Here is a 115343-nt window from a genome sequence, read left to right on the forward strand (position 1 = left end):
GATCAGCATGGATGTACGACTTGGCCACACCAGAATTCTTGCATCAAACCCGCCGAATCGCGGGCGTTACCGCCCGCGATTCGGCAACAGCCTCTCCAGCCGGAGGATGTGGCCACAGTCGGAGGAATTATGACTTCCTCCGACTTCGGCGGTTTGATGTCAGTCCTTTACGAGGCCACCGTCTACGACCAAGTTCTGGCCCGTGACGGCGCGTGACCACGGTGACGCGAAGAACAAGACAGCATCCGCGAACTCCTGCGGCGTGGTGACGCGTCGTAGCGGGGTGCTCTCGGCGATCAGATCGAAGACGGCTTCCGGGGTCGCCGAACTCGCGTCGGTGGTGCGGAGCAACCCTCCGGACACCATGTTGACGGTGATGCCCTGCGGCCCGAGATCTGCGGACAGGGTGCGCGTCAGCGCGAGCAGTGCAGCCTTGGCCGCGGTGTAGTCGTGGTACGGAACCACCGGGTTCTGGACCAGGTTGGTGCCGATGGTGATGATGCGGCCGAAACCCGCCTCGCGCATGCCCGGCAACGCCGCCTGAGTGGTGTGCAAGGCGGCAGCGACGCTGCCCTTCAGTTGCGCGTCGAAGTCAGGCCAGGTGATCGTGTCGGCTTTCGGACGGCCGTCGCCGTTGAACGAGAAATCAACGAGTGCATTGTTGACCACGGTGGTGATCGGTGAGCTGAAATGCGCTCGCGCAGTGTCGAACAGGGCGGCCACCGACTCCGGCTCGGTGACGTCTGCGGCGACGGCGAGCGCGCGCTCGGGGCCGATCTCTGCGACGAGTGCGTCCGCGGAGTCCTTGCTCCGCAGATAGTTGATGACCACCTTCGCGCCCTGGGTCGCGAACGCCCTCGTGATCGACTGGCCGAGTCCGCGGGCCCCGCCGGTGATCAGCACGATCTGCTGCTCGATGGATTGCGCATTGTTCGACGACATGATGGACATCCCTCCGCCAGTGCTAACTGGTCAGGTTCAGCGGGTCTTATCTCAGCCGAGAGTTCGGCACCCCGTGTCGCCCATAATCAGATCACAGCGACGGGCCGGCGCGGAGGTCGGGCACCCGGTCGAATTCTCGCCAACCTAGGGGATTGAGGTGATGTCGACGGTGGTGCCCTGCTTGATGCGGGTTCCCCCAGATGGACTCTGGCTGACGACGATCGAGATGTTGGAACCTGTCAGGCCTCGGCTGTTGACCTTCAAACCGGCATCGCCGAGTTTACGTTTGGCTGTGCCGACGGTGTCTCCGGTGACGTTGGGGACACTGACGGCGTCGGAAACGAAGATACGTACCACGGGATTTCGCGGGTCCACCCGAGCGCCGAAAGCGGGGCTGGCCGACGTGATCTCGCCGGCCTTGGCGGTGCCATCGGTGGACGTGCCGCCGTCCTGGGCGATCAGACCGGCATCCTGCAAGGTCCGCCGCGCTTCATCGGGGGTTTTACCCGACAGATCCGGAACCGAAATGGCGTCCGAGACGATGAGGTCGACGGTGCTTCCGGGCTCGGCCATCTCTCCGGCGCCGGGACTGGTGCCGATCACCTTGCCGCCGTCGATGTCCGGACTGAACTCTCTGCGCACATTCCCGGTCTTGAGTTTGGCGGTCTGCAGCAGTGCGGCGGCGTCGTCCTCTTCACGTCCCGACACATCGGGGACGGAGATGGGCTCGGGGCCGCGGCTGGTGGTGATCTGTATTTCGCTGCCGACGGGCACCGTGGTCCCGGAGTTGGGCGTCAGCGAGACCACCGAGCCCTTGGGGGCGGTATTGCTGTACTGCTGGCGGGTCACCTTCGGTGCGAGGGTGCGTTCTCGCAGCCGCTGCTCGACTTCGGGCAGGGGGTCACCGGCACTGAGGTCGGGCACCTTGGGCTGACCGACCGAGTAGGCCAGCGTGACGTCGGAGAATCGGCTGACACGGGTCCCGGGGACCGGTTGCGCTGACATCACCTGATCGACGGGGAGGTCGTTGTCGTAGGTCGGGTCGTCGACGACGTCGAGTCCGGCGTCTTCGATGGCTTCGGTCGCGGCGACCCGGTCCATACCGGTCAATTCCGGGACGGTGGTGAATCTGCCCGATCCGAGCCACCAGCCGCCGACCCCGAGCAGTGTTGCGACGAGCATCACGACCAGCACCCAGATGAGCGCCGTACGTCGGGACTTACGGCGTTGTTCGGCGTAGGCGGAGGCCTGCGACATCATGGCCGCTGACGGGGGCGGTGGGCCGGGTGGGCCCTGCGGGCGTGGCGGCCCGGGTGGCGGCTGTTGATGGCGGGTGTCGGGCGGAAGTGTCTGGATTCTGGTCGGGTTTCGGCCGCCCGGCTGCGGCGAAACGGGCTGCGCCGAGATCGGATCGGTGCCGTCCGGATCACCGGGTGGACCCGCTGGCGGCCGTTGCTGGCGGTCTCGGAAGGCGACCATGGTCTCGCGTTCCGCCGAACGAGTCGGGGCCGGCACGGTGAACGCGGGCAAGTCGAGGTCGGTGGCGATCTCGGTGAGCACCTCCCGCATGTGATATCCGTCGCGATACCGGTTCTCGGGGTTGCGGGCGGTCGAGGTCAGGACGAACTCGTCGAACTCGGGCGGCACGCCCGGTATCAGCGAACTCGGTGCGGGCACATCGTTGTTCAATCGCTGGTAGGCCAGGCCCAGTGCGGTGTCGCCGGTGAACGGGGTTCTGCCGGTGAGCATCTCGAACACCAGGATGCCGGTTGAGTAGACATCTGAGCGGGCGTCGGCTGACGCGGACTCGACCTGCTCGGGGGACAGGTATGCGGCGGTGCCCAGGATCACGCTGTTCGACGTGATGCCGGCGGCGGCAATGGCTCGCACCAGGCCGAAGTCGACAACCTTCACTTCGCCGTCGTCCGAGATGAGCACGTTCTCAGGTTTGACGTCGCGATGCACGAGTCCCGCACGGTGGGCGGAGCCGAGGGCGCCGAGGACCGGGGCGGTCACTGCGGTCACCGCGTGCGGAGGCATCGGACCGCGCTCGCGCAGCAATTCACGCAGAGTGCCACCCTGCACCAGCTCCATGACGAGGAACGCATAGTCGCCGTCTGCGCCCTGGTCGTAGACGGCGACGAGCCCGGGGTCCTTGAGCCTGGCGACGGATCGGGCCTCGAACTCGAGGCGGGCCAGGAACTGGGGATCCGCAGAGAACCGCGGATCCATCACCTTGACCGCGACCGGTCGGTCGAGGCGCAGGTCCATCCCGAGGTAGACGCTGGACATGCCGCCGCGGGCGATGAGCGCATCAATCCGGTAGCGGCGCTCCAGCAGCATGCCGATCAGCATGTCGGAGGGAGCGTTCACAGGCGTCAGATCCTTTCGCGGCCGGGCAGATGGCAGATTTACGAGTCCACAGTAGCGACGACCGGTCTAGAAACGATCACGAGCGCTGGTGTGTTCGGGTCGAGTGACCGACGAGCTCGACCTTCCGGCGGGCCAACAGGGGTAGCGACTCGACTGCGCGCCCGGCCGCTCGGTAGTCTCATCTCGTGGGTTCCGTACCGCTTTCAGAAGACACGCTGCCTGCTGACACAGAGGTTTTGTCCGTGTCCCAGGTCTCTTCCCGAATGGGCTTTTCCAACAGCAAGGTCCTCAATCTGATCACCGACGAGCGCCTGCTCGCGGTGCGTCGTGACGGGCAGGTTGCCATCCCGGCGCTGTTCTTCGACGGCCCGGAGATCACCAAGCACCTCGTCGGCCTGATCAAAGTGCTGTTCGACGGCGGTTTCAGCCGTGACGAGGCCATGAAATGGCTGTTCGAGGTCCAGGATGACCTGGGCATCTGCCCGGCGGAGGCGCTGCACGGGCATCAGGCGCGCGAGATGGTGCGACGCGCCCAGGCGCAAGCCTTCTAGAAGCGTCCGCGGTGCACGAGCGCCGCGACGATGTGCCCAGCCCGGGCCGGTGTCGGGACTCGGGCACGTTCGGTCAGGACTCGGTACCCGCCATTCTCGACGTGATCGAGTATGGCCCGGTACATCGTGAATGCTGCCCTGATCCCCGGCCTGCTGGCGGGGGCCAACAGTTCGATGCCGGGCTCCGCGAGCCGGTATTCGGCGCGGGTGATGGCGATCAGATGGGCCAGCGCCCGACGCAGTTGCGGCGGTACCTGGCCGTTTCGCCGACAGCGGCGGAGCATGGCTTCATCGACCCCGAACACGGCGAGTTCATCGGTCGGCAGGTAGACGCGGCCGCGGTCCAGGTCTTCCCCGGCGTCCCGGATGAAGTTGGTGAGCTGGAAAGCGTCGCCCAGTGCCCGGGCTGCCGTTGTCGCTGTCGCGACGTCGCCGACCGTCCCCAGGATGGGGAGCATCTGCAGTCCGATGACACTCGCCGACCCGTACATGTAGCCGCGTAGTTGCGTCATCGAGCGGTAGGTGGCCACGTAGTGGTCGCTGTCGGGCAGGTCCATCCGCATCGACCGCAGGAAAGCGTCGAAGTACTCGTGGGGGATCCCGAACACAGCCGCGGTGTCGGCGACGGCAAGCACCTCGAGGTGCCGCGGTCGATGGTCGGGACGCGCCAACGCGGCGTGCAGGTCTGCCTCGATGTCGTCGAGTTGCTGCAGCCGATCCGGCCCGGTCGTCGTATCGACGATGTCGTCGACCATCCGGGCGAACCCATACAGTGCGTAGACACCGCTGCGCCGGGCGGGAGAAAGCAATTGGGTTCCGCGGTAGTAGGTCCGCCCGTGCGTCGCGGTGAGCTGCTTGCAGTGCGCGTAGGCGGCGGCGAGACGCACGCTCATCGTCATGTGGGCCGATCTGCGGCCTCAGCGGACCCACCGCGGGTCAGCCGTCGTATCCGCAGGGGGTCGCGCCGCACCAGGGACCACCCGGCGAGTGCCGACAAGACAACCGCGACAAGTACATCGGTGATCTCGTACATGAAGATGTCGTCACTCGGACCGAATACCTGGAGCAGGAACACGCTGAAGGCGACGATGGCGACCAGACCCCGGCGATCGATGGTGAAGACTGCCGCGATCACAAGGGCCCAGGTGTAATACCAGGGGAGAGTGGACGGCTCGAGCAGCAGCACCGCGAACATCGCCCACGCCATACCTTTGACCGCATCGCGTTCGCTGCGCCGGAACCTCACCCAGAGTCCGACCAGGGTCAGGGCCAGCACAACCGAACCGATCGAACGCGCAATCTCGAGAACGGGCAGGAGCGGCAGGCTGACGAACGGCGACGAGACGAAGGTCGTCAGGTGTGCCATCGCGGTGGGAATTGTCAGCCAGTTGATGATCTTGGCGGCCCAGGTCAATCCGAGCAGCCAGCCGAACCCGTGCCCGACGAGCAGGGTCAGCACACCGAAGATGGCGGCGCTGAGTCCGATGATCCACGCCAGCACCCCGGCGACGTCGGCAGGTCGGATGCGTGCGGCAGTCCCGTCGGTCTCGCCGCGAGTGCTTCGGTCTTCCCTGATGTGTACCAACCAGATCCACAGGACGAACGGGATCGCGATACCGGCGGTGATCTTGATCGAGGCGGCCAGTGCCAGCACGCTCACCCCGGCCACATGATGGCGCTGGACCACGAGCGTGATGCCGGCGATGAGCACACCCATCATCAGCAATTCGACATGCGGGCCACCGACGAGGTGGATCAGCACGAGTGGATTGAGGGCGATCACCCAGATGGCCACAGCGGGGTCGGTCCCGAAGTGCCGCGCGAGCCGCGGCAGCGCCCAGAGGGTCAGCAACAATCCGGGTATGAGGACGACTCGCATCACCAGCACTCCGATGATCGCCTGGTCGCCGGTGACCGTGGTCACTGCGCGGGTCAGGGACATGAACGCCGGGCCATACGGCGCGGTGGTCGTGGCCCAGACCTGTGCCATGGAATCCAGGAGAGGCCCCGGTCTCACCACAGGCCCGTCGGAGTAGGGATTGAACCCGTCGCGGAGCAGAGCGCCCTGCGCCAGGTATGCGTAGACGTCGCGGCTGTAGAGCGGTACGGCGATCATCAGGGGCGCGGATTGGATCAGGGACGCCCAGCCGAGTGCGCGCGTGGGGCGATCGGATGATGTGTCGGCGTGCAGGGTGCGGCCCACCTGAACCCAGGAAATCACCATGAGGGCCACCCCGAGCCAGAACGCAATGCTGCTCAACGTCTTACCGTGTCCGAAATACAGCCACGTCAGATGCATCGTCTGCACCGTCGTCTCGTTGCGGGGGACGTCCCCGACGCCGAAGCTTCCTGCGGTGACGAGCAGAGAGCCGGCGATCCCCAGCAACACCTGACGACCGAGGTCGGTGCGGCAGAAGGTGCTCACCGACGCCCTGGTGCGGGTCAGTCGCGCTCGTACATCGGTGCTCTGTGTCGACGTGGCTGTGGACATCGCCTCGACCTACCTATCGGCCCGTGATGCGCTGGGACGCAAGTCGCCCGGACACCAGCACGGGCGGGATCCCCACACCGGGCACGGTGGAACTACCCGCCAGCACGACGTTGTCGGTGCCCGGTACGAGATTGCGCGTACGCAGGGGACCGGTCTGAGAGACGGTGTGGGCCGCGGCGAACGGTGTTCCTGCCGCCATGCCGGCGGCGGCCCATGTGCCCGGATGGTCGACGCGCGCAAGTGAGAAAGACTCCCGAATGCCGGTGTAACCACGGCGTTCCAGGACAGAAAGCACTTCCTGCACGTAGGGGCCCGCAAGCTTTTCCCACGGCAGGGACGCCGAGTCGAGATTGGGGCAGGGCGCGAGGACCGTGACCGATTCGCCTGCCGCGCTGATGCCGTGAGCGGGGTCGGAGAGGCCGGGCCGGTTGATCAGCAGCGAGGGGTCGCTCATCAGTGCGCCGCGGCCGCGGCGAGCCGTCAGCTCACGGAATGTCTGAGACCAGGCCGCGCCGAAGTCGAGAGTGTGATGACCGCCCGGCCACTCGGCGGTCACCGATGTGGGCACCACGCCGTGGGCCACGACGGCGCTCGGCGAGTAGGTGATCCGGCGGGAGCGTCTGGATTGCCGGTGGCCCAGAAGTCGCTCGGTGACGGGGGAGTCCGTGGTGAGAATTGCTGCGTCGCAATCCCAGACGCGGCCGTCGGTGCTCGTCACCGAGGTGACCCGGTTGCCGTCCCACTGCATGCTCGACGCTGCGGTGTCGAGTTCGACGCGTCCGCCCGCGTCGCGTAGTGCTCCGGTCATCACCTCTGCGACGCGACCCATCCCGCCGCGCGGGTAGAAGACGCCCATGCTGATGTCCATGTGCGCGATCACCGCGTACACCGCGCGTGCACGCTCGGGTGGCACGCCGGCGTATAGAGCCTGAAAGGTGAAGGCGCGCAACAAACGCTCGTCGGTGACGAACTTCCCCACGCGCGCGGACAAACGACCGAGAGCGCCGAGTCGCATCAATTCCGCGGCGCCGGTGCGCGTCGCCGGATCCCGGGCGAGTGAGAGCGGCGAATCGAAATTCCGATCGATGAAGGTGTCCATCTCCACGGCATACAGCCGCGTCAGCCACTCGGCCAGATCGCGATAGCCGCGAGCCTGGTGCACCCCGAACACGTCGGTGATGGCGGCGGCGAACCGATCCCGGTCGCGGTGGACGGCGAGCTCGGCGCCATCGGCGTAGCGCATGTGGTACGTGGGGTCGACGTCGATGAGATCGAGGCGACGCGCTGCTTCCTCGCCCTGCACCCCGACCGCCGCCAGCGGAGCGTGCACCAGCTCGGGCATCGTCAAAATGGTTGCCCCGGTGTCGAAGTGGTTGTCGGCGATGGTTTCGGTGGCCACCCGCCCGCCCGCGTGCGGGGCCGCTTCGAGGACTGTGACCTCGCGGCCCGCGCCGCGCAGATAGAGGGCCGCGGTCAGACCCGAGAGTCCGGCGCCGATCACCACGATCCGATCGGTGGGGCCTGAGACTGTTCGCACCATCACGCGCGCCGTTGGGTCATCGACGTGGCCAGGTCGGCCAGGTCCGCCTTGGCGGTGGCATCGGCGCTGCTTGCGGTCAGGGTGATCATCGCCGATTCGACGAGTTCACCGATCTGGGTCTCGACCCTGGCGACCGCGCCGCTGTCGAGGATGATCTGGGTGGTCTCGGCCAGCTCGGCAGGGCCGAGTTTCTTACCGATGCGCTCACGCAGTACCCGCGCCGCGGCCGGGTCGTTGATGTCGCTGAGGTTCAGGGCCGCTGCGAGCAGCGCCGTCCGTTTGCCCGCGATGATGTCGTCGCCTGCAGGTTTGCCGGTCACCTCGGGATCGCCGAATACGCCCAACACATCGTCTCGGAGCTGAAAAGCGACGCCTACGTCGGTTCCGAACGATCGCAGGGCCTCGATCAGGTCTGCGTCGGCGCCGCCGATCGCGGCGCCGAGCTGCAGCGGTCGCTCCACGGTGTAGGCGGCAGTCTTGAAGCGCATCACCCGATGAGCCGCTACAGGTGACTCGTCGCCTGCGGCCTCGGCCGTGATGTCCAGGTACTGACCGGCGAGGACCTCGGTACGCATCCCCGCCCAGATGTCGGCGACCGCGGCTACGACATCGGGGGTGAACCCGGCGGCGCGGAAGAGGTCGTCGGCCCAGGCCAAGGCGAGGTCACCCAGCAGGATCGCGACCCCTTCGCCGTATGACTCCGGGGATCCCAGCCATCCGGAGTCTCGGTGGAGCTGTTCGAACTCCCGGTGTACCGTCGGGTGTCCGCGACGGGTATCGGACCGGTCGATGATGTCGTCGTGGATCAAGGCGCAGGCCTGGACGAACTCGAGGGCCGCGCAGACGGTCAACATCTCATCGGGGAGTGCCCGAGCGGGCCCTGCGGCCTGGTATCCGGCCCAGGCGAAGGTGGGACGGACCCGCTTGCCGCCCCGCAACACGAATCCACCCATCGCGTCGACGGCGTCCGCGAAGCCGGGGGCGATGTCTGAAGCTGCAGGTCGGCGCTCCGCGAAAATCTTTTGCAGTAGCTCCGAGGTCGCCGCTGGTACGTCGCGCAGGGACTCGATGGGCACCTGGACACCTTAGCTGCGGGCGGCAGCGGACTCTGCGGACCGGGCGACGTGGTCCGGCGCGCCTGGGCAATCGTATGATTGCCAGGTGAGTTCCCAGCTACCCCAGACATCGATCGTGCAGCGGCTGGCCGAGCCACATCCGGGGCCGGTTCCGTTTTCAGTCGAGTTCTACCCGCCCCGCGATGAGCAGGCCGAGGCGCGACTGTGGCGAGCAGTGCGCATCTTCGAGCGTATGGGACCAGCGTTCGTCTCCATGACCTACGGAGCCGGTGGGTCCACCCGCGACCGCACCCTGCGGATCGTCGGCCAACTGGCCCGCGAGACCACCTTGCTGCCGGTTGCTCACCTGACCGCGGTCGGACACAGTGTGGACGAGTTGCGTGCGATGGTCGGCGGCTTCGCCGATCAGGGGATCACCAACATCTTGGCCTTGCGCGGCGATCCCCCCGGCGACCCGCTGGGCGAGTGGATCAAGCACCCCGACGGGCTCGAGTACGCCGAGCAACTCGTGCGACTGGTGCAGGAGCTGGGCGACTTCAATGTGGGTGTCGCATCCTTCCCCGAAGGACACCACAGAGCTCCCGACCTCGATCACGATACGAGGTATCTGGTGTCGAAACTTCGCGCCGGAGCCCAGTATTCGATCACCCAGATGTTCTTCGACGTCGACGACTTCCTCCGGTTGCGTGACCGGGTGGTCGCAGCCGATCCCGAACAGGGCGCCAAGCCCCTCATTCCGGGAATCATGCCGATCACCTCGTTGGCGTCGGTCCGTCGCATGGTCGAACTCTCGGGGTCGGTGCTCCCGGCGAACATCGACAAGCGGCTGGCCGCGGCCGCCGGTGGCGGCCCTGACGAGGACCGCGAGGCTGTCCGCGCCGTCGGCATCGACCTCGCCACGCAGATGGCCCAACGGCTCATCGCCGAGGGCGTGCCGTGTCTGCACTTCTGCAGTCTGAACTTCGCGAAGGCGACCAGCGAGGTGCTCGAGCGCCTCGGCATGAATGTCATGGCTGCCTGACGCTGCGAGAGATCACCTCTCGGTTCGTCAGGGCGTCAGCGTTCGGCCCTTCCAGGTCAGCCGTCCGGAGACCCTCGCCCGTAGCGAGTCGGCGACGGCCACTGCACTGATGACCATAGACAGCGGGTGGGCCAGTGCAGACGCCGCGTCGACGACGCTCACGTTGCCCGCCTCCGCGCGGCGCGCGATCAGGCGAGACGCGACCCCGCAGGCGAGGGCCGCCGCAGCACGACCGCGGTGTCGACCGGAGACGAGGTCGGCAAGCGGGAGCAGGTTCGCGGAGCCGAACACGATCGCGACCGCGACGGCCCCGGCCGGACCACCGAACTCCGTCCCCAGCCAGCGCCGATATCCTTGCCAGGTCTCGGCGGGACCGTCGTACATGCGGCAGGACGCCACGGCTTTTCCGCTGCGGACGATCGAACCCAGTCCGATGTCCCGGTACTCCCGGGCCAGCGCGAGGTCGTCGGTGATCTTCCCTCGGACGGACGCATGACCACCGGCCCGCCGGTAGTCGGCGCTCGAGGTGATCAAGAACTGTCCGTTCGCGACTGCCATCGAGCGCCATTGCAATCGTTCGGAGATGACCAAGGGCACCGAGCCCAGCCACGACCAGCAGAGCAGGGGTTGAACGAGGTGTTCGAACACGGATCCGGCTCGTTGGGCGGGCCATACCGACAGCAGGCCGCCCGCGTTGGCGCACGTGCGCACGCCGCGCGCGAGGGCGGCCGGCTCCAGTCGCACGTCGGCGTCGACGAAGGCGACCATCCCGTCGCCGACATCGCCGGCGAGCAAGGTGAGAGCGTGGATCTTTCCGGTCCAGCCCGGGGGTGGGGGAATGTGGTTGACGCGCAATTCGAAGCGCGGGTCCCCGGCGATCGCGGTGGTCGCTACCTCGGCCGTGCCGTCTGTCGAATCGTCGTCACAAATAAGCACCCGCAGATCCGGGATGCCGGTTTGGGCTTTGAGATCGGCGATCAGAGACGCGATTCGCGGTGCCTCATCGCGTGCCGGAATACACACCCAGACAGGCTCGTCGATCGATTCGCCCGGTTCGGCCAGCGATCCGACTCGCTGAGAATTGATCAGTGCCACAGACACATTGACTGCGGACAATCCCAGCGGTATCCAGCCGATCAGAGCGTCGACCGGTCGTCGTCAGACGCCCCGACGCGTCGCTGAGCGTCCGCCGGACGCCTGCTCGGTGCCCCGGGCCGCGGTGATTGATCACGGTTGACCCATGCCAGCGCCACCACGATCACCGTGACGGCCAACGCGATTCCCGCCATCAGACCCGTCCATCCGGTGAATGCGGCCGTTCCGGGTTCTTCGTAGTTGGCCTCGGCGGTCATGGGGGAGGCCTTGCCGATCTCGGGCTTCCACGACACCGCGTCCTCGCCGTCCTGCTGACCGTTGGTGGCGCTGACCGGACCGGCGAACTGCACAGAGAACTCGACGTAGTCCCTGCCGGGCGCGAGGCCCTGCAGATCCGCGGTACCACGGAAAGCGACGACCTCGCCGCGTCGTTGCGCGCTGAGGTCCATCGTGACCGACGTGTCGGGATATGCGTCGTCGACGAGTTCTCCGAGTTGGGTGAACTGCCCGAGGGTGGCCTCGGTGAAGGTCGCGCGGGTCCCGATCAACCCGTCGCGTTTGAACTCGGTCGCGCTGACCACCGCCTCGAGCGACTGCGGGACGATGATCTGCGGGCCCTTGTCCTGGCCGACGTCCTTTTCGGCCAGCACCATGGCTCCCCAGAGGCGGTCGCCGAACTCGGTGGGCGAGTTGGAGCACGCCGCCAGCGCGGGACCGCAGACCAGCACCAGCAGGAGAAGAACCAGGCTCACGGGGCCGCGGCGCTGCCGGCCGCGGGGATGTGGGGTGATCTGAGGCACGCAGCTATCGTGCCATTAGCTGCGCACTCAGGTGGCAGGGGCGCGCGCAGTACTCGATTCAGCGAGAGGTCGCGCGCTGTTTGCCGAGCACGCCGACCAGGCAGACCGCTGCCGGGACACCGATGATGCCCATCCCCACCAGCCCGTAAGGCACCGCGCCCGGGAGCACGGGATCATCGAGGAACACCAGGAACGCCAGTGCCGAACCGAGCCAGGTCCAGGTGAACCAGCCGATCGGGGTGATCGCCGAGCGCCAGGTGAAGACGATGGCTTCTCGGTCGATGAGCGACAACAGCGTGAACATGACCGCGGCCACTGCCGCCCAGCCCAGGAAGTTGGTGATCGGGATCTGCTCGATGCCCGGCAGACCCGCATCCCGGGCCTCCCAGGTCCACAGGCCGGCGCTGACCATCTGTGGATCGAGGTACAGGTCCCAACCGACCATGCCGGCGGTGGCCAGCGGGATCCGGAACCACGGTGTTGTCGTGATGAAGGAGCTGATCCACCAGATGCAGTAGCCGCCTGCGGTCCAGGCGAGGCCGATGACGATGGGCACGTCGGCGACCGACGGACCGATCCTGTCGGCGGCGTATTCGTAGCTGCCGAACGGGAAGGACGTCGCCGTACCGATGATTTCGGCGGTCCAGCCGACACCCGCCGTTGCCGCCACCATCGCCACCGTCCGGGGGATGCCGAGGCGCGCTGCCGAATGCAGCACCATCGCCGTCGCCGAGGCCAGCACCACGATGACGGTCACCCGGTCACGGGTGGTGCCCTCCACCAGCGGGTAGGTGATCTGTGCGGCAATGGATACGACGAGGAGTGCGGCCGACAAGGCAAACCGGGTGTCCGGCGCGCTCATCCCCATCTGCCGCGGGTGAACTTTGACAGTGCCGAACGCCGATCGCTCAGCACAGCGGTGGCAGCGATCCGGCCACTCGCTCCGCAGACTCCGCCGCCCGGATGGGTCGACGCCCCCGCCAACACGAGACCCGGGGCGCCGGGGACGCGGTGCTGGGCCATTTCCGGGTGAGGCCGCCAGATCATCATCTGATCCAGTGACATCTCGACATGCATGATATTGCCGCCGGTGAGCCCCAGTTCGGTTTCGAGGTCGGCGGGGGTCTGGATGCGGGTGTGCTCGATGGACTCGGAGAATCCCGGGGCGTGTCGGTCGAGTTCGGCGACGATACCCGCGGCCGCCTCGTTCGCGAGGTCGCTCCAGCTACGACCGCCGGACAGACGGTAGGGGTGCCACTGCGCCCAGAGGCTTGTCGAGTGGTGCCCGGCAGGTGTCAGTGTCGAGTCGATCGCGGAATAGCTCATCGCCACCAGGGCCGGACGGCGCGGCAGGTCACCTGCAGAGGCGTCGGCGTAGGCACGGGCGAGTTGACCGCGGTCCGTCACGAGGAGCCCGAGTGCGGAGTGGACGCCGGCGTCGTCGGCGATGCCGCGGTAGCTGGGCAGCGCCGTACCGCCGAGGCGTACCGCCATCCCGATGCCGTTTCCGACCCGGATCTGTGCCGCCCACCGATCAGCGGTGGCGGAATCGAACCCTCCGGAACGCAACAGCTGCAGCGTGGTGAGGATGTGACAGGCGCTGACGACCGACCGTGCGCGGTGCTCGCTGCCGTCCTCGCATCGCACCAGCCAGTCGTCGCCGCGCTTCTCGAGGGCGGTCGCGGCGGCGGAGAGGCGTACCTCGCCACCGTCTGCCTCCAGCTTGCTGACCAGGGCTGTGGTCAGCGCCCCGCTGCCGCCGATCGCGCGGCCGGGCGGGATGGTGTGCATGGCGGCGGCGAAACCGACCATGGGAGCGGTACCCGGCTCGTTCATGGGTGGTCCGGACTGGGCGCCGAACCAGGCGAGCGCTGCCTTGAGCTGTTCGGACTCGAACCAGTAGTCCAGCAGGGAGTCGCCCGACATCAGGAACTCCTGTGACAGGCCGAGGCCCGACGAGGCACCCTTGCCGGGTATGCGGCCCTGCAGGCCCCAGAACGCCTTCCCGAGTGCGAGGGGCGAAGGTGAGGACGTGAACGCGGACATCATCGCGGCCGATCGCTCGGACCAGACGGCCACGAACGCCCGATAGGCGTCGGCATCGGGTGTTCCGCACGCCTTCTCGATGGACGCACACGTCCGATCGAGGTCCTTGTAGAAGATGATCGGCTCGTGGGTGTCGCTGCCCGGACTGAAGGCCCAGGGGTCGCAGTCGAGGTAGCGAAGGCCGTGGTCGGCCAATGACAGTTCTTCCAGGATCGGCGTGTGCCTGATCATCAGGTGCGCCGACGAACCGCGGTCCACCCGGTAGCCGGGGAACCGTTCGACCGTCGACACGGCGCCGCCGGGGATGCTGTCGCGTTCGACCACCACGACCCGCTGTCCTGCGGCGGCCAGGTACGCGGCGGCGACGAGACCGTTGTGGCCCGCTCCGATGACGACGGTGTCGATCATTGTGTTTCTCCTACAGAGGGGAAGTGGTCACAGGGGGAGTGTCCGACCAAGTACAGCAAACGGTCGCGGGTCCCCCGAGAAAGTGAAGCGCCGCAAGACGTCGGCGAACCCCAGCCGGCGATAGAGCCGCCACGCGCGGTTGTCCTCCTCGCTGATCTCAGGGGTCGAGAGCAGGACCTGCGGTTCACTTCTGTCGGCGAGCAGTCGTACCAGCAGGGCTTCGCCGATCTGCCTGCCCTGAGCGGTGGGGTGCACGTGCAGTTCGGTCAGCTCGAAATAGTCTTCGGTGATCGCCCGGATGCGCTCTGGATCGGCCCCGGCGCGGGTGAGCCCGGAGCGAACCTGCTGGTTCCACCACTGGTCGCCTGCGCCGCGGTAGCCGTATGCGATCCCCACGATGGTTTCGTGCGAAGAGGCGGCGCCCGGTGACTCCACGGCCGCGACGGCCTGCCAGCCGGGCCGGTGGACGTGCTCCTGCCACAGGGGAGCACGCTGCACCTCGGTGCCTTCTGGATAGTTCATCGCGGTCACGTAAACGGTCAGGGCGTCGGGCAACCAGGTCCGTGCGTCTTGGGCCGCAAGGTCCACGAGCCGGATGGGCACAGAAGTTTCCGCCTTCTTCGCTTGAGGGTTTCCGCCGTCGTAGGTATATTGAATATGTCGAACGGGTGTTCGAGGCTTCAACCTCCGCAAAGGCCAAGCCACATCGTTGCCCGCACGACGTGAGGGCGGTCCGGTGGTCGACGAGGGAAGCGTGGGCCACCGGGCCTGACCCACACGTACACGCTGCCGACGGAAGGATCACAGCAGATGCCGACAACAGCCTCGCATCAGCCGCGTGGGTCCGCCGCCGCGCGCAGCCTCAAATCTGACCCGCGGCCGGAGCCGGCCCAGATAATCTCGGCCCGCGATCTGCTGGATCGAGCCGAGTCGCGGCTCCGGGAATCCGACGTTGTGACCGATCCCACCGAGGAGTTCAGCGCGCTGTATCAAGCGGCGCTTCGGGCTGCGGGCGCGGTGCTCGCGGTGACAGAAAAGCCGAAGCGCCGACGGGGCTCTCTCAGCGCCTGGTCCCGGTTGCCGCAAGCGGTTCCCGAATTGACCGGCTGGGCCACCTACTTCGCAGGTCTGTCGCGTCTGCGGGCTGACGCTGAAGTCGGGCTCCGACCGGTCCTGGAGGAGCAGATCGCGGCTTTGCGACCCCGCGTCGATGAGTTCTTGCATGTCGTCGAAACCGAAATCATTCGACGGGAGCAGGGGAAGGGGTCGAAAATGCCCGCTGGAGCGGCCTGAACCCGGGAATTTCGCTCAGATGGACCAATATCGACGAACTTGTGGCGGGGAATGGTGGTCGGGACTTCCAACACCTCGTATCATTTCAAGTGGGCCCACCACAGTGGGCCCGGGCAACCGGAATCGTCCCCCGCGAGCCCTACGGAAACCACGTGCTGAAGGAGGGGGCGGGTGCCACTCTCAGAGCACGAGCAGCGCATGCTCGAACAGATCGAAAACGCTCTGTACGCAGAAGACCCCAAGTTTGCGTCCAACGTCCGATCGCGTCGCTTCGGCGGCTCCACTGCTCGTCGTCGCCTCCAGGCGGCGGTCATGTTCATCGTTGGTCTGGTCCTTCTCATCGGAGGGTTGGTCGTAGATGTGATGATCGGTGGGTTCCCCATCATCAGTCTGGTCGGCTTCCTGGTGATGTTCGGTGCCGGCCTGATGGCTTTGTGGGGTTCACGAAGCGGTCCGGCCACCGGCGCTGCCGCTGCCGGCTCGACCCCCCGTGGATCCTCGGGTCGTGAGCCGCGCCAGGGCCGTAAGTTCTCCGAACGGATGGAAGAGCGGTTCAACCGCAGGTTCGAAGAGGAGTAACCCCAGGCTCGAATAGATCGTAAGAACCGCGTATCGCTACTGCGATACGCGGTTTTTTTGTGTTCTGAGCCGTTGGGTGCCCGTTCACCCCCACATTCCCCACTCTCGCCCACAGCTGGTCGATCGAGCGGGTTCTGTGATTGCAGTGACCCATGTTGCGCCAGAATGCGGCCATCGCCGGCCGCAAACGCGGCGACTCAGGAGTTGCGCCCCACCGGCGATACTGCCGACTACCTGCATTGATGCTTCGACATCCCTGAAATCGACGATCAAAGGGGTGGAAAGTGGAGAGTTGTGGGGTATGGTGGTGCTTGTTGGTGGGAGAGCCCGGAATCTTCCAACAACTTGGGTTGGAGGTGTCGACGTGGCTGACGCTATGTTCTTCGGCACCTACACGCCCAAGCTCGACGACAAGGGGCGGCTGACACTGCCCGCCAAGTTCCGAGATGCACTAGCGGGAGGCGTGATGATCACAAAAGGTCAAGATCGCAGCCTTGCGGTGTACCTACGGGACGACTTCTACGAGTTGGCGCGAAAAGTGCTCAGTTCGCCGAAGAACGATCCGGCGGCCCGTGCATTTCAACGCCAGTTGAGTTCGGGCACAGATGAGCAGAGGCCCGATGGGCAAGGCCGGATAAGTCTGGCCCTGGACCATCGTCGCTACGCGGGTCTGGCCAAAGAGTGTGTGGTGATTGGCAACATGAGCCACCTGGAGATCTGGGACGCGCAGACCTGGCGCGATTACCAGGACGAGCACGAGGAGAACTTCTCGAGCGTGGGCTTCGACGCGCTGGATGCGGTCGAAGGACCGTAACGCCAGGCCGACTCACGTGGGTGAATCGAGGCCTCTGCCCGATCCGACCCTGACGCACTTCCCCAGCGCCAGGTTCGGTCGGGCAGGGACCAGGATCCATCCGCGAGTCGCCGCACCGGTGGTTTGAATGACGTTGCCAACCTCTTTTTGTTTCCAGACACACGCGAAGGGGCCCAGCATCGTGGAACACGCCGAGAATGTCTTCGGACACGTCCCGGTGATGGCAGAGCGCATGACGGAGCTGCTGGCCCCCGCGATCACCAGACACGACGAGCTCGGCACCGGTGCGGTGTACGTCGATGGAACACTCGGAGCCGGCGGACACACCGAGTTGATCGCCCGGACATTTCCCGGAGTGTCGATCATCGGGATCGACCGTGACGAAAACGCACTCGCACTCGCCAAAGATCGACTTTCTCCCTTCGGCACACGGATCACGTTCGTGCACCTGCGATACGACGACATCGCCGAAGCACTCCGGCTGGCCGGAGTGCCGACTTACGACGCAGGACTCTTCGACCTCGGTGTCTCGTCGATGCAACTCGATCAGGCCGACCGGGGGTTCGCCTACTCGGTCGACGCCCCGCTCGACATGCGGATGAACGCGGACGACCCACTGACCGCGGCAGATGTGCTCAACACCTATTCACACGGCGAATTGGCCCGTGTGCTCTCGGAATACGGCGATGAGCGATTCGCGGGCAAGATTGCGTCCGCAGTGCTTCGCGAGCGCGAGACCGAACCGTTCACCACGAGCGCCAGGCTTGTCGAGTTGCTGTACCGGTCGATTCCGGCCGCGACGCGGCGAACCGGTGGACACCCGGCCAAGCGCACATTCCAGGCGTTGCGAATCGAGGTCAACGGCGAGCTGACGTCTCTGCGCGCGGCGTTGCCTGCCGCACTCGAGTCCCTTGCCGTGGGCGGCAGGCTCGCGGTCATGTCCTACCAGTCGCTCGAGGACCGGATCGTGAAGCGGGAGTTCACCACCCGGACGACGTCGACCACGCCGCCCGGTCTTCCTGTCGACCTGCCCGGTACGGCGCCGGAGTTCAGGCTCCTGACCCGTGGTGCCGAGCGCGCACCTGAAGCAGAAATCGAGCTCAACCCACGATCGGCGTCTGTCCGGGTGCGGGCTGTCGAACGGATCGCCAGGAGGAATCAGTGACCATCACCGACGACCAGGCGAGTACTCGCGAGCGCAGGGCCCCGGCAGCGCGGAACGCAGACGGCACCAGGGTGCGCTCGGCGGCGGCCCAGCGTGCACTCGACAAGCGGCGTAAGCGGCTCGGGGGCGAAACGGTTGCCGCACGCTCCGCACGCGGCGCCCGGGTTCGTCCTGCCCCGATCGTCGACAAGCAGGCAAATCAGCGGTCCTTCGTCGGTGTCGCCCTCACGCCTTTACGCGCTGCGATGCGGGTGCCATTCGTGGTCGTGGTGGTGGTGTTGCTCCTCGCCGGCCTTGCCCTGACCCTGTGGCTCTCGACCAAGTCTGCCCAGGACTCGTATCAACTCGGAGTCGCGCGCGAACAGAACGAACAGTTGTCCGATCGTCGCGATGCACTCAAGAAAGCCTACGAATCCGGTGATTCGGCACCTGAACTCTCTGACAAGGCAGGGGCGTTGGGGATGATCCCGGCCACCGATGTTCCTCGTCTTGTGATCGGACCCGACGGCAAGGAAACCGTTGTCGGAGAGATAAAGCCGGCCGACGGCCCCAAAGCGCCGTCGATGAACGATGCGCCGGCACCCTCGCCTCGCACCCCGGCCGCGGGGAATCGCACGAGCACACCGGTGCCGGGTGTCCAGGGAACCCCGATAGGTCCCGACACCGGTACGGAGGCGACGACCACCGAGCCTGCACTTCCGACGACCCCAGGTGAACAGATACCTCCGGGTCAGTCGACGCCGAATGGGCAGACTCCGGCAAATCCGGCAGCGCCACCGAACTTTTCGAACGTTCTGCCATCAACTGGCGGCGCGCCGGGCTCAAATTCGGGTCAAACACGTTAGCGCACCGGAGAATTGACAACCATGAAGTCCGAATGTGCGAAGAGCGCAGCTGACCGGTGCGCTGAGCGCAAAGGATACGGCCGGTGACCCGGCCGACCCGTGGTGACCGGCGGACCGGCCGCCGCGGCACCGGACGTGAGCGGATGGGACCATCGCGGCGGCCGCGAGGCAGGCAGGGCAATGGTGGCGCAGGTGCGCGGGATACCGAAAATCCTGCCGGCGCACCGCGATCCAATGGTGTTCGTGGCGGCTTCCCGGTCGGCGGTTCGATGCACGGCAGTTCAGAGGCGGTCAGAGCGGGGCGACAGTTCCTCGTGCGGCACCGCTTTGCCACCGCACTGATCTTGCTCGTGGTCGCGGTCGTCGCGATCAAGATGGTGATGCTCCAGATCGTGGATGCGCCCGGATTGTCGGCGGAGGCCGCAAGCCAACGGGCGGTCACCGAGGTACTGCCCGCCAAACGCGGAGCGATCGAGGACCGTAACGGAAAGGCGATCGCGTACACCGACGATGCGCGAGCGCTGACCTTCCAGCCGGTGAAGGTGCGCAAGGAGATCGAGGACGCCCACAAGAAGAACTCGGCTCTCCCGGACCTGTCCACCAGGATCAGTCAGATCGCAGCGGGTATCAGTGCCGAACTAGGGGGTGAGTTCGAGGAGTCATCCCTGAAGGAGTTGCTCGAGAGCAACGAGACCTTCGTGTATCTCGCCCGCGCCGTCAGCCCGGAAGCCGCGAACAAGATCATCGATGAGTTCCCGGAGGTCGGCTCTGAACGGCAGGACATCCGCCTCTATCCGGGTGGCCCGTTGGCAGCCAACATCGTTGGCGACGTCGACTTCGACGGTAATGGACTGATCGGACTCGAATCGTCCATGGACTCCGTCCTTTCGGGTACGGACGGCTCTCGGACCTACGACCGCGGTTCCGACGGCGCTGTGATTCCCGGCAGTTCGCGCAACCTGCATCCATCGGTCGACGGCGGCACCGTAGAACTCACCATCGATTCAGATGTGCAGTGGTATGTGCAGAACCAGGTGCAGCGGGCCAAAGAGTTGTCCAAGGCCGAGAACGCTTCTGCAGTGGTGCTCGACGTCAAAACAGGCGAGGTACTCGCCATGGCCAACGACGGCACCTTCAATCCTGCCAAGCCTCTTGACGAACAGGGTGATGCACAACTCGGCGACCTGCCTGTCACATCGCCATTCGAGCCGGGCTCGGTGAACAAGATCATCACCGCAGCGGCCGCGATCGAGTACGGGATCACCACGGCCGATCAGGTTCATCAGGTACCGGGCAGCATCGACATGTCGGACGTCACTGTGAAAGATGCCTGGGCACACGGCGTCGAGCCGTACACCACGACCGGCATATTCGGTAAGTCCTCGAATGTCGGCACCCTGATGCTGGCGGACAAGGTGGGTGAAGACCGGTTCGCCGACATGGTCAAACGCTTCGGACTCGGTCAGCGTGCCAACGTCGGTCTACCGGCCGAGAGCGCCGGTGTCGTACCGGCGCGCAGTCAGTGGTCCGGCGGTACGTTCGCCAACCTCCCGATCGGGCAGGGTCTGACGATGACGTTGCTGCAGATGACCGCGATGTATCAGGCCATCGCCAACGACGGCGTCCGCATCGAGCCGCGAATCATCAGGTCCATCAACGGCGAGGGTCAAGAGGGTGAACTAGCACCGCCTGATGGCGTGCGGGTGGTCAGCCCGCAGACCGCGAAGACTGTGCGAGACATGTTCCGCGCGGTGATCCAAGACGACCCGATGGGTGTGCAGATGGGTACCGGGGCGAAGGCAGGGGTGCCCGGCTATCAGATCAGCGGTAAGACCGGCACCGCACAGCAGGTCGATCCGGACTGCGGCTGCTACTCGCAATCGAGCTACAACATCACTTTCGCCGGCATCGCACCCGCCGACAACCCGCGCTACGTGATCGGGATCATGCTCGACAATCCCTCACGGAGCAGCGATGGCAGCGGTGGACAGAGTGCGGCGCCGCTGTTCCAGACCATCGCGTCCTGGATGCTGCAGCGTGAGCAGGTACCACTCTCGGCCGAGCCGACCCCACCACTGGTGTTGCGGGCGAACTGATCCGTCGGCGGTATGTTGTGGAAATGTCTGCTCCCGAGAACTCGGTGCTGCGCCCAGCAGTGGTGACACCGACCCAAATCGCGGTGCTGTCGGCGGCCAGTGGTGCGCGGATCGATCTGGTCGGCGCGGTCACCGAGAAGACCGAGGTCACCGGCGTCACCCTGCGCGCGCAGCACGTACGTCCTGGCGATCTCTTCGCCGCTCTGCCCGGTAGTCAGGTGCACGGCGCCCAGTTCGCCGCCGATGCGCTGGCCGCCGGGGCCGTCGCCGTACTCACCGACCGCGCGGGCCGTGACATCGTCGAGGCGATCGAGAGCCCCGTCGATTGCGCAGTGCTGGTACATCCCCGGCCACGGCAGGTGCTGGGGGAGCTGAGTTCGCGGATCTACGGTCAACCCTCGCGTCGGATGACGCTCGTAGGCATCACCGGTACGTCGGGCAAGACCACCACCAGCTACCTGACCGAGGCGGCCCTGATGGCCGACGGTCATTCGGTGGGGCTGATCGGCACGGTCGAGACCCGCATCGCGGGAATCCGGCAGCCGAGCGCACTGACCACGCCGGAGGCCCCGGAATTGCAGGGTCTCCTCGCCGCGATGCTCGAGCAGGGCGTGGATGCGGTCGTGATGGAGGTGTCGAGCCACGCCCTCGAGCTCGGGCGCGTGGACGGCAGTGTCTTCGGGATCGGGGCGTTCACCAATCTCTCGCAGGACCACCTCGACTTCCATCCCACAATGCGCGATTACTTCAATGCCAAAGCTCTACTGTTTCAGCCGGATTCGTCGGTGCATGCGCTGCGAACCGTCATCTGTGTCGATGATGCCTGGGGCCGGGAGATGGCCCGGATCGCCGGGGCGAACGCGATCACCCTGTCGACCGGTGACACTGCGGCGCACTGGCACGCCGGCCCGTCGGACGTCGCGGTCGACGGTAGTCAGACCGTGACGCTGACCGATCCCACCGGCGACACCTTCACGATGACCGTCCCCATGCCCGGGCGATTCAATGTCGCCAACGCGCTGACCGCTGTGGTGATCGCCTCGGTGGCGGGCGTGGCCACCACCGTCGCCATCGATTCGATCAGCGATGTGGCAGTGCCGGGCCGAGTCGAACGGGTGAGCAGAGGGCAAGACTTCTTGGCAGTGGTCGATTACGCGCACAAGCCCGCCGCCCTCGAGGCCGTGATCGAGACGCTGCGAGGCCAGGTGAGTGGCCGGATCGCGGTGGTGGTGGGAGCAGGTGGCAACAGGGACACGGGCAAACGTCCGCTCATGGGCGAGGCTGCGGCACAAGGAGCGGAGCTGGTGGTGATCACCGATGACAACCCTCGGACCGAGGTGCCCGCCGAGATCCGAGCGCAGGTACTGGCCGGCGCGCACGCCGTACCGGCCTCCGCGCGGCCGCGGGGCGCCGAACCGGTGCGCGAGATCGGCGACCGAGCCGAGGCGATTCGGTCCGCAGTGGCGTGGGCACAGTCCGGCGATGTGGTTCTCGTCGCAGGCAAGGGTCACGAGGCAGGCCAGGAGATCCACGGCGTCAAGCACCGGTTCGATGATCGGGTGGTGCTTGCCGAGGCGATCGACGAACGTTTGACCGCGCGCACCGCTCCCGCAGGCGATGAGTCGGCGTGATCCCGGAAACACGTCTTACGTTGACGGACGGCCGCACGGCAGGTCATCTGCTGTCCCACCCGCCCGGACCGGTCGACCAGCGTTCCGTGCGGTCGGCGCTGCGTGAACTCGCCGAAGCGGTCCATGCGCAGCCTCAGCGACGCAGCTGGGCCATACTCGGTGAGCTCGATGCGCCTGACGATCTCGACACGGGCGACCCGCTCGCGATGACGCGATGGGTGATCTCACACGATGAACTCGGACGGCTCGCAGTGAGGCTCGACATCGGTCAGGTGATCTGTGTCGGGACCTCACGGGCAATGCACGGTCTGCACCAGGGGGCGGTCATGGAAGGGTCATGGGGTTCGGAGGCGGTGCTGGTGTCGAGCCCGAAGGAGGCGCTGGACATACTGGACGCGCAACTGGGCCACAGCGACGTGGTGCTGGTCATGGGTGGACGTGAGCTGGGACTGCCCGGATCATTCGGGGCCGGCGGGGTATCGAAAGGTGAGGACTTCTAGGTGAGACAGATCCTGATAGCGGGGGTGATCTCGCTGGCTGTCGCGATCCTGCTGACCCCGGTGCTGATCAAGGTCTTTTCACGGCAGGGCTTCGGCCAAGAGATCCGGGTCGAAGGACCCAAGAGCCATCAGACCAAACGTGGTACGCCTTCGATGGGTGGCGTCGCCATCGTCGCGGCTCTGTGGGCCGGATACTGGGGTGCGCATCTGGTCGGACTGGCAACCGACGGAGAAGGTCCGACCGCGTCGGGCATCTTGGTGCTCTCGCTGGCGACGACGCTGGCGGTGGTCGGGTTCCTCGACGACTTCATCAAGATTCGCAAACAGCGCAACCTCGGGCTGAACAAGACCGCGAAATCCGTCGGGCAGCTGATCGCGGCCGTGTTGTTCGGTGTACTGGCCCTGCAATTCCGGAACGAGGCGGGGTACGCGCCTGCCAGCAAGCAGCTGTCGTACGTCCGCGACATCGACGCCATCACCATGGGATCGGTCGCCTTCGTCGTATTCGTGTGGCTGGTGGTCTCGGCCTGGTCCAACGCCGTCAACTTCACCGACGGACTCGATGGTCTCGCCGCCGGCTCGATGGCGATGGTGCTGGGCTCATACGTCCTGATCACGTTCTGGCAGTACCGGAACGCCTGCGTCGGTGGTCCGAAGACCGCCGAACCGGGTTGCTACACCGTGCGCGATCCACTCGACCTCGCGCTCATCGCGGTCGCGGGTGGCGGTGCGTGCCTGGGATTCCTGTGGTGGAACGCCGCGCCTGCCAAGATCTTCATGGGCGACACCGGGTCGCTCGCACTCGGCGGCATGCTGGCCGGTCTGTCCATCACGACCAGCACCGAACTGCTGATGGTGGTCGTGGGGGCACTGTTCGTCGCGGAGATCATCTCGGTGGTCATCCAGATCGCGGTGTTCCGCACCACCGGCCGAAGAGTCTTCCGGATGGCACCCTTCCATCACCACTTCGAACTGTCCGGGTGGGCAGAGACCACGGTGATCATCAGGTTCTGGTTACTCACGGCCATCGCCTGCGCGCTGGGACTGTCGCTGTTCTACAGCGAGTTCCTCACCGCCAGCGGGGGATAGGCATGACAGCAGAACCCTGGGACGGCGGCCGCGAGTGGGCAGCACCCGAACTCTGGTCGGGTCGGGTCCTGGTCGCCGGCGCCAGGGTCGCCGGTGCCTCCGCTGCGCGCTTCCTGCTCGAGCAGGGCGCCGAGGTGACGGTCTGCGACGACAACACCGAGATCACCGCCCCGCTCGTGAACGCAGGGGCGACCGCGGTCCGGATGGATGAGCTCCTCGAGCGCCCCGACTGGGCCGCTGACTACGACCTGCTGGTCGTCTCACCGGGTTTCCGGCCGGATGGTCCACTGCCGACGGGAGCACGCGCGGCCGGACTGCCGGTCTGGGGTGAGGTCGAATTGGCTTGGCACGTCGACCGATCCGGATTGCTCGGGACGCCGAGGCAGTGGCTGGTGGTCACCGGCACGAACGGCAAGACCACCACGACCGGGATGATCGAGTCGATCGTCACCGCTGCCGGGGTGCTGGTCGCGGCGTGCGGCAACATCGGTCTGCCGATCCTCGACGTCCTCGTCGCGGAACCTCGCATCGAGGTCCTCGCGGTCGAATTGTCGTCCTTCCAGCTCTACTGGGCACCGTCGGTTCAGCCCACTGCGGGGGTCGTTCTCAACATCGCCGAGGACCACCTCGACTGGCATGGATCGATGGCTGCCTACGTCGCGGCCAAGAGGGTGGCCTTGTCGGGGCCGATCGCGGTGATCGGACTCGATGACCCGGTGGCGGGGTCGCTCACGGCCGGCTCGCCCGGCGCCCGCACGATCGGCTTCCGGCTGGGCGCCCCGCACGATGGTGAGCTCGGTATCGCCAATGGACAGCTCGTGGACCATGTCGACTGGGACGGCAGCGGTGATCACTCGGTGGTGCCTCTGATCATGGTCGACAAGGTTCGCCCGACCGGACCCTCCGGCCAGCTCGATGCATTGGCTGCCGCCGCGCTGTGCCGGGCGATCGGTATCTCGCCGCAGGCTGTCGAGCGTGGTCTGGAGACGTTCACGGTCGGCGGTCATCGCAGCCAGCCTGTCGCCGTCATCGGCGCGACCACGTTCATCGACGACTCCAAGGCCACCAACCCGCACGCGGCGCTGGCGTCGATCCTGGGGCATCGCCGGGTGGTGTGGGTCGCCGGGGGACAACTGAAGGGGGCAGCGGTCGACGAACTCGTCGTCGCGGTGCGCGATCGGCTCGCCGGGGTGGTGATCATCGGAGTCGATCGCGACGTCATTGCAGACGCATTGGCACGACACGCCCCTTTGGTCCCAACAGTCACAGTGGTAACAGGGGAAGATGGCGGGGTGAAGACAGCTGCCCCCACTGCGATCATGGCCGGCGCGGTGCGGGCCGCCTGGGACCTGTGCACCGCCGATCCCGATACCCCGGACGCGGTTCTGCTCGCGCCTGCGGCCGCCTCGCTCGACATGTTCGCCGGGTACGGCGCTCGCGGCGACAGCTTCGCTGCCGCTGCCCGAGCACTTCCGGGAGCCTCGACCGCAGGGGTCTCCTGATGCGGAGGCGTTCGGACGTCGGCGACCCGGACGAGCTGGACCTCATCGAGTCGCCGGACACCGGCGACGATGCTTCCTCCGACTCGGACCCTGCGCCGGGTCGCGATGCGACCGACGAGTCCGAAAAAAGTGAAACATCAACGCCTCGTACACCTCCTGCTCGCGACCGTAAGGTCGTCTCACTCGGTGAGGGAATCGGATCGGTCATCTCGGCGGTTGCCGGAGTGCTCAGCAGGCCGCTCGCTTCCTTCCATCTCATCGTCACGCTCACCGTGCTGCTCACCACGTTCGGTCTCGTCATGGTGTTGTCGGCCTCGTCGGTGGAAGGCTATTCAAAGACCGGATCCTCATACGGACTGTTCACCACCCAGTTGGTGTTCGCCGCACTGGGGATCGTGCTGTTCTACTTCGCGGTCAGGATGCCTGTCCGTTTGATGCGCAGGCTCGCTGCGCCCGCGATCATCATGACGACGATCATGTTGATCTTGGTGCTCATCCCGGGTATCGGAACCCTCAGCCAGGGCGCACGTCGCTGGTTTGTCGTCGGCGGACTCTCCGTCCAGCCGTCCGAACTGGTCAAGGTCGCGCTCTGCGTCTGGGGCGCACACCTGCTGGCCTCGCGCCGCCGCGACAACGCCTCGCTCCGTGAGCTGTTGATCCCGCTCATCCCCGTCACGTTCCTGATCTGTGTACTGATCGTGCTCGAGCCGAACCTGAGCACCACGGTCACGATCGCGATCATCGTGGGCGCACTGCTGTGGTTCGCGGGACTACCGATGAAGGTCTTCGGATTCTTCGCCATATCGGGTGTGCTGCTCGCGGGCCTGCTCGCGATGACGGCCGGATACCGCAGCGAGCGGGTGCGAAGCTTCTTCGGGCACATCGACGATCCGCAGGGCGCCGGGTATCAGGCCAGGCAAGCGCGGTACGCGCTCGCGAACGGAGGTCCGTTCGGCGAGGGCCTCGGTCAGAGTCGCGCCAAATGGAACTACCTGCCCAACGCGCACAACGACTTCATCTTCGCGATCATCGGCGAGGAGCTTGGTCTCATCGGTGGACTCATCGTGCTGATGCTCTTCGGATTGCTCGCTTTCGTCGGGCTGCGCATCGCGATGCGATCGGTGGACCCCTTCCTCCGGCTGCTGACGGCCACGATCACGGTCCTGGTGACCGCGCAGGCGCTGATCAACATCGGCTACGTCGTCGGCCTGCTCCCGGTGACGGGTATTCAGCTCCCGCTGCTCTCGGCCGGTGGCACGTCCACCTTCACCACGCTGGTGATGTTCGGCTTGCTGGCCAACGCCGCGCGCCACGAACCCGAAGCGGTCGCCGCGCTCGCCGCCGGTGGAGATGGCCGGTTCGGCCGGATTCTGCGGCTACCCAACCCCGTGCCGTATTCGCAGACCCGCGCCGAAGCCCTGCGTGATCGACTCGACCGCCGACGCGGACAACGGCCGGGGCCGGCCGTTCGGGCTCGCCGTGCGGTGGCCACCGAACCCACCCGCCGCGCCGCCAGGGGTGCACAACCGGCGAGAAGTCATCCGCCACACGATCGCATGCAGCGTGGCCGAGTCCAGTCTCCGCGGCCTCAGGACTGGGGGTTCGACCGTACAGCGAGCCCACCCCGGACGAGGCAGGGGCCATTGCGCAACAATGACCCCTATGCCCGAGACCGTCAGCCACGCGAGAACCGACGAGGCCATGATCCCTATGCTCGAGGAGTGCCGCGCGGTGAGCCGCGCGGGAGATATCGCGATCCGGACAGGCGCCGGTGACAGATCTGCCCCGTCCGGCCGGGATCGGAGTTCGAGGATATGAGTGAGCCGACCGCTCCGCTGTCGATCGTGGTGGCCGGTGGAGGTACGGCGGGTCATATCGAGCCTGCCATGGCAGTGGCCGACGCGCTGGTGGACATCGACTCGACGATCCGGGTGACCGCACTCGGTACCGCTCGCGGGCTCGAGACCACCCTCGTGCCCGAGCGTGGTTACCGCCTCGAACTCATCCCGCCGGTTCCGTTGCCCCGCAAGCCCAATGCCGATCTGGCCAAGCTGCCGCTACGACTTCGCAAGTCGGTCGCTGCCACGCGCCGGGTGCTCGCGGCGGTCGAGGCCGACGTGGTGATCGGATTCGGAGGCTACGTCGCACTGCCCGCCTACCTGGCCGCTCGCATGCATGTGAAAGCCCACAATCGGGTGCCTGTGGTGATCCATGAGGCGAATGCGCGTGCCGGAATCGCGAACAAGGTGGGAGCCCGGCTGGCACAGAAGATTCTGGTCGCGGTCCCCGGCTCCGGGCTCGAGTCCGCCGACGTGGTGGGCATCCCGGTTCGCGCCGCGATCTCTGATCTGGACCGCGCTGCACTGCGAGCCGAGGCCCGCGCGTACTTCGGCCTCGATCCGCAGGCACCGACCTTGCTGGTGTTCGGCGGTTCGCAGGGCGCCCGAAGCCTCAACGACGCCGTTCGCGGCGCCGCGCAGGTGTTGGCGGACAACAACATCGGCGTCCTGCATGCGTATGGGAAAAAGAACACCATCGAGCCCTTCGACGGGTCCCCGCCGTATGTGGGAGTGCCCTATGTCTCCAGGATGGATCTGGCGTATGCAGCCGCCGACCTCGCCATCTGCCGGGCGGGCGCCATGACGGTGGCCGAGGTGTCGGCCACCGGGTTACCTGCTGTCTACGTACCCCTGCCGCACGGTAACGGTGAGCAGCGACTCAACGCCGCGCCACTCGTGGCAGCGGGCGGTGGACTCCTGGTCGACGATGCCGAGCTCACGCCGGAGTATGTGGCGCAGACCATTCCGCCGCTGCTGACCGACCCCGCCAGACTGTCGGCCATGTCACTCGCCGCGGCAGGCGCCGGTGCGCGCGGTGCGGCCCATGCGGTTGCCGCTGCCGGCATCGAGCTCGCGCGTTCGCGCCGCGACAGGGGGCAGCGATGATCAACCCGGTCACCGGTCTCCCGGACAAGGCCCTGCCGCAAGCCCTTTCGCGAGTGCACATGGTGGGAATCGGCGGCGCAGGCATGTCGGGGCTGGCCAGGATTCTGCTCGCCCGTGGAGGTCAGGTGTCCGGGAGCGACGCCAAAGAGTCACGTGGCGTGATCGACCTGCGGACCAGAGGCGCGAAAATTCACATCGGGCACGACCCGGCAGCCCTCGAACTGCTCGACGGCGGACCGACCGTCGTGGTGACAACTCTGGCCGCGATCCCGAAGACCAATCCCGAACTGGTGGCAGCCCGAGAACGGGGTATCCCGGTGCTGCTGCGGCCGGCGGTGCTCGCGACGTTGATGGAGGGGTACACGAACCTGTTGATCGCGGGCACCCACGGAAAGACGTCGACGACGTCGATGACGGTGGTCGCTCTGCAGCATTGCGGGTTCAACCCGTCGTTCGCGGTGGGCGGCGAGCTCAACGAATCCGGCACGAATGCCCATCACGGGTCGGGCGGGGTCTTTGTCGCGGAGGCGGACGAGAGCGACGGTTCGCTGCTGCAGTACTCGCCGACCGTCGCCGTGGTGACAAACGTCGAGTCCGATCACCTCGATTACTTCGGGACCACGGATGCCTACGTTCAGGTCTTCGACGATTTCGCCGATCGCATCCGGCCGGGTGGCAGCCTGATCGTGTGCCTGGACGATCCGGGCTCCGCCGCGTTGGCGGCCAGGGTGGCGCCGCGACTGGCCGAACGCGCAGTCGCGGTGCTCGGTTACGGCGAAGGTGTGCACACCGATCTCGCCGGCGGACTCGAGCCGATCGCACGGTTGCTGAGTTGGCGCAGCACGGGTGGTGGCGGCCTCGCCCGGGTCCGGTTCGCCGATCCGGCCGGTGACGGCACCGAATCCACCGAGTACTCGATTGCCCTGACCGTGCCAGGAAAGCATATGGCGCTCAACGCTGTTGCGGCATTGGTGGCAGGCGTCTGCGTCGGTGCGCCCGTGACCGACGTCATCGAGGGACTCGAAGGTTTCGCCGGTGTGCACCGCAGATTTCAGCTGCGCGGGCGGATCGGCAGGATTCGGGTCTACGACGACTACGCGCATCATCCGACCGAGGTGCGGGCGGTTCTGACGGCTGCGCGCGACATGGTCGACGCCGACGGTGGACGCGTGGTCGCGGTGTTCCAACCCCACCTGTACTCGCGGACCGAGACCTTCTCGACCGAGTTCGCCGCGGCGCTCGACCTGGCCGATCAGGTGATCGTCCTGGATGTCTATGGCGCCCGCGAGCAGCCGATCCCAGGGATCAGTGGCTTCACCATCGCCGAGAAGGTGACCAGACCGGTGGCCTTCCAACCGGATGTGTCGGCGCTGCCGGGTCAGGTCGCGCGGCTCGTCGAACCCGACGACGTCGTCCTGACCATCGGTGCAGGCGATGTCACGATGCAGGCACCCGAGATCGTCGATGCGCTGCGCGCGGCGTCCCACCCACCGCGGGGTGACACCGATCTGTCCTCCGGGGGACCCAGATGAGCGATCGTCGCCGCCCTCGTGGTGGTGACGACGAGCGCCGCCGCCACCGGTCCGGGCGCGATCTCGAGCCGCAGGATCGCGACGACGACGATCTCACGGTGCTCGCAGATCTGACCATCCCCGCGCGCGGCGACCATCCATTTGTGGAAGGCGTTGACCCGGACGACTTCGATGACGACAGCGACGCCGTCGACGACGACGCGGAAAACGACGACGAGGCGGCGGGCACCCGGACGCGGCAACGGCGTCGGGACCGCGGCCGCCGCAGGCCCGCTGTGAGTGGGATGCGATTGCTGGTGACGACAATCGCGGTGATCCTGGTGGTGATCGCAGGATTCGTCGTCGCGTACTTCACGCCGTTGATGTCGGTGCGGACCATCGACGTGGCGGGTGACTCCGTGGTGTCTGCGGAAGAGATCCTCGCCGCAGCAGCCCTTTCCGAGGGGCAGCCGCTCATGCAGGTCGACACTGCCGCAGCTGCGCGGCGGGTGTCGATGATTCCGCGGATCGCCACGGTCAGGGTCAAGCGTGAGTACCCCTCCACGATCACGATCTCGGTGGTCGAAAGGGTCGCTGTGGTCTTCACCCAGCGCGATGGACAGAAATACCTGATGGACAACCTGGGATTCGAGTTCGCTCAACAGGATCCGCCGCCGGGTCTTGCCGAGCTGCAGACGGCGAATCCCGGGTCGGGCGATCCGTCGACCCGGGCGGCCTTGACGGTGATGGGCGAGGTGCCCCCCTACGTGCGCGATCAGATCGCGGCCATCGAGGTGGATTCCCCGGTCGATATCGCCTTGCGGCTCAAGGACAACCGCACTGTCATCTGGGGCGACGATGAACGAAATGTCGAGAAAGCAGAGACTCTGCGGCACGTGCTGACGCAGGAGGGGACCGAGTACAACGTGTCCAGTCCGCAGAATCCGACCTTCAAATAGCGGTTTCGAGCTCAATTCCCAGAGTTTGTGGCGACACGCCGCAGCGCTTGCTGGCTCCACCCACCAAAGATGCCTAGCGTTTCCATCAGCACGCGACTACTTGACATAACTCTAAGCCTGTGGTTTAGGTTGAGGGTTTTCCGTTCCGGCAGTCGTGCGCAGCAGAGCCAGCTGGTTCGGAACTAGACCAAAAGGAAGGCGAGCGCTATGACGCCCCCGCACAACTACCTTGCCGTGATCAAGGTCGTCGGTATTGGCGGCGGCGGAGTCAATGCCGTCAACCGCATGATCGAACAGGGACTCAAAGGTGTTGAGTTCATCGCCATCAACACCGACGCCCAGGCCCTGCTGATGAGCGACGCCGACGTCAAACTCGACGTCGGCCGCGATTCCACCCGTGGACTCGGCGCAGGTGCCGATCCCGAGGTCGGTCGCCGCGCCGCCGAAGATGCCAAAGACGAGATCGAGGAGCTCATCAAGGGCGCCGACATGGTCTTTGTCACAGCCGGCGAAGGTGGCGGAACCGGCACCGGTGGCGCGCCCGTGGTGGCGAGCATCGCCCGCAAACTCGGTGCATTGACCGTCGGTGTCGTCACCAGGCCGTTCTCGTTCGAAGGCAAACGGCGCGGGGGACAGGCAGAAGTCGGGATCACATCGCTGCGCGAGTCCTGCGACACGCTGATCGTGATCCCCAACGACCGCCTCCTGCAGATGGGTGACGCGGCCGTCAGCCTCATGGATGCCTTCCGCAGTGCGGACGAGGTCTTGCTCAACGGCGTCCAGGGCATCACCGACCTGATCACCACACCCGGACTGATCAACGTCGACTTCGCAGACGTCAAGGGTGTGATGAGCAACGCCGGCAGCGCATTGATGGGCATCGGCTCGTCCCGCGGCGAGAACCGTGCCACGAAGGCTGCGGAGTCCGCCATCAACTCGCCGCTGCTCGAAGCATCGATGGAAGGCGCCCACGGCGTGCTGATCTCCATCGCCGGTGGTAGCGATCTCGGACTGTTCGAGATCAACGAGGCCGCGACCCTGGTCCAGGAAGCCGCCCACGTCGACGCCAACATCATCTTCGGAACGGTCATCGACGACAACCTCGGAGACGAGGTCCGCGTGACCGTCATCGCCGCCGGTTTCGACAGCGGCGCCCCGGCCCGCAAGCCGGTGGAGTCCGCGGCCACCGCAGCCGCCCGGACCAGTGCCGCAGCCGGATCGGGACGTGTCGCAAACGGCAGCGCGAACGGCAAGAGCGATGCCGATCGTCGCGACCCGCTGTTCGCCCAGGTTCCCGCCGGTGACCCCTTCGCCGACGACAGGCCTTCGCGGACCTCGTCGCGTCCCGCGCATGGAATGGACGAGGCCGATGACGAGGTGGACGTTCCGCCGTTCATGAAGCGCTGAGCGCTCCCGTGGGTTTCCGGACCAGGCGGGTGGTCACCGCGCGGGCAGGCGGCTTCTCGGTCGGGCCGTACGCATCGTTCAATCTCGGCGATCATGTCGGTGACGACCCGGAAGCGGTGCGCAAGAACCGCGATCGACTCGCCGAGAAGATCGGCGTCGACCCGGCACGTGTGGTGTGGATGGAACAGATCCACAGCCGCAACGTCACAAGGGTCGACGGGCCCGTCACCGAACCGGTTCCCGCCACCGACGCCCTGGTGACGACAACCAAGGACCTCGCGCTGGCCGTCCTGAGTGCAGACTGCGTCCCACTGCTGCTCAGCGATGAGGAGGCCGGAGTCGTCGCCGCCGTTCATGCCGGCCGTGTCGGAGCCCGTATCGGCATCGTGCCCCGCGTGCTCGAAGAGATGGAGCGGGCGGGCGCCAAGGTCAGCAGGATCGGCGGTTTCCTCGGGCCGGCAGCAGGCGGGGCACAGTATGAGGTGCCCGCCGACATGCAGGCGGACGTCGAGCGACATCTGCCGGGCAGTGCCACCCGGACCGTCAAAGGCACGCCCGGGCTGGACCTGCGGGCCGGTATCAGGCGCCAACTCCTTACCGCGGGGGTCTCGGCGGTTGCGCAGGACCCACGCTGCACGATCACCGACCCTGCCCTCTTCAGTCATCGGCGCGACGCACCGACCGGCCGCATTGCTTCTGTCATCTGGATGGACACGGGCAGTGCCTGATCCTGGAGACGGTGAGTCCGCCGATCGCCGTGCCGAGCTAGCGTCGAGGCTGCAGGCTGTCCGGGCAAGGGTCGACGCTGCCTGCGCTGCCGCCGGCCGCGATCCGTCCGCCGTGCAACTGCTCCCGGTCACCAAGTTCTTCCCGGCGTCGGATGTACTCGCGCTCGTCGAGTCGGGGGCAGTCGAGTTCGGGGAATCACGCGAACCCGAGGCCGGCCGCAAGGCGGACGAGGTCCGGGCGGTCAGCGGCCGCAGCGACCTACGGTTCCACATGATCGGACAGCTACAGCGGAACAAGGCAAAGACGGTTGCGCGCTGGGCAGATCGCGTGCATTCGGTGGACAGTCCGAAACTGGCGCACGCCCTCGATCGTGCTGTCGGAACAGCCCGTGAGAGCGGGGATCGCGATGGCGCACTGGAGGTATTGATCCAGATCGGCCTGGACGACGACGAGGCCAAGGGTCGCGGTGGAGTCGTCGAGGACGAACTGCTCACGTTGGCCAATGGCATCGAGCAGAGTGCCAACCTGCGGTTGTGTGGACTGATGGTCATCACCCCACTGCACGGATCGGCGGAGGCCTGGATGGCCAAGGCCGCAGGCATTGCGCAGCGATTCATCGCCGAACACCCCGGTGCGGCCGAATTGTCCGCCGGGATGTCCGGCGACCTGGAGATCGCTGTCAAGTATGGATCGACATGCGTGCGTGTCGGTACCGCGATCATGGGCGATCGACCAGTAATCTCGCCCTAACGGTTAGTCACATGAGTAACACGAGCACCATGACTAACAGGGATTGTCGAGTACCGGCCGCGGCTGAAAGAGGAAATGCGATGAGCACCATCCACAAGTTCAAGGCGTACTTCGGCATGGTCCCGCCCGGTGACTACGAAGACGACTACCTCGACGACCCCGCCCCGGCGCGGCCGCGTCGCAGCTACGAGCGCGACTACCGGGACGAGGCGGACTACCGCGATGTCGAATATCGCGACGACGAAGCCGGAGGCGGAGCTCGACCCGTCTATCGAGACGTGGATGAGCGGGATTTCCGTGAGGCGGACTTCCGTGAGGCGGATTTCCGCGAGGGCGAGTACGAACGCGTTCCCGAGTACGCATACGCCGGCGCCCGCCGTCCGCAATTCGAGTCCATCGACCGCTACGCCGCTGCACCTGCCCGCGTCGCAGGACGACTCGAGCCGCTGTCATCGGTCCGCACCACCGCTTCTGCGCGGCCGGGCCCGTCCGCCGGGCCGAGCACCCGCGGAGCCCTCGCGCTTGATTCCCGCGCCGAAGTCGACCGCGTCTTCGAAGAGGGCAGCCCGCTGGGCAAGATCACCACGTTGCGGCCCAGCAGCTACGCCGAGGCACGCACCATCGGTGAGCGCTTCCGCGACGGCAGCCCCGTCATCATGGATCTGGTCGAGATGACCAACGCCGACGCCAAGCGGCTGGTCGACTTCGCCGCCGGTCTGGCCTTCGCCCTCCACGGCTCCTTCGACAAGGTCGCCACCAAGGTGTTCCTACTCGCGCCGTCCGACATCGACGTCTCGCCCGAGGATCGTCGCAAGATCGCCGAGACCGGTTTCTACAACCATCAGTAACCCGCTTCCGGGTCGGCGCGTCCTGCCGTTTTCCCATTCGCGTCCGATTTCGGGCAGAGTTGTGTCGTGACGATCGCGCGAGAAGTTATCTACTACATCCTCTTCATCTACTGGCTGCTGCTCCTGGGGCGGCTGGTGATCGAGTTGGTGCGAACCTTCGCCAGAGAATGGCGACCCACCGGAGCGTCGGTTGTGGTGATCGAAAGCGTGTTCACGACCACCGATCCACCCATCAAGGCGCTGCGCAAGATCCTGCCGCCGATCCCACTCGGCCCGGTCCGGCTCGACCTGTCCCTGATGATCACGATGATCGTGGTCTTGATCGCGATGTCGTTGGTCGCGGCGTAGGCCCTGCGGCTCTTCCTCCAGCGGTCCATCGCTGCCGGTGAGCGCGTGCGACTCGCCGAGAGGCCGTCCCGGTCGTCGGCTTCGGATTCGGCACACTAGTATCGAGTAGGTTGATAACAAACGGGTCACAGATCACCGGCGCGCCGGAGTAAATGGTTCTTTTAGACCTCTGTTTGATTTCGACATAGCAACCACAGGGTGCGACGAACGGTTCTAGTGTGACAGGATGGACGCCAGTTACAGCCTGGATGTTGATCGTGAATAATATGGTTGACCGACCCACGTTCTGGGTCAGTCAGAACAAGGATTCATGGATCGGCGCGCAGCTGAGCCAGCACCTACACAAGTAGAAGACCAATGCTCGACACAAGGTATAAGGGGACCGACCAATGCGGCTGACACCAGCTGATGTGCACAACGTCGCGTTCAGCAAACCGCCGATCGGCAAACGCGGCTACAACGAGGACGAGGTAGACCAGTTCCTCGACTTCGTCGAAGCCGAGTTGGCGCGTCTGATCGAAGAGAACTCCGACCTGAAACAGCGGGTCGAAGAACTCGAGGGTGAGGTCGATCAGGCCAAGAAAGCACCCGCACCGGCGGCAGAGCCTGCAACGCAGACATTCGCGAAACCCGCAGCCCCGGCTCCGGAACCTGCTGCGCAGGCCGCGCCCCAGGGCGAGGACCACAGCATCCGGGCAGCGCGCGTCCTCGGCTTGGCCCAGGAGACCGCTGATCGCCTCACGAACAACGCGCGCAGCGAGTCCGAGGCGATGGTTGCCGATGCCCGTGCTCGCGCCGATGCTCTGGTCGGCGACGCCCGATCCAAGTCCGAAGCCATGCTGAGCGACGCTCGGCAGCGTTCCGAGGCGATCTTGGCCGACTCGCAGACCCGTGCCGAGACGCAAACGCGTCAGGCTCAGGAGAAGGCCGACGCCCTGCAGGCCGACGCCGAGCGCAAGCACACCGAGATCATGGGCACGATCAACCAGCAGCGCTCTGTGCTCGAAGGCCGGATCGAACAGCTCAAGACCTTCGAACGTGAGTACCGGACCCGCCTCAAGACGTACCTGGAGTCGCAGCTCGAAGAGCTGCAGCAGCGGGGAAGCGCGGCGCCGGTCGACAACGCACGTGGCGGAGACGCCTTCTCGTCCGATCCGGGTAATGGTGGATTCACCAACTCGGGCGGATTCAGCAAGCCTGGCAACTGATCGCCGGCTGAGCATCGCCGACGTACTCGACCACTAGGACACTGCTGTGCTTGTGCTGGCGCTGGGGGCCACCCTGGTGGGATTCGTCCTGCTGGTGGGGGCCCTCTTCAGCGGCCTGCTGTGGCTCGCGATCGCCTGCATCGTCGTCTGTGTGATCGGTGTCGGATTCTTGATCGCCGATCTGCTCGGGATCGGCCGCCCCACCGGTGAGACAAGTCACCTGGCGGCGGGCGATGACGGTCGGTCGCAGGAGCACGTCGGCGAGGTTCGGGATCGGTCCGGGGAATCGGACCTTGAGGAAGATTCCGAACCCGAGTCCGGCCTGCAACCCGAATCCGGCCCAAAACCAGGCCCCGGCTCGCAACCGGAGTCCGACAATGAGGTGACCCGGCGGATTCCGCGGATCTCGCGCCACGGCGGCGACGATCCGCCGACCGAAGAAATACGGTTCGACAAACCGAGTTAGACTTGTATTCGCGTTGATCCGGCCATCACCGGGGAGCACCTGGAAGAACGGGGCCGCGAGACCCTCAGTAGAACCAGGCGGGTGAGGCCCGTCAACGCCTCGGACGATGTGCCGGTCAGCCGGTTGATCGAGTGAGTGGCGCCATTGCGGCGCAAGCGGGGTGGTACCGCGGCCGATGGAGAAATCGGATCGTCCCCGTGCCCAGGCAGCAACGCCAGCGCACGAGGAGACGGCAATGAACCCACAAGATCCGACAGTCACAACAGCAGGCCCGGCCTCAGAAGGCGAGTCCACGCCGGCCGCATCGCAGCCCGGCCGGGTCTATCCCATCGTCGATCTGACCGACGGATCGAAGTCGGGCGCCCCCTCGTTTCCCGAGGTGGAGGAGCGGGTCCTTCAGTATTGGCAGTCAGACGACACGTTCCGCGCCTCGATCGAGAATCGCAGCGACGCCCCCGAGTTCGTGTTCTATGACGGGCCCCCGTTCGCCAACGGACTGCCGCACTACGGCCACCTGCTGACCGGGTACGTCAAAGACCTGGTGCCCCGTTTCCAGACCATGCGCGGGAAAAAGGTCGACCGTCGTTTCGGTTGGGACACCCACGGTCTGCCCGCCGAGCTCGAGGCGGAACGGCAGCTGGGTATCACCGACAAGTCGCAGATCGAGACGATGGGTGTGGCCAAGTTCAACGATTACTGCCGCGCTTCGGTGATGAGATACGCCGACGAGTGGCGGGAGTACGTCACCCGTCAGGCGCGCTGGGTCGACTTCGACAACGACTACAAGACACTGGACATCGATTTCATGGAGTCGGTGATGTGGGCCTTCAAGGCCCTCCATGACAAGGGGCTGGTCTATCAGGGATATCGGGTCCTGCCGTACTCGTGGTACGAGCAGACCCCGCTGTCCAATCAGGAGAGCAAGCTCGACGACGCCTACAAGATGCGCCAGGATCCCGCCGTGACCGTGCGGATGACGTTGGACACCAGCGTTTCCGGGCCTGCTGAGCTCGATGGCGTCGAGGCACTGATCTGGACGACCACTCCGTGGACCCTTCCGTCCAACCTCGCGATCGCCGTCAATCCCGGCACCGAGTACAGCCACGTCCGCGCCGACGACGGGAAGCAGTACCTGCTGGCAGCCGCACTGGTCGGGGCCTACGGGCGCGAGTTGGGCGACGAACCGGAGGTTCTCGGGACGTACACCGGCGCACAGCTGGAAAATCTGCACTACCGGCCGCCGTTCGACTTCTTCCTCGGTCATGAGGGAGCTCATCGGGTACTGCTCGGTGACTATGTCACCACCGAGAGCGGCACCGGAATCGTGCACCTGGCACCGGCTTTCGGTGAGGAAGACATGGAGCTCGCGACGGCGTACGGCATCGAGGTGGTCCAGCCGCTGGATCCAGGCGGCCGGTTCACCGCACTGGTGCCTCCGTATGAGGGGCTGATGGTCTTCGACGCCAACCCGGTGATCATCAAAGACCTCAAGGCCGCGGGCAAGATCCTTCGCCACGAGACGATCGAGCACTCCTACCCACATTCATGGCGGTCCGGGAAGCCGTTGATCTACATGGCCGTTCCGTCCTGGTTTGTCGCTGTCACCACGTTCCGCGATCGGATGGTGGAGTTGAACAAGCAGATCGAGTGGTCACCCGAGCACATCCGCGATGGTCAATTCGGCAAGTGGCTCGAAGGTGCTCGCGACTGGAACATCAGCCGCAACCGCTACTGGGGTGCACCCATCCCGGTCTGGGTCTCTGATGATCCCGAGTACCCGCGCGTGGACGTGTACGGCAGCCTCGACGAACTCGAGCGCGACTTCGGTGTGCGCCCGGACAATCTCCACCGGCCCTACATCGACGAGCTCACGCGCGCCAACCCCGATGACCCCAGCGGTGAGTCGACCATGCGGCGGGTCCCCGAGGTCCTCGACTGCTGGTTCGAGTCGGGATCGATGCCTTTCGCACAGGTGCACTATCCCTTCGAGAACACTGATTGGTTCGAGGGCACGGACACCATGCCCGGACACAGTCCGGGAGATTTCATCGTCGAGTACAACGGTCAGACGCGCGGCTGGTTCTACAACCTGCACGTGCTCTCCACCGCTTTGTTCGACCGGCCGGCATTCCGGACGGTCGCGGCTCACGGCATCGTCCTGGGCGACGACGGCCAGAAGATGTCGAAGTCGAAGCGGAACTATCCGGACGTGAACGAGGTGTTCGACCGCGACGGCAGCGATGCCATGCGGTGGTTCCTGATGGCGTCGCCGATCCTGCGCGGCGGCAATCTGGTCGTCACAGAGCGCGGTATCCGTGAGGGTGTTCGGCAGGCGTTGCTACCGCTGTGGAACGCCTACAGCTTCTTGCAGCTGTACGCGGAGCGGCCCGCGCAGTGGAGTACCGGCTCGACCAACGTGCTTGATCGGTACATCTTGGCCAAGGCGGCTGCGACTCGTGACGCCATGACCGGGCAGATGGAAACCTACGATGTCGCAGGTGCCTGCGAAGAGTTCCGGCACTTCTGTGACGCGCTCACCAATTGGTATGTGCGCCGCTCACGGTCGCGATTCTGGGCCGGCCAGGACGAGGCACCGGAAGCGTTCGACACGCTGTACACGGTGCTCGAGGTCGCCTGCCGTCTCGCTGCGCCGCTGCTGCCGCTCGCCACCGAGGCGATCTGGCGTGGACTGACCGGCGAGCGGTCGGTCCACCTGGCCGACTGGCCGACCGACGACGAACTCCCCGCGGATTCCGAGCTCGTCGCGGCGATGGACGACGTACAGGCGGTGTGCTCGGTCGCGTCGAGTTTGCGCAAGGCCAACAAGCTGCGCGTTCGACTTCCGTTGCCGTCGTTGACGATTGCCTCTGCCGACGCTGCGCGACTGGCCCCGTACACAGATCTCATCGCCGACGAGATGAATGTGAAGTCGGTGCAGTTGACCGATGACGCCGATCAGTACGGGCAGGTGGAGTTGGCAGTGAATGCCCGGGTCGCCGGACCGCGGCTGGGTAAGGACGTGCAGCGGGTGATCAAGGCGGTCAAGTCCGGGAATGTCAGCATCACTGAGCGCGACGGCGTCGAAGTGGTGAGCGCCGACGGCATCGAACTGCTGGACGGCGAGTTCACCCGCAAACTCGTTGCGGTGAAGCCGGAATCGACCGCGGAATTGCCTGCTGCGGCGGGACTTGTTGTGCTCGACACCACCGTCACCGAGGAACTCGAGGCCGAGGGCTGGTCCAAGGACAGGATCCGCGAGCTCCAGGAGGCACGCCGATCAGCTGGTTTCGACGTGTCCGACCGGATCAAGGTTCAACTCGCGGTCCCCGCTGACCATCACGAGTGGGCGCAGCGCCATCGCGACCTCATCGCCGGTGAGGTGCTGGCCGTCGAACTCGATCTCGTCGACACACGGACGGATGAACCCTTGGGGGACTGGGTCGCCCTCGGTGATGGCGTCCAAGCCACGCTCACCAAGGCCTGACCCCGATAGTGTGCCCCTTTGGCGGACCTGACCTGGTCTTTTGTTCGCCACAAGGCCACATCATCGGGAGTCGGGGAGGCCGATTCGATCGAGTAGCCCGTCGATCTGCAGGGTGAAGAGCGCTGTCAGGTCGAAGGGTGGCTCGGTGCCGTACTGGCCGAACACCTCGAGGCTGGTGAGGCCGACTGTGGTGGACCACAGTGCTATGGCCGCGTGCATGGCGTCGTCGCTCATCTGCGCGCCGAATTCGGTTGTGATGGAGCTGAAATCCACCACGGCCGCGGTGGCCTCCCGAGGTGGGAAGACGATCTGTTCACCGGCCGCGGCGACAGTCCTGACGAGCAGGCCGACCACCCGGGTACCGGGCTCGGTCGTTTGTTCGGCAGGCGCCTGATAACCGGGGACCGGGCTGCCGTAGAGCAATGCGTAGCGGGATGGTTCGGCCACGGCCCAGTCACGAAAGGCGCGGCAGCTCAGTGTCAGCTGCCGGCGGGCATCGCCGGCGGGCGCGGTGTCGTGTGCTGCGACGACCCGGTCGGCGAGTTCGACGTATGCGTCGACAACCAGCAAGGTCAGCAGGTCGTCCCGAGAGGCGACGTAGCGGTATACAGCCGAGGAGACCAGATCGAGGTCGCGGGCTATCGCGCGTAGCGACAGTCCTGCCGCGCCGTAGGTGGCGAGATGTGTCCGGCCGAGTTCGAGTATCCGTTGCTGCGTGCGCTCCCTGGCCTGGGCCCTGGAGGTCGGTCGGCGGGGCGTCGGTTGTTCGGATGTCGAGGAATCGCTCATCAGGTGAGGATGCCACAAAGAGAGCGGTGCTCTTGCTTTATGGACCGAAAGGGCGCACACTCAGAAAATAGAGAGCAGCGCTCTCTAAGTTGTTTTCCGATCGAGGAGCCATGATGACCCCAGCACCGCACCCGGTAACCCACTACAACCGCCCCGGCAAGGGCGTGCACTTCTTCAACGGCATCGTTGCCTGGTTGGCCGACCGGGGCATCACGCTCGCCGGTGCCAGGACACTCGAGGTGCGAGGCCGCAAGTCCGGTAATCTGCAACGTATTCCGGTCAATCCGCTGCGGATCGACAATCGTACCTACTTGATCGGCGCCCGCGGCGACACCCAGTGGTCGCGCAACGTGCGAGCAGCCGGAAGCTGTACCTTGCGCGGCGGCAGGAAGGCAGTCACCTACCGTGTCGTCGAGGTAGCGACCGTGGACAAGCCGACTGTGCTGAGGCCGTATCTCAAGCGGTGGGGGTGGGAGGTCGGCGCGTTGATGCCGGTCAGGATCACGGCCACGTCGACCGACGCCGAGTTGCTGTCCGCGGGCCCGGCGATACCGGTCTTCGAACTGATCGTGCAGCCACACACCTGAGAGAGCTGAGGAGGCATACCATCGATCTTGTGCGGCAGCAAGACGGGAACAGAAGTTCCCGATGGGTGATGCACATCGACATGGATGCGTTCTTCGCGTCCGTCGAGCAGCTCACGCGGCCGACACTGCGCGGCCGCCCAGTGCTGGTCGGGGGACTGGGCGGCCGCGGGGTCGTGGCCGGATGCAGCTACGAGGCACGAGTCTTCGGAGCCCGTTCGGCGATGCCGATGCACCAGGCGCGACGACTCGTCGGACCCGGCGCCGTGGTGCTGCCGCCACGCGGATCGGTCTACCGGGCGGTGAGTGTCCGCGTATTCGGTCTCATCAGGGAACTGGTGCCCGTGATCGAGATGCTCTCGTTCGACGAAGCGTTCGGTGAACCCGTCGAGTTGGCCGGAGCGGATGCCGACGACGCCCGTGAGTTCGCGGAGCGGGTGCGCAGACGGATCAGTGATGAACTCGGTCTGGCAGCGTCGGTGGGCTTCGGGAGCGGAAAGCAGATCGCGAAGATCGCGTCCGGCATGGCCAAGCCTGATGGTGTTGTCGTCGTCACCCCCGCGCAGCAGCAGGAGTTTCTCGCGCGACTGCCGGTACGCAAACTGTGGGGCATCGGTCCGGTTGCAGGAGAACGACTGCAGCGGTTGGGAATCGATACCATCGGCGATCTCGCCCGGATGTCACCTGTCGAGGTGTCGTCGGTCCTCGGCGCCACTGTCGGACCGGGTCTGCACCTGCTCGCACAGGGGGTCGATGACCGACCGGTCGCCGAGCGGGCCTCGGCCAAACAGATCAGCGCCGAGTCGACGTTCGCCGAGGACATCACCGATCTGGTCCGACTCCGGAAGGCGGTGGAGCGCGCCGCGGCGTCGGCGCACCGGCGGTTGCTGAGTGACGGACGTGGATCGCGGACGGTCGTCGTCAAGCTGAAGAAATCCGACATGTCGGTACTGACCCGCTCGAGCACACTACCGGCGGCCACCACCGAGCTACCGGTCCTCGCGGCGGCCGCGCAGCGGCTGGCGATCGATCCACAAGAGATCGGACCCATCCGTCTCGTCGGAGTCGGGTACTCGGGGTTGACTGCAGTGCAACAATTCTCGATGTTCCCGGAGCTGGACGAGTTCGAGGGGGCAGAATCGGCCACCGCGCAGTCGCCGACCCAGGAGGCGTTTCATCCCGTCGGCCGCAATCCCGAGGCCGATCGGCTGCGATGGTCCACCGGCAACGACGTACGGCACCAGACGCATGGGCTGGGCTGGGTACAAGGCAGCGGCCATGGGCGGGTGACCGTGCGATTCGAGACCCGCAGCAGTGGGCCCGGGTTCGCGAAAACCTTCGCGCTGGATGATCCAGCACTCGAAGAAGCCGATTCGCTGGACACCCTGGACTGGCCCGACGAGTTTTTGAGGGCGGCGGCTGAGCCCGAATGATGTCGGCGGTGCGGGGGTCAGGCGGTCCCGAAGAACGCGTCGGCCTCGGGTCGTCCACCGCCGCCGGCGAGTATGACCTGCAACGCTATTCGAGATTGGGATGCGCGTAGCCACGGCGAGATGATCGCGCCCTCGTGCACCAGGTCGACGGCGCCGCCGCCACCGCCGTAGTGCGCGATGACATGGCCGCGCGGGACCCTTGAGCAGAGAACCACCACCACGCCGCGGTCGATGGCCCGTGTCACGGCGGCCACCACCTCGGGATGCGTGTTACCTGAACCCGTTGCCGACAGCACCATCCCGTCGGCGCCCCTGCTCACGCTCCAGTCGAGCAGCTCGGGGTCCACGCCGGGGTACAGCGACAGTAGATCAACCCGGGCGCGGGCGATGCAGGTGCGCGGCAACACCGGCCGGGCCAGACCCGGATGGATCTCGGCGAACGGGGCGAGGGCCCCACTGTCGAGTTTCGTGGCACCGCGTGCGGGCGTCAGGGAGCCGCCCATGGCGATGAGCACGCCCGAGCCCCGGCTGCGGTCGTCGGCTGCCGCTGCGATCGCCGCGGACAGATTGGTCGGACCGTCGGCGTCGGGGGAGTCGGCCGGGCGCTGGGCGCCGGTCATGATCAGCGGGCGCGGGTCGTCGTGCATCAGATCGAGCAACATCGCCGTTTCTTCCATGGTGTCGGTGCCATGGGTCACCACCACACCGCAGACGTCCGGATCGGCGAACTCGGCGTCCACCGCCAGACGGATGGCGTCCTGGTCTGCAGGCAGGATCGCCGATGAGTCGACGTGCAGGATCTCGCGCACCCGGAGCACGAGATCCGTGGGTGCGATGGTCGCGACGAGATCGTCGCCGCGGACGTCGGGACGGGCGCCGCCGGCGAATCCGCGACTGGCGATGGTTCCGCCCGTGGTGAGAATCGACACCACTGCACCCGTGTTGACCATGCCCGATAGCTTCGGCCGAGGGTAGGCGTGCGTCAAATCCACATGTTTTTGGCATAGTGGGTCCAGACCGATGGCCCCAGCGGCCTCAAAACCAGTTTCGCCTGCCCACTTCGCGGTGGCGGGATTCAAGGAGAAGGACGGATTTTGAAGTTTCGCAAGTTCGTGACCGCCGGCGTCGCCGTGTGCGCCTTTCTGTCCATCGCTGCCTGTTCCGACGACGGTGGTGGTAGCAGCGACCCGACCACAACGACCAGCACCACTACGTCCACCGGGAGTAGCACCGGCAACGGTGGCGATACCGGATTGACCGACCCCAAGAAGCCCCCGACGGCCGCTGCCCTCAACGAGATGCTGGAAAAGGCTCTCGATCCGAACGTCCCGGCGACGGAGAAGACCGAACTCGTCGAGGGTTCGGAGAAGGATCCGGCGCTCTTCGACAAGCTGGTCGCAGGTCGCGAAGCGAACCCTGACCTGACCTACGAGATCGTCGCACCGGTGCGTCCGGCCGGGACGAACCAGGCCAAGGCCAACGTCAAGGTCCAGTTGCCGGACGCTCCGCAGCAGCAGGTCGAAGCTCTCATCGTCTTCGACAACGGCACGTGGAAGCTTTCCTCGACAACTGTGTGCCTGCTCCTGAGCGGTGCCAACGTCCAGAGCCCGATGTGCCCGGCGAGTAGCTAGTCCTTCTCGCACGACATTGCGAAACGGCGTCCCCGCGATCTGATCGCGGGGACGCCGCTTTTCTGTGTCCCGGGCGACCCGTCTGTGTCCCCGGGCGACTCCGTCACGGTCCCGGTGACCACGTCGAGTCGAAGCCGAGCAGCTGACTGAACGGCTTGCCGGCGTCCGCTCCGACCAGCGTCCTTCCGCCGGAGATCGTGGACTGCCCCGAGACCGGGACGCCGCGGGCCAGGTCGACGACCACGGTCCCGGTACCCGTCATCGAATAGCTCTCGATGGTCAGCACACCGCCGTCCGGGAGCCGGAACGTGGAATCGACCGGGGATTCGTCCACGCTGTAGTCGACGGTCAGCACGTCACCTTCGCGCTTGGTGAGGGTCGCCGCGATCGTCTGCCGAACAGTGGCGCCGGCGTTGACCGTACGGACCGCTTCCCAGCGGGCTCCCACGCCGATCGGTTCGGTGGGGAGCGTCACCGATCGCTGGAATGTCGCGAACAACGATTCCTCGACCGCCTGCCGCGCGGTGTCATCGGCGTCTTCGCCCGGCAGGATCCTCAGTGAGATCGGGACCACGCCGGGGCCGATGCTCATGCCCGCGCGCGACCCGTTCTGGGCCTTGAGTGCTTGGTTGAGGGCGGTGTCGGGTGACCCTGCAGCTCCGATGCGGAGATCGATGTCGGTGGCGTCCGAGCAGTTCACCCGAGCGGTCAACGGCAGATCCACAGTGGTCGCCGTCGTGGCCGGGCCCTGGTCGGTGGCGGTCGACGACGACGTGGATGTGGTGACGAGCTGTGCCGACTGGGCGTTTGCGCGATCGAAACCGCTCAGCGGGACGGACCGCGGTTCGACGCCCGGATCGGTGATGGTGACCTTGGCCGGGGGAACCGGGAGCAGTGCCGCGGCGCTCTGCCCGGCCGTGGAGTCCGTGGCGCAACCGGTAGGCGGCGGCGGCGCCGGCTGGTCGTCGTCCGAGCCGCATCCCGCGATTCCGATGGTCAGCAGCGTCACCGCGGCGGCGACCACGGGTGGGGTCAGCAGCCGGGAGATCCGGGGACGATGGGGGATGCGCGTGGTAGCTGGAGAGGACACGAAGCCAGCGTATCGAGCCGATCGTGGATGATGGACAGGTGACGACCGACCCCACCCCACCCGCCGCGGACGATTCCGCCGAACCGACCGGTGTCAGACCACGGCCCAGAATGTGGCTGGTACTGCTGATCGTCGCCGCGGTTGTCCTGACCGCGGACCTCATCACCAAGATCATCGCCGTCGCCTTCATCGAACCCGGCGACCCCGTCGAGATCATCGGTGACACCGTCACCTTCAAACTCGTCCGCAACAGTGGCGCAGCCTTCTCGATGGCCACCGGCTACACCTGGATTTTGACGATCGTGGCGTTGGCCGTGGTCGCGGGCATCATCCGATACAGCAATCGACTCGGATCGGTGTGGTGGGCGCTGGGCCTGGGCTTGGTGCTCGGCGGCGCGTTGGGCAACCTGGTCGACCGCATCTTTCGTGCGCCCGGCCCCCTGCGCGGGCACGTCGTCGATTTCATGTCGGTCGGCTGGTGGCCGGTGTTCAACATCGCCGACTCGGCGGTTGTCTGCGGTGCGGTGCTGCTGGTCGGTCTGACGTTGTTCGGGTTCGAGTTCGACGGCACCCGCACCGGTGAGCACGCAGAACCTGAGTCGAAATCCGATGTACCTGCGGTGCAGGAGTATTCGGATCCGCCGGCGAAGTCATCGGCAGAAGATCGGTCCGAGGCCTCGGACACCGGCAAGCGAGGCGAACTCTGATGCGCGAAGCACGATCCATGCCCATCCCGGAGGGGCTCGAGGGTATGCGGCTGGACGCCGGGGTGGCACGCCTGCTCGGTCTCTCCCGCACGGTGGCGGCGACGCTGGCCGACGACGGGGACATCAGCGTCGACGGTGTCGCGGTGGGGAAGTCGCACAAACTGGTCGGCGGACAGTGGCTCGACGTCCTGTTGCCCGCGCCCGCCCGGGTCCTCACCATCGAGGCCCAGCCGGTCGAGGGCATGGAGATCATCTACTCCGACGATGACATCGTGGTCGTCGACAAACCAGTCGGCGTGGCTGCGCACGCGTCGGTGGGCTGGACGGGGCCGACCGTGATCGGTGGCCTGGCCGCAGCCGGCTTCCGGATCTCCACGTCGGGTTCCCAGGAACGCCAGGGCATCGTCCACCGCCTCGACGTCGGAACGTCCGGTGTGATGGTCGTGGCCGTCTCCGAGCGGGCCTACACCCTGCTCAAGCGGGCATTCAAGCAGCGGACCGTCGACAAGCGGTACCACGCGATCGTGCAGGGTCATCCCGATCCGCCCAGTGGGACCATCGACGCACCGATCGGGCGCAGCCGCGGCAACGACTGGAAGTTCACCGTCTCTGCCACGGGCAAACCGAGTATCACTCATTACGACACGGTCGAGATGTTCCGGTCCGCGAGCCTGCTCGACGTCCACCTCGAGACCGGCCGCACCCACCAGATCAGAGTGCACTTCTCCGCGCTGCATCATCCTTGCTGCGGCGATCTGACCTACGGCGCCGATCCGGTACTCGCCAAGCGGCTTGGACTCGAGCGGCAGTGGCTGCACGCCCGGGCGCTGTCGTTCGCTCATCCGTCCGACGGTCGGTTGGTGGAGTTCACCAGTCCGTACCCCGCCGATCTCCAGCACGCCCTGGACGAATTGCGGGCCGGTTAGCACCGGTGAACTCAGTCGCCCGTAGGGCTCTGGTCGCGGTACTGGCCGCGGGATTGCTCGTCGCGGGCCTCTATGTGGTCGGTCGCCTCAATCCGGTACCCGCTCCAGCGATCACCGGGGACGTACTCGGCCCGGACAACGGTGAGCAGGTGACGGCGTACCTCGACCGTGCCGACGCTTCGTTGGCCGGACCGGGCGGTGAGCGCTGGGCACTGGTGTCGCTGGTCGAGGCGACCACGCCGAACGCCGTCTGGGCGCTGACCCAGAACGTCCCTACATCACTGTCGCAGAGCATCTTCAACGTGCCGATCGACCGCGTACAGACGCCGACCGTGGCCGTTCCCAGCGGTAACACCGAAGCGTCCTTCCTCGCTTCGTCGGCGGTCGCAGCCGAATCGGTGCTCCGACGGTCGACCGGCACCGACCGCGCCCGCGCCGTCGGTGAGGTGGCCTCAGCGAGGCTTCGCGCAGGCTGTGCCTGTGTGGTCGGCGTCGTGGTGCGGGCTCCGCTCGACCGGTTGCGGATATTGGCCGAAGCTTCCCAGGTCCGTGCGGTGCAGGCGCTACCCGCAGATGCCTCTGCCGGGCTCTTTTCGGTGGTTCCGTTGCTGCCGACGATGACCACCGTTGTTGCACCGGCCCCCGACGACGGTCCCATTCCGCCAGCGTAGGACGTTATAGGGTGTCGGAGAAGACACAGACGAAGCGGATGGAACAGGTGGTGCGCCGACCGTCCCGCCGAGTCCGCGGCCGATGGGGGAAATCATGTTGCAGCCGGGATCCTGGATCGCCGGGTACCGGGTGGAGCGTGCGCTCGGAAGCGGCGGTATGGGAGCTGTCTACCTGGCGAAGCACCCCGAACTGCCGCGTAGCGACGCGATCAAGGTGCTCGGGGAGCAGGTCGGCGAGGACGAGCAGTTCCGGAAGCGTTTTCTGCGTGAGGCCGAGGTGGCAGCCGGGCTCGATCACCCGAACATCGTCACCATCTACAACCGCGGGCGCAATGACGGCATGCTGTGGATCTCGATGCAGTACGTCGCGGGCACGGACTGCGCGCAGGAACTGCACCGGATGCAGGAGAAAGCCGGCTCGCAGGTGGGTCTGCCGCCGGAACGGGTGGTTCGGATCGCCTCCGAGATCGCGCGTGGTCTGGACTACGCACATCGCAAGCAGTTGCTGCACCGCGACATCAAGCCCGCCAACATCTTGCTGTCGGAGGTCGACGGAAGCCTGGATCCGAGCCTGGCCGACGAACAGCGCGTGCTGCTCACCGACTTCGGGGTCGCGAAGGCCGCGAACGAGACCGAGTCGCTGACGGTGGTCGGCACAGTGCTGGCGACGCTGTCGTACGCGTCGCCGGAGCAGCTCAAGGGTCAGCAGGTCGATGCCCGGACCGATCAATACTCATTGGCGGCGACAACCTTTCATCTCATTGCCGGCAGGGTGCCGTTCAAAGGGGACAGCACCGCGGATGTGATCACCGGGCATCTGAGCAAACCGGTGCCCAAGTTGTCGGAGTTGGTTCCCGCGGTGCCGCCGGCCGTGGACTCGGTGATCGCCAAGGCGATGGCCAAGGAAGCCGACGATCGGTTCGCGAACTGCAGGCAGTTCACGGACGCCCTGCAATCGGCGTTTCGGCAGAACGCCGGCCAGGCCGCGACGCGCTATGCGACACCTCCGCCGGTCCAGGCGGCTGGCAGGTCGAACACGCCGGTGCCAGGCTCCCGATACGGCCAGAGCCCCCAGCACGGCCGGAGTCCCCAGTACGGTCAGAGCTCCCAATACGGTCCCAGCGCCCAGTACGGTCAGGCCTCCCGTCATGCGCAGGCGCCCTCGCAGCAGTCAGGGCCGCAGCAGAGTTCGGCGCAGCAGAGTTCGGCGCAGCAGCACCCACTGCATCAGAGCGCGCCGCGCCAGGGCCCGCATGGCGGTGTCAATGGCGCCGATGGCAGTGGCAAGGGTTCTCAATCGGGCTCGAACGCCGTGATGATCGCGTTGTTCGTCGGGTTGGTCGTGATCGCGATCGCGATCTTGGTGGCCATCCTCCTCGTCGCGTGATTCTTCCCGGAGGCGGAAGGGGCCGAGTCACATCTGACCCACCCTCACCACTTCGGCACGTCTGGGCCGCGCCTGGCGAACCGCGTCGGTGGCCCCGCCTAGACTGAGAGTTCTTGCGGCGTCGGGGTCAGCTCGGACAGACCGCAGGCGTTCGTGGGTTCGAAATGAGAGGCGACGCGTGTCGGATTCGTTTGTCCATCTGCACAACCACACTGAGTACTCGATGCTCGACGGGGCGGCCAAGGTCAACCCGATGATTGCCGAGGCCAAGCGCCTCGAGATGACCTCGATCGGCATGACCGACCACGGAAACATGTTCGGCGGCAGTGAGTTCTACAACGTCGCCACCAAGATGGGCATCAAGCCGATCATCGGTATCGAGGCGTATATCGCGCCTGAGTCCCGCTTCAACACCAAGCGGGTGCTGTGGGGTAACCGGGATCAAAAGGGTGATGACGTCTCCGGTAGCGGCGCGTACACCCACATGACGATGGTCGCGGAGAACGCGACCGGTCTGAAGAACCTGTTCAAGCTGTCGTCGCTCGCCTCGATCGAGGGGCAGCTCGGCAAATGGTCGCGCATGGACGCGGAGATCATCGCCACCCACGCCGAAGGCATCATCGCAACCACCGGGTGTCCGTCCGGCGAGGTGCAGACGCGCCTGAGGCTCGGCCACGATCAAGAGGCCCTCGAAGCTGCAGCCAAGTGGCAGGACATCTTCGGCAAAGAGAACTTCTTCCTCGAGTTGATGGAACACGGCCTCGAGATCGAGAGCCGGGTGCGTGAGGGACTGCTGGAGATCGGCCGCAAACTCGGTATCCCACCGCTGGTGACCAACGACTGCCACTACGTCACCAAGGGCCATGCCGCGAGTCACGAGGCGTTGCTGTGTGTCCAGACCGGTAAGACGCTGTCCGACCCGACCCGCTTCAAGTTCGACGGTGACGGTTACTACCTCAAGTCGGCCGCCGAGATGCGCGAACTCTGGGACTCCGAGGTCCCGGGTGGTTGCGACAACACCCTGCTCATCGGCGAGCGGGTGCAGAGTTACGCCGAGGTCTTCGAGCACCGTGACCGGATGCCGGTGTTCCCGGTGCCGGAAGGTCAGACGCAGCAGACCTGGCTGCGTAAAGAGGTCGCCGAAGGTCTCAAGAACCGGCGGTTCCCCGGTCGCGAGGTGCCGCAGGAGTATCTCGAACGCGCCAACTACGAACTTGACGTCATCATCCAGATGGGTTTCCCTGCTTACTTCCTCGTGGTCGGAGACCTCATCCGCCACGCGAACGAGGTCGGGATCCGGGTGGGTCCCGGTCGCGGATCGGCCGCCGGGTCACTGGTGGCCTGGGCCCTGGGCATCACCAACATCGACCCCATTCCGTATGGACTGCTCTTCGAGCGATTCCTCAACCCGGAACGTGTGTCGATGCCCGACATCGACATCGACTTCGATGATCGGCGCCGTGGTGACATGGTGCGGTACGCGACCGAACGCTGGGGCAGCGACAAGGTCGCCCAGGTCATCACGTTCGGCACCATCAAGACCAAGGCCGCCATCAAGGACTCGGCTCGTGTCCAGTTCGGTCAGCCCGGTTACGCGATCGCCGACCGGATCGCGAAGGCGCTGCCGCCGCCGATCATGGCCAAGGACATCACGATCGCCGGCATCACCGACAGCTCACACGAGCGGTACAAAGAGGCCAGCGAGGTCCGGCAGCTGATCGAGACCGATCCGGACGTCAAGAAGATCTACGACACCGCGCTGGGTCTGGAAGGCCTGATCCGCAACGCGGGTGTGCACGCCTGTGCCGTGATCATGTCGTCCGAACCGCTGACCGAGGCCATCCCCGTCTGGAAGCGTGCGCAGGACGGCGCCATCATCACCGGTTGGGATTACCCGTCCTGTGAGGCCATCGGGCTGCTGAAGATGGACTTCCTGGGGCTTCGGAACCTCACGGTCATCGGCGATGCGATCGACAACCTCAAGCTCAACCGCGACATGGATCTCGACCTGGATTCCCTGCCGCTGGACGATCCGAAGACCTATGAGTTGCTGGCGAGGGGCGACACGCTGGGTGTCTTCCAGCTCGACGGCGGCCCGATGCGCGAGCTCCTCAAGCGTATGCAGCCCACCGGCTTCGGCGACATCGTCGCCGTGCTCGCGCTGTACCGCCCGGGCCCGATGGGCATGAACGCGCACAACGACTATGCCGACCGCAAGAACAACCGGCAGCCCGTGTCGCCGATCCATCCCGAACTCGAGGAACCACTCAAGGAGATCCTCGCCGACACCTACGGTCTGATCGTCTACCAAGAGCAGATCATGCAGATCGCCCAGAAGGTCGCCGGGTACTCGCTCGGTCAGGCCGACCTGCTGCGTCGCGCCATGGGTAAGAAGAAGTTGTCCGAACTGGAGAAGGCGTACGCCGGCTTCCGCCAGGGCATGTTGGACAACGGATTCTCCGAGGCCGCCATCAAGGCGCTGTGGGACACCATCCTCCCGTTCGCCGGATACGCCTTCAACAAATCGCACGCGGCCGGCTACGGGCTGGTGTCGTTCTGGACGGCGTACCTCAAGGCGAACTATCCGGCCGAGTACATGGCCGGCCTGCTCACATCTGTGGCCGACGACAAGGACAAGGCCGCGATCTATCTGGCCGACTGTCGTCGGCTGGGCATCACGGTGCTACCGCCCGACGTCAACGAGTCGCAGCAGAACTTCGCGGCCGTCGGTGGCGACATCCGCTTCGGTCTGGCCGCGGTGCGCAACGTCGGTACCGGTGTGGTCGCATCGATTCTCGCGGCGCGCGAGGAGAAGTCGAACTTCACGAGCTTCTCGGACTACCTGGGGAAGATCAGTGTGACGGCCTGCAACAAGAAGGTCACCGAATCGTTGATCAAGGCCGGGGCGTTCGATTCACTCGGTCACGCCCGCAAGGGGTTGTTCCTGGTGCATGCCGACGCGGTCGACGCCGTGCTCGGTACCAAGAAAGCCGAGGCGGTCGGTCAATTCGACCTGTTCGGTGATGCCGGTGGCGGGGAAGGTGTCACCGACGACGCCTTCGCGGTCAAGGTGCCCGAAGAAGAGTGGGACACCAAACACAAACTCGCGCTGGAACGGGAGATGCTGGGTCTCTACGTCTCCGGGCACCCGCTCAACGGCGTCGAGCATGTCATCTCTGCGCAGACCGACACCTCGATCAGCTCCCTGCTCGAGGGCAACGTCAAGGACGGCGCCCAGATCGTCATCGGTGGGATCATCTCGGCGGTCACCAGGCGGGTGAACAAAAAGGGCGAATCCTATGCCGTGGTCCAGATCGAGGACATGGTCGGTGGTGTGGAGGTGTACTTCTTCCCGCGCGCCTACCAGGCCTACGGCATGGACATCGCCTCCGATGCCGTCGTCCTTGTCAAGGCGCGGGTGAATCTGCGTGACGACAGCATGATGATCTCGGCCAACGACCTGGCGGTCCCAGATCTCTCGCACGTGGGTGTCGACAAGCCGCTCTCGCTGATCATGCCGACCAGGTTGTGCACCGCGGATCGGGTCAGTGCGCTCAAGCAGGTGCTCGTGCGTCATCCGGGGACGGCGGACGTGCATGTGCGGCTGGTCAGCGGCAACAAACAGACCACACTCAAACTCGATGATCAGTTGCGCGTGAACCCGACATCGGCGCTGATGGGAGACCTGAAAGCGCTGCTCGGTCCGGCCTGCATGGCCAGTTGACCGGCGTGCGACCTGGAATAGTGGACGAATATGTGTGGTTGACGGGAAACGACGCTGTGCGTGCTCGGCGGGACGTCGGGTGCGTGTGAGAACAACATGGAGGTTGAGCGATGCCACTTGAGGGCGAGTACGAGCCGAGCACCAGCGATTGGGCGCGGGAGCAGGCCGAAAAGTACGAGAAGTCGGGTGGCACCGAGGGCACCGAGCTCAACGGAATGCCGGTCGTGGTCCTCACCACCGTCGGCAACAAGTCGGGCAAGCTCCGCAAGTCCCCGCTGATGCGCGTCGAGCATGACGGCAACTACGCGGTGGTCGCCTCGCTGGGTGGTGCCCCGAAGAACCCGGTCTGGTACTACAACGTGGTGGCGCACCCACACGTCGAACTGCAGGACGGCCCGACTGTTCAGGACATGGTCGCCCGCGAGATCACCGGCGACGAGAAGGCGGTGTGGTGGGAGCGGGCAGTCGCTGCGTTCCCGCCTTACGCCGACTATCAGGAGAAGACCGACCGGGAGATCCCGGTGTTCGTCCTCGAACCCGCGAAGTAGTTTCTGTTTGGATAGGTGAGACGAAGCCGGAGGCGGAGCTCGACCATCGTCTGAGACGATTGGTGGCGTGACCATAGGACAGCCTGTCGACTCGACCACGACACCACCCGCCCGCATCGCCTTGGATGCCGCCGCTATCGATGCTGCGGCCGAGCGGATCGGTGGTGTGGTGGCGCTGTCTCCGCTGCAGATTTCGGAGCGGCTGTCGGCCGCCACCGGCGCGCAGGTGTACCTCAAGCGTGAGGACCTGCAGTCGGTGCGTTCGTACAAGATCCGCGGCGCTTACAACGTGATGTCGATGCTGACCGACGCCGAGCGTGCGGCCGGGGTGGTGGCGGCGAGCGCAGGCAACCATGCGCAGGGCGTCGCATACGCCGCACGTACCATGCAGATCCGCAGCCGGATCTACGTGCCGACCAGTACCCCCAAGCAGAAGCGTGATCGAATCCGTTGGCACGGTGGTGATTTCGTCGAGCTGATCTCGGTGGGCGACACCTACGACGCTGCAGCCGCGGCCGCGCAGGCCGACGTCCTCGAGACCGGCGCCACCTGGATTCACGCGTTCGACGACACTCGTACCGCCGCAGGTCAGGGAACGATGTCGAAGGAGATCGTCGAGCAGCTCGGAAGGATGCCGGATCTGGTCGTCGTCCCCGTCGGGGGCGGTGGCGCCATCGCCGGAATGACCACTTATCTGCGCTCGCTGAGCGATCAGGTCCGCATCGTCGGTGTCGAACCAACGGGTGCAGTATCGCTGTCGGCCGCTTTGGTCGACGGGGGACCGGTCACGCTCAGCGGTATCGATCCGTTCGTCGATGGTGCGGCAGTCAAACGGATCGGGGGACTCGGGCATCGGGTGATGTCGGAGGCGGGCGCCACAGTGGCCCATCATCCGGATCTGCCGCAGTCGGGCACCGTGCATCGCGGTCACGAGAAGCTGCCTGCCGGGGCCGTGCACATCACGCACGTCGATGAGGGTGCGATCTGTTCGGCGATGCTCGAGCTGTACCAAAACGAGGGCATCATCTCTGAGCCGGCCGGTGCACTTGCCGTCACGGCCCTCGAGGACCTGCCCATCGAGCCGGGGTGGACGGTTGTCTGCCTGTTGTCAGGTGGGAACAACGATGTTTCCCGCTACGGCGAGGTCATCGAGCGGTCGCTCGTCCACCGTGGCCTCAAACACTATTTCTTGGTGGACTTCCCGCAGGAACCCGGCGCGTTGCGGGGGTTCCTCAATGAGGTACTCGGTCCCGACGACGACATCACGCTGTTCGAGTACGTCAAACGCAACAACCGCGAAACCGGCGCCGCACTGGTGGGTGTCGAACTCGGCGCTCCCGGCGGACTCAGTCCGCTCCTGGATCGGATGAACAGTTCGCGGTTGATCTGCGAGCGGCTCGAGCCGGGATCGCCGGCGTATCGCTATCTGACCTGACCGGGTCACACACGCTCCACAAATACGAAGACGCGCCACATATATGTGGCGCGTCTTCGTATTAGTGGAGCGTTTGGGTCAGGTGCGGCGGAGCACCACCGCGTTGTGTCCGCTGAGGATGCCGTCGTCCGAGGGTGGCTCCCACGCCACCAACACCTCACCGGAAAAGGGAGTTGCCACGGAGGTCTCGGTCAGGGTCACGATCGTGGTGAGTGCACCGCGGTGCATCGCAAACCAGGTGTTGTCGGCGTCGAAATCGATCGCCACAGAGGCGAAGTCGTCGTCGGACAACTCCGGTACCTCTTTCCGGAGGGTGATCAGTGCGCGGTAGAAATCGAGAACCCTAGCGTGGCCTGCCTCCTCGATCTCAGCCCACCGGAGTTTCGAGCGCTCGAATGTCTCGGGGTCCTGAGGATCGGGGATTTCCGCTGCATCCCACCCATGTTCGGCGAACTCGGCTTTGCGACCGTTGGCGGTGGCCTCGCCCAACTCGGGCTCGGGGTGTGAGGTGAAGAACTGAAACGGTGACGTCGCAGCCCATTCCTCACCCATGAACAGCATCGGTGTGAAGGGAGAGGTCAGCACCAGTGCCGCCTTGGCCGCCAACTGTCCCGGGGTGAGGTACGCGCTGGGGCGGTCACCGACCGCGCGGTTACCGATCTGATCGTGATTGCACGTGTAGACGACGAGGGACGTGGTCGTGACATGTTGTGGATCAATCGGACGACCGTGCCGCCTGCGCCGGAACGACGAATACGTCAGTGCGTGAAAGAACCCTTCACGCAACACTTTCGACAGACACTCCAGGCTGCCGAAGTCTGCGTAGTAACCCTGCCGTTCCCCGGAGATGGTGGTGTGGATGGCATGGTGGCCGTCGTCGCTCCACTGGGCGGCAAGGCCGTATCCACCCTCCGACCGCGCGGTGATCAACTTCGGATCGTTGAGATCACTCTCCGCGATCAACGACAGCGGCCTACCGACACGGCGGGAGAGTTCGTCGGTGCGGATCTGCAATTCCTCGAGCAGATGGAGTGCGGTCCTGTCGACGAGCGCGTGTACCGCGTCGAGCCGCAGGCCGTCGACATGGAACACCTCCAGCCAGCGGAGCGCGGATCCCAGAATGTACTTGCGGACCTCGTCGGAGTCGGCCTCGTCGAGGTTCACCGACTGTCCCCACGACGTGGCACCCGTGGTCAGGTACGGCCCGAACTCCGGAAGGTAGTTGCCGGAGGGTCCGAGATGGTTGTAGACGGCGTCGATGATGACTCCGAGACCTCGCAAGTGACATGCGTTGACGAACCGCGCCAGTGCGTCGGGTCCGCCGTACGTCTCCTGGACCGCGTACCAGCCGACGCCGTCGTACCCCCAGTTGTGGGTGCCGTTGAAAGCGTTCACCGGCATCAATTCGACGAAATCGACGCCCAGTCCGACGAGATGATCGAGGCGGTCGATGGCGCCGTCGAGTGTGCCGGCGGGTGTGAAGGTGCCGACGTGCAGTTCGTAGATGATCGCGCCCGCGATGGGTTTTCCCGTCCAGGCGGAGTCGGACCAGATCTCGGGATCGATGTCGTGCACCTGGGACAGTCCGTGCACCCCGTCTGGTTGTCGCGGAGACCGGGGGTCAGGCCGCGGATCCGCCGAGTCATCGATGAGGTAGCCGTACCTGGCGCCCGCAGCGACGGAAATCGACGATTCCCACCAGCCCCCGCCCGTCGGATGCATCTCGTGGATGTCGTCGTCGATCACTACTCGCATTTGTTGGGCCGCGGGGGCCCATACCGGAAGAAAGGTCATCTCTTCAACGGTAGTTGGTACCACTGCTGCATGCCGAGCAGAGTGTGCGGCCGGGTGTTGCTGGGCCGTCGTCAAAAGCGATAAGTTAACCGGGAATCGCGGAGATGTCAGGAAACGGGCGGGCCATGAGCTAATGTGACAACGCCTGATTCAGATGTAGGTGAACACCGTCTCCGCTGTACAGCGCGTAACTTTCGTTATGGTGACGAGTTCTTCGGTTAAATAACGCGTTAGTCGGATGTACCGATTAGCTATGTGACACTATGAGCGAACTCATACGCACCGGGTGTGTATGACGGGGACAACGAAGGCAGGGTGTGAGTACAGCAACCGTGGCGGCAGGTGCAGGGGGCACTTCCCGGAAGCGTGGTGGATTCGGTCCGTTACGTCGGTGGTTCCGCGAGCATGTGATCGCGTCGTTCGAGACATTCGGCCGGCAGATGACGCTTTTCCTCGAAGTGTTCAAGGTGCTGTTCGTCGACATCGCCAAACGGCGCTTCCCCTTCGGCGAGTTCATCCGGCAGTGCGCTTTCATGGCCAACACCTCCGTGATGCCGACGCTGCTGGTGGCCATTCCCGTGGGGGTCATCGTGTCGATCCAGGTCGGCAACATCGCCAATCAGATCGGCGCGACCTCGTTCTCGGGGGCCGCTACCGGGCTCGGCGTGATCAGGCAGGGTGCGCCACTGGTCACGTCGCTACTCCTTGCGGGGGCCGTCGGCTCGGCGATCGCCGCAGATCTCGGATCACGCACCATCCGCGACGAGATCGATGCGATGAAGGTCATGGGCGTCAATCCGGTCCAGCGGCTGATCTCTCCACGGCTCCTCGCCACCATGGTGGTCAGCTTCCTGCTGTGCGGGTTCGTGTGCTTCATCGGTTTCGTCACCGGTTACGTGTTCAACGTGTACTTCCAAGGAGGTACGCCGGGTAGTTACACCGGCACCTTCGCGTCGTTTGCGTCACCGGCCGACCTGGCCTTCGCCATCACGAAAGCCGTCATCTTCGGCGCCATCGTGGCGGTGGTCGCCTGCGACCGAGGGCTGTCGACCAAAGGTGGCCCCTCGGGCGTGGCCAACTCGGTCAATGCCGCGGTGGTGAACTCTGTGATCCTGCTGTTCACCGTGAACGTGATCCTGACCCAGATCTTTGCCGTGGTCGTCCCGACGAGGGTGGTCTAGATGGTCGCGTCCAAGTACACGCCGCCGGTACTGCGGCCTCTGGCGTGGAGCAAGAAGCTCTATGAATCGCCGAGGAACTTGCTGGTCCTCATGGGGCATCAGCTCACATTCCTGGTGCGTTCGGTGGGCGCGGTGCCCATCGCCTTCAAGCACTACAGCAAAGAGATCTGGCGACTCCTGTCCGACGTGACGTGGGGCAACGGCGCAATCGTGGTCGGCGGCGGCACCATCGGCGTCATCATCCTGCTCGGGGTGATGGGCGGCGCCACAGTCGGTATCGAGGGCTACACCGCTTTGAACCTGCTCGGTATGTCCCCGGTGACCGGCGCGATCTCGGCCTTTGCGACAACTCGCGAACTGGGCCCCCTGCTGGCGGCGGTCGCGTTCACGGCGCAGTCGGGATGTCGTTTCACGGCACAGCTCGGTTCGATGCGGATCAGCGAGGAGATCGACGCCCTCGAGTCCATCGCGATCCGGCCGATGCCATATCTCGTCACAACCCGCATGATTGCCGCGGTCATCTCGATCATCCCGCTCTACACCGTCTCGCTGGCCGCCAACTACCTTGCGTGCCAGTTCATGTTCCAAATCCAGAGCGGTCAGGGGCGGGGCGCGTATCTGTCGTACTTCTACCAGTTCATCTTGTCGCGGGACATGGTGTATTCGGTGATCAAAGTGGTGGTGTTCGTACTCCTCACCACCTTCATCCAGTGCTACTACGGCTTTTTCGCCTCGGGTGGGCCCGAAGGCGTCGGGGTCGCGGCCGGTCACGCGATCCGGTTGGCGATCATCGTTCTGGTCTTCGCGAATCTGTTGCTGACGCTTGTGTTCTGGGGTCTGTCGCCCGGAGTGAGGATTTCGGGGTGAACGCATGTTCGTAGACACAACCGGTCGAAACCCCTCCACGACGCAATACGCGTTGCGTGGGGTCGTGTTCCTCATCGTCGTGGCGTTGATCCTGGTGGCGCTGATGATGCGCTACCAGGGCACCTTCGAGACCAAGGTGGAGGTCACCGCAAGCCTCGACGACATCGGCGACGGTTTGGTCAGCCAGGCCGACGTCCGTTACAACGGCTTGATCGTGGGTTCGGTGACCACCATCGAAGCGACCGAGACCAATCTGTCCGATGTGATCATCGAGATCGTCCCCGAGCAGGCCGAGGGCATTCCGGCGAACGTGACGGCCCGGACCGTGCCCAGCAATCTGTTCGGAGTCAACTCGGTCGAACTCATCCCACCGGCCGATCCGAAAGGGCATCTGTCGAACGGCAGCAAGGTGGTCGCCGACGAATCCAAAGAGACGATCGCGCTGCAGACTGTCCAGAACGATCTGCGTGAACTGTTCACCGCCGTACCCCCGGAGCAGATCGGCCGGGTCTTGGGCACGATCGCCGACACCTTGCGCGGGGGCGGAAACGTGTTCAGCGCCTTCGTCGGAACGCTCAATCAATACTGGCAGCAGATCAACGCGCAGTTCCCCGACGGTGCGCCTCCCGGATTCGACAACTTCAACGACTCCCTCCGCGGGATCGAACAATCGACCCCGCAGCTCCTCGACGCGATGGGGCGCGCGGTGGTTCCCTCGATCACGATCATCGAGCGTCAACGTGAACTCGCAGGAACCTTGACCGCAGCACAGGGGATGATCGACCGGATCCAGACCCTGTTCGCACGCAACGGGGATTCCGGTATTCATATCGTGGAAAATCTCAATGTCATGACAGGCGCGATCGCTGTCGACTCGGAAGCGTTGCCGGGTTCGATTCGCGCGCTCAACAATCTCGCAGGCAAGGTGCTCACCGTGTTCACGGGCGTCAACGGAAAGCCTCAGCTCAACATCGGCGTCAGCTTCAGTCCGTTTGTGATGTACAACCGGCAGAACTGCCCGGTGTACGACGGTGGGAAGTATGGGATGACCAGGGGGCCCGGCTGTTCAGGACCGGGCACCGGCACCGGACCGACGAGTTCGGGGCCGCTGGTGGTCACTCCGAGCAGCGCGCAGAGTGATCTGGAGGTGGGGCCGGCGGAGGGTCCCGTCGCGGTCACCACGGCGAGTGACAACAAAACTCTGGAGGCTGCGCTCGAGCGTGAGCCCTCAGCCGCGGACACCCTGATGCTCGGTCCACTGGTGCAGTCGGTCCAGGTGGCCGAAGGTGGTGAGAGCTGATGGGATACAGCAAGCCGCTCATCGGATTCAGCCTGTTCGCAGTGCTCGCGCTCGTGCTGACGTGGACGATCTGGTCGACCCTGCAGCGATCGGTTCCGGGTGAGACCAACAAGTTCACAACATATTTCAATGATGCTTCCGGTCTGCACGAGGGCGATGACGTCCGGATGGCCGGTGTCCGGGTCGGCCGCGTCGACGCCATCGAGCTCGACACCGATCGCGCCGAGGTCACCTTCGAGGTCCAGAAGGATCAATCGATCTATTCCAACACCAGGGCATCGATCAAGTATCAGAACCTGATCGGGCAGAGGTACGTGGGCCTTGACCTGGTCGAGGGCCCCGAGCAGATGCGGTTGTCGCCGGGCTCGACGCTGAAGGAGCCATCCCAGGATTCGTTCGACGTCTCCGCGCTGCTCGCCGGCTTCCAGCCGGTCTTCGACACCCTGGACCCGGACCAGGTGAACGCGTTGTCTGAGAGCCTCGTTCAGACGTTTCAGGGCAATGAGGTCTCACTGAGCTACACCATCGAACAGGTCGGTAAGGTCGCCACCAATTTCGCGGACAACGATCAGGTCATCGGAGCGGTGATCACCAATCTCAGTGCTGTCATGGGTGATCTGAGCAAACAGGGCGAACAGATGCAGGAGCTCGTCGCCAACCTCGCTGGCCTGATCGAAGGTCTCAACGCCAACTCGCCTGCGCTCGGTTCATCGGTGCAGAGCATCGGCAGTGCCACCGACAGACTCGGCAACCTACTAGGCACCATTCGTCCCGATGTTCGTGATCTGGGTCAGGATTTGAAGAACACCACCGACCGCATGATCGACATCGGTCCGAAGCTCGATCAGCTGGCAATCGATCTGCCGCTGTTCCTGGTGCACTTCCCGATGGTCATGGGCGAGGGTGCCTACCTCAACATCTATGCGTGCGAGCTCGATGTGTCGATCGGGGGAGTGTTGTTCCCGCCAGGTCTCATCAGCCAGATCGGTGGCACCAACCACTCGGTGGTGTGTCGATGAGCCAGGCAGGGGCGCTGGGCCGCAGCTGGCGAGGCCATCGATTCGTGTGGCTCGGTGTGATCGGGGCGGTGGTGTTGATCGTGATCGTGTTCGCGACGTTCGCCATCTCGGACTCGGGAATCGGCAAGCGGGAGTACACCGCCGACTTCTCGCAGGCCGGTGGCATCCGGCCGGGCGACAAGGTGCGGGTCGCGGGTATCGACGTCGGAGAGGTGTCGAAGACCGAGTTGGCGCGTGACCACGTCAAAGTGACCATGGAAGTCGACAAGAAGGTCGAGGTACGTGACGACGGTTCCGCCGAGATCAAGCTGTCGACGCTGCTCGGTCAGCGGTATGTCGACATCAAGATCGGTGACTCCACCGAACCGCTCGAGGGATCACGCATCCCACTCACCCAGGTGCCCTACGACTTGCAGGAGACCATCGAACGCGGCACCCCCGTGCTCGCCGGTGTCAACGCCGAAGAACTCAGCGACAGTGTCAGCGCATTGAACAGTCAGCTGAAGGACGCACCGGGGGTCACCCGGACGACGCTGGACGCGCTCACCGAGATGTCGAAAGTGATCAGTAACCGCAGCGACCAGATCAACCTGCTCATCAAGGACACCGAGACGGTGACCGACGTGCTCAACAGCAGTCAATACCAGCTGTCGGTGATCGTCGGGCAGGGTCAGTTGCTCGCGCAGAAGATCGCCACCCGTCAGCAATTGGTCGTCCAGATGCTCGACGGGGTCGCCAACCTGGCGCAGCAGATGGAGGCGATGGGCGCGGAGAACAACAATCAGTTCGCACCGCTGATCGGCAACCTCAACACAGTCTCCGAAGGACTCGAGAAGAACCGGGACAACCTGCGGCACATGCTCGAGGTGCTCCCGCTGACGGTGCGGGCAATCGCCAACACCACCGGATCGGGACCGTACGCGATGGGTTATCTACCGTGGGGCATCTTCCCCGACAACTGGCTCTGCGCAGCCCGGGTGGTGAACGGATGCTGAACAGATCAGTCGGACAACTACGCCGGACCATCGTCCTGGTCGCGACGCTGATGAGCACAGCACTGATTGCGGCCGGCTGCACTCTCATACCTGCAGACATCAAATACGCTGCGGGACAGACGATCAAGGTGACCGCCTACTTCGAGAGCGTTGCCGGGCTCTACGCCGACAACGACGTCGATGTGCTCGGTATGCCTGTCGGCCGGGTGCTGTCGATCACGCCGCAGGGTGGCCGCGTCAAGGTCGAGTTCACCATCGACAAGGACATCCCCATCCCTGCCGACGCCACAGCCGCGATCATCAACACCTCTTTGGTGACCACCCGTCACATAGAGCTCTCGCCGCCGTATTCCGAGGGGCCCAAACTCGCCGACGGTGACGTGATCAGCGACGCGAAGAGTCCGGTCGAGATCGGCACACTGTTCGACACCGTCGACAACCTCGTCGAACAATTCGAGGCCGATCCCGACGGGAACGGTCCGCTCAGCGACATGCTCTCGATCAGCTCAGGGATCTTCGGTGGCAACGGCGCCCGGATGAAGGCTGCGATCGACGAGCTGAGCAAAGCAGCCCAGGTCGGTGTCGACAACGGCGATGCCCTGGTCGAGGTGATCAAGAACATGGATCAACTCACATCCGTACTCGTCGAGAACTACCCGAAGATGACAGCGTTCTCCTCCTCGATCACCCAGGTGTCGCAGATGCTCGGTGATCAGGCGCCCGGCCTGCAGGCGACGATGGAGGGTCTGAACCAGACCCTGAACAACACCGCGACGTTCCTCGAAGGAAACACCACCACGCTCGGTGGCTCGATGGGACGTCTGGCGGCGGTCATCAGCAACCTCAGTGACTACTCCAGGCAGCTCGTGGACACCATCGACGTGGCGCCCCTGGCGTTCGAGAACCTCGCCAACTCCGTGTCCGTCGAGCAGCGGGCCTGGCGAGCACAGGTGCTGATCGACAAGTCGTTGTTCGACAACGAGTTGCTCTCGACGTTCTGCGAGGCCATCAACCTCCAGCAGGACGGGTGCCGGACGGGAAAGCTGACCGGCTTCGGCCCCGATCTCGGTGTGTTCTCGGCTCTTGTGGAGATGACGAAATGAGCGCGTTCACGGGTGGCGCCCACCGGGCCAAGGCCTCCGTCGTTGCGGGTGTGGCAGGTGTGATGCTGCTGTCGGGGTGCGGGTCGATCCCCGGTCTGACGATCGATCAGATCCCCTTGCCCGCGCCGGGCGGTGTCGGTGGTGGATACGAGATCAAGGGTTCCTTCGGGAACGCACTGAACCTGCCGTCGCGGGCGAAGGTGAAGCTGAACGGTAACGATGTCGGGCTGGTGGACTCGATCACGGCGAACAACTATGCCGCCGACATCACGATGCTGGTCCGCAAGGACATCGAGCTGCCGGTGGGTACCGGGGCGGAACTGCGCCAGGGCACACCGCTCGGTGACGTGTTCGTCGCGCTGCTGCCTCCCGAAGACGGCGATGCGGCAGGCATCATGAAACCCGGTGATTCCCTGAGCGGTGAGACCTCGGAGGCCGCGACCGTCGAAGATCTTCTCGTCACCGCCACCGCGTTCGTCGACGGCGGGGCCATCAAGAACCTCACAGAGATCATCAACGAACTGTCGAACGCCGTGGGCGGCAAGGCTCCCGAGCTGACCGGCCTGATCACCGGTATGACGACGGCGATCAGCAGGCTCGCTCAGAACACCACCGAGATCGACACCGCGCTGCAGTCGCTGAACGGGCTCTCCACCGATCTCGCGAACGGCCGCGAACAGCTCGTCGCGTCCATCAACACCGTCGGGCCGGCCCTGAGTGTCGTCGACGCGCAGATCCCCTCGATCGTGACAACTCTCGACAAGACGAAGGTCGTCACAGATGCACTCAACGACTTCCTCGATTCCCAGACCGGGAACACGGTGGAGCTGACCAACAATCTGCTCGTCGACGTCGAAGCTCTGGGCCGTGCCGTCGAGGAGCTCGGTCCGGTCTCCGACAAGTTGAAGGTGCTGACACCGAAGTGGGTCAACGCCACGCCGGGCAGTGCTGCCACCGTTGCGGCCCGGGTCTGGTTCCTCTCGCCCGGTTTCGGGTTCGACGCAGCCAGCCGCCTCCCGGAGGTGGGGGACATCGATCAGGGTGTCAACTCGTTGCACCAGACCCTGGTGCGAGTGTTGGCCCGGCTCACCGGAACCCAGGGATGCTGCGGGTGATGCGACGATGACTGCCTGGTTGCTCAAAAACAAGATCCTGCTGTCCAACCTCGCGTTGGTGCTGGTGATGCTGGTCGGCGTGGCGTACCTCAGTCTCGGTGTGCTGCGGTGGCGCCCACTCGCGGATTCGTACTCGTTGACTGTCGAGTTCGCCAACTCCGGTGGGGTGCAGACGACGTCCGACGTCACGCTGCGCGGCGCCCGGATCGGTGAGGTCGACACCATCCTCACGACACCGAACGCGGTCGAGGTCACGGTGACCGTCGACAGCAAGTACAAGATCAACAAGGACGCGGCGGTCGAAGCTCTCGGGCTGTCGGCCGTCGGCGAGCAGTACGTCGACTTCCAGCCGTCCACGGAAGAAGGCCCGTACTTCTCCGATGGTGACAAGATCAGCACCCGGCAGACGTCATCGACCGTGGCGTTTCCGAAACTGCTCGAGTCCACGGTCAACGTCGTCAACCAGATCGACCCCGACCAACTCAAGGTGACGATCGACGAACTCGACGTCGCCCTCGACAGCGGTGGGAAGAATCAGCTGCGGGCGCTGTTCAACAGCGGCGGCGTCATCTTTGCCGACCTGTACCGGGTGCTGCCGGAGACGGTGTCGCTGATCCAGAACACCGGCACGATTCTGGAGACAACCTCAGATGTCCAACCTGACCTGGGCACGCTGACCGGCGGAATCAGCGGTCTGATCGACGCCCTCGTGGCGTCTGATCAGGAATTGCGCACCTTTCTCGGCAGTGCTCCGGCGCAGTTGACGACCCTCGGTGGGTCGCTGAACACCCTGACCGATCCGTTGACGGACGTACTCAAGCAGTTCCTCGACATCGCTCAGCAGGGTGCGCTGCGCGCGCCGGCCCTCGTCAACCTGCTGCCGTCGATCCGAGATGGCGCGATCACGTCGCTCTCGATGTTCCACGACGGCGCCTGGTGGGCCTATGGCTCGATCTACCCGCGCCCGTATTGTGACTACCCGGTGTTGCCACAACCGCCGACCGAGATCCTGCAGAGTTCGGTCCCGGTCAACCTGTACTGCGTCACCGAAGACCCGACGCAACAGATCAGAGGCGCGGCGAATGCTCCGCGGCCACCGGGCGACGACACCGCGGGACCGCCACCGAATTTTGATCCGAACGCGCGCACTGCCCCGTTGGGCTGAGCCCTACAGCGCTGCGCAACAAAAAACCGAAAGTGTATGAGGTAGAAACGCCGTATGGCTGACAACGATGTGCCCGAAACCGCGGACCCCGGAACCGAGCCCTCCGAGGGTGTCTCGGTGAGTAAGAGACCGACGGGGAAGTCGCGGAAAAAGCCTGCGGACTCCGCCTCGGATGCGCCGACCATGGAGGCCGCCGCACCCGCATCGTCTGCCGGGTCGGCGAAGCCGGGCAAGCAGATCACGATCAATGTCTCGTCTGTCGGCAAGATCGTCGCCGGCGCGCTGGTGGTGGCCCTCATCGCGGTCGCGATCTTCTTCGGGTTGAAATGGAAATCGGATTCGGACGAATTGGTTGCGGCTGCCGATGCGAAGCAGGCGTCCGACTACTTCGTGACCCAGTTGCTGAACTCGATGAACACCGCCAGTGCGAGTGAATACGTCGACACGATGTCGCCGCTGACAACGGGTCAGTTCCGGGACAACCTGGTGTCCGAACGCGACAAGACGCAGGCCGACATCACCCAGATGCAGCTCAAGATCACGCCGGACATCTGGTCGTCCGGTGTCGTCTCCAACACCGAGGACTCGGCCACCACGCTGGTGATCGCCGAGATCAGCGGTACCAGCAGCGTTGCCACCCAGCCGGTCACGAACGTCGGGATGTTCAGGTTGACCCTGGAAAAGCACGACGGTAAATGGCTTGTCTCACAGATGGATCCGGGTCCCTCCAGTACCGGCGTCGGCTCAGATCCCGCGGCTCCCGGCGGCGAAGCACCTGCCCCCGTTCCGACAGAACCTGCCCCGGCCCCTGCCCCTGCCGGCTGACCTCACAAACCCAGCCAGAGCAGGCAAAACCAGGTGTTGCAGCACCTGGTTTTGCCTGCTCTGGCTGGGTTTGTCTCGGGTCAGAGGCTGATGCGCTCTCCGGTCTCAGGATGGAAGAGGTGGACCCTGCCGCTGTTCTGACGCAGCCGCACCGCCTCACCGAGCTTTGCGGGTGAGCGTTGACCGGAGCGAGCGACCAGCGTGAGGGGCCCACCTTCGAGACTCTTGACGTTCGGATCGTCGAGCGTGGCATAGACGTAGGTCTCGCTGCCGAGTTCCTCCATCAGGGCAACCGTGACCCCGAGGCCCTCGCCGCCGTCGCCGAGGGAGAGTTCCTCCGGACGGATACCGACGGTGACCTCCTGCAGACCGGACTTCTCGATGAGAGTGGTCGAGTCGGCGTCGAGTTCGATGTTCGCGCCGGCCACCGACACAGCCCCGTTGCGTATCGGCGCCGTGAACAGGTTCATCGCGGGGGAGCCGATGAAGCCGGCGACAAATGCGTTCTTGGGCCGGTCATACAGCTCCGTCGGGGTGCTGAACTGCTGCAACACACCCTTTTTGAGCACCGCGACCCGGTCGCCCATCGTCATGGCCTCGACTTGATCGTGGGTGACGTAGACGGTGGTGGTGCCGAGCCGACGCTGCAGAGCCGCGATCTGGGTACGGGTCTGCACGCGCAGTTTGGCGTCGAGGTTCGACAGGGGCTCATCCATGCAGAAGACCTGTGGCTCACGGACGATGGCCCGGCCCATCGCCACTCGCTGACGCTGACCGCCGGAGAGCTTCCCGGGTTTGCGGTCGAGGTACTCGGTGAGGTCGAGGACCTTGGCCGCCTCGGCGACCTTGCGCTTGCGTTCTTCGAGGCCGACGCCGCGCATCTTGAGTGCGAACCCCATGTTCTCGCCGACGGTCTTGTTGGGGTACAGCGCGTAGTTCTGGAAGACCATGGCGATGTCGCGGTCTTTCGGCGCGACGCCGACCATGTTGTCGCCGCCGATCTTGATGGCACCGCTGTCGATCTCCTCGAGACCGGCCAGCATGCGCAGAGCGGTGGATTTACCCGAACCGGACGGCCCGACGAGGACCACGAACTCGCCGTCCTCGATGTCGAGGTTGAGTGAGTCGACGGCCAGTGAGTCGGCGCCGGGGTAGACGCAGCAGGCGTTTTCGTAGCTGATGGTTGCCATTGTGTGCTCCTGAGTTATTTGATGGCGCCGAAGGAGAGGCCGCGGACGAGTTTGTTCTGTGCGATCCAGCCGCAGATGACCACCGGCAGAGCGGCGATCACGGAAGCGGCAGAGAGCTGGGCCCAGAAGAGCCCCTGCCCGGACATGAACCCGGTCAGTGCCACCGGCATCGTCTGGGCGTTGACGGCTGTCATGTTCACCGCGAAGAAGAACTCGTTCCACGAGAAGATGACGCAGATGAGTGCGGTGGCCGCGATCCCGGGGGAGATCAGCGGAAGGATCACCTCGCGCACCGAGGTCCACAGGCTGGCGCCGTCGATCTCGGCGGCCTCCAGCAGTTCGCTGGGCACCTCCAGGAAGAACGACCGCATCATCCAGACCGCGATAGGCAGGTTCATCGACGTGTACAAGATGATCAGCGTCCAGACGTTGTCGAGCATGCCGATCTGCCCGACGATCACGTACAGCGGGATGATGACGGCAACCACCGGCAGCATCTTGGTGCTGATGAAGAAGAAGAGCGCATCACTGGTCTTCTTCACCGGACGCAGCGACAACGCGAACGCCGCTGGAACACCCAGCAGGAGAACGAAGATCGTGGACACCGTGGTCACGAAGAGCGAATTCAGCAATGCGGTGCCGACACCGGCGTCGAAAACTGCCTTGAACTGATCGAGCGTGGGCTCGAAGAAGAACGTCGGGGGATTGGTGGCGGCGTCGCTTTCCTGTTTGAACGCGGTGAGCACCATCCAGGCGACGGGGAAGAAGAACCCGATGGCGATGATCCAGGTGAACGCGGTCAGCAGACTCCCGCCGGTGTTGCGCCGCTTCTTGATGTCTTTGATGTCGGTGTGCGCCCCGGCCGTGGACTTGTTCAGTGTGGTGGACATCAGGCTGCCTCCTCTTTTCCGCTGAAACTCTTGAAGATAAGGCGCAGCGCGAGACTCGACAGAATGATGGTCGCGACCACGGTCACGACACCCATTGCTGCGGCCTGTCCGACGTCGAAGCCCAGGAACGCCCGCTGGTAGATGTAGAACGGCAGGTTCGAGCTGGCCACACCGGGTCCGCCCGAGGTCATCATGTAGACCGCGTCGAAGGTGTTGACGAGGTAGATGGCACCGAGCACCGCGCCGAGTTCGATGAACCGCCGAAGATGCGGAAGTGTCAGTTCCCGGAAGAGGCGGAAGCTGGTGGCGCCGTCGACGCGGGCCGCTTCCTGGATGTCCTTGGGCATCGACTGCAGTCCCGCCAGGATCAGCAGCATCATGAACGGGGTCCATTGCCAGACCAATTCGGCCATGACACTGGCGAGTGGGAACTCGCTGAGCCAGTCGACATCGCCCAGTCCGAAGGGACTCAACGCCCAGTTCACCAGACCGTTGGTGGGGGAGAGCAGGCTCGTCTTCCACAGCAGCGCCGCAGCGACAGGGGTGACCAGGAACGGGGTGATCAACAGGGTTCGGACGATGCTGCGGCCGATGAACTTGCGGTCGAGCAGAATCGCGAAGAACAGCCCCAGCACCACCGAGATCACCACGGTCCCGACAATCAGGATGACCGTGTTCAGTGCGACGGTCCGGAACTGGCTGTCGGTGAAGACATCGACGTAGTTGTTGAGCCAGTTGAACTCTCGGGATCCGGGACGGACGAGGTTCCACGACTGGGTGGAGTAGTACAGGGTCACGATGAAGGGGATCTGCGTGACGATGATCATGAAAATCAACGCAGGCAGCAGCGGTCCCCGTCGGCGCCATCCTTCCGCGCGGGAGATCTGGTCCCGTTTCGATCTCATCGGCGGGGGTGCGGGGTCGGGCTCTGTATTACGCTCGGCGAGTGCGGTGGCCATGCCCTCACTGCTCCTTCTTGTAGGACTCGCCGACTACCTCGGCGTACTTCTGGGATTGTTCGAGCGCCTCGTCGACAGTGATCTGGCCGGCGATCGCCGCGCTGATCTGTTGACTGACCCGGGTGCCGAAGTCTTGGAACTCGGGGATGGCCAGGAACTGGATGCCGGTGTACGGAACGGGGTCCACGGTCGGCTTGTTCTGATCGGCGGACTGCATCGAGCTCAGCGTCGGCTCGGCGAATGCACCTGAGATCTCCTTGTATTGCGGGAGTTCATAGGTCGAGAGCCGACTACCGGGCGGGACGCTTGCCGCGCCCAACTGCTCTGCCACCATCTTGATGTAGTCCTTGCTGGTCATCCATTCGATGAACTTCCAGGCGTCATCCTTCTTTTTGCTGCTCTCCGGGATGCCGAGGGACCAGGCGTAGAGCCAACCGTTGTCGCCCTTGGCCATACTCGGTGCCATCGCATACCCGACGTTTCCTGCGATGTTGCTGTCTTCCGGGCTCTCGAGAACCGACACCGCGGATGTTGCGTCGTACCACATGGCCACCTGGCCCTGCGACATCAAGTTGGCGCATTCCTGGAAACCTGTTGATGCAGCGCCGGGTTCGCCATACTGGCGCACTGTGTCGACGTAGAATTGAACGGCTTCCTTCACCTCCGGACTGTCGAGTTGCGCATTCCACTCCTCGTCGAACCAGCGGCCGCCGAAGGCGTTGATGACGGTGTCGAGCGGCGCGAGCGTCTCGCCCCAGCCGGGCTTGCCGCGCAAGCAGATTCCGGAGACATCGCCGGTGTTGAGCTTCTTCGCCGCGTCCTGCACTTCGGGCCAGGTCGGCTCGGCGGGCATGGTGATGCCCGCGTCCGCGAGCATCTTCTTGTTGTACATCAGGAACGAGGACTCGCCGTAGAAAGGTGCCGAGTACATGTTGCCCTCGTAGGACAGCGCCTCGCGGAGGGTGGGGATGAAGTCGTCCTGGTCATACCCCGGGCTCGACACCATGTACGGGGTGAGATTGACCAGCCAGCCGTTCTCTGCCCAGGTCGCCGTCTCGTAGTTGCTGATCATGACGACATCGAACTCTCCGCCGCCGGTCGCGACGGAGGCGGTGATCTTCGCCCGGGCCTCGTTCTCCGAGAGGGTGACGAACTTGAGTTTGATGCCCGGGTTCTCTTTCTCGAACTGAGGAGACAGTGAGATCGCGTCCGTCATCTGCGAATTGGACACCAGTGCGATGGTGACGGCCTCGCTGCCGCCATCGGTGAAGGATCCGGCCCCGGCGCAGGCGGTTGCGGTCAATGCGACGGTCGACGCCAGCGCAAGCGGGGCGATCAGCCGCCGCCAGCGCCGGCGGCGACCCGGAGAAGGGCCGGCGCTCTGGGCGTCGGACTCGGGTGAACCAGTCATCATTGACCTTTCTGTTGCGAGATGAGCCAGCGTGCGCAGGTCAGATCGGTCACCAACGTGGTGGCCAGTCCGCCGCGCACGGCGCCTAGGATCGACTCTTGGCGGTGCGCTCCACCGGATACGAGAATCGTTGTGCGGCAGGCTCGCACGGTGTCCAATCCGACCGAGACCGTGCGATCGACGAGTGACGATTGCACCGTGACTCCGCGCGCATCGTAAAATCGCCCGCCGATCTCGCCCACCGCGCCGAGGCCGGCCAACTCGTCGAGGATCGCCGCGTCGAGATACGCCCCCTCGAACAGGGTCGTGGACGTCGAGACCGACCCGACCCCGAAGACCATGACGTCGGAATCGTCTGCTGCGCGCAGAGACTGGGACAGAATGGAGTCCTTGCGCATCGCTCGCACGGTGTCGGCATCGGCGTACAGCGGGGCCATCAACCGGAGCGGCTGGGCGCCGAGGCGTTCGGCGAATCGGGACAACGCATGGTCGACGCCGGTGTGGTATTCGACGGAGGTCATGGATCCGTCCATCTGCACCACACGCCGGCAGTGGGCGGCGCGGGAACCGATCGAATCCGCGACGGCCACCGTCTCGGGACCCCAGGTGAACCCGAGGGTGTTGGTGGCCTGTAACCGTCTCGTCAGAACCGATGCGCCGGCGCGGCCGAGCGCGGCGTTACCCGTATGGGTGCCGTCCGCGGATTGATCGATGATCAGCACCTCATCGAGGCCGAACAACGACTCGAGTGCACGTTCTTCGTCGGTGTGGATGGAACCGGCGAGGTGCGGCGGCGCGTCGATGACCACCCGTACCAGCCCTTGGGCGCGTGCACGGGCGATGAGCCTTCCGGCCGTCGGACGGGACAGCCCGAGGCGACCGGCCACCTCGGCCTGGGTGAGCCCCTCGAGGTGGTACATCGTCGCCGCGCGTACCAACAGGCGCAGGTCTTGGCCTGTGTCGACGGACGGCTCAAGTGGTGACGCGTTCACGCGTCCTCCTCGCTGGATCGTGAGCATATGCTCACTAGTCGTGGATATGCTCAGTAAGCTAACATCCTAGCTGTGACGCACGCAACACCTTTGGAGGAATGTGACATGCTGCCGACGACGATGACCGCCAGTGTGCTGAAGGCACCAGGCGAGTTGACGCTCGAACGACGAGACGTCCCGACGCCGGAGGCAGGGCAGGTATTGGTGCAGGTCAGCGCGGTAGGAGTGTGTGGTTCCGACGCGCATTACTACCGGCACGGACGCATCGGCGACTACGTCGTCACCGAACCACTGGTCCTCGGACACGAAGCGGCGGGTCGAATAGTCGCGGTCGGCGCAGATGTGCCGACCGGCCGTGTCGGTGAGCGGGTGTCGATCGAACCGCAGCAACCCGACCCCGACAGCGCCCCCAGCCGTCGCGGCGAATACAACTTGTGTCCCCATATGCGTTTCTACGCCACCCCTCCCGTCGACGGGGCGTTGGCGGAATACGTGTTGATCGGGTCGGCATTCGCGCATCCGATACCGGATACGGTGAGCGACGAGGCCGCTGCGCTGTTCGAGCCGTTGTCGGTGGCGATCGCCGCGACTCGCAAAGCGGCTGTCGGGGTGGGCGATCGGGTGCTGATCGCCGGCGCCGGCCCGGTGGGCCTGCTGTGTGCGCAAGTCGCGAGTGCGGCCGGGGCGACCGAGATCGTCGTCACGGACATCAACCCTGATCGCTGTAGTGCTGCGTTGCGATTCGGCGCCACCACTGCAGTCGGTCCGGATGAGCTGCCCATCGACCTCGACGCAGATTCGTTCATCGACGCCTCCGGCGCCGAACCCGCCATCGGCGCCGGGATTGCGGCGGTTCGTCCCGGCGGACGAGTTGTGCTGGTCGGTATGGGATCCTCGTCGACCATGACCTTCCCGGTGGCGCTGATCCAGAACCGCGAGCTCATCGTCACCGGTGTGTTCAGGTACGCGAATACGTGGCCTGCTGCACGCGCGCTGGTCACCTCGGGCAAGGTGGACCTCGACGCGATGGTCACCGCCCGTTTCGGACTCGACGAGGTCGCACAAGCCCTCGACGCCGATCGAACCGCAGGCAGCATCAAAGCAGTCATCTTCCCGGGTCGCACCGGGGTCACGTCGTAAGGAACTGGTATCCAATGACACTGGACAACACCCACCTGCCCGAGATCACGACCATCGCGACACCGTCATACCCGCGGGACGAACTTGTCTGCGGCATCGTGCATTTCGGCGTCGGAGGTTTCCACCGCGCTCACGAGGCGATGTACGTCGACAGGCTGCTCAATGCAGACTCCGGGTCCAGATCATGGGCGATCTGTGGTGTCGGTGTACTGCCGAGTGATGTGCGTATGAGAGACGCGCTGGTTCCGCAGGACGGGCTCTACACCCTGACACTCAAGCATCCCGACGGTGCTGTCGACACCGCGGTCATCGGGTCGATTGCGCGGTATCTCTATGCCCCCGACGACCCCGAGGCAGTGGTGGCGACGCTGGCATCACCGGACACTCGGATCGTGTCGCTCACGGTGACCGAGGGGGGCTACAACTTCTCCGCCACGACAGGCGAGTTCGACGAAACGAACCCCGCGATCATCGCAGACCTGGCGGCGGGCGCGGTCCCCGCCACGACGTTCGGGTTGGTGATCGCAGCCCTGCAGCGGCGTCGGGCGCAAGGGATTCCGTCGTTCACGGTCTTGTCCTGCGACAACATCCAGGGCAACGGCGACATCGCTCGTCAGACCTTCACCAGATTTGCCGAGCTGAAGGACCCGGGACTGGCGGCGTGGATGTGGGAGCACACCCGCTTCCCGAACTCGATGGTCGACCGGATCACCCCTGCCACCGCGCCGGAGTTGCTGTCCGAGGTGACCGAGCGCACCGGCATTGCAGATCGGTGGCCGGTGGTCGCCGAGCCGTTCACCCAGTGGGTCCTGGAGGATTCGTTCTCCGATGGTCGTCCGGCGCTGGAAACCGTTGGTGTGCAGGTCGTATCCGACGTCGGACCCTATGAACTCATGAAACTGCGACTGCTCAATGCCAGTCACCAGGCGTTGTGCTATTTCGGGTATCTGATGGGCTATCGGTACGTTCACGATGCCGCGCAGGATCCGCTGTTGCGCGCCCTGCTGCGCGGATACATGAACACCGAGGCCCGACAGACGTTGCTGCCGGTCCCGGGCGTCGACGTGGACGAGTACATCGACACCCTGATCGAACGATTCTCGAACCCGGCGATCGGTGACACCATCGCGCGGCTCTGCCAAGACTCGTCGGACCGTATCCCGAAGTGGCTGTTGCCGGTGATCAACAGCCGATTGAAGTCAGGGGGCGACGTCCAGTTGGCGGCCGCCGTGGTTGCCAGTTGGACTCGCTACGCAGAGGGGGAGGACGAGGACGGGCGGCCGATCGAGGTGGTGGATCCACTCGCGGAGTCGCTGGTGCCGCTGGCCAAGGTCAGTCGCAATGATCCGTTGGCGTTTGTCGGCAACACCGCGCTCTTCGGAGATCTCGCGTCTGACAACCGATTCACGCGGCCCTACCTGTGGACACTCGAATCGTTGCGCACCAAAGGTGCTCGCGAAACGCTACGCCTGCTCCTCGCCGCCGAGTAGTGTGCCGAGTCCTGCGCTGAGCGGGGACCTGCGCTGAGCGGGGGTCAACGGCCGACGGTCAGTGCGGACGCCTCTCGGTACTGCGCGTACACCGCAGGTGCTGGGTCTGCCTCGTAGGTGTTCTCTGCGGCCGCCGACCAGGCAGGCGGTTCTTCGGTACCGGTCAAGGTCCACGCGGCCTGTCGAGCTGCGCCCAGTGCGACATACTCGCCGGGCTCGGGCACGACGACGGGGCATCCGAATATGGACGGGGCGATCTGACGTACGGCCGCAGATCTGGCCCCACCACCGACGAGAATGATCCGTCTGATGTCGATACCCTGCTCGACTATTCGATCGGCGCAGTACTGCAGGGAGCACAGCAGGCCCTCGACGCCTGCCCGAGCGATGTTCGCGGTGGTGAGGTTTACCCCGCTCATCCCGTGGAGCGCACCACGGGTGTGCGGCAGATTGGGGGAGCGCTCGCCCTCGAGATACGGGACCAATGACAGTCCTTCGGCTCCCGGTGGGGCCGACAGGGCAAGGTCTGAGAAGGCCTTCAGGTCCACGCCGAGCATATGTGCGACCGCCGCGAGGACCGGTGCGCCGTTGAGCGTGCACACCAGTGGCAGTTGTCTGCCCGTGGCATCGGCGAATCCTGCGACGAGTCCGTCGTAGTCAGCGGGTGCTCGGTCGCCGACAGCGCTGACCACTCCTGAGGTTCCCAGCGACACAACACAATCGCCAGGACCTGCACCCAGGGCGAGGGCGGCGGCGGCGTTGTCGCCCAGCCCCGCGCCCAGGCGTGCTCCTGTGGCGGTATGGGCTGCGGTCTCGTGCGGTGCCGCGACGCGTGGAAGCCGTGGACTCCGCCCGCGTAAGGCCAATTGCAGCAACCTGTCGTGATATTCACCGGTGGCGGCGCTGAAGTAGCCGGTACCGCTGGCGTCGCTCCGGTCGGTCCACAGATTCTCAATGTCTGCGGAACCGGACAGGCGCCAACCGAGCCAGTCGTGTGGCAGGCACACCGCGGCGGTGCGATCGGCATTTTCGGGTTCATGGTCGGCGAGCCAACGCAGCTTCGACACGGTGAACGACGCGACGGGCAGCAGGCCGGTCTCATCGACCCACGCTGTGGGACCGCCGAGATCGTCGATGAGTGCGGTGGCGGCACCGTCGGAGCGGGTGTCGTTCCACAGCAACGCATCTCGGACCACGGCGCCGGTCTCATCCAGACAGATCATGCCGTGTTGCTGCGCTCCGACCGACACCGCCGCGACGTCGTCGATTCCACCGGCGACACCGATCGCCTCCTGTAAGGCGTCCCACCACCTGTCGGGATGAATTTCTGTGCCGGGTGGGTGGGGTGCACTTCCGGATCGGACGATGGTGCCGGTCTCGGCGTCGCACACCACCACCTTGCTGGACTGGGTCGACGAGTCGATGCCGGCGACCAGCGTCATGACTACTCCTCAGCGCGTTCGAGAATCGCGACCGAGGTTCCGAGCCGCGCCGTCGCCACGCTACCGGTGAAATCGGTTCCGGTCAGCAATTCTCGCCACGTGCCTGCGGGTAGTTCCAGCGTCGTGTGTTCCCAGTCGTTGTCGTCGAGTCGCGCCGTCCAACGGCAACCGGCGACGATCACGGAGACGCCGGCACCCGGTTCACCGCGACCGAACGCGACGACGTGCCCGGCGGCGGGACCGGTCGCCGACACCGGGTGATAGTCCCCGGCCACGAACACCTCTGGACGCCGACGGCGCAGGTGCAGCGCCGTGCGCACGACTGCGACCTTGGGATGGTCCACGGACTGCGCGTAATCGACCGGACGCCGGTTGTCCGGGTCGACCAGCGAATCGTCGAACCATTCGGTGCCCTGGTAGACATCGGGGATCCCTGGCGCCAGGAGAGCCAGCGCCTTCTGGACGACGGAGTCCGACTCCAGGTGGTCACGGGTGTCGTGGATCAGTTCGGTCAGGTCGTCAGCGCACGGGCCGTCGAAGATCCGGTCGAGCCAGGCGTGGACGGCCGATTCGAAGGCCTCGTCGACATCGGTCCAGGTGGTCCCGACGCCACCTTCGCGGATCGCCTTGGTCGCGTAGTCGTGGACCCGCGACCGCAATCCCTGGGTGAGCACGCCGTCGACCGGCCACACACCGAACAGGTTCTGCCGCAGGAACAATCCCGTGACGCCGGCCGGAGCGGGGTTGCGAGCCTGCGAGCGGTCGACCAGCTCGGTCCAACGCTCCGGAATCTGCGACAGGAAGCCGATCCGCGCCCGGACGTCTTCACTGCGTTTGGTGTCGTGCGTCGACAACGAGGTCATGGCGCGTGGCCATGCGGCCGCACGGTCGGCGTTGAAGCTGTGGAAATCGTCGAGAGAATCCGCGAAGACCCCCGGACTCCCACCGACCTCCTGCAGGCTGACCAGTCGCGCCGTCCGGTAGAAGAGGCAGTCCTCGACGCTTTTGGCCGTGACAGCACCACAGACCTGCGCCAGACGGGCTCGTGACTCGGCGTCGGAGGCGACTGCCGAGGCGATCAGGTCGAACGACTGCGTCAGTGCGGGCAACCGCTTTTTCTCGGTGTCCAACAGCGTCTCGAGCGTGCCCGACAGAATCGGGTAGTCGCTGCGGTACACACCGAGTCCGGCCACCACTGCTCCGATCGCGACGTCGAGATCATCAGCTGCCGGTATGTCGGCACCGCCTGCCGTGGCCTCGATCGCCCTGCGTAGCCGGGCACGTTCGGCCGGGAACGTCTCGGCGAGAATCGACATCTTCAGTTGTCGCTCCGTGGCTTCCACCCACAGGTGGTCGCCGCGGTCACCGGTGTATCGCTGATGCAGATCGCCCAGCGGCTCCTCGCCATCGGGATCGACCAGCACCGCACCCACGGCGCGTAAGACCTCGTAACCGGTGGTCCCATCCACCGGCAGGGACGGATCGAGCGGCTCGGATCGTGCCAGGATCTTCTCGATCAGCAGTACCCGATCCGGCCCGATGTCGGCCCGCAACCGTGCGAGGTACCCGGCCGGATCGGCCAGACCGTCCGGATGATCGACCCGGATCCCGTCGGTGAGGTCCTCGGCGATCAAATGGCGAACGAGGGTGTGGGTGGCGTCGTACACGGCCGGGTCTTCCTGACGCAGACCGGCCAGACCGTTCACGGAGAAGAATCTGCGGTAGCCGATGACACCCATGTTCCAGGGCACCAGCCGGTACGACTGTTCCTCATGCACTGCGGTCGCCGGTTTCGGGTGCGCTGGATCGTAGGTGCCCGGCGCCAGCGGGAAACGGTGTTCATAGAAGGCGAGTTCCGGTTCGCTGCCGTCGGCGTCGATCTCGAGGGCATCGAGGTCGTCGGCGGAACCGAGGACGGGCAGCGCGATCTTGCCCTCCGCGCCGTTGTCCTGAGACCAGTCGATGTCGAAATAGGTCGCGTACTCCGAGGAAGCACCGAGCCGCAACACATCCCACCACCAGGGATTCTGCCGCGGATCCTCGATACCGGTGTGATTGGGGACGATGTCGACGATGAGGCCGATACCGCGGGCGGTCGTCGCAGCCCGCAGTGCGCGGAGGCCTTCGATACCACCGAGCGAGGGGGAAACCTCTGGCGGCGGCACCCAGTCGTACCCATGATTCGACCCGGCCTGGGCGGTCTGGATCGGCGAGAGATACAGGTGGCTCACCCCGAGAGCCGCATAGTGATCGAGGTGCTCGATCGCGTCGGCGAACGTGAACTCGGCGTGTAGCTGAAGCCGATAGGTTGCCGTGAGCGGCAGGATCATGGGAGCTCCGGTGCTTGTTCGAGTACGGGTGGTCAATTCACCTTGCGGAGTACCAACAACGACCGTTCTCTAACCAGGAGGCCGGTCTCGGCCCGTGCGCTCACGGAACTGTCACCCACAGGGTTGGCGGTGTCGAGGACACCGGCCCACTCCTCGGCGTAGAAGGCCGTCGGCACCCGGAAGTTGATCGGCTCGTAGTGCGCGTTGAAGCACATCAAGAAGTCGTCGTCCCGTACGACCCGGCCTCGCACATCCTTCTCGCCGATCGCGGATCCGTTCAGGAACACAGCGAGGGACTTGCCGAAACCGCTGTCCCAGTCGGCTTCGGTCATCTCCTCGCCGCCCGGGGTCAACCAGGCGATGTCGCGCGGTTGGTCACCCGAGCGGATCGGACGGCCCGCGAAGAACCGGCGGCGACGGAACACCGGATGTGCGGTCCGCAGAGCGATGACTTTCGAGGTGAAGGCGAGCAGGTCCGAGTTCTCCTCTGCCAGTGTCCAGTCCATCCAGGCGATCGGGCTGTCCTGGCAGTAGACGTTGTTGTTGCCGTTCTGGGTGCGGCCGATCTCGTCTCCGTGGGCGATCATCGGGGTGCCCTGGCTGAGCATGAGGGTCGCCAGGATGTTGCGTTGCTGGCGGGCCCGTAGACGCTCGATCTCCGGATCGTCGGTCGGCCCTTCGACGCCGCAGTTCCAGGATCTGTTGTGGCTTTCGCCGTCCCGGTTGTCCTCACCGTTCGCATCGTTGTGCTTGTCGTTGTACGACACCAGGTCTCGCAACGTGAAGCCGTCATGTGCGGTCACGAAGTTGATGCTGGCGCTGGGGCGGCGCCCGGTCGCTTCGTACAGGTCGGACGATCCGGTGAGGCGAGAGGCGAACTCGCCCAACGTTGCCGGCTCGCCGCGCCAGTAGTCGCGCACGGTGTCGCGATATTGGCCGTTCCACTCGGTCCACAGTCCGGGGAAGTTCCCGACCTGGTAGCCACCCTCGCCCACGTCCCAGGGTTCGGCGATCAGCTTGACCTGGCTGACCACTGGATCCTGTTGCACGAGATCGAAGAATGCGGACAGTTTGTCGACGTCGTGCAGTTCTCGGGCCAGAGTGGATGCCAGATCGAAGCGGAAACCATCGACGTGCATCTCGAGCACCCAGTACCGCAGCGAGTCCATGATCAGTTGCAGCGTGTGTGGATGCCGGACGTTGAGACTGTTGCCGGTGCCGGTGTAGTCCATGTAGTGCCAGGGTTCACCGTCGAGAAGCCGGTAGTAGGCGGCGTTGTCGATCCCGCGGAACGCAATACTGGGTCCGCGGTGGTTCCCTTCGGCGGTGTGGTTGTAGACCACGTCGAGGATGACCTCGATACCCGCCTCGTGAAACGCGCGCACCATCGCCTTGAACTCGGGCACGGCGCTGCCGGCCTTCTTGTTCGACGCGTAGTCGGCGTGGGGCGCCATGAACCCGAAACTGTTGTAGCCCCAGTAGTTCTTGAGTCCCTGGTCCAGCAGTGTCTGGTCCTGCATGAACTGGTGCACCGGCATGAGTTCGATCGCAGTCACACCGAGATCGGTCAGGTGGTCGATGATCGCCGGATGCGCCAGCCCCGCGTAGGTGCCGCGCAGTTGCTCCGGGACCTCGGGATGCGTTGCGGTCATGCCCTTGACGTGCGCCTCGTAGATGACGGTCTCGTAGTAAGGCCGATTGGGTGCGCGGTCGTGCTGCCAGTCGAAGAACGGGTTGATCACGACCGAGGTCATGGTGTGCCCCAGTGAGTCCAGCCGTGGTGGTTCACCGAACAGCGGATCAGGCGGTTCAGGTGTCGGTTCGCGTTCCGGTTCGGCGAGGGTCGTATCCGGGCCGGCGTCGGGGTCGTCTTCTGGTGCGGCGACGGCGATCTCGTCGGTGCCGGCGATGACGTCGTCCGGGCCGGCCTGGACGGAGGGCGTCTCGCGTTCAGTAGGTTCGGCCTCGCGCTCATGGGTCTCGAGCACGATTGGATAGGAGTACAGGGAGGCGTCGCCGTCGAACTCGCCGTGGAACGCTTTGCCGTAGGGATCGACGAGCAATTTCGACGGGTCGCACCGTAGACCCTGATGAGGATCGTACGGACCGTGCACCCGGTACCCGTACATCTGGCCCGGCGATATCGAGGGGAGGTAAGCGTGCCAGACGTAGCCGTCGACCTCTTCGAGCGAGATGCGGGTCTCGGAATTGTCTTTGCCGATCAGGCACAACTCGACCTTGGTGGCGACCTCGGAGAACAGCGAGAAGTTCGTTCCGGCGCCGTCGAACGTGGCGCCCAGCGGGTAAGCGGTACCGGGCCACACCATCAGCTCGGCGGCCATGGCATGGCTGGGGCCATTCGTGGAGCTGTTCGCGGCGGCGTCCGCCGAGATGGTGTTCGTCGGTGCGGCCACGTCGGTATCTACTGGAGCACCGGTGACCCCGGCGGGCGCACCACCCTCGGGCGGCGTCATCTGCACCCTCGTTTTTTCATGGCTTGACCCTACTTGTCGGTGGAGTGGGTGGCATGTCCAGCGCAGACAGGGTGCATCGTGCGGACCGGCCGGTGAATGTGCTGATCAGGTCCAGGGGAGCGCGGCCTGCATCTGCCGTTGCAGTTCGGGGATCAGACTGCGGACAAACGTCGCGCTGAGGTGGTGGATGTCGTGGTAGACGATGATGTTTCCCACAACGGCGGGACACTGTGTTTCGTTGCACATCCCGGCGGTGAGGTCCAGTGGCAGCACGTTCGGGTGATCTTTCACGATGTCCAGCGTGGGATTCGTGGGGGCGAATGAGGAAGCACGCGAGGTCGAGCACTCGTCGACATCGTTGTTCGACAGACAGTCCGGGGTGTTGATCGTTCCGTCCCCGTTGTGCGGCCACGAGGTGTCCCGCATACCGAGCACCGGAATGCCGGCCGCACCGAACTGGTCGAAGATGGGCAGGTAATCGTCGGGAACCCAATCGCCCGGCTCGTAGTCGCGAGGCCGGGTGGAGTTGGTGAAGACCGCATCGGGCTTGTCCGCGATGATCTGCGGCACCACCTTTTCGACCCAGTCGTGACACTGCGGGTACGGCACACCCGCTTGTTTCGGAACGAGTTCTGTCGACAGCGGGCAACCCATCTTCAGGTACGTCTTGATCTTGAAGTGGTTCTGCTTGCCCAGGATGTCCAGAGCAGTGATCCACATCTCGGCATGTGACCCGCCGGCCAAGGCGATCGTTTTGGTCGCCAAGGGATCTCCGTAGACACCGACGTGCACGCCGTCGTCCTTGAAGTCGCTGATGTGGCCGTTGAACGACGTCGCGGGCAGGTCCTTGACGACTTGCAGCGGCGAGGGTTGTGGGTCGACGTGCGGGACCGGCGCGTTGTCGAGCAGCGCACGGGCTCCCGGGTACACCCGCGGATCGAGGTTGGTGGTGTCCACGGTCATGTGTGCCACGTGGTAGTCCCAGGCCTTGAAACCGCCGGTCATGACGATGGCGCCGACGACGAGCATGGTGGTGACGACGGTGCTGTAGTTCAGCATTCGTGCGCGCCATGGGCTGACCGGCGCGGCGTGGGCCGCGTGGTGATGTCTGGTCGGACTTCCCTTGTGCGGCGGATTCTCCTTGTGGATGGATACGGATCGAGGCGCCCGCAGCGGTTCCTCGATGTATCGCTTGGTCAGCCACGCCATCGCGATCGACACCGCGATCAACACTGTGCCCTCGACGATCGAGGCGTGGTTCTTGTCCCGCCACGTCAGATAGAAGATGAGCAGCGGCCAATGCCAGAGGTAGAGCGCATAGGAGATGGAACCGAGCCACACCATCTGCCGAGTGGACAGTCCCTGATTGACCAACGGCTGGTCCGTCTTCGGACCGTGCTGGAGACCGGTCGCGCCGGCCCAGATGATGGCGAGGGTCGACAGCACCGGAACCAGCGCCCAGGGGCCCGGGTACTGCTCGACGCCGACGATCCACCAACCGCAGGTGATGATCATTCCCAACGCGACGATGGCGACCAGGCTGCGGATGAAGTTGGAGACCCGCCACTTCGGCATCCAGATCGCCAGGAGGCCACCGGCAAGCGGCTCCCACGCGCGGGAGATGGTGTCGTAATAGTTGAACTGCTGGTTGACCTCCATGCGCATGTGAGCCCAGTAGAACGACACCGCGGCTACCCCGAGGATGGCGAGAAAGACCACCACCCGGATCACGGTGGGGTCGGCCAGTTGCTTGACCCCGGCCCGGACCAGCACCTTGATCGCACCGGCGAACGCGAGTGCGGTGAGCATGGTGATGACGAAAAATTGGCCCTGCACCGACATCGACCACAGGTGCTGGAGGGGGCTGTTGGCGGAGCTGGCCGCAGTATAGTCCTGCGAATTGAACGCCAGATGCCAGTTCTGGTAGTAGAAGAGGCTCGCGATGACCTCTTTACCGGTCGACACCCACCGGGTCTGGGGAAAGATCAGCAACGTTCCCAGACTGATGACCATGAGGATCGCCACCAGCGCCGGCAGTAGTCGCCGGGCCAGTCGGGTGAGTCGTTTCGTCGGATTGACGGTGTGCCAGAGCGAGGCGCGGTCGTCCTGGCTGACGATCACATGACGCAGCAGCGATCCGACGAAGAAGTAGCCCGAGAGGGTGAGGAACACATCGACGCCGCCGGAGACCCGTCCGAACCAGATGTGAAAACACGCCACCAGCACGATGGCGAGGCCGCGAAGGCCGTCGAGGTCAGTGCGATAGGAGGGCACGGTGTCGGCAGGAACCGACGGCGGCCGACTGTCCACACTGGGCGAGGCTGTCAACTGGTTGTGTCTCACTTGTCCGGTTGCGCTGAATTCGATTGCGCTGAGATCGTGTTGCTTCCCAGCGTCGGTTGGGCTGTTCCGGCACGTAATGTACCTGCTCTTGCTTAGAATCCCCGGCCGGGAACGCCGGACGGGGCTCACTAAGGTGGAGCAGTGCCCCCATTGCCCGAGTTTTCGAACCCCCGAGCACCGTTGTCGGCGCGGGAGATCGCGCGCATCGATTCCGAACTGATCTGGCACCCCTACGGGACCCTGCCGCATCCCGATCCGGCGCCCCGGGTGGTGCGGTCGGCAGCCGGTGTCCGGCTGACGTTCGCCGACGGGACGAGCGTCGTCGATGGGATGAGTTCGTGGTGGGCCGCCATCCACGGCTATGCGAATCCGGTTCTGGATGACGCCGCACGCCGCCAGCTCGACGCGATGGCACACGTCATGTTCGGCGGTCTGACCCACGAACCGGCCGCTCGGCTGGCCGAGCTCCTGGTCGAGATCACGCCGGAACCACTGCGCACCGTGTTCTTCTGTGACTCGGGATCGGTGTCGGTCGAGGTTGCGGTGAAGATGGCGTTGCAGTTCTGGCGGGCGCGGGGCGAGCCGCGGCGCACCCGGTTGCTGACCTGGCGCGGCGGCTATCACGGGGACACCTTCACCCCGATGAGCGTGTGCGATCCCGAGGGCGGAATGCACACCCTGTGGACGGACGTGCTGACGCCGCAGGTGTTCGCCGACGCACCACCCGCTGAATTCTCGGCCGATTACGTCACACATCTGGAAGACCTGGTCACCGCGCACTCGAACGAACTGGCCGCTGTCATCGTGGAGCCGGTGGTGCAGGGCGCCGGCGGCATGAGATTCCACGACGCGCAGTACCTGACCGAACTGCGCCGGATCTGCGACGAGCACGGGCTGTTGCTCATCTTCGATGAGATCGCCACCGGGTTCGGACGCACCGGTGCGTTGTTCGCCGCGGACCATGCCGGGGTCTCACCCGACATCATGTGCCTGGGCAAGGCGCTCACCGGTGGTTACCTGTCGATGGCCGCAACACTGTGCACTCGTGCGATTGCCGACACCATCTCCCGTTCCGAGGTCGGGGTGCTCGCGCATGGCCCGACCTTCATGGCCAATCCGCTGACCTGTGCGGTGGCGCTGGCCTCGACCGAACTCCTGCTGGCCTCGCCCTGGCAACAGCGGGTGGCGCACATCGAAGAGCGATTGACCACGGGTTTGGCGCCACTGGCCGGGCTGCCGGGGGTTCGGGAGGTCCGGGTGAAAGGCGCCATCGGCGTCGTACAACTCGATGAGCCGGTCGACATGGGCCCCGCGACCGATGCGGCGGTCGAGGCGGGACTCTGGCTGCGACCCTTCCGCGACCTCATCTACACGATGCCGCCTTTCATCTGCTCCGAGGACGACCTCGACATCATCGTCGGTGGTATCGGCGCGGCGGTCGCCGCGGTGATCCGACCTGACGAGAGTGTCTGACCGAAAGGTCAGTGGTGGGTGCCGGTCGACGACCGCGCCTATGAGACGCTCTTTGGCAGTGAACCCGATGACATCTCCTGATACGGCGACCGCGCTCAGCTGGCTGGACGAGGCCGCGGATGTGCGCGAGGCCGCGGGCCTGCATCGCACGTTGATGCCGCGTGCCGCTGACAGTGACCTGCTCAACCTGGCGTCCAACGACTACCTCGGGCTGTCCCGTGAGCCGTCTGTGATCGCCGGCGCGCGCGACGCCCTCGAACGGTGGGGTGGCGGCGCCACGTCGTCGCGGTTGGTCACCGGGACCACCACACTGCACAGCGACCTCGAGGACGACCTCGCCGCTTTCCTGGGGTACGAGTCGGCCCTGGTGTTCTCGTCCGGGTATCTGGGGAACGTCGGGGCGGTATCAGCGCTCATGGGGCGTGGTGACCTGATCATCAGCGACGGCGGCGCGCATGCTTCGTTGATCGACGGATGCCGCCTCTCGCGCGCACGGGTGGTGGTGGTCGATCGCGGTGATCACGCTGCAGTCCGTCGCGAACTGGGTGGCCGAGCCGAAGAGCGCGCCATGGTGGTCACCGACTCCGTGTATTCCATCGATGGTGCAATCGCGCCGGTGACCCAGCTGTACGCGGCGACCCGCGACCACAACGCGGTCCTGCTCGTCGACGAGGCCCACGCACTCGGCATCCGGGGCGCCGGGGGCCGCGGGGTGCTGCACGAAGCGGGACTGTCCGGAGCGCCGGATCTCGTTGCGACCGCGGTCCTGTCCAAATCGCTCGGCTCGCAAGGAGGTGTGGTGCTCGGGTCGTCAGCGGTCCGCGATCACCTCATCGACCGAGCCCGGAGTTTCATCTTCGACACCGGACTCGCTCCGGCAGCTGTGGGTGCCGCGCAGGCAGCATTGACCCTGTTGCGGCACCGTCCTGAACTCGCGGTTCGGGTGCGGTCGAATGCCGCACGCCTCGCCCAGCTCTGCGGCGGAGAGGTCCCTGAGGCCGCAGTGGTGTCGATCGTCCTCGGTGACCCGGGGCGCGCCCTCGATGCTGCGCAGCGATGCCGGGACCGTGGAGTTCTGGTGGGCTGTTTCCGGCCGCCATCGGTTCCACCCGGGACATCGCGTTTGCGGTTGACGGTCCGAGCCGACCTCACCGATGACGACATCACGAACGTCGCCGAGGTCGTCAACGCCGTCCTCGCCGAAATCTGACATGCGTCGCGCCGAGCGTTCCGAAACAACCGCGAGTGGAGCGCCATCGTGAGACTCGTGATCACCGGCACCTCGACAGATGTCGGGAAGACGGTCGCAACCGCAGCGCTCGCGGCCGCGGCGATCGGTGCCGGCGCCTCCGTTGCCGTCTGTAAACCCGCACAGACCGGGGTGGGGCCAGGCGAGCCGGGCGACCTCGCCGAGGTGAGTCGGCTGAGCGGGGTCACCGCCACCGCGGAGAGCTATCGGTACCGCGACCCTCTCGCGCCGGACCGCGCCGCCCGCCGGGAGGGTGCACCGTTCGCCGACCTCTCCACCATGTTGTCGGCGGTGTCCGAGTTCGACGACCGAGATCTGGTCCTCGTGGAGGGCGCCGGGGGAGTGCTGGTGCGCCTGGCGCCGGACATCACGATCCTCGAGGTGGCGGCCGGCCTGGACGCGCCGTTGGTGGTGGTTGCCGCTGCCGGACTGGGCACCTTGAACCACACCGAATTGACCGTCCGTGCCATTCGCGCTGCGGGCCTCGAATGTGCCGGCATCGTCATCGGTTCCTGGCCTGACGAACCCGATCTCGCGCAGCGGTGCAATCTCGAGGACCTGCCGCTGGTCACGGGAGTCCCCATCGTCGGCAGGATCCCGGCAGGCGCCGGCTCTTTGGACCGGCAACGTTTCGGCGCTCGAGCGCCCGAATGGTTCGACGCCGGTTGGCTGTCGCGGCTTGTGGTGCACCCCAAGTCCGCCGACGCAGGTGATAGGGCACACTAGGACCGCAAAGTGTCATGACGAGAGGGAGGCCCAACGTGACCCAGGCGCCAGTACGCACGGACATTCTCGACGTCGCGCGTGAGCAGGTGTTGGAACGCGGTGAGGGTTTGAGCCAGGAGCAGGTGCTGCAGATTCTGCAGTTGTCCGATGACCGGCTGACGGACCTGCTGCAGCTTGCCCACGATGTGCGGATGAAGCACTGCGGACCCGAGGTCGAGGTGGAAGGCATCATCTCCCTCAAGACCGGTGGCTGTCCTGAGGACTGTCATTTCTGCTCGCAATCGGGTTTGTTCGCGTCCCCCGTGCGTAGCGCGTGGATCGACATCCCGGCGCTGGTCGAGGCGGCCAAGCAGACTGCGAAGTCGGGTGCCACGGAGTTCTGCATCGTGGCGGCGGTCCGCGGCCCGGACAAGCGTCTGATGGCTCAGGTCGCGGCGGGTATCGAGGCCATTCGCGCGGAGGTCGACATCCAGATCGCCTGCAGCCTGGGCATGTTGACCCAGGAGCAGGTCGACGAGCTCAAGGCGATGGGGGTGCACCGCTACAACCACAACCTCGAGACCGCGCGGTCGCATTTCCCGAATGTGGTCACCACCCACAGCTGGGAAGAGCGTTTCGGGACGCTGAAGATGATTCGCGAGGCCGGCATGGAGGTCTGCTGCGGCGGCATCCTGGGCATGGGCGAGTCGCTCGAGCAACGCGCCGAGTTCGCTGCAGACCTGGCGGCACTCGATCCCGACGAGGTTCCCCTGAACTTCCTGAACCCGCGACCGGGCACCCCGTTCGGCGACCTCGACGTCCTGCCGGCCGCAGAAGCTCTCAAAGCGGTCGCCGCGTTCCGGTTGGCGTTGCCCCGCACCATCTTGCGGTTTGCCGGTGGCCGCGAGATCACCCTCGGCGATCTCGGTGCCAAGCAGGGCATCCTCGGTGGCATCAACGCGGTCATCGTGGGCAACTACCTGACGACCCTCGGTCGCCCGGCCGAGACCGATCTGGATCTGCTCGAGGAGTTGCAGATGCCGATCAAGGCCCTCAACGACTCGATTTGAGCGCGAGCCCACTCGTGAGCGACATCCCGACGCCACTGGCGGCGCCGTTGGTGTTCGGGGTGTACACCGGGGTGAAACTGGACGTCGAGGATCCGCAATCCATCCCGCGTGCAGCGCAATTGGGTTTGGAGCCGCCGCGCTACTGCGGTCAGTGCGGACGTCGGATGGTGGTACAGGTGCGCCCCGACGGCTGGTCGGCCCGCTGTTCTCGGCACGGTACCGTCGACTCCGTGGAGCTGACACAGCGTTGATGGGCAATGGTCGGTCCGGGCTGTTCGCGGCGACGGGCGTGGCGGCGACCGGGATCATCTGGGGCGTCACCTGGGCCTTGCTGACACCAGGTATCGAAGGTCGCGTCGTCGACGATGGCCGGGCGGTCGCCATCGGCGACGCGACAGCCGAGTTCGGGGCGATCGCGCGCTTCTTCTGCCTCGCGCTCGCGGCGGGCGTCGTCCTGGCGATCGTGTTCTGGTATCCGCCTGTGCTGCGCGGCCCCCTTGGGGTCGCAGGCTTGTCCGCTGGGGCGGTCGCGGCGGGGATCATCGCGGTCTGGGTGGGCGATGCTGTTGCACGACAACGGGTTTCCGGTCGGGACGGTGTTGCGGTCGGCGGTGAGTTCACTCAGCCACCGACTCTTCGGATCGACGGCGCGCACCTCGAGGCGCTGGGCGGGCTGAGCGTGTCGTGGGTGTTGCTGGCGGTCGCACCACTGACCGCGCTGGTGACGTACTTCCTGCTCGTCGTGATGAACCGAGAAGCCGATCTCGGCCATCCATCCTCGGCGGCCTCTGCCTCGACCGGCGAGTGAGCCATCGCACAGGTGAGGACCTTGCCCCGGCAACAGTTGTAGTTTCACAATAGTTAGGTGAACTCAACTACAGGCACGCTCAGTCCGCGCCGTAAGGCGGCGATCTTGGCGACCTGTTGCCTCAGTCTGCTGATCGTCTCGATGGACGCCACCATCGTCAATGTCGCCATCCCGTCCATACGGAGCGACTTCGACGCCACGTCGTCGCAGTTGCAGTGGGTCATCGACGTCTACACGCTCGTCCTGGCGAGCTTGCTGCTGCTGTCCGGGACGATGGCGGATCGCTTCGGGCGGCGTCGGGTCTTCCAGATCGGGTTGAGCACGTTCGCGCTCGGATCGTTGCTGTGCAGTCTGGCGCCGACCATCGAAGTTCTCATCGCAGCCCGTTTTCTCCAGGCGGTCGGCGGTTCCATGCTCAACCCGGTGGCGATGTCGATCATCACGCAGACGTTCTCCGGCCGCGTCGAGCGAGCGAGAGCGGTGGGGGTCTGGGGCGCGGTGGTCGGGATCTCGATGGCACTGGGGCCGATGGTGGGCGGCTTGCTGATCGACTCTTTCAGCTGGGAATCGGTGTTCTGGGTCAACCTGCCGATCTGTCTGATCGCCCTCGTCGCGACGGCACTCGTCGTGCCCGAGTCGAAGTCGTCGAAGGTCCGAGGGCTGGACCCCATCGGTCAGGGTTTGGCGATCGTGTCCATGGTCGGCATCATCGTCGGGTTGATCGAGGGCCCAGGCCTGGGCTGGAGCGATCCGCGAACCATCGCGATCTTCACTGTCGGCATCGTGGCCGGTGTGGCCTTCTGCCGCTACGAACTACGCCGCGATGAACCGTTCATCGAGCTTCGCTTCTTTCGAAGTATCCCGTTTGCAAGTGCAACCGTGATCGGAGTGTTCGCCTTTGCCGCGTACGGCGCGTTCTTGTTCATGATGTCGATCTACCTGCAGAGCATTCGTGACTATTCGCCGGTGCAGACGGGTCTGATGTTCCTCCCCATCGCCGCCGGAACTCTGGTGTTCTCACCCCTGTCGGGCCGACTGGTGGGCAAATACGGGACCCGGCCTTCTCTGGTGGTTGCCGGGTTACTGCTGGCGGTGGCGTCGGCTGCACTGACCCAACTGGGACAGTTCACGCCCAACTGGCAATTGCTCGCGGTGTTCGGGTTGTTCGGTATCGGGTTCGGCATGGTCAATCCGCCGATCACTACGGCCGCAGTCAGTGGGATGCCGCGGGATCGTGCCGGGGCCGCGTCGGCGATCGCATCGACCAGCCGACAGGTCGGGATCAGTCTGGGAGTCGCGCTGTCGGGAACGCTCGCCGGATCGGTCATCGCCGCCGACGCGAACTCGGCGGGTGCGGTGGGCGACATGGCCCCGTTGTGGTGGGTGGCGGTGGGACTGGCGCTCGGCATCGCTGCGCTCGGGTTCTACTCGACAACCGCAACGTCGGCATCTACCACGAAGCGGGTTGCGACGCTGTTCGCAGAGTCGGACGAAGAACCGATCGTGCAACCCACTGTTGCCAGGCGGGCTCGCGGGAGCAGTGATGAGTGAACGCCGCGACGAGGTCTGGCAGCTGATGGCATCGCTGGTGCACGGCAATCGCGATACCTGGCGCCGAGCAGTGATCGATCGTAGTGGGCTGCCTTTCAGTAGATTTCGCGTGCTCAGCCGGCTGGTGGACGGCCCGCTGTCGGTCAAGGCCCTGGCGGCCGCGGCCACGCTCGACGCACCCGCGACCACCGTCGCCGTCAACGATCTCGCCGAGCGGGGGCTGGTCGACCGGAAAGTGGACCCCGCCAACCGTCGAACGAAGATCGTGTCGTTGACCGGGTCCGGACGCGAACTCCTCGAGTCGGTCAGATCAATCGGCGATCCTGCCCCATCAGCTTTCGAGGCGCTGTCGGATGCGGAATTATCCACTCTGGGTGGCCTTTTGAAAAAGCTACATCAGGTCTCGCCGGTCAGGGCGGCGGACGAAGCGTCGCGAACTCGTCGGTGATCCGTAACCGGTTGTCGGCAAAGCGATACAGCGCCGGTGGCCGTCCACCGCTCGGTCCGGTCCGGCCGACTGTTCCCGTTGCGGTGATCACGCCGCGGCGCGACAGGATGCGGAGAAGGTTGGTCGAATCGACCGGGTAACCGAGTGCGGCGCAATAGATGTCGGACAGCGCCGACATCGAGAACTCTGGCGGCGCGAGTGCGAACGCGATATTCGTGTACGACAGTTTCGCGGCGAGCCGCGATCGCGCCCGCTCGATGATCTTGCTGTGGTCGAAGCTGATCTGGGGCAGCAGCGCCACCGGATGCCATCGGGTGTCGGGGGGCAGATTCGGTCGCGAATCCGAGGGCACCATGCCGAGGTACGACGACGCGATCACCCGTGGCCCCGGAATGCGGGCGGGTGCGGAGAACACCGTCAGCTGTTCCAGGTGTGCGACCTCACGGACATCGACCTTGTCCGCGAGTTGGCGAAGCGCGGATGTCCTGAGGTCTTCATCCGCGTGTAGAAGGCCGCCGGGTAGTGACCACGAACCGGCCTGCGGGTCGTACGCGCGTTGCCACAACAGCACCGACAACTGGGGGGCTTCGCCGACGTGGTGCTCGCGAACCTGGAATACGGCGCACAGGACCTCGTGGAGGACACTGGGCGCAGGCATGGCTGCGAGTGTAGTGGCTCGACAGCCCGGTGCCGGACCGGTCGAGGTGACCTGACGCGCGACGGTGATCGGCCCCACATCACCGCAGTGCTACCATCGGGGACAAGTTTTCGATCTATAGTCGAAAACCCAGCCCAGACGCCCAGGCCGGCCACCTGATGACCGGCGCCATGAACAGGAGGTGGTTGTCATGACCACCACGTCACTCACGCTCTCCTCGACCGAACCCGCCCATACCGGGGTCGAGCCGACGCCCGAATGGTTTGCCGAGATCAAGAGCCTCGCCAAGAAGCGCAACGCCACCCTGCTGGCCCACAACTATCAGTTGCCTGCCATTCAGGACGTCGCCGATCACGTGGGCGACTCACTCGCACTATCGCGCATCGCAGCAGAGGCCGAGACCGACGAGATCATCTTCTGCGGCGTCCACTTCATGGCCGAGACCGCCAAGATCCTGAGCCCTGACAAGCGGGTCCTGATCCCGGACGAGCGGGCAGGGTGTTCGCTCGCCGACTCGATCACTGCCGATGACCTGCGCGCATGGAAGGCCGACTTCCCCGATGCGGTGGTCGTCTCGTACGTCAACACCACAGCGGAGGTGAAGGGGCTCACCGACATCTGCTGCACCTCATCGAACGCGGTCGACGTCGTGAACTCGATCGACCCGGACAAAGAGGTGTTGTTCCTGCCCGACCAGTTCCTCGGCGCTCACGTCAAGCGCGTCACGGGACGGCAGAACATGCAGATCTGGGCGGGCGAGTGCCACGTGCATGCCGGGATCAACGGCGATGAGTTGACCGCCAAGTCGCAGTCACACCCCGATGCGGAACTGTATGTGCACCCCGAATGCGGTTGTGCCACATCGGCTCTCTACCTCGCAGGCGAAGGTTTCGTGCCCGCCGACAAGGTGAAGATCCTGTCGACCGGTGGCATGCTCGACGCCGCGCGGGAAACAGGCGCGACCCAGGTTCTCGTCGCGACCGAGGTCGGAATGCTGCACCAACTGCGCAAGGCCGCACCGAATGTGGACTTCCAGGCCGTGAACGACCGCGCGTCATGCCCGTACATGAAGATGATCACCCCGGCTGCGCTGTTGCGCTGCCTGCGTGAGGGTAAAGACGAAGTGCATGTGGCACCGGATGTCGCGGCGCGGGCGAAGCTGAGTGTTCAGCGGATGATCGAAATCGGCAATCCCGGGACAGGGGAGTGACGGGCAACCCCGCCGGCACCGCGGAGGTTGCGACCCTGATCGCGACCGCCCTGGATGAAGACCTACGTTACGGGCCCGACATCACCACGGCCGCAACGGTTCCTGCGGGCGCGGTGGCGACCGCGGTGCTGTCCAGCCGGCAACACGGTGTCCTGGCAGGACTCGACGTTGCACTCGAGGTCTTCGACGTGGTCGTCGGTGCCGGCGAGTACGAAGTCCTCGACAGACTCCACGACGGCTCCGAACTCGAACCGGGCACGACGATTGCCACCGTGCGTGGTCCGGTGGCCGGGTTACTCGTGGCCGAACGCACGGCACTGAACCTGCTCTGTCACCTGTCCGGTATCGCGAGCGCCACGGCCCTCTGGGTCGCGGAGGTCTCGGATACCGGGGCGCAGATAAGGGATTCCCGAAAGACTTTGCCGGGCATGCGTGCACTGCAGAAATATGCGGTGCGATGCGGTGGCGGTCACAACCACCGGATGGGTCTCGGCGACGCCGCCCTCATCAAGGACAACCACGTCGCAGCGGCGGGGTCGGTCACGGCAGCGCTGAACGCCGTGCGTGCCGCGGCGCCCGACATCGACTGTGAGGTCGAGGTCGACAGTCTCGAGCAACTCGACGAAGCCTTGGCGCTCAACGCAGAACTCGTTCTGCTGGACAATTTTCCGTTGTGGCAGACGCAGATGGCGGTGCAACGTCGCAATACGAAGTCCCCGTCGACGAAACTGGAGAGTTCGGGCGGGCTCACCCTCGACGTCGCGCAGGCGTACGCCAAGACGGGTGTCGAATACCTCGCGGTGGGAGGCCTCACCCATTCGGTGACCGCCCTCGACGTCGGGTTCGACTGGGTCGGCGGGTGACGGTCGGCGAGTAGTAGCAGCAGACCGCGTTATTCCGCGTTGTGGCACTTCTCGCAATCGTCATTCATGCGCTCATGCGTATGTAGGCTCGAATTCGGCGGTTCCGCCCATCCCACCCGAATTCCGGAGGTAAGAACACGTGCCGACAATCAATGCCTACGCCGCGCCGTCCGCGAGCGAACCTCTGGCGCCGACCACCATCGAGACGCGTGACGTCGGTCCGTCCGACGTGCGCATCGCCATCGCCTTCGCGGGAATCTGTCACAGCGACATCCACACTGCGCGCGACGAGTGGGGTGGCACGCGCTACCCCGTCGTACCCGGTCATGAGATCGCGGGCACCGTCGCCGAGATCGGGTCCGAGGTCACCAAGTACCAGGTCGGGGACCGGGTCGGCGTGGGATGTTTCGTCGACTCCTGCCGCGAGTGTGAACCCTGCCTGCTCGGCCAGGAGCAATACTGCGAGAAAGGCAATGTCGGCACCTACAACGCGATCGGCTCCGACGGGAAACCGACCACGGGTGGCTACGCCCAGGAAGTGGTGGTCGACGCCAACTACGTCCTGCGGATCCCCGACTCGCTGTCCCTCGATGTCGCGGCGCCATTGCTGTGCGCAGGCATCACCACGTACTCGCCGTTGCGCCACTGGGGCGCCGGACCGGGTAGACGAGTCGCCGTCATCGGGCTCGGAGGGCTCGGGCACGTCGGCGTCAAGATCGCCCACGCCATGGGCGCCGAGGTCAGCGTCATCTCCCAATCTCTGAAGAAGATGGAGGACGGCCTCCGCCTCGGAGCGAGCAACTACTACGCCACCGACGACCCCGACACCTTCAAGGCACTCCGCGGCAAGTTCGACCTCATCCTCAACACAGTGTCGGCGAACTTCGACATCAACAAGTACATGTCGATGCTGGCCATCAACGGGACGCTCGTCGAGCTCGGTCTGCCGGAGAAGCCCATCTCTGTGCGGGCGTTCTCGCTCGTCTCGAACCGCCGCTCGCTCGCCGGCTCGATGATCGGCGGGATCGCCGAGACCCAGGAGATGCTCGACTTCTGCGCGGAGCACAACATCGGTGCCGAGATCGAGGTCATCTCCGCCGACCAGATCAACGAGGCCTACGAACGTGTCGTCGCCTCCGACGTCCGCTACCGCTTCGTCATCGACAACACAACGCTGTAGCCCCGATAATGGGGCCTTCTGGCGACCAAAACCGCAGGTCGGCGTCGCCAGAACGACCCATTATCGGGAGGTCAGCGGTCGGCTCGGTCGCGGTCGGGCACGAGAACCCCGAGCAGGAAATTGACGATCGAGATCACGATCGATCCCCACACCGCGGTCCAGAAGCCGTCGACGCTCAGCCCGAAGTCGGTGGTCTCGGTGACCCACGCCGTCAGCAGCAACATCAGCGCGTTGATGACCAGGGTGAACAGGCCGAGGGTGAGGATGAGCAGCGGCAGGGAGAGCAGCTGCACGATCGGCTTGATCGCGGTGTTGACGATGGTGAAGACCAGGGCGATGAACAGCACCACCAGGATCTGGGCACCGGTGTCGCGTCCGTCGGTGGCGATCGAAATACCTCCGACGAGTGCGGCAGCGATCCAGATGGCGACGGCGTTGATCAGGAGTCGGGCAGCAAAGACCATGCGGAGAATCGTAGTGGTGTGGACCGCCGGTGAAAACGGCTGGCCGGACCGCATATCCTTGAGGTCAGTCCATGGCGAACTGTGGATCGTCGACCAATTGTCAGGAGTCAGTGTCCATGCTTGCCCGCACCGACCTTCGCGGCGGCAATGCCACCACCGCCCAGCTCCGCCGGGCGCTGCCGCGCGGCGCCACCGATGTCGACACCGTCCTGGAGCAGGTCAGGCCGGTCATAGACGCGATCCGGGAGCGCGGCGCCGTCGCAGCTCTCGAGTTCGGCCAGAAGTTCGACGGTGTCTCGCCTGACACGGTTCGGGTGCCGGCGGAGCGCATCGAACAGGCTCTGGCCGACGTAGCCCCTGACGTCCGTGCCGCGTTGACCGAGTCGATAGACAGGGCGCGCCGCGTCCATGCCGACCAGCGCCGCACCGATGTGACCACCGAGGTCAGTCCGGGCGGCACCGTCACCGAACGGTGGATCCCGGTCAGTCGAGTCGGTCTCTACGTGCCCGGCGGCAATGCGGTCTACCCGTCGAGCGTGGTGATGAATGTGGTTCCCGCTCAGGAGGCAGGCGTCGACACCCTGGTCGTATCCTCGCCGCCGCAGGCGCAATTCGGCGGCTTGCCCCACCCCACAATCCTCGCGGCGTGCGCGCTGCTCGGCGTGAGCGAGGTCTGGGCGGTCGGTGGAGCGCAGGCCGTGGCACTGCTGACCTATGGCGGTACGGACACCGATGGCGCCGACCTCGAGCCGGTCGACCTCATCACCGGGCCCGGCAATATCTATGTCACCGCAGCAAAACGCCTGTGTCGCAGCGTTGTCGGCATCGACTCCGAAGCGGGTCCGACCGAGATCGCCATTCTTGCCGACGATTCGGCCAACCCGGTCAATGTCGCTGCCGACATGATCAGCCAGGCCGAGCACGACGTGATGGCTGCGTCGGTCCTCGTCACCGACAGCGAGGCTCTGGCCGGCGCGGTCGACCGCGAGATCGATATCCAGGTGCAGCGGACCAAGCACAGCGAGCGCGTCCGTGAGGCGCTCGGCGGTACCCAATCAGGGATCATCTTGGTGGACAACGTCGATCAGGGTCTGCAGGTGGTCAACGCCTATGCCGCCGAGCACCTCGAGATCCAGACGCGAAACGCATCTGCCGTGGCCGCGCGGGTCCACAGCGCGGGTGCGATCTTCGTCGGCGACTACTCGCCGGTCAGTCTCGGTGACTACTGCGCCGGTTCCAATCACGTGCTGCCGACCTCGGGTTCGGCACGGCACAGTTCCGGGTTGTCGGTCCAGACGTTCCTCAAGGGCGTCCACGTCATCGACTACGACGAGGCCGCACTCAAAGAGGTCTCCGGCCACGTCCAGACCCTGGCCAAGGCCGAGGATCTGCCCGCGCACGGTGAAGCGGTGCGGGTTCGTTTCGCGGGGGGAGGCGCCGAGTGACGCCTACCACGAGTCGGATCTCTCTGGACGATCTGCCGTTGCGTCGGTCGCTGCAGGGACAATCGCCCTACGGCGCACCACAACTCGATGTGCCATTCCGGCTGAACACGAACGAGAACCCGCATCCGCCATCTCAGGCGCTGATCGACGATGTCGCAGTGTCGGTGCGTGAGGCGGCCACGCAGTTGCACCGATATCCGGACCGCGACGCGGTGGCGTTGCGGACCGATCTGGCTCGGTACCTCAGTGCTCGTACGGGCGTCGACCTGGACGCCGCGAACCTCTGGGCCGCCAACGGTTCGAACGAGATCTTGCAGCAGCTCCTGCAGGCGTTCGGAGGCCCGGGTCGCAGTGCGCTCGGGTTCGTCCCGTCGTACTCCATGCATCCCATCATCTCCACCGGCACCGACACCACCTGGATCGACGGCACCCGCAACGCTGATTTTTCCTTCGATCTCACAGGTGCCCTGTCGGCCATCGAGGAACTCCGGCCTGACGTCGTGTTCCTCACCTCGCCGAACAACCCGACCGGTGGTTCGATCACTCTCGACGAGATGCGCGCAGTTGCCACGGTGGCGCCGGGCATCGTCATCATCGACGAGGCGTACGGCGAGTTCTCGCAAGGCTCGAGCGCGGTGGCGTTGATCAGCGAGTTCCCCGCGACCGTCGTGGTGAGCCGGACGATGAGCAAGGCCTTCGCTTTCGCCGGTGGCCGCCTCGGTTATCTGGCAGCTGATCCCGCGGTCATCGACGCCCTGCTCCTCGTGCGCCTGCCGTATCACCTGTCGGTGGTCACCCAGGCGGCCGCGCGCGCCGCCCTGCGCCACGCGGACGACACCCTTGCGGGGGTCGCCGCGATCGTCTCGGAACGCCGGCGGGTGGTCGCGGCGTTGACGGGTTACGGATACGACGTGGTCCCCTCCGACGCCAACTTCATCTTGTTCGGCCGGTTCGCCGACGCCACTGCGAGCTGGCGGCACTACCTCGACGGCGGGGTGTTGATCCGGGACATGCATATCGAGGGACATCTGCGTGCGACGATCGGATTACCCGCCGAAAATGATGCGCTTCTCGCGCGGAGCGCAGAACTCGCACATACCGACCTGGTAGGAGAACCATGAGCAACTCGCCACGGGTGGCGCGGATCGAGCGGACCACGCGCGAATCCGCGATCACCGTCGAGATCAATCTGGACGGGACCGGCAACACCGACATCTCCACCGGTGTTGCCTTCTACGACCACATGTTGACCGCGTTCGGCGCGCACGGGAGCTTCGACCTCACCGTGGCGGCCAAGGGTGACGTGGAGATCGAGGCTCACCACACCGTCGAGGACACCGCGATCGTGCTCGGCCAGGCGATCCGCCAGGCCCTCGGGGACAAGAAGGGCATCCGGCGCTTCGGCGATGCATGGATCCCGATGGACGAAACCCTCGCCCAGGCCATCGTGGATGTCTCGGGCCGGCCCTACTGCGTGTTCAGCGGCGAGCCCGACCACCTGCTGACCACCACCATCGGCGGTAACCCAGGGGTGCCGTATCACACGGTCATCAACAAGCACGTCTTCGAGAGTCTCGCCATGAACGCCCAGATCGCATTGCATGTGCGCACGCTCTACGGTCGCGATCCGCACCACATCACCGAAGCGCAGTTCAAAGCCGTGGCCCGGGCCTTGCGCGCGGCGGTAGAGCCCGATGCAAGGGTTACCGGTGTGCCGTCGACGAAGGGCACGTTGTGAGCGCGGGCGACCGCACGGTCGCGATCCTCGACTACGGGTCCGGCAACCTGCGTTCCGCGCAGCGGGCGCTGGAGCGGACCGGCGCACAGGTGACGGTCACGTCGGAACCGAAGGTCGCGCTCGAGGCCGACGGACTCGTGGTGCCCGGCGTCGGCGCTTACGCCACCTGCATGGCCGGTCTGCTCGAGGTCAAGGGCAATCGGATCATCGATGAGCGACTCGCGGGCGGCCGTCCGGTCCTGGGGATCTGTGTGGGTATGCAGATCCTGTTCGAACGCGGCGTCGAGTTCGGCGTCGAGGCGGACGGTTGCGGTCAATGGCCGGGGACGGTCACCGCACTGCCCGCGCCGGTTCTGCCGCACATGGGTTGGAACACCGTCGAGAGCGCACCGGATTCGGTCTTGTTCGAGGGAATGCCCGCAGATGAGCGGTTCTATTTCGTGCATTCGTATGCGGCGCAGAACTGGGAACTGGCCGCGGATGGACCCTTGAAACCGGCCAAGTTGACCTGGTCGGAACACGGTGGCAGATTTCTCGCGGCAGTCGAGAACGGTCCGCTGTCCGCCACCCAGTTCCACCCCGAGAAGTCCGGTGACGCAGGTGCGCGGCTGCTGAGCAACTGGGTCCGGTCGCTCGGATGAGCGCGATCGCGCCCGACGTGCCCCCCGCTCCATGACGCAGCAACGGCGCTTCTCGTTCGCCCGGCTCGCCCTGTTCTCTCTCGGGGCGGGTGCACTGGTGTTGGCGATCTCGATTCCGGTGGTGATCGGACTGTCTCAGCTCTCACCCGTCGCGGCGCTGATCGTGGCAGTTCTGGCGCTCGTCCTCGCCGTGGCCGCGATGGGTATCGTTGCCAACCGGATGGTCGACCGCGCGGCCGACCAGATGCGCGCGGAATCCGACCCGACATCAACAACTGAGGGAGATTGACACAGCATGAACGCCCGACTTGAACTGCTTCCGGCGGTCGATGTGGCCGACGGCCAGGCGGTGCGCCTGGTGCAGGGCGCGGCCGGCAGTGAAACCTCCTACGGTTCACCGCGCGACGCGGCGCTGACGTGGCAGCGCGACGGTGCCGAATGGGTGCATCTGGTGGATCTGGACGCCGCGTTCGGGCGGGGTAGCAACCGCGAACTGCTCGCCGGTGTCATCGACGAACTCGACGTGAAGGTGGAGTTGTCCGGCGGTATCCGTGACGACGATTCGCTCAAGGCGGCGCTGGCCACCGGTTGTGCACGCGTGAACCTGGGCACTGCCGCGCTGGAGAACCCGGAGTGGTGTTCGCGGTCGATCGGCGAGTACGGCGATCGCATCGCCGTGGGACTCGACGTTCAGTTCGTCGACGGCTCGTACCGTCTGCGCGGACGTGGCTGGGTGTCGGACGGCGGCGAGTTGTGGGACGTCCTCGAGCGACTCGAGCGGGACGGTTGCAGCCGTTACGTGGTCACCGATGTCACCAAGGACGGCACCTTGACCGGACCCAACCTCGAGTTGCTGCGCGAGGTGACCGCGAAAACCGATGCACCGGTGGTGGCGTCGGGTGGGGTCTCGACTCTCGAGGACCTTGTCGCGATCGCCGGACTCGTCGGTGAGGGCGTGGAGGGTGCGATTGTCGGCAAGGCCCTCTACGCCGGTCGGTTCACCTTGGTGGAGGCATTGGCGGCGGTCTCTTCATGACCACGGCCCCTTCGTGAGGTCCACCAGCGGGCTGCCTGCAGGCCTGGACCCCGAGCGACTGCTGGCGACGGCGGTCGACGTCCTCGACTCGGTGGCTGACCGCTTTCTCTCCGGCGTCGGCGCTCCCAGTGCTGTGGTCAAGGGACACAACGACTTTGCCACCGAACTCGACCTCGAACTCGAACGGATCATCACCGCCGAGCTCTCCGAGCGCACTGGCGTCGGGGTTCACGGTGAGGAGTTCGGCGGTCCGGAACTGAGCACGGGGACCGTCTGGGTCGTGGATCCGATCGATGGAACGTACAACTATTCGGCCGGGCTGCCCATCGCGGGAATCTTGCTCGCACTCGTCCACGACGGCCAACCGGTCCTGGGCCTGACGTGGTTGCCGATGTCCGGGCTGCACTATGCGGGTCTCGTCGGCAGCGGTCTCACGTGCAATGGCAAGCCCGTCGCCCCGATGCCCGACCTCTCCCTGAGTGAGGCGATGCTCGCGTTCGGTGCCTTCAACATCGCGAGCCGCGGGCGGTATCCGGGCGCGTTCCGGCTCGAACTACTCGGCGAGCTGAGCAGGCGGGCCGCGCGACTGCGATTGTTCGGCAGCACCGGCTTCGACCTGGCCCTCACTGCGAGCGGATCACTCGGCGGCGCAGTGAGTTTCGGGCATCACGCCTGGGACAATGCCGCCGGAGCCGCGTTGGTGCTGGCCGCCGGTGGGCAGATCAGCGACATCGAGGGCAGGCCCTGGTCGGTCACGTCACCCTCGATCATCGCCGCGAGCCCGGGCGTGCACGCAGAACTGCTGCAGCTGATCGGCAGGCTCGGCGAACCCGGCAATTTCACACCACCCGAGGAGAAGTACCGATGACCGTCGCTGTTCGGGTGATCCCGTGTCTCGATGTCGACGACGGCCGCGTGGTCAAAGGTGTCAACTTCCAAAACCTCCGGGATGCGGGCGATCCGGTGGAGCTCGCTGCGGCGTACGACGCGGCGGGCGCCGACGAGTTGACCTTCCTCGACGTCACCGCGTCGAGCGGCAATCGCGGCACGATGCTCGACGTCGTGCGGCGTACCGCAGACCAGGTATTCATCCCGCTGACCGTCGGTGGCGGTGTCCGAACCGTCGCCGACGTCGACATCTTGCTGCGGGCGGGTGCCGACAAAGTGGGCGTGAACACCGCCGCGATCGCCAACCCCGACGTGCTCGGGGAGATGAGCAGACATTTCGGCTCGCAGTGCATCGTCCTGTCCGTCGACGCGCGCACAGTGCCCGCCGGTGATGCACCCACCCCCTCGGGGTGGGAGGTCACGACACACGGTGGGCGTAAGGGGACCGGCATCGATGCGGTCGAGTGGGCTCGGCGCGGTCAAGACCTCGGTGTCGGCGAGATCCTGCTGAACTCCATGGACGCCGACGGGACCAAGAACGGTTTCGACCTGAGGATGCTCGCCGCGGTCCGCGCGGCGGTCGGGGTGCCCGTGATCGCCAGCGGCGGCGCCGGGGCGGTGGAACATTTCCCACCTGCGGTGCGTTGCGGGGCTGACGCGGTGTTGGCTGCTTCGGTCTTCCATTTCGGCGAACTCACCATCGGCGAGGTCAAGGACGCCCTGCGGGCCGAACACATCCCGGTGCGCTGAACACCGTACTGCGCACTATTTTTCGCACGAGGAGCTGATGGACATGCCACTGGACGCCCACATCGCCGGGCAGCTCAAACGCAACACCGACGGACTGGTCTGCGCCGTGGTGCAGGAGGCAGGCACCGGCCAGGTGCTGATGGTCGCGTGGATGGACGACGATGCACTTGCCCGCACCCTGGAGACCGGTGAAGCCACCTACTTCTCGCGCTCGCGCGGCAAACAGTGGATCAAGGGGGAGACCAGCGGTCACACCCAGAAGGTCACCGAGGTCCGCCTCGATTGCGACGGCGACACCGTGCTCCTGACCGTCGAACAGACCGGCGCGGCCTGCCACACCGGCGATCACACCTGTTTCGACGCAAACGTCTTGTTCACAACGATCTCGGGGCCTTCGTGATCTTCCGACCACCATCCATCGACTTCCGCGCGACAACAGTGAGGGGCACCAGACGATGCCGTTGATCCAGATCTCTCAGACCCCAGGCCTCAGCGACCGCGTGAAGCGCGAAACCATCGCAGCGGTGACAGACGCCTACGCGCGGGCCACCGGCAAGAACCCCGATTCGGTGTGGGTCACGATCACCGAGGTCCCGCGCTCGCACTGGGGCGTGGGCGGGGAGCCGCTCGGGCAATAATGGCGGGCTGGGAGACTAGGTGACGATGCCGAACAAGACCACCGCCGCAGCTGCTGCAGGCGGCTTCCCAGACACCACCACGTTGGCGCAGTTCCTCGAACTGGCCGCCGATCACCGAGTGGTACCGGTGACCCGCAAGGTCCTCGCAGACTCGGAGACGCCACTGGGTGCCTACCGAAAACTTGCCGGCGACCGACCCGGGACGTTCCTGCTCGAATCAGCGGAGAACGGGCGTTCCTGGTCGCGCTGGTCGTTCATCGGAGCAGGCTCGCCCGCGGCGTTGACCTCTGTGGACGGCCAGGCGCAGTGGTGGGGCACGCAGCCGGTAGGCGCCCCGTCGGGCGGTGACCCGCTGGCTGCCCTGGCAGAGTCCCTGAGAATTCTCGCGACCGATCGCTTCCCGGGGCTACCGCCGCTGACCGGTGGGTTCGTGGGCTTCCTCGCCTACGACGCGGTGCGGCGCCTCGAACGCCTCCCCGACACCACCGAAGACGATCTGAAGTTGCCGGAGATGCTGATGCTCCTAGCGACCGACATCGCTGCGGTCGACCACCACGAGGGCACGATCACCCTGATCGCGAACGCCGTCAACTGGGACGGGACCGACGATCGAGCCGAGAATGCGTATGCCGACGCGCTCGCGCGTCTGGACACGATGACCGCGGCGCTGGCGACCCCCGCTGCCTCGACCGTCTCCACGTACCGCAGCGCGGTGCCCGAGTTCGAGGCGCAACGCAGCCGCGAAGAGTACGGGACTATCGTGACCAGCCTGGTGTCGGAGATCGAGGCGGGCGAGGCGTTCCAGGTGGTGCCCTCGATGCGCTTCGAGATGAAGTCCGACGCGGACCCGATCGACGTGTACCGGGTGTTGCGCACGACCAACCCCAGTCCTTACATGTATTTGCTCCGGGTTCCCGGTAATGGTGGACCGGACTTCACCATCGTGGGTTCGAGTCCGGAAGCTCTTGTCACCGTGAAGGATTCGGTGGCCACGACCCACCCCATCGCGGGTACCCGGTGGCGGGGTGCCGACGAGTCCGAGGACCTCCTGCTGGAGAAAGACCTGCTGGCGGACGAGAAGGAGAACTCCGAGCACCTGATGCTCGTCGACCTCGGACGCAACGACCTCGGCAGGGTCTGCGAACCCGGCACGGTGGAGGTCCGCGACTACCGGCACATCGAGCGTTACAGCCACGTCATGCATCTGGTGTCGACGGTCACCGGCCGACTGAGGTCCGACAAGTCCGCACTCGACGCCGTCAATGCCTGCTTCCCGGCGGGCACACTCACCGGCGCACCCAAGGTGCGCGCGATGGAACTGATCGACGAACACGAGAAGACCCGACGCGGGTTGTATGGCGGCATCGTGGGCTACCTCGACTTCGCAGGAGACGCCGACACGGCGATCGCCATCCGCACGGCGGTCCTCAAAGATGGGCGCGCGTACGTGCAGGCCGGTGGGGGAGTCGTGGCGGACAGTGAACCCGATTACGAATACAACGAGGCCAGGAACAAGGCGAGCGCGGTGTTGCGGGCCATTGCTGCCGCCGGAACGATGACCAGGGTGAGCGGGGCCGGTCATGAGTGAGCCCACGGAGCCCACCCGGCCCGCGACGACGCCGGCAGCGCCATCCGCCCGGGCCGGTCGCGGCCGCCGTCTCGGGATCATCGCGGTGCTGCTCGGACTCGCCGCCGTTGCCTTCTGGAGTGCGTCACGAATGACCTGGGCCGAACTCATCGGCGCTGACGGCCTGGCGCCACCGCGCACCTTCACGGTGAAGGGATCGGACTGGACGCCGCTGCTGACCCCGCTCGCGCTGGTGCTCCTGGCCGGGATCGCCGCGTCGGCCTCCTTGCGTGGATGGGCCTTGCGGCTGACGGCGATCATCGTCGCCGCCGTGGCCGTACTCGGCCTGTTGCCCGCACTCACGCTGTTGACCGGCGACGATCACACCTCCTACGCCGCCGACGTCATCGACCTCCCCAACCGCTACCAGGCTGTTCAGGTCGACACCTCGATCCTGCCCGGTTTGATCGTCTGTCTCGGCACCCTGTTCGCGGTTCTGGGAGCTGTTGTCATGCTGCAGATAGCAGCTCGCGATGCGCCGATGTCGTCGAAATACAAGTCACCGGCGGCTCGGCGGGCCGAACTCGAAGAGCAGGTCTTCGCCCAGCGGGCTGCCGACGAGAAGGCCGCAGCCGCGGCACAGGCCGACCGCGATGGGGGACCCGAGTCGGCGCCGTCGCCGTCGCCCGCCGCCGAAGAAGACCCCGGAAACAACGAACGCTTGCTCTGGGACGCACTCGACACCGGTGACGATCCGACGATCGGTCCTGCAGACCGATGAAAAGTGACAGGTCTCACGAACACTGGCGGTACCCCGAATCTTCGTCTAACACGGCCGCAGCTACCCTTTGTGTACTGAAAACACGAGCAGCCGTGTCCATGACCAAGCAGGGCGCAACCTCGTCAGTCGCGCCAGAAAGGGGTTGATCATGAGCACGCAAACCGTCCTCGACTCGATACTCGCCGGAGTCAAGGCCGATGTGGCTGCCCGCGAATCAGTGATCGACTTCGCCGCGATCAAGGCAGCCTCCGCATCAGCTCCGGACCCCATCGATGCCGCAGCCGCTCTGCGCGAGCCGGGCATCGGGGTCATCGCCGAGGTGAAGCGGGCGAGCCCCTCCAAAGGCGACCTCGCCGACATCGTCGATCCGGCCGCTTTGGCGTCCGCTTACGAAGCCGGTGGCGCCAGGATCATCAGCGTCCTGACCGAGGAGCGCCGGTTCCGCGGTTCACTCGCAGATCTGGACGCGGTCCGCGCCGCCGTGCAGATCCCTGTCCTGCGCAAAGACTTCATCGTCGGTCCGTACCAGATCCATGAGGCGCGTGCCCATGGCGCGGACGTCATCCTGCTGATCGTCGCGGCGCTCGAGCAGAATGTGCTCTCGGCGCTACTCGATCGCACCGAGTCACTCGGCATGACAGCGCTGGTAGAGGTACACACCGAGGAAGAGGCAGATCGCGCTCTGCAGGCGGGTGCGTCTGTCGTGGGAGTCAATGCCCGCAACCTCAAGACTCTTGAGGTCGATCGCGACAGCTTTTCCCGGATCGCTCCCGGACTGCCTTCCCAGGTGATCCGAATCGCCGAGTCCGGCGTCCGTGGCACCGCCGACCTGCTGGCCTATGCCGGTGCCGGTGCCGATGCGGTACTGGTCGGAGAAGGCCTGGTCACCTCCGGTGATCCACGTGCGGCCGTCTCCGAACTCGTCACCGCCGGAACACACCCGTCCTGCCCCAAACCAGTCCGATAGGCACTGAGTCTCACTTATGACGTCGTCGTCTCCCGCACCCCTTTCCGATCTACCTTCCGCCAGCGCCGGCCTTGTCAGCCGTACCTCGCTGGAACCCGACCGTGGTGGCCACTTCGGTGTCTACGGTGGACGGCACGTACCCGAAGCGCTCATGGCCGTCATCGAAGAGGTCACAGCGGCGTACGAGAAGGTCCGCTCCGATGACGAGTTCCTCGGCGAACTCGATCGGCTGCAGCGCGACTACACCGGTCGGCCCTCACCGTTGTACGAGGCCACCAGGTTGTCCGAGCTGGCCGGCGGCGCACGGATCTTCCTCAAGCGAGAAGACCTGAATCACACCGGATCCCACAAGATCAACAATGTTCTCGGGCAGGCGCTGCTCGCGAAGAAGATGGGCAAGAACCGGGTCATCGCAGAGACCGGTGCCGGTCAGCACGGGGTGGCAACGGCGACCGCATGCGCGATGCTCGGCCAGGAATGCATCATCTACATGGGCCGGGTCGACACCGAACGGCAGGCTCTCAACGTCGCCCGGATGAGGCTGCTGGGCGCGTCGGTCGTGTCGGTGGAAACGGGTTCGGCGACGTTGAAAGACGCCATCAACGAAGCGATGCGCGACTGGGTCACCAACGCGCACGACACGTACTACTGCTTCGGCACCGCCGCGGGGCCCCATCCGTTCCCGGCGATGGTGCGCGACCTGCAACGCGTGGTCGGCCTCGAGACCCGGGAACAGATCCAGCGTGCGGCGGGACGGTTGCCCGACGCCGTGGTCGCGTGCGTCGGCGGCGGCTCCAATGCCATCGGCATCTTCCACCCGTTCCTCGACGACTCCGATGTACGCCTGATCGGTTACGAGGCGGCCGGCGACGGTGTCGAGACCGGCAAGCACGCCGCCACCTTCGCCGGCGGAACGCCGGGTGCGTTCCAGGGGGCCTATTCGTATCTGCTCCAGGACGACGACGGGCAGACGACGGAATCGCACTCGATCTCCGCGGGTCTGGACTACCCGGGCGTGGGACCCGAGCACGCATACCTCAAGGACATCGGGCGCGCCGAATACAGGCCGATCACCGACACCGAGGCCATGGATGCGCTCGCTCTGCTCAGCCGCAAAGAGGGCATCATCCCCGCCATCGAGTCGGCCCACGCCGTGGCCGGAGCGCTCAAACTGGGCCCCGAACTCGGCGCCGACTCGATCATCGTGGTCAACCTGTCCGGGCGTGGCGACAAAGACGTCGACACCGCCGCCAAGTGGTTCGGACTCTTCGAAGTGGATGGTCATGCCTGAAACCCCCTCGGCCGAATCTCGGCTGGGACCGCTGTTCGCCCGGTGCCGTGAGGAAAAGCGCAGCGCCCTCATCGGGTACCTGCCGGTCGGTTACCCCGACCTGCCGGGCTCGCTCGACGCGATGCGCACGATGGTCGAGGCCGGATGCGACATCATCGAGGTCGGGGTCCCGTACTCCGATCCGGTGATGGACGGACCGACGATCCAGGAAGCCGCCGAACAAGCGCTGCGTCAGGGTATTCGCGTCAAAGACGTCTTCAAGGCCGTGGAGGCGATCTCCGAGGCCGGTGGCAACGCCGTGGTGATGACCTACTGGAATCCGGTGTTGGCGTACGGTATCGACGCATTTGCCCGCGATCTGGCAGGAGCCGGCGGCCTGGGTTTGATCACTCCCAACCTGATTCCCGAAGAGGCCGACCAGTGGATCGCCGCCTCCCACCAGCACCACCTCGACCGGATTTTCCTCGTCGCTCCGTCGTCGACGGAGGAGCGGCTCGCGATGACCCTCGAAGCGAGCAGTGGGTTCGTATACGCCGCCTCGACGATGGGCGTCACCGGTGCTCGAGACAGCGTCTCGACGATGGCGCCCGAGCTCTGTGCCCGGGTACGACTGCACTCCGACATCCCGATCGGTGTCGGCCTCGGCGTGCGAAACAAGAAGCAGGCCGCCGAGATCGCCGGTTATGCCGATGGCGTGATCGTCGGATCCGCGTTGGTCAGCGCAGTGGCCGAGAGTTCTGACGCGCTTCGCGCGCTCACCGCCGAACTGGCCGAGGGTGTCCGCGCCGGACACACAGAGAGTGCCGAGGTCCATTCGTGAGCACCGAGGTGCTGGCCTACATCCCCAGTCCGTCGCAGGGTGTGTGGAATCTGGGCCCGTTCCCACTACGGGCCTACGCGTTGTGCATCATCGTCGGGATCGTCGTTGCCATCTTCTGGGGCAACCGACGCTGGGTGGCCCGCGGTGGCCGCGACGGAGAAGTTCTCGATGTCGCCATCTGGGCAGTGCCCTTCGGTCTGATCGGTGGTCGGATCTACCATGTCGCCACCGACTGGAGTACCTACTTCGGTGACGGACCGAAGAGCCCGATGGACGCCCTCAAGATCTGGGACGGCGGACTCGGCATCTGGGGTGCTGTGGCTTTCGGCGCGCTCGGTGCCTGGATCGGTGCCCGCCGGGCGGGAATCAAACTCCCTCCGTTCGGCGACGCGATAGCACCCGGCATCCTGCTGGCTCAGGCGATCGGCCGACTCGGGAACTACTTCAACCAGGAGTTGTACGGCGACCGCACCGACCTGCCGTGGGGTCTGGAGATCTTCGAGCGCTCGGACTCGTCCGGCTTCACGAGCCCGGGCCTGATCGACGGCAAATCCACCGGTGTGGTGTACGCCGTGGTGCAACCGACGTTCCTGTACGAACTGCTGTGGAACGTGCTGGTGGTACTGGCACTGGTCTACATCGATCGTCGGTTCCGGATCGGGCACGGGCGGTTGTTCGCCCTGTACGTCGCCGGCTACTGCCTCGGGCGGTTCGTCATCGAGACGCTGCGCACCGACACCGCGACGCTGCTCTGGGGTATCCGCATCAACCTCTTCACCGCGGCCATCGTGTTCGCATGTGCCGCCATCTACGTGGTGATCGCGCCCAAGGGTCGCGAGACCCCGGCCGAGATCTATCACCCGGGCAGCGGACCGGATCCCGCGCTCAGTGAGGACCCGGTCGACGGCTTCTTCGAGGACGAGGCTCCTGTAGCGACGAAGACGAAACCGGCCAAGGCCGCAACGCAGACTGTCGAGCCCGAGACCAAGTTGGCAGGGACCAGCACCGAAACAGAGACCAGGACCGACACAGGGACCAAGACCGACACAGGGGTCAAGACCGAAACAGAGACCAAGACCGAGGCCAAGCCTGCTGGAGCCAAGCCTGCTGAGGCCAAGCCCGCCGCGACCGAAGACAAGCCCGCCGCGACCGAAGCCAAGCCCGCCGCGACCGAAGCCAAGGCTGCCGAGTCCGCGGACGTCGATACCGAGGCGCCTGCCGGGTCAAAGCTCGACTCCGCGGCCAAACCGTATCGGAAGCCCAAGCCGGACACCGCAACCGGTGGAGACGACCAGTCCGTTTAGGGTCTGCTCACCTCTTGCTTGCCTGATATGATCGGCAGTCGCACCACGGCGAGTCTGTCGGTGCGCTCATTTCACCCCACGGGCCAGTGACGTCCTGAGGATTACTGGCTGGTTCCCTCGACTTGTCGAGGGCCTAGGCGTGGAGGTCGGATTTGCTGTTCTCTCAGCTCCCGGAAGCCCAGGGTCTCTACGACCCCGACATGGAAGTCGACTCGTGCGGTGTCGCGATGGTCGCGGACATCCACGGTCGACGCAGTCACGAGATCGTCGCCGACGGGTTGCTGGCGCTCGAGAATCTCGATCATCGCGGCGCCGCCGGAGCCCAGACGAACAGCGGCGACGGCGCGGGCATCCTCATGCAGGTCCCGCACGCGTTTCTGCGTGAGGTGGTCGACTTCGAGCTGCCTCCGGTCAATCTGAACGGCGAGAACACCTTCGCCGTCGGCAACTGCTTCCTGCCCGCTGATCCCGAAGCCAGATCACGAGCAGTGGCCCGGGTCGAGAAGCTCGCCGCCGAAGAGAACGTCACCATCCTCGGGTGGCGCGAGCTCCCGGTGGAGGTGGATGCCGCCGACATCGGGGAGACCGCCCGCAGCTGCATGCCGTACATGAGTCAGCTGTTCGTCAGCGGACCGTTGAACGCCGACGGCACCGCGCCGTCGGGACTCGACCTCGACCGCCTGGTCTATCCGTTGCGCAAGCGTTCCGAACGCGTCACCCCGGAGTTGGAGGCCGACGGCAGCGGGCTGTATTTCGCCTCGTTGTCGAGCCGCACCATCGTCTACAAAGGCATGCTCACCACGATGCAGCTGCCGCTGTTCTATACCGATCTGCGAGACGATCGCACCGAGAGCGCGATTGCGATCGTGCACTCCCGGTTCTCGACCAACACCTTCCCGTCCTGGCCGCTGGCCCACCCGTTCCGGTTCGTCGCCCACAACGGTGAGATCAACACGGTCCGCGGTAACCGCAACCGCATGCGGGCCCGCGAAGCCTTGCTCGAGACCGACCTGATCCCCGGCGACCTCACACGGCTGTTCCCCATCTGTACCCCGGAGGCTTCCGACTCGGCATCACTCGACGAAGTCCTCGAACTGCTGCACCTCGGCGGTCGCAGCGTGCCGCACTGCGTGATGATGATGGTTCCCGAAGCCTGGGAAAACGTCCCCGACATGGATCCGCGCCGACGGGCGTTCCTGCAGTTCCATTCCTCGTTGATGGAGGCATGGGACGGACCCGCATGTGTGACGTTCACCGACGGCACGCTGGTCGGGGCCGTTCTGGACCGCAACGGCCTTCGCCCCGGGCGCTGGTGGCAGACCCGAGACGGCAAGGTGGTGCTCGCGTCCGAAGCCGGTGTCCTCGACATCAGCAGTGAAGACATCGTCGCGAAGGGCCGGCTGGAACCGGGCAAGATGTTCCTGATCGACACGGCTGCCGGACGGCGGATCCCGGATGCCGAGATCAAGGGTCAACTGATCGACGAGCGGCCGTACGAGGAGTGGCTCCACGCAGGTCTGCTCGAACTGGCCCGGCTGCCGCAACGGCCGCGGTTCATCCCGACCCACGACTCGGTGGTGCGGCGACAGGTCTCGTTCGGCTACACCGAGGAAGACCTGCGGGTGCTGATCGCACCCATGGCCGCCTCGGGATACGAAGCTCTCGGCTCGATGGGCACCGACACCCCCATCGCGGTGCTCTCGCAGCGCTCACGGCTGCTCTACGACTACTTCGTCGAACTGTTCGCGCAGGTCACCAACCCGCCGCTCGACGCGATCCGCGAGGAGATCGTCACCTCGATGGCCCGCGTGATGGGCCCTGAGCAGAACCTTCTCGAGCCGACCGCCGCGTCGTGCAGGCAGATCCTGCTCCCGTGGCCGGTGCTGGACAACGACGAACTCGCCAAGATCGTGCACATCAATGACGAGGGCAACCACCGCGGACTGTCGGCGAAGGTGTTGCGCGCGCACTATCCGGTCGCCGAAGGAGGTCCCGGCCTCGAACGTGCGCTGGCAGACCTGCGGACGCGGGCCAGCGAAGCGATCGCGAGCGGGTTCCACACGCTGGTCATCAGCGACCGCGAAACCGATCGTGACAACGCGCCCATCCCGTCGCTACTGGCCACCTCCGCCGTGCACCACCACCTGGTGCGGACGAAAGAACGCACCCGGGTGGCCCTCGTGGTCGAAAGCGCCGACGCACGTGAGGTCCACCATGTCGCGCTGCTCATCGGATTCGGTGCGGCCGCGGTGAACCCCTATCTGGCGTTCGAGACCATCGAGGATCTCGTCCGGGAGGGCGAGCTGACCGGGGTGTCTGCATCGAAAGCGGTGCGGAACTATCTGCAAGGCCTCGGCAAGGGCGTGCTCAAGGTGATGAGCAAGATGGGTATCTCGACCGTCGGGTCGTACACCGCAGCGCAGTGTTTCGAGGCCGTCGGACTGTCGGGTGATCTGGTCCGGGAGTACTTCACCCGCACCGTGTCGCGGATCGGTGGCGTGGGCCTGGACGAGATCGCCGAGGAGGTGCGGCTGCGCCACCATCGGGCGTACCCGCCCAATCCGACGGAGCAGGTCTACCGGCGACTCGAGATCGGCGGCGAGTACCAGTACCGGCGCGAGGGCGAGCTGCACCTGTTCAGCCCCGAAACGGTTTTCCTCCTGCAGCATGCCTCGAAGTCGGGAAAGACCGACGTCTATCGCAAGTACAGCGACGAGGTGAACCGGCTCTCCCGCGAAGGCGGGACGCTACGCGGTTTGTTCGAGTTCGACACGCAAGGAAGAGAACCCGTGCCGCTCGACGAGGTCGAGTCTGTCGAGACGATCATGACTCGGTTCAACACCGGGGCGATGAGCTACGGCTCGATCTCCGCAGAGGCGCACGAGACGATCGCCATCGCGATGAACACCATCGGTGGCCGGTCGAACTCAGGGGAGGGCGGAGAGGACACCGACCGGCTGTACGATCCGATGCGCCGCAGTGCGGTCAAGCAGGTCGCGTCCGGTCGCTTCGGTGTCACCAGCGACTACCTCATCAACGGCACCGACATCCAGATCAAGATGGCCCAGGGCGCCAAACCCGGTGAGGGTGGCCAGCTTCCGGCATACAAGGTGTATCCGTGGATCGCCAAGACCAGGCATTCCACGCCCGGGGTCGCGTTGATCTCACCGCCGCCGCACCATGACATCTACTCGATCGAGGATCTGGCCCAGCTGATCCACGACCTCAAGAATGCGAACTCCCGAGCACGTATCCACGTGAAGCTGGTCAGCGCGATGGGCGTGGGCACGGTGGCGACCGGAGTGTCGAAGGCGCACGCCGACGTGGTGCTCATCTCCGGCCACGACGGCGGCACAGGCGCGTCGCCGTTGACGTCGCTCAAGCACGCGGGCACGCCGTGGGAGATCGGCCTGGCCGACGCGCAACAGACGCTGATGCTCAACGGATTACGCGATCGCATCACGGTGCAGTGCGACGGTGCGTTGCGGACCGGTCGCGACGTGATGGTGGCAGCGCTGCTCGGTGCCGAAGAATACGGATTTTCCACCGCACCCCTGATCGTCGCCGGCTGCATCATGATGCGCGTGTGCCATCTCGACACCTGCCCGGTCGGCGTCGCGACCCAGAATCCGAAGTTGCGGGCGCGGTTCACGGGCCAGGCGGAGCACATCGTGAACTTCTTCAAGTTCATCGCCGAAGACGTGCGGGAGCATCTGGCGATGCTCGGTTTCCGCACGCTCGACGAGGCGATCGGACGCTCCGACGCGCTGCACACCGCGCCCGGTGTGGCCCATTGGAAGTCGAAGGGACTTGACCTTTCCCCGATCTTCCAGCTGCCGGCGACCGATTCGCCGCGCCGCCGGATGCGCGGACAGGAACATGCCCTCGACAAGGCACTCGATCAGACCCTCATCCAGCTCTCCGAAGGGGCACTCGAGGACGCGCACCCGGTGCACCTCGATCTCCCGATACGCAATGTCAATCGCACGGTCGGAACCCTCCTCGGTTCGGAGGTCACCCGGAGGTACGGCGCCGACGGACTCGCGGAGGACACGATCACGGTGTCGCTCACCGGGTCGGCAGGTCAGTCGCTCGGGGCGTTCTTGCCGCCGGGTGTCACGCTGTCGCTCACCGGCGATGCCAATGACTACGTCGGAAAAGGCCTGTGCGGCGGCAAGATCGTGGTCAAGCCTCATCCCGACGCGACCTTCGTCGCCGAGGACCAGGTGATCGCAGGCAACACCATCCTGTACGGCGCCACCAGCGGGCAGGTATATCTCCGCGGCCGGGTGGGGGAGCGTTTCTCCGTCCGCAACTCAGGCGCCGTCGCTGTGGTCGAAGGTGTCGGCGACCATGCGTGTGAGTACATGACCGGTGGCCGCGTGATCATCCTCGGACCGACGGGACGCAATCTCGCTGCGGGTATGTCCGGTGGGATCGCGTTCGTCTACCAGCTGGATTCGTCGAAGGTGAATCAGGCGATGGTCGATCTACAGAGCCCCGACCCCGACGATCTGCTGTTCCTGCACGATCAGGTGAGCAGACACGTCGCGCTGACGGGCTCGGCGGTAGGGGCGTCGATGCTGGCCGACTGGCCGAGGCGCAGCCGGAAATTCACCAAGGTGATGCCCACCGATTATCAGCGCGTGCTCGACGCCGCGCGCATGGCCGAAGCGGAAGGACGCGACGTGGATTCAGCGATCATGGAGGCAGCTCGTGGCTGACCCGCGCGGATTTCTCGAGGTCGGCAAGGCCGAGGCGGTCACCCGGCCGGTGTACGAACGGGTCAACGACTGGCGCGACGTCTACGCCGACAACGACCCCCTCAAAGAGAACGAGAAGGTCGCCGAACAGGCGCGTCGCTGCATGGACTGCGGCATCCCGTTCTGTCATTCCGGGACGGCGGGCTGCCCGCTGGGCAACCTGATCCCGGAATGGAACGACCTGGTGCGTCGCGGCCGGTGGGATGCCGCCAGCGATCGCCTACACGCGACGAACAACTTCCCCGAGTTCACTGGGAAGATCTGTCCGGCGCCGTGTGAGTCGGCATGCGTGCTGTCGATCTCTGCGTCGACCACCGGCGGCAGCGTCACCATCAAGCGGATCGAGAAGACGATCGCCGAGGAAGCCTGGCGCGAGGGTCTGGTCGGTCCGCAGACGTCCATGACCCATTCGGGTAAGACCGTCGCGGTGGTCGGATCCGGTCCGGCCGGGCTGGCCGCCGCGCAACAGCTCACCCGCGCCGGTCATACGGTGACCGTGTTCGAGCGCGACGACCGCCTCGGCGGGCTGCTGCGATACGGCATCCCCGAGTACAAATTGCAGAAGTCGGACGTCGATCGGCGGCTGGGACAGATGCGGGCCGAGGGCACCGAGTTCGTCACCGGCTGCAACGTGGGCGTCGATCTGACCGTCGCCGACCTCCGGGAGCGATTCGATGCGGTTGTGCTCGCGGTGGGCGCGCTGGCGGCCCGGGACAACACCGCGGTGCCCGGACGAGACCTGAACGGCGTTCACCTGGCCATGGAGCACCTGGTGCCGGCCAATCGCGAGTGCGAGGGCGACGGCCCGTCACCGATCTCGGCGCGCGGGAAACACGTCGTGATCATCGGGGGCGGTGACACCGGTGCAGACTGTCTCGGCACCGCACACCGGCAAGGTGCGGCATCGGTCACACAACTCGACTACAACCCGGAACTGCCCTCCGACCGCGACGACAACAGATCGCCCTGGCCGACGTGGCCGCTCATCCTGCGTAGTTCGTCCGCGCATGCCGAGGGCGGCGCTCGCCGCTACGAGGTCGCCGTGCAGCGCTTCGTCGGTGACGATGACGGCAACGTCGTCGCCATGGTCCTGGCAGAGGTGACCGTCAAGCGCGACGACGACGGGAACCGAACCGTCGTCCCCATCGGCGACGAGTTCGAACTGCCCTGTGAGCTGGCGCTGTTCGCGATCGGTTTCGAGGGCGTCGAGCGCACCCACCTGCTGGCGGAGCTCGAGTTGACCCCCAACCGTCGAGGCGCGCTTGCCTGCGGCAGCGACTGGCAGACCGACGCGCCCGGCGTCTTCGTGTGCGGAGACGCGCACCGAGGGGCCTCGTTGGTCGTGTGGGCGATCGCCGAGGGCCGTGCCGCAGCGCGAGGCGTCGACGAATTCCTCATGGGTGAATCAGACCTGCCATCGCCGGTGCATCCGGCCGCGCTACCGCTGTCAGTCCGCTGAAACGCATATCGGCAGGAAACCTCATCTGCTTAACACAGCGAATTATGGGTGACGTCTTGGCTACTTACGTGGAGAGGATCGTCTGTGCGGACTAGGCTCGGCGAGGTGAATCGA

100 protein-coding genes, 1 pseudogene and 1 riboswitch (1 of these 102 running past the window's edge) are annotated in these 115343 nt (G+C 65.3%); of the genes and pseudogenes, 75 read left to right on the forward strand and 26 right to left on the reverse strand.

What is annotated here, in order from left to right:
• Positions 1-159: 159 nt before the first annotated feature.
• A complete protein-coding gene (locus DFR67_RS15615; protein ID WP_110470656.1) occupies positions 160-942 on the reverse strand; it encodes a 3-oxoacyl-ACP reductase in 783 nt (260 codons plus the stop codon).
• A riboswitch (TPP riboswitch) is annotated at positions 934-1026 on the reverse strand. (Overlaps the previous gene by 9 nt.)
• A gap of 60 nt (positions 1027-1086) precedes the next feature.
• Positions 1087-3315 (reverse strand): Stk1 family PASTA domain-containing Ser/Thr kinase, encoded by a 2229-nt coding sequence (gene pknB, locus DFR67_RS15620; RefSeq protein ID WP_245937980.1) that lies wholly within the window; start codon positions 3313-3315, stop codon positions 1087-1089.
• Positions 3316-3500: 185 nt separating this feature from the next.
• Here pknB and DFR67_RS15625 point away from each other — a divergent pair, with 185 nt between their 5' ends.
• The gene (locus DFR67_RS15625) at positions 3501-3866 is read left to right on the forward strand and encodes an Rv2175c family DNA-binding protein (protein ID WP_110470448.1); all 366 of its coding nucleotides are present in this window, start codon (positions 3501-3503) and stop codon (positions 3864-3866) included.
• On the opposite strand, the gene DFR67_RS15630 is transcribed toward DFR67_RS15625, so the two are convergent.
• Genes DFR67_RS15630 through DFR67_RS15645 form a run of 4 tightly spaced genes read right to left on the reverse strand, consistent with a single transcriptional unit; the run spans position 3863 to position 8973 of the window.
• Positions 3863-4759, reverse strand: coding sequence for a phytoene/squalene synthase family protein (locus DFR67_RS15630; RefSeq protein ID WP_425451292.1), 897 nt, complete (start codon positions 4757-4759; stop codon positions 3863-3865). The genes DFR67_RS15625 and DFR67_RS15630 overlap by 4 nt on opposite strands.
• A gap of 2 nt (positions 4760-4761) precedes the next feature.
• Positions 4762-6357 (reverse strand): alpha-(1->6)-mannopyranosyltransferase A, encoded by a 1596-nt coding sequence (locus DFR67_RS15635; protein WP_110470450.1) that lies wholly within the window; start codon positions 6355-6357, stop codon positions 4762-4764.
• Between the two features lie 13 nt (positions 6358-6370).
• Positions 6371-7897 (reverse strand): phytoene desaturase family protein, encoded by a 1527-nt coding sequence (crtI, locus tag DFR67_RS15640; RefSeq protein WP_110470451.1) that lies wholly within the window; start codon positions 7895-7897, stop codon positions 6371-6373.
• Positions 7897-8973 carry a polyprenyl synthetase family protein gene (locus tag DFR67_RS15645; protein WP_245937981.1) on the reverse strand — a complete coding sequence of 359 codons (1077 nt, stop codon included), beginning with the start codon at positions 8971-8973 and terminating at the stop codon, positions 7897-7899. Before DFR67_RS15645 ends, crtI begins: the two co-directional genes overlap by 1 nt.
• A gap of 85 nt (positions 8974-9058) precedes the next feature.
• Here DFR67_RS15645 and DFR67_RS15650 point away from each other — a divergent pair, with 85 nt between their 5' ends.
• Entirely contained in the window at positions 9059-9994 is a 936-nt protein-coding gene (locus DFR67_RS15650) for a methylenetetrahydrofolate reductase (protein ID WP_110470452.1), read from the forward strand.
• Positions 9995-10021: 27 nt separating this feature from the next.
• Here the strand turns inward: DFR67_RS15650 and DFR67_RS15655 are convergent, their stop codons facing one another.
• From DFR67_RS15655 to DFR67_RS15675, 5 genes are read right to left on the reverse strand one after another with little or no spacing between them, the layout of a single operon-like run.
• Positions 10022-11089: a glycosyltransferase family 2 protein gene (locus DFR67_RS15655; RefSeq protein ID WP_110470658.1), complete on the reverse strand. Its 1068-nt coding sequence runs from the start codon at positions 11087-11089 to the stop codon at positions 10022-10024.
• Between the two features lie 41 nt (positions 11090-11130).
• On the reverse strand, positions 11131-11889 hold the full coding sequence (locus tag DFR67_RS15660) for an LppM family (lipo)protein (protein ID WP_146240458.1): 759 nt from the start codon (positions 11887-11889) through the stop codon (positions 11131-11133).
• Positions 11890-11947: 58 nt separating this feature from the next.
• Complete coding sequence (locus DFR67_RS15665; protein ID WP_110470659.1) at positions 11948-12751, reverse strand: carotenoid biosynthesis protein; 804 nt, start codon at positions 12749-12751, stop codon at positions 11948-11950.
• On the reverse strand, positions 12748-14343 hold the full coding sequence (locus DFR67_RS15670; RefSeq protein WP_110470454.1) for a phytoene desaturase family protein: 1596 nt from the start codon (positions 14341-14343) through the stop codon (positions 12748-12750). The genes DFR67_RS15665 and DFR67_RS15670 overlap by 4 nt, the downstream gene beginning before the upstream one ends.
• A 27-nt stretch (positions 14344-14370) precedes the next feature.
• Positions 14371-14946 (reverse strand): GNAT family N-acetyltransferase, encoded by a 576-nt coding sequence (locus DFR67_RS15675; protein WP_211325076.1) that lies wholly within the window; start codon positions 14944-14946, stop codon positions 14371-14373.
• A 207-nt stretch (positions 14947-15153) separates the two neighbouring features.
• On the opposite strand from DFR67_RS15675, the gene DFR67_RS15680 reads away from it, so the two are divergent.
• The 22 genes from DFR67_RS15680 to ileS all read left to right on the forward strand — a co-directional run bounded on the left by DFR67_RS15680 (position 15154) and on the right by ileS (position 40512).
• Positions 15154-15636 carry an SAV_6107 family HEPN domain-containing protein gene (locus DFR67_RS15680; RefSeq protein ID WP_158539970.1) on the forward strand — a complete coding sequence of 161 codons (483 nt, stop codon included), beginning with the start codon at positions 15154-15156 and terminating at the stop codon, positions 15634-15636.
• Positions 15637-15807: 171 nt separating this feature from the next.
• Complete coding sequence (locus DFR67_RS15685; RefSeq protein ID WP_110470455.1) at positions 15808-16215, forward strand: DUF3040 domain-containing protein; 408 nt, start codon at positions 15808-15810, stop codon at positions 16213-16215.
• A 376-nt stretch (positions 16216-16591) separates the two neighbouring features.
• Positions 16592-17029, forward strand: coding sequence for a division/cell wall cluster transcriptional repressor MraZ (gene mraZ / locus DFR67_RS15690; RefSeq protein WP_084837072.1), 438 nt, complete (start codon positions 16592-16594; stop codon positions 17027-17029).
• 127 nt (positions 17030-17156) lie between these two features.
• A complete protein-coding gene (gene rsmH / locus DFR67_RS15695; protein ID WP_110470456.1) occupies positions 17157-18194 on the forward strand; it encodes a 16S rRNA (cytosine(1402)-N(4))-methyltransferase RsmH in 1038 nt (345 codons plus the stop codon).
• Positions 18191-19039 (forward strand): cell division protein FtsL, encoded by an 849-nt coding sequence (gene ftsL / locus DFR67_RS15700; protein ID WP_110470457.1) that lies wholly within the window; start codon positions 18191-18193, stop codon positions 19037-19039. The genes rsmH and ftsL overlap by 4 nt, the downstream gene beginning before the upstream one ends.
• 143 nt (positions 19040-19182) lie before the next feature.
• On the forward strand, positions 19183-21135 hold the full coding sequence (locus DFR67_RS15705; protein ID WP_110470662.1) for a peptidoglycan D,D-transpeptidase FtsI family protein: 1953 nt from the start codon (positions 19183-19185) through the stop codon (positions 21133-21135).
• A gap of 23 nt (positions 21136-21158) precedes the next feature.
• Complete coding sequence (locus DFR67_RS15710; RefSeq protein WP_110470458.1) at positions 21159-22766, forward strand: UDP-N-acetylmuramoyl-L-alanyl-D-glutamate--2,6-diaminopimelate ligase; 1608 nt, start codon at positions 21159-21161, stop codon at positions 22764-22766.
• Positions 22763-23266 (forward strand): UDP-N-acetylmuramoyl-tripeptide--D-alanyl-D-alanine ligase, encoded by a 504-nt coding sequence (locus tag DFR67_RS15715; protein ID WP_110470459.1) that lies wholly within the window; start codon positions 22763-22765, stop codon positions 23264-23266. Before DFR67_RS15710 ends, DFR67_RS15715 begins: the two co-directional genes overlap by 4 nt.
• Entirely contained in the window at positions 23267-24355 is a 1089-nt protein-coding gene (gene mraY, locus DFR67_RS15720; protein WP_110470460.1) for a phospho-N-acetylmuramoyl-pentapeptide-transferase, read from the forward strand.
• Positions 24356-24357: 2 nt separating this feature from the next.
• On the forward strand, positions 24358-25857 hold the full coding sequence (gene murD, locus DFR67_RS15725) for a UDP-N-acetylmuramoyl-L-alanine--D-glutamate ligase (RefSeq protein ID WP_110470461.1): 1500 nt from the start codon (positions 24358-24360) through the stop codon (positions 25855-25857).
• A complete protein-coding gene (gene ftsW / locus DFR67_RS15730) occupies positions 25857-27632 on the forward strand; it encodes a putative lipid II flippase FtsW (RefSeq protein WP_110470462.1) in 1776 nt (591 codons plus the stop codon). Before murD ends, ftsW begins: the two co-directional genes overlap by 1 nt.
• 39 nt (positions 27633-27671) lie before the next feature.
• The gene (gene murG, locus DFR67_RS15735) at positions 27672-28802 is read left to right on the forward strand and encodes an undecaprenyldiphospho-muramoylpentapeptide beta-N-acetylglucosaminyltransferase (protein ID WP_110470463.1); all 1131 of its coding nucleotides are present in this window, start codon (positions 27672-27674) and stop codon (positions 28800-28802) included.
• Positions 28799-30334, forward strand: a complete 1536-nt coding sequence (gene murC, locus DFR67_RS15740; protein ID WP_110470464.1) for a UDP-N-acetylmuramate--L-alanine ligase — start codon at positions 28799-28801, stop codon at positions 30332-30334. The genes murG and murC overlap by 4 nt, the downstream gene beginning before the upstream one ends.
• Positions 30331-31272, forward strand: coding sequence for a cell division protein FtsQ/DivIB (locus DFR67_RS15745; protein WP_110470465.1), 942 nt, complete (start codon positions 30331-30333; stop codon positions 31270-31272). The genes murC and DFR67_RS15745 overlap by 4 nt, the downstream gene beginning before the upstream one ends.
• Before the next feature lie 207 nt (positions 31273-31479).
• A complete protein-coding gene (gene ftsZ / locus DFR67_RS15750) occupies positions 31480-32679 on the forward strand; it encodes a cell division protein FtsZ (RefSeq protein WP_110470466.1) in 1200 nt (399 codons plus the stop codon).
• An 8-nt stretch (positions 32680-32687) separates the two neighbouring features.
• Positions 32688-33407, forward strand: coding sequence for a peptidoglycan editing factor PgeF (pgeF, locus tag DFR67_RS15755; RefSeq protein WP_425451288.1), 720 nt, complete (start codon positions 32688-32690; stop codon positions 33405-33407).
• Positions 33400-34158: a YggS family pyridoxal phosphate-dependent enzyme gene (locus tag DFR67_RS15760; protein ID WP_110470468.1), complete on the forward strand. Its 759-nt coding sequence runs from the start codon at positions 33400-33402 to the stop codon at positions 34156-34158. Before pgeF ends, DFR67_RS15760 begins: the two co-directional genes overlap by 8 nt.
• A gap of 80 nt (positions 34159-34238) precedes the next feature.
• A complete protein-coding gene (sepF, locus tag DFR67_RS15765; protein WP_110470469.1) occupies positions 34239-35006 on the forward strand; it encodes a cell division protein SepF in 768 nt (255 codons plus the stop codon).
• Positions 35007-35072: 66 nt separating this feature from the next.
• Entirely contained in the window at positions 35073-35354 is a 282-nt protein-coding gene (locus tag DFR67_RS15770; RefSeq protein WP_110470470.1) for a YggT family protein, read from the forward strand.
• 389 nt (positions 35355-35743) lie between these two features.
• On the forward strand, positions 35744-36562 hold the full coding sequence (wag31, locus tag DFR67_RS15775) for a DivIVA-like cell division protein Wag31 (RefSeq protein WP_110470471.1): 819 nt from the start codon (positions 35744-35746) through the stop codon (positions 36560-36562).
• A 46-nt stretch (positions 36563-36608) separates the two neighbouring features.
• Positions 36609-37028, forward strand: a complete 420-nt coding sequence (locus DFR67_RS15780; protein WP_110470472.1) for a DUF2304 domain-containing protein — start codon at positions 36609-36611, stop codon at positions 37026-37028.
• A gap of 235 nt (positions 37029-37263) precedes the next feature.
• On the forward strand, positions 37264-40512 hold the full coding sequence (gene ileS, locus DFR67_RS15785; RefSeq protein ID WP_110470663.1) for an isoleucine--tRNA ligase: 3249 nt from the start codon (positions 37264-37266) through the stop codon (positions 40510-40512).
• Positions 40513-40572: 60 nt separating this feature from the next.
• Here ileS and DFR67_RS15790 read toward each other — a convergent pair whose 3' ends face one another.
• Positions 40573-41301 carry a TetR/AcrR family transcriptional regulator gene (locus tag DFR67_RS15790; RefSeq protein WP_110470473.1) on the reverse strand — a complete coding sequence of 243 codons (729 nt, stop codon included), beginning with the start codon at positions 41299-41301 and terminating at the stop codon, positions 40573-40575.
• Positions 41302-41414: 113 nt separating this feature from the next.
• On the opposite strand from DFR67_RS15790, the gene DFR67_RS15795 reads away from it, so the two are divergent.
• Positions 41415-41888, forward strand: coding sequence for a PNPOx family protein (locus DFR67_RS15795; RefSeq protein ID WP_110470664.1), 474 nt, complete (start codon positions 41415-41417; stop codon positions 41886-41888).
• Positions 41889-41956: 68 nt separating this feature from the next.
• Complete coding sequence (locus DFR67_RS15800) at positions 41957-43318, forward strand: DNA polymerase IV (RefSeq protein ID WP_170135234.1); 1362 nt, start codon at positions 41957-41959, stop codon at positions 43316-43318.
• Positions 43319-43335: 17 nt separating this feature from the next.
• Here DFR67_RS15800 and DFR67_RS15805 read toward each other — a convergent pair whose 3' ends face one another.
• A complete protein-coding gene (locus DFR67_RS15805) occupies positions 43336-44268 on the reverse strand; it encodes an asparaginase (RefSeq protein WP_110470474.1) in 933 nt (310 codons plus the stop codon).
• Positions 44269-44412: 144 nt separating this feature from the next.
• On the opposite strand from DFR67_RS15805, the gene DFR67_RS15810 reads away from it, so the two are divergent.
• Complete coding sequence (locus DFR67_RS15810; protein WP_170135231.1) at positions 44413-44949, forward strand: WKL family lipoprotein; 537 nt, start codon at positions 44413-44415, stop codon at positions 44947-44949.
• A gap of 103 nt (positions 44950-45052) precedes the next feature.
• On the opposite strand, the gene DFR67_RS15815 is transcribed toward DFR67_RS15810, so the two are convergent.
• Positions 45053-46039: a hypothetical protein gene (locus DFR67_RS15815; protein ID WP_245937982.1), complete on the reverse strand. Its 987-nt coding sequence runs from the start codon at positions 46037-46039 to the stop codon at positions 45053-45055.
• Between the two features lie 38 nt (positions 46040-46077).
• Here DFR67_RS15815 and lspA point away from each other — a divergent pair, with 38 nt between their 5' ends.
• From lspA to ilvA, 7 genes are all read left to right on the forward strand, one after another.
• A complete protein-coding gene (gene lspA, locus DFR67_RS15820) occupies positions 46078-46746 on the forward strand; it encodes a signal peptidase II (RefSeq protein ID WP_245937983.1) in 669 nt (222 codons plus the stop codon).
• A complete protein-coding gene (locus DFR67_RS15825; RefSeq protein ID WP_110470476.1) occupies positions 46746-47672 on the forward strand; it encodes an RluA family pseudouridine synthase in 927 nt (308 codons plus the stop codon). The genes lspA and DFR67_RS15825 overlap by 1 nt, the downstream gene beginning before the upstream one ends.
• A gap of 5 nt (positions 47673-47677) precedes the next feature.
• Entirely contained in the window at positions 47678-48343 is a 666-nt protein-coding gene (locus DFR67_RS15830) for a hypothetical protein (RefSeq protein ID WP_245937984.1), read from the forward strand.
• Positions 48344-48437: 94 nt separating this feature from the next.
• Positions 48438-49730, forward strand: a complete 1293-nt coding sequence (locus DFR67_RS15835) for a serine/threonine-protein kinase (protein ID WP_110470669.1) — start codon at positions 48438-48440, stop codon at positions 49728-49730.
• Between the two features lie 178 nt (positions 49731-49908).
• Positions 49909-53454, forward strand: a complete 3546-nt coding sequence (gene dnaE / locus DFR67_RS15840) for a DNA polymerase III subunit alpha (protein ID WP_110470477.1) — start codon at positions 49909-49911, stop codon at positions 53452-53454.
• Between the two features lie 110 nt (positions 53455-53564).
• Positions 53565-54002: a nitroreductase family deazaflavin-dependent oxidoreductase gene (locus tag DFR67_RS15845; RefSeq protein ID WP_110470478.1), complete on the forward strand. Its 438-nt coding sequence runs from the start codon at positions 53565-53567 to the stop codon at positions 54000-54002.
• Between the two features lie 73 nt (positions 54003-54075).
• Complete coding sequence (gene ilvA / locus DFR67_RS15850; RefSeq protein WP_110470670.1) at positions 54076-55437, forward strand: threonine ammonia-lyase IlvA; 1362 nt, start codon at positions 54076-54078, stop codon at positions 55435-55437.
• Positions 55438-55515: 78 nt separating this feature from the next.
• On the opposite strand, the gene treZ is transcribed toward ilvA, so the two are convergent.
• Positions 55516-57231, reverse strand: coding sequence for a malto-oligosyltrehalose trehalohydrolase (gene treZ / locus DFR67_RS15855; protein ID WP_110470479.1), 1716 nt, complete (start codon positions 57229-57231; stop codon positions 55516-55518).
• Between the two features lie 317 nt (positions 57232-57548).
• On the opposite strand from treZ, the gene DFR67_RS15860 reads away from it, so the two are divergent.
• The 9 genes from DFR67_RS15860 to DFR67_RS15900 are packed head-to-tail and all read left to right on the forward strand — an operon-like array spanning position 57549 to position 66801.
• Entirely contained in the window at positions 57549-58412 is an 864-nt protein-coding gene (locus DFR67_RS15860) for an MlaE family ABC transporter permease (protein WP_425451289.1), read from the forward strand.
• On the forward strand, positions 58413-59279 hold the full coding sequence (locus DFR67_RS15865) for an ABC transporter permease (RefSeq protein WP_110470481.1): 867 nt from the start codon (positions 58413-58415) through the stop codon (positions 59277-59279).
• A 4-nt stretch (positions 59280-59283) separates the two neighbouring features.
• Positions 59284-60579 (forward strand): MlaD family protein, encoded by a 1296-nt coding sequence (locus tag DFR67_RS15870; protein WP_110470482.1) that lies wholly within the window; start codon positions 59284-59286, stop codon positions 60577-60579.
• Positions 60579-61598 (forward strand): MCE family protein, encoded by a 1020-nt coding sequence (locus DFR67_RS15875; RefSeq protein WP_110470483.1) that lies wholly within the window; start codon positions 60579-60581, stop codon positions 61596-61598. Before DFR67_RS15870 ends, DFR67_RS15875 begins: the two co-directional genes overlap by 1 nt.
• Positions 61595-62593 carry an MCE family protein gene (locus DFR67_RS15880; protein ID WP_110470484.1) on the forward strand — a complete coding sequence of 333 codons (999 nt, stop codon included), beginning with the start codon at positions 61595-61597 and terminating at the stop codon, positions 62591-62593. Before DFR67_RS15875 ends, DFR67_RS15880 begins: the two co-directional genes overlap by 4 nt.
• The gene (locus DFR67_RS15885; RefSeq protein ID WP_110470485.1) at positions 62587-63696 is read left to right on the forward strand and encodes an MCE family protein; all 1110 of its coding nucleotides are present in this window, start codon (positions 62587-62589) and stop codon (positions 63694-63696) included. The genes DFR67_RS15880 and DFR67_RS15885 overlap by 7 nt, the downstream gene beginning before the upstream one ends.
• A complete protein-coding gene (locus DFR67_RS15890) occupies positions 63693-64811 on the forward strand; it encodes an MlaD family protein (protein WP_110470486.1) in 1119 nt (372 codons plus the stop codon). The genes DFR67_RS15885 and DFR67_RS15890 overlap by 4 nt, the downstream gene beginning before the upstream one ends.
• Before the next feature lie 7 nt (positions 64812-64818).
• Positions 64819-65976 (forward strand): MCE family protein, encoded by a 1158-nt coding sequence (locus tag DFR67_RS15895; protein ID WP_110470487.1) that lies wholly within the window; start codon positions 64819-64821, stop codon positions 65974-65976.
• A gap of 54 nt (positions 65977-66030) precedes the next feature.
• Positions 66031-66801, forward strand: coding sequence for a hypothetical protein (locus tag DFR67_RS15900; protein ID WP_110470488.1), 771 nt, complete (start codon positions 66031-66033; stop codon positions 66799-66801).
• An 80-nt stretch (positions 66802-66881) separates the two neighbouring features.
• Here DFR67_RS15900 and DFR67_RS15905 read toward each other — a convergent pair whose 3' ends face one another.
• Genes DFR67_RS15905 through DFR67_RS15925 form a run of 5 tightly spaced genes read right to left on the reverse strand, consistent with a single transcriptional unit; the run spans position 66882 to position 72270 of the window.
• On the reverse strand, positions 66882-67991 hold the full coding sequence (locus tag DFR67_RS15905) for an ABC transporter ATP-binding protein (RefSeq protein WP_110470489.1): 1110 nt from the start codon (positions 67989-67991) through the stop codon (positions 66882-66884).
• 14 nt (positions 67992-68005) lie between these two features.
• The gene (locus DFR67_RS15910) at positions 68006-68881 is read right to left on the reverse strand and encodes a carbohydrate ABC transporter permease (protein ID WP_110470490.1); all 876 of its coding nucleotides are present in this window, start codon (positions 68879-68881) and stop codon (positions 68006-68008) included.
• Entirely contained in the window at positions 68881-69840 is a 960-nt protein-coding gene (locus DFR67_RS15915) for a carbohydrate ABC transporter permease (RefSeq protein WP_110470491.1), read from the reverse strand. The genes DFR67_RS15910 and DFR67_RS15915 overlap by 1 nt, the downstream gene beginning before the upstream one ends.
• 4 nt (positions 69841-69844) lie before the next feature.
• A complete protein-coding gene (locus DFR67_RS15920; RefSeq protein ID WP_110470492.1) occupies positions 69845-71251 on the reverse strand; it encodes an ABC transporter substrate-binding protein in 1407 nt (468 codons plus the stop codon).
• Complete coding sequence (locus DFR67_RS15925; RefSeq protein WP_110470493.1) at positions 71251-72270, reverse strand: sugar-binding transcriptional regulator; 1020 nt, start codon at positions 72268-72270, stop codon at positions 71251-71253. The genes DFR67_RS15920 and DFR67_RS15925 overlap by 1 nt, the downstream gene beginning before the upstream one ends.
• A 93-nt stretch (positions 72271-72363) precedes the next feature.
• Between DFR67_RS15925 and DFR67_RS15930 the strand changes: the two genes are divergently transcribed.
• Complete coding sequence (locus DFR67_RS15930) at positions 72364-73383, forward strand: NAD(P)-dependent alcohol dehydrogenase (RefSeq protein WP_110470671.1); 1020 nt, start codon at positions 72364-72366, stop codon at positions 73381-73383.
• 14 nt (positions 73384-73397) lie between these two features.
• Positions 73398-74873: a mannitol dehydrogenase family protein gene (locus tag DFR67_RS15935; RefSeq protein WP_110470494.1), complete on the forward strand. Its 1476-nt coding sequence runs from the start codon at positions 73398-73400 to the stop codon at positions 74871-74873.
• A gap of 44 nt (positions 74874-74917) precedes the next feature.
• On the opposite strand, the gene xylB is transcribed toward DFR67_RS15935, so the two are convergent.
• The 4 genes from xylB to DFR67_RS15955 all read right to left on the reverse strand — a co-directional run bounded on the left by xylB (position 74918) and on the right by DFR67_RS15955 (position 83429).
• Positions 74918-76315 carry a xylulokinase gene (gene xylB / locus DFR67_RS15940; RefSeq protein ID WP_110470495.1) on the reverse strand — a complete coding sequence of 466 codons (1398 nt, stop codon included), beginning with the start codon at positions 76313-76315 and terminating at the stop codon, positions 74918-74920.
• 2 nt (positions 76316-76317) lie between these two features.
• Complete coding sequence (treY, locus tag DFR67_RS15945; RefSeq protein ID WP_110470496.1) at positions 76318-78645, reverse strand: malto-oligosyltrehalose synthase; 2328 nt, start codon at positions 78643-78645, stop codon at positions 76318-76320.
• A 32-nt stretch (positions 78646-78677) separates the two neighbouring features.
• Positions 78678-80987, reverse strand: coding sequence for a glycogen debranching protein GlgX (gene glgX / locus DFR67_RS15950; protein ID WP_110470672.1), 2310 nt, complete (start codon positions 80985-80987; stop codon positions 78678-78680).
• 237 nt (positions 80988-81224) lie between these two features.
• Positions 81225-83429 (reverse strand): acyltransferase family protein, encoded by a 2205-nt coding sequence (locus DFR67_RS15955; RefSeq protein ID WP_245937986.1) that lies wholly within the window; start codon positions 83427-83429, stop codon positions 81225-81227.
• Between the two features lie 213 nt (positions 83430-83642).
• On the opposite strand from DFR67_RS15955, the gene DFR67_RS15960 reads away from it, so the two are divergent.
• The 8 genes from DFR67_RS15960 to DFR67_RS15995 all read left to right on the forward strand — a co-directional run bounded on the left by DFR67_RS15960 (position 83643) and on the right by DFR67_RS15995 (position 90766).
• The gene (locus DFR67_RS15960) at positions 83643-84935 is read left to right on the forward strand and encodes an adenosylmethionine--8-amino-7-oxononanoate transaminase (protein ID WP_110470497.1); all 1293 of its coding nucleotides are present in this window, start codon (positions 83643-83645) and stop codon (positions 84933-84935) included.
• 67 nt (positions 84936-85002) lie between these two features.
• On the forward strand, positions 85003-86145 hold the full coding sequence (locus tag DFR67_RS15965; protein WP_245937987.1) for an 8-amino-7-oxononanoate synthase: 1143 nt from the start codon (positions 85003-85005) through the stop codon (positions 86143-86145).
• Positions 86146-86190: 45 nt separating this feature from the next.
• On the forward strand, positions 86191-86910 hold the full coding sequence (gene bioD / locus DFR67_RS15970; protein WP_110470499.1) for a dethiobiotin synthase: 720 nt from the start codon (positions 86191-86193) through the stop codon (positions 86908-86910).
• A gap of 35 nt (positions 86911-86945) precedes the next feature.
• Positions 86946-87959, forward strand: a complete 1014-nt coding sequence (bioB, locus tag DFR67_RS15975) for a biotin synthase BioB (RefSeq protein WP_110470500.1) — start codon at positions 86946-86948, stop codon at positions 87957-87959.
• 14 nt (positions 87960-87973) lie between these two features.
• Entirely contained in the window at positions 87974-88210 is a 237-nt protein-coding gene (gene bsaP / locus DFR67_RS15980; protein WP_206186660.1) for a biotin synthase auxiliary protein BsaP, read from the forward strand.
• Positions 88210-88767, forward strand: a complete 558-nt coding sequence (locus tag DFR67_RS15985) for a DUF2567 domain-containing protein (RefSeq protein WP_110470501.1) — start codon at positions 88210-88212, stop codon at positions 88765-88767. The genes bsaP and DFR67_RS15985 overlap by 1 nt, the downstream gene beginning before the upstream one ends.
• A gap of 57 nt (positions 88768-88824) precedes the next feature.
• Positions 88825-90318, forward strand: coding sequence for an MFS transporter (locus DFR67_RS15990; RefSeq protein ID WP_110470502.1), 1494 nt, complete (start codon positions 88825-88827; stop codon positions 90316-90318).
• On the forward strand, positions 90311-90766 hold the full coding sequence (locus tag DFR67_RS15995) for a MarR family winged helix-turn-helix transcriptional regulator (RefSeq protein ID WP_110470674.1): 456 nt from the start codon (positions 90311-90313) through the stop codon (positions 90764-90766). The genes DFR67_RS15990 and DFR67_RS15995 overlap by 8 nt, the downstream gene beginning before the upstream one ends.
• Here DFR67_RS15995 and DFR67_RS16000 read toward each other — a convergent pair.
• The gene (locus DFR67_RS16000; RefSeq protein WP_110470675.1) at positions 90729-91424 is read right to left on the reverse strand and encodes an NUDIX hydrolase; all 696 of its coding nucleotides are present in this window, start codon (positions 91422-91424) and stop codon (positions 90729-90731) included. The two genes, DFR67_RS15995 and DFR67_RS16000, sit on opposite strands and share 38 nt — an antisense overlap.
• A 190-nt stretch (positions 91425-91614) precedes the next feature.
• On the opposite strand from DFR67_RS16000, the gene nadA reads away from it, so the two are divergent.
• From nadA to DFR67_RS16015, 3 genes are all read left to right on the forward strand, one after another.
• Positions 91615-92634, forward strand: coding sequence for a quinolinate synthase NadA (gene nadA / locus DFR67_RS16005; protein ID WP_110470503.1), 1020 nt, complete (start codon positions 91615-91617; stop codon positions 92632-92634).
• Positions 92631-93497: a carboxylating nicotinate-nucleotide diphosphorylase gene (nadC, locus tag DFR67_RS16010; RefSeq protein ID WP_110470504.1), complete on the forward strand. Its 867-nt coding sequence runs from the start codon at positions 92631-92633 to the stop codon at positions 93495-93497. The genes nadA and nadC overlap by 4 nt, the downstream gene beginning before the upstream one ends.
• A gap of 139 nt (positions 93498-93636) precedes the next feature.
• Positions 93637-94677: an NAD(P)-dependent alcohol dehydrogenase gene (locus DFR67_RS16015; protein WP_110470505.1), complete on the forward strand. Its 1041-nt coding sequence runs from the start codon at positions 93637-93639 to the stop codon at positions 94675-94677.
• A 71-nt stretch (positions 94678-94748) separates the two neighbouring features.
• Here DFR67_RS16015 and DFR67_RS16020 read toward each other — a convergent pair whose 3' ends face one another.
• On the reverse strand, positions 94749-95141 hold the full coding sequence (locus tag DFR67_RS16020) for a phage holin family protein (RefSeq protein WP_110470676.1): 393 nt from the start codon (positions 95139-95141) through the stop codon (positions 94749-94751).
• Between the two features lie 116 nt (positions 95142-95257).
• Here DFR67_RS16020 and hisD point away from each other — a divergent pair, with 116 nt between their 5' ends.
• From hisD to pyk, 19 genes and pseudogenes are all read left to right on the forward strand, one after another.
• Positions 95258-96586: a histidinol dehydrogenase gene (gene hisD, locus DFR67_RS16025; protein ID WP_110470506.1), complete on the forward strand. Its 1329-nt coding sequence runs from the start codon at positions 95258-95260 to the stop codon at positions 96584-96586.
• Positions 96583-97707, forward strand: coding sequence for a histidinol-phosphate transaminase (locus tag DFR67_RS16030; RefSeq protein WP_110470507.1), 1125 nt, complete (start codon positions 96583-96585; stop codon positions 97705-97707). Before hisD ends, DFR67_RS16030 begins: the two co-directional genes overlap by 4 nt.
• A complete protein-coding gene (gene hisB, locus DFR67_RS16035) occupies positions 97704-98324 on the forward strand; it encodes an imidazoleglycerol-phosphate dehydratase HisB (protein WP_110470508.1) in 621 nt (206 codons plus the stop codon). Before DFR67_RS16030 ends, hisB begins: the two co-directional genes overlap by 4 nt.
• Positions 98321-98965 carry an imidazole glycerol phosphate synthase subunit HisH gene (hisH, locus tag DFR67_RS16040; protein WP_110470509.1) on the forward strand — a complete coding sequence of 215 codons (645 nt, stop codon included), beginning with the start codon at positions 98321-98323 and terminating at the stop codon, positions 98963-98965. Before hisB ends, hisH begins: the two co-directional genes overlap by 4 nt.
• A gap of 31 nt (positions 98966-98996) precedes the next feature.
• Complete coding sequence (locus tag DFR67_RS16045) at positions 98997-99254, forward strand: hypothetical protein (RefSeq protein ID WP_110470510.1); 258 nt, start codon at positions 98997-98999, stop codon at positions 99252-99254.
• A 6-nt stretch (positions 99255-99260) separates the two neighbouring features.
• On the forward strand, positions 99261-100001 hold the full coding sequence (gene priA / locus DFR67_RS16050; protein WP_110470511.1) for a bifunctional 1-(5-phosphoribosyl)-5-((5-phosphoribosylamino)methylideneamino)imidazole-4-carboxamide isomerase/phosphoribosylanthranilate isomerase PriA: 741 nt from the start codon (positions 99261-99263) through the stop codon (positions 99999-100001).
• Positions 100002-100014: 13 nt separating this feature from the next.
• Positions 100015-100869 carry an inositol monophosphatase family protein gene (locus DFR67_RS16055; protein WP_245937988.1) on the forward strand — a complete coding sequence of 285 codons (855 nt, stop codon included), beginning with the start codon at positions 100015-100017 and terminating at the stop codon, positions 100867-100869.
• Positions 100866-101639, forward strand: a complete 774-nt coding sequence (hisF, locus tag DFR67_RS16060) for an imidazole glycerol phosphate synthase subunit HisF (protein WP_110470512.1) — start codon at positions 100866-100868, stop codon at positions 101637-101639. Before DFR67_RS16055 ends, hisF begins: the two co-directional genes overlap by 4 nt.
• A 43-nt stretch (positions 101640-101682) precedes the next feature.
• Positions 101683-102039, forward strand: a complete 357-nt coding sequence (hisI, locus tag DFR67_RS16065; RefSeq protein ID WP_110470678.1) for a phosphoribosyl-AMP cyclohydrolase — start codon at positions 101683-101685, stop codon at positions 102037-102039.
• Between the two features lie 55 nt (positions 102040-102094).
• Positions 102095-102277 (forward strand): tautomerase family protein, encoded by a 183-nt coding sequence (locus DFR67_RS16070; protein WP_110470513.1) that lies wholly within the window; start codon positions 102095-102097, stop codon positions 102275-102277.
• 25 nt (positions 102278-102302) lie between these two features.
• Positions 102303-103865: an anthranilate synthase component I gene (locus tag DFR67_RS16075; protein ID WP_110470514.1), complete on the forward strand. Its 1563-nt coding sequence runs from the start codon at positions 102303-102305 to the stop codon at positions 103863-103865.
• Positions 103858-104625, forward strand: a complete 768-nt coding sequence (locus DFR67_RS16080) for a Trp biosynthesis-associated membrane protein (protein WP_110470515.1) — start codon at positions 103858-103860, stop codon at positions 104623-104625. Before DFR67_RS16075 ends, DFR67_RS16080 begins: the two co-directional genes overlap by 8 nt.
• A 148-nt stretch (positions 104626-104773) precedes the next feature.
• Positions 104774-105592 (forward strand): indole-3-glycerol phosphate synthase TrpC, encoded by an 819-nt coding sequence (trpC, locus tag DFR67_RS16085; protein WP_110470516.1) that lies wholly within the window; start codon positions 104774-104776, stop codon positions 105590-105592.
• Positions 105593-105608: 16 nt separating this feature from the next.
• Entirely contained in the window at positions 105609-106883 is a 1275-nt protein-coding gene (trpB, locus tag DFR67_RS16090; protein WP_110470517.1) for a tryptophan synthase subunit beta, read from the forward strand.
• Positions 106876-107703 (forward strand): tryptophan synthase subunit alpha, encoded by an 828-nt coding sequence (trpA, locus tag DFR67_RS16095; RefSeq protein ID WP_110470679.1) that lies wholly within the window; start codon positions 106876-106878, stop codon positions 107701-107703. The genes trpB and trpA overlap by 8 nt, the downstream gene beginning before the upstream one ends.
• 8 nt (positions 107704-107711) lie before the next feature.
• Positions 107712-108623, forward strand: a pseudogene (lgt, locus tag DFR67_RS16100) (prolipoprotein diacylglyceryl transferase); the annotation flags it as partial.
• A gap of 536 nt (positions 108624-109159) precedes the next feature.
• Positions 109160-113731, forward strand: a complete 4572-nt coding sequence (gltB, locus tag DFR67_RS16105) for a glutamate synthase large subunit (RefSeq protein WP_110470518.1) — start codon at positions 109160-109162, stop codon at positions 113729-113731.
• Positions 113724-115229 carry a glutamate synthase subunit beta gene (locus DFR67_RS16110; RefSeq protein ID WP_110470519.1) on the forward strand — a complete coding sequence of 502 codons (1506 nt, stop codon included), beginning with the start codon at positions 113724-113726 and terminating at the stop codon, positions 115227-115229. Before gltB ends, DFR67_RS16110 begins: the two co-directional genes overlap by 8 nt.
• Positions 115230-115334: 105 nt before the next feature.
• Positions 115335-115343: the 5' end (the start) of a pyruvate kinase gene (gene pyk, locus DFR67_RS16115; RefSeq protein WP_110470520.1), read on the forward strand. Its footprint extends 1410 nt past the window's final position; only the first 9 of its 1419 coding nucleotides appear in the window; the start codon lies at positions 115335-115337; the stop codon falls past the right edge of the window.

The sequence above is a fragment of the Williamsia limnetica genome (assembly GCF_003217475.1).
Taxonomy (GTDB): Bacteria; Actinomycetota; Actinomycetes; order Mycobacteriales; family Mycobacteriaceae; genus Williamsia; species Williamsia limnetica.

Bases quoted from the DNA above. Each gene is read 5' to 3' on its own strand.
- DFR67_RS15935 (WP_110470494.1), top strand. From the start codon at position 73,398: ATGACACTGGACAACACCCACCTGCCCGAGATCACGACCATCGCGACA.
- DFR67_RS15825 (WP_110470476.1), top strand. From the start codon at position 46,746: ATGCGCGAAGCACGATCCATGCCCATCCCGGAGGGGCTCGAGGGTATG.
- xylB (WP_110470495.1), bottom strand. From the start codon at position 76,315: ATGACGCTGGTCGCCGGCATCGACTCGTCGACCCAGTCCAGCAAGGTG.
- murD (WP_110470461.1), top strand. From the start codon at position 24,358: ATGACAGCAGAACCCTGGGACGGCGGCCGCGAGTGGGCAGCACCCGAA.
- DFR67_RS15885 (WP_110470485.1), top strand. From the start codon at position 62,587: ATGCTGAACAGATCAGTCGGACAACTACGCCGGACCATCGTCCTGGTC.
- DFR67_RS16080 (WP_110470515.1), top strand. From the start codon at position 103,858: ATGAGTGAGCCCACGGAGCCCACCCGGCCCGCGACGACGCCGGCAGCG.
- DFR67_RS15835 (WP_110470669.1), top strand. From the start codon at position 48,438: ATGTTGCAGCCGGGATCCTGGATCGCCGGGTACCGGGTGGAGCGTGCG.
- DFR67_RS15895 (WP_110470487.1), top strand. From the start codon at position 64,819: ATGACTGCCTGGTTGCTCAAAAACAAGATCCTGCTGTCCAACCTCGCG.
- DFR67_RS15790 (WP_110470473.1), bottom strand. From the start codon at position 41,301: ATGAGCGATTCCTCGACATCCGAACAACCGACGCCCCGCCGACCGACC.
- DFR67_RS15865 (WP_110470481.1), top strand. From the start codon at position 58,413: ATGGTCGCGTCCAAGTACACGCCGCCGGTACTGCGGCCTCTGGCGTGG.
- DFR67_RS15615 (WP_110470656.1), bottom strand. From the start codon at position 942: ATGTCGTCGAACAATGCGCAATCCATCGAGCAGCAGATCGTGCTGATC.
- DFR67_RS15890 (WP_110470486.1), top strand. From the start codon at position 63,693: ATGAGCGCGTTCACGGGTGGCGCCCACCGGGCCAAGGCCTCCGTCGTT.
- DFR67_RS15795 (WP_110470664.1), top strand. From the start codon at position 41,415: ATGACCCCAGCACCGCACCCGGTAACCCACTACAACCGCCCCGGCAAG.
- nadA (WP_110470503.1), top strand. From the start codon at position 91,615: ATGACCACCACGTCACTCACGCTCTCCTCGACCGAACCCGCCCATACC.
- DFR67_RS15680 (WP_158539970.1), top strand. From the start codon at position 15,154: ATGCCGACAACAGCCTCGCATCAGCCGCGTGGGTCCGCCGCCGCGCGC.
- DFR67_RS15925 (WP_110470493.1), bottom strand. From the start codon at position 72,270: ATGCTCACGATCCAGCGAGGAGGACGCGTGAACGCGTCACCACTTGAG.
- DFR67_RS15875 (WP_110470483.1), top strand. From the start codon at position 60,579: ATGGGATACAGCAAGCCGCTCATCGGATTCAGCCTGTTCGCAGTGCTC.
- rsmH (WP_110470456.1), top strand. From the start codon at position 17,157: ATGACGTTGCCAACCTCTTTTTGTTTCCAGACACACGCGAAGGGGCCC.
- DFR67_RS15670 (WP_110470454.1), bottom strand. From the start codon at position 14,343: ATGATCGACACCGTCGTCATCGGAGCGGGCCACAACGGTCTCGTCGCC.
- DFR67_RS15905 (WP_110470489.1), bottom strand. From the start codon at position 67,991: ATGGCAACCATCAGCTACGAAAACGCCTGCTGCGTCTACCCCGGCGCC.
- DFR67_RS16045 (WP_110470510.1), top strand. From the start codon at position 98,997: ATGACGCAGCAACGGCGCTTCTCGTTCGCCCGGCTCGCCCTGTTCTCT.
- hisI (WP_110470678.1), top strand. From the start codon at position 101,683: ATGCCACTGGACGCCCACATCGCCGGGCAGCTCAAACGCAACACCGAC.
- ftsW (WP_110470462.1), top strand. From the start codon at position 25,857: ATGCGGAGGCGTTCGGACGTCGGCGACCCGGACGAGCTGGACCTCATC.
- DFR67_RS15630 (WP_425451292.1), bottom strand. From the start codon at position 4,759: ATGAGCGTGCGTCTCGCCGCCGCCTACGCGCACTGCAAGCAGCTCACC.
- DFR67_RS16070 (WP_110470513.1), top strand. From the start codon at position 102,095: ATGCCGTTGATCCAGATCTCTCAGACCCCAGGCCTCAGCGACCGCGTG.
- DFR67_RS15870 (WP_110470482.1), top strand. From the start codon at position 59,284: ATGTTCGTAGACACAACCGGTCGAAACCCCTCCACGACGCAATACGCG.
- DFR67_RS15635 (WP_110470450.1), bottom strand. From the start codon at position 6,357: ATGTCCACAGCCACGTCGACACAGAGCACCGATGTACGAGCGCGACTG.
- priA (WP_110470511.1), top strand. From the start codon at position 99,261: ATGAACGCCCGACTTGAACTGCTTCCGGCGGTCGATGTGGCCGACGGC.
- DFR67_RS15665 (WP_110470659.1), bottom strand. From the start codon at position 12,751: ATGAGCGCGCCGGACACCCGGTTTGCCTTGTCGGCCGCACTCCTCGTC.
- DFR67_RS15915 (WP_110470491.1), bottom strand. From the start codon at position 69,840: ATGGCCACCGCACTCGCCGAGCGTAATACAGAGCCCGACCCCGCACCC.
- hisF (WP_110470512.1), top strand. From the start codon at position 100,866: ATGACCGTCGCTGTTCGGGTGATCCCGTGTCTCGATGTCGACGACGGC.
- DFR67_RS15705 (WP_110470662.1), top strand. From the start codon at position 19,183: ATGGGACCATCGCGGCGGCCGCGAGGCAGGCAGGGCAATGGTGGCGCA.
- DFR67_RS15920 (WP_110470492.1), bottom strand. From the start codon at position 71,251: ATGACTGGTTCACCCGAGTCCGACGCCCAGAGCGCCGGCCCTTCTCCG.
- treY (WP_110470496.1), bottom strand. From the start codon at position 78,645: ATGATCCTGCCGCTCACGGCAACCTATCGGCTTCAGCTACACGCCGAG.
- ftsZ (WP_110470466.1), top strand. From the start codon at position 31,480: ATGACGCCCCCGCACAACTACCTTGCCGTGATCAAGGTCGTCGGTATT.
- murG (WP_110470463.1), top strand. From the start codon at position 27,672: ATGAGTGAGCCGACCGCTCCGCTGTCGATCGTGGTGGCCGGTGGAGGT.
- DFR67_RS15800 (WP_170135234.1), top strand. From the start codon at position 41,957: ATGCACATCGACATGGATGCGTTCTTCGCGTCCGTCGAGCAGCTCACG.
- treZ (WP_110470479.1), bottom strand. From the start codon at position 57,231: ATGACCTTTCTTCCGGTATGGGCCCCCGCGGCCCAACAAATGCGAGTA.
- murC (WP_110470464.1), top strand. From the start codon at position 28,799: ATGATCAACCCGGTCACCGGTCTCCCGGACAAGGCCCTGCCGCAAGCC.
- trpC (WP_110470516.1), top strand. From the start codon at position 104,774: ATGAGCACGCAAACCGTCCTCGACTCGATACTCGCCGGAGTCAAGGCC.
- DFR67_RS15745 (WP_110470465.1), top strand. From the start codon at position 30,331: ATGAGCGATCGTCGCCGCCCTCGTGGTGGTGACGACGAGCGCCGCCGC.
- DFR67_RS16075 (WP_110470514.1), top strand. From the start codon at position 102,303: ATGCCGAACAAGACCACCGCCGCAGCTGCTGCAGGCGGCTTCCCAGAC.
- DFR67_RS16000 (WP_110470675.1), bottom strand. From the start codon at position 91,424: ATGCCTGCGCCCAGTGTCCTCCACGAGGTCCTGTGCGCCGTATTCCAG.
- ileS (WP_110470663.1), top strand. From the start codon at position 37,264: ATGAACCCACAAGATCCGACAGTCACAACAGCAGGCCCGGCCTCAGAA.
- DFR67_RS15995 (WP_110470674.1), top strand. From the start codon at position 90,311: ATGAGTGAACGCCGCGACGAGGTCTGGCAGCTGATGGCATCGCTGGTG.
- crtI (WP_110470451.1), bottom strand. From the start codon at position 7,897: ATGGTGCGAACAGTCTCAGGCCCCACCGATCGGATCGTGGTGATCGGC.
- DFR67_RS15965 (WP_245937987.1), top strand. From the start codon at position 85,003: ATGACATCTCCTGATACGGCGACCGCGCTCAGCTGGCTGGACGAGGCC.
- DFR67_RS15710 (WP_110470458.1), top strand. From the start codon at position 21,159: ATGTCTGCTCCCGAGAACTCGGTGCTGCGCCCAGCAGTGGTGACACCG.
- glgX (WP_110470672.1), bottom strand. From the start codon at position 80,987: ATGGCCGCCGAGCTGATGGTGTGGCCCGGTACCGCTTACCCGCTGGGC.
- DFR67_RS15985 (WP_110470501.1), top strand. From the start codon at position 88,210: ATGGGCAATGGTCGGTCCGGGCTGTTCGCGGCGACGGGCGTGGCGGCG.
- DFR67_RS15900 (WP_110470488.1), top strand. From the start codon at position 66,031: ATGGCTGACAACGATGTGCCCGAAACCGCGGACCCCGGAACCGAGCCC.
- DFR67_RS16020 (WP_110470676.1), bottom strand. From the start codon at position 95,141: ATGGTCTTTGCTGCCCGACTCCTGATCAACGCCGTCGCCATCTGGATC.
- DFR67_RS15910 (WP_110470490.1), bottom strand. From the start codon at position 68,881: ATGTCCACCACACTGAACAAGTCCACGGCCGGGGCGCACACCGACATC.
- trpA (WP_110470679.1), top strand. From the start codon at position 106,876: ATGCCTGAAACCCCCTCGGCCGAATCTCGGCTGGGACCGCTGTTCGCC.
- DFR67_RS15805 (WP_110470474.1), bottom strand. From the start codon at position 44,268: ATGGTCAACACGGGTGCAGTGGTGTCGATTCTCACCACGGGCGGAACC.
- mraZ (WP_084837072.1), top strand. From the start codon at position 16,592: ATGTTCTTCGGCACCTACACGCCCAAGCTCGACGACAAGGGGCGGCTG.
- DFR67_RS15930 (WP_110470671.1), top strand. From the start codon at position 72,364: ATGACCGCCAGTGTGCTGAAGGCACCAGGCGAGTTGACGCTCGAACGA.
- trpB (WP_110470517.1), top strand. From the start codon at position 105,609: ATGACGTCGTCGTCTCCCGCACCCCTTTCCGATCTACCTTCCGCCAGC.
- hisB (WP_110470508.1), top strand. From the start codon at position 97,704: ATGAGCAACTCGCCACGGGTGGCGCGGATCGAGCGGACCACGCGCGAA.
- DFR67_RS15880 (WP_110470484.1), top strand. From the start codon at position 61,595: ATGAGCCAGGCAGGGGCGCTGGGCCGCAGCTGGCGAGGCCATCGATTC.
- sepF (WP_110470469.1), top strand. From the start codon at position 34,239: ATGAGCACCATCCACAAGTTCAAGGCGTACTTCGGCATGGTCCCGCCC.
- hisD (WP_110470506.1), top strand. From the start codon at position 95,258: ATGCTTGCCCGCACCGACCTTCGCGGCGGCAATGCCACCACCGCCCAG.
- wag31 (WP_110470471.1), top strand. From the start codon at position 35,744: ATGCGGCTGACACCAGCTGATGTGCACAACGTCGCGTTCAGCAAACCG.
- DFR67_RS15845 (WP_110470478.1), top strand. From the start codon at position 53,565: ATGCCACTTGAGGGCGAGTACGAGCCGAGCACCAGCGATTGGGCGCGG.